This window comes from Rhodococcus sp. SMB37, from assembly GCF_004345605.1.
Classification (GTDB): domain Bacteria; phylum Actinomycetota; class Actinomycetes; order Mycobacteriales; family Mycobacteriaceae; genus Rhodococcus.
The window spans coordinates 57,480-172,822 of the sequence record NZ_SLVY01000010.1 but is presented as its reverse complement, the minus strand read 5'-3'; the positions used below and the strand labels follow the sequence as shown (position 1 = coordinate 172,822).

Annotated in this window: 109 protein-coding genes and 4 pseudogenes (1 of these 113 only partly in view); 55 read left to right on the top strand and 58 right to left on the bottom strand. The window is 65.5% G+C overall.

Annotated elements, in window-relative coordinates; genetic code table 11:
• Positions 1–72: 72 nt before the first annotated feature.
• Complete coding sequence (locus EV641_RS17460; protein ID WP_054713744.1) at positions 73–507, bottom strand: hypothetical protein; 435 nt, start codon at positions 505–507, stop codon at positions 73–75.
• Between the two features lie 1,234 nt (positions 508–1,741).
• Between EV641_RS17460 and EV641_RS17455 the strand changes: the two genes are divergently transcribed.
• Both EV641_RS17455 and EV641_RS29865 read left to right on the top strand, forming a co-directional pair.
• Complete coding sequence (locus EV641_RS17455; RefSeq protein ID WP_241997319.1) at positions 1,742–2,380, top strand: hypothetical protein; 639 nt, start codon at positions 1,742–1,744, stop codon at positions 2,378–2,380.
• A gap of 383 nt (positions 2,381–2,763) precedes the next feature.
• Positions 2,764–2,916: a hypothetical protein gene (locus tag EV641_RS29865; RefSeq protein ID WP_241997318.1), complete on the top strand. Its 153-nt coding sequence runs from the start codon at positions 2,764–2,766 to the stop codon at positions 2,914–2,916.
• Positions 2,917–2,956: 40 nt separating this feature from the next.
• Here the strand turns inward: EV641_RS29865 and EV641_RS17445 are convergent, their stop codons facing one another.
• Together EV641_RS17445 and EV641_RS17440 are read right to left on the bottom strand one after the other, a co-directional pair.
• The gene (locus tag EV641_RS17445) at positions 2,957–3,289 is read right to left on the bottom strand and encodes a hypothetical protein (protein ID WP_241997317.1); all 333 of its coding nucleotides are present in this window, start codon (positions 3,287–3,289) and stop codon (positions 2,957–2,959) included.
• A gap of 364 nt (positions 3,290–3,653) precedes the next feature.
• A complete protein-coding gene (locus EV641_RS17440; RefSeq protein WP_132473345.1) occupies positions 3,654–3,860 on the bottom strand; it encodes a hypothetical protein in 207 nt (68 codons plus the stop codon).
• 22 nt (positions 3,861–3,882) lie between these two features.
• Here EV641_RS17440 and EV641_RS17435 point away from each other — a divergent pair, with 22 nt between their 5' ends.
• Positions 3,883–5,583 (top strand): YiiX/YebB-like N1pC/P60 family cysteine hydrolase, encoded by a 1,701-nt coding sequence (locus EV641_RS17435; protein WP_132473343.1) that lies wholly within the window; start codon positions 3,883–3,885, stop codon positions 5,581–5,583.
• Between the two features lie 204 nt (positions 5,584–5,787).
• Positions 5,788–6,816: a hypothetical protein gene (locus EV641_RS17430; RefSeq protein ID WP_132473341.1), complete on the top strand. Its 1,029-nt coding sequence runs from the start codon at positions 5,788–5,790 to the stop codon at positions 6,814–6,816.
• 469 nt (positions 6,817–7,285) lie between these two features.
• Here the strand turns inward: EV641_RS17430 and EV641_RS17425 are convergent, their stop codons facing one another.
• Positions 7,286–7,825 (bottom strand): GNAT family N-acetyltransferase, encoded by a 540-nt coding sequence (locus EV641_RS17425; RefSeq protein ID WP_132473339.1) that lies wholly within the window; start codon positions 7,823–7,825, stop codon positions 7,286–7,288.
• Between the two features lie 221 nt (positions 7,826–8,046).
• Between EV641_RS17425 and EV641_RS17420 the strand changes: the two genes are divergently transcribed.
• Positions 8,047–8,670 carry a recombinase family protein gene (locus EV641_RS17420; RefSeq protein WP_054717882.1) on the top strand — a complete coding sequence of 208 codons (624 nt, stop codon included), beginning with the start codon at positions 8,047–8,049 and terminating at the stop codon, positions 8,668–8,670.
• 153 nt (positions 8,671–8,823) lie between these two features.
• Here the strand turns inward: EV641_RS17420 and EV641_RS17415 are convergent, their stop codons facing one another.
• From EV641_RS17415 to EV641_RS17395, 5 genes are all read right to left on the bottom strand, one after another.
• Complete coding sequence (locus tag EV641_RS17415; RefSeq protein WP_054717879.1) at positions 8,824–9,627, bottom strand: SDR family NAD(P)-dependent oxidoreductase; 804 nt, start codon at positions 9,625–9,627, stop codon at positions 8,824–8,826.
• Between the two features lie 47 nt (positions 9,628–9,674).
• Positions 9,675–9,944, bottom strand: a complete 270-nt coding sequence (locus EV641_RS17410; RefSeq protein WP_132473337.1) for a hypothetical protein — start codon at positions 9,942–9,944, stop codon at positions 9,675–9,677.
• Positions 9,925–11,106, bottom strand: coding sequence for a Rieske 2Fe-2S domain-containing protein (locus EV641_RS17405; protein ID WP_132473335.1), 1,182 nt, complete (start codon positions 11,104–11,106; stop codon positions 9,925–9,927). The genes EV641_RS17410 and EV641_RS17405 overlap by 20 nt, the downstream gene beginning before the upstream one ends.
• A gap of 182 nt (positions 11,107–11,288) precedes the next feature.
• Positions 11,289–12,962, bottom strand: coding sequence for an AMP-binding protein (locus EV641_RS17400; protein ID WP_054719694.1), 1,674 nt, complete (start codon positions 12,960–12,962; stop codon positions 11,289–11,291).
• Between the two features lie 39 nt (positions 12,963–13,001).
• The gene (locus EV641_RS17395; protein ID WP_132473333.1) at positions 13,002–13,814 is read right to left on the bottom strand and encodes a MaoC/PaaZ C-terminal domain-containing protein; all 813 of its coding nucleotides are present in this window, start codon (positions 13,812–13,814) and stop codon (positions 13,002–13,004) included.
• Between the two features lie 153 nt (positions 13,815–13,967).
• On the opposite strand from EV641_RS17395, the gene EV641_RS17390 reads away from it, so the two are divergent.
• From EV641_RS17390 to EV641_RS17370, 5 genes are all read left to right on the top strand, one after another.
• On the top strand, positions 13,968–15,650 hold the full coding sequence (locus tag EV641_RS17390) for a class I adenylate-forming enzyme family protein (RefSeq protein ID WP_132473331.1): 1,683 nt from the start codon (positions 13,968–13,970) through the stop codon (positions 15,648–15,650).
• 90 nt (positions 15,651–15,740) lie between these two features.
• A complete protein-coding gene (gene echA20 / locus EV641_RS17385; protein WP_054714948.1) occupies positions 15,741–16,502 on the top strand; it encodes a (7aS)-7a-methyl-1,5-dioxo-2,3,5,6,7,7a-hexahydro-1H-indene-carboxyl-CoA hydrolase in 762 nt (253 codons plus the stop codon).
• Between the two features lie 27 nt (positions 16,503–16,529).
• Positions 16,530–17,414, top strand: a complete 885-nt coding sequence (ipdA, locus tag EV641_RS17380; RefSeq protein WP_132473329.1) for a cholesterol ring-cleaving hydrolase subunit IpdA — start codon at positions 16,530–16,532, stop codon at positions 17,412–17,414.
• A complete protein-coding gene (locus EV641_RS17375; RefSeq protein ID WP_132473327.1) occupies positions 17,411–18,169 on the top strand; it encodes a CoA-transferase in 759 nt (252 codons plus the stop codon). Before ipdA ends, EV641_RS17375 begins: the two co-directional genes overlap by 4 nt.
• Positions 18,166–19,245, top strand: coding sequence for a nitronate monooxygenase (locus tag EV641_RS17370; RefSeq protein WP_054714945.1), 1,080 nt, complete (start codon positions 18,166–18,168; stop codon positions 19,243–19,245). The genes EV641_RS17375 and EV641_RS17370 overlap by 4 nt, the downstream gene beginning before the upstream one ends.
• Positions 19,246–19,352: 107 nt before the next feature.
• Here the strand turns inward: EV641_RS17370 and EV641_RS17365 are convergent, their stop codons facing one another.
• Positions 19,353–19,925: a TetR/AcrR family transcriptional regulator gene (locus EV641_RS17365; RefSeq protein ID WP_054714940.1), complete on the bottom strand. Its 573-nt coding sequence runs from the start codon at positions 19,923–19,925 to the stop codon at positions 19,353–19,355.
• Positions 19,926–20,038: 113 nt separating this feature from the next.
• Here EV641_RS17365 and EV641_RS17360 point away from each other — a divergent pair, with 113 nt between their 5' ends.
• Together EV641_RS17360 and EV641_RS17355 are read left to right on the top strand one after the other, a co-directional pair.
• Entirely contained in the window at positions 20,039–21,601 is a 1,563-nt protein-coding gene (locus tag EV641_RS17360; RefSeq protein WP_132473325.1) for an ABC transporter substrate-binding protein, read from the top strand.
• Between the two features lie 41 nt (positions 21,602–21,642).
• Positions 21,643–23,223, top strand: coding sequence for an ABC transporter substrate-binding protein (locus tag EV641_RS17355; RefSeq protein WP_132473323.1), 1,581 nt, complete (start codon positions 21,643–21,645; stop codon positions 23,221–23,223).
• 89 nt (positions 23,224–23,312) lie between these two features.
• Here EV641_RS17355 and EV641_RS17350 read toward each other — a convergent pair whose 3' ends face one another.
• On the bottom strand, positions 23,313–24,056 hold the full coding sequence (locus tag EV641_RS17350) for a class I SAM-dependent methyltransferase (protein WP_132473426.1): 744 nt from the start codon (positions 24,054–24,056) through the stop codon (positions 23,313–23,315).
• Between the two features lie 144 nt (positions 24,057–24,200).
• Here EV641_RS17350 and EV641_RS17345 point away from each other — a divergent pair, with 144 nt between their 5' ends.
• Entirely contained in the window at positions 24,201–26,192 is a 1,992-nt protein-coding gene (locus EV641_RS17345) for a CocE/NonD family hydrolase (RefSeq protein ID WP_132473321.1), read from the top strand.
• 47 nt (positions 26,193–26,239) lie between these two features.
• Here EV641_RS17345 and EV641_RS17340 read toward each other — a convergent pair whose 3' ends face one another.
• The 5 genes from EV641_RS17340 to EV641_RS17320 form a co-directional block, all read right to left on the bottom strand.
• Positions 26,240–26,509: a DUF2277 domain-containing protein gene (locus EV641_RS17340; RefSeq protein WP_054718315.1), complete on the bottom strand. Its 270-nt coding sequence runs from the start codon at positions 26,507–26,509 to the stop codon at positions 26,240–26,242.
• A gap of 124 nt (positions 26,510–26,633) precedes the next feature.
• On the bottom strand, positions 26,634–27,782 hold the full coding sequence (locus tag EV641_RS17335; RefSeq protein ID WP_054718312.1) for an acetyl-CoA C-acetyltransferase: 1,149 nt from the start codon (positions 27,780–27,782) through the stop codon (positions 26,634–26,636).
• 9 nt (positions 27,783–27,791) lie between these two features.
• Positions 27,792–28,400: a TetR/AcrR family transcriptional regulator gene (locus tag EV641_RS17330; protein ID WP_054718309.1), complete on the bottom strand. Its 609-nt coding sequence runs from the start codon at positions 28,398–28,400 to the stop codon at positions 27,792–27,794.
• Between the two features lie 39 nt (positions 28,401–28,439).
• Positions 28,440–29,240, bottom strand: a complete 801-nt coding sequence (locus EV641_RS17325; RefSeq protein ID WP_132473319.1) for an SDR family oxidoreductase — start codon at positions 29,238–29,240, stop codon at positions 28,440–28,442.
• Positions 29,237–30,445: an acyl-CoA dehydrogenase family protein gene (locus EV641_RS17320; RefSeq protein ID WP_132473317.1), complete on the bottom strand. Its 1,209-nt coding sequence runs from the start codon at positions 30,443–30,445 to the stop codon at positions 29,237–29,239. The genes EV641_RS17325 and EV641_RS17320 overlap by 4 nt, the downstream gene beginning before the upstream one ends.
• Positions 30,446–30,489: 44 nt before the next feature.
• Between EV641_RS17320 and EV641_RS17315 the strand changes: the two genes are divergently transcribed.
• From EV641_RS17315 to EV641_RS17280, 8 genes are read left to right on the top strand one after another with little or no spacing between them, the layout of a single operon-like run.
• The gene (locus EV641_RS17315) at positions 30,490–32,037 is read left to right on the top strand and encodes a FadD3 family acyl-CoA ligase (protein ID WP_132473315.1); all 1,548 of its coding nucleotides are present in this window, start codon (positions 30,490–30,492) and stop codon (positions 32,035–32,037) included.
• Positions 32,034–32,903 carry an enoyl-CoA hydratase gene (locus tag EV641_RS17310; protein WP_132473313.1) on the top strand — a complete coding sequence of 290 codons (870 nt, stop codon included), beginning with the start codon at positions 32,034–32,036 and terminating at the stop codon, positions 32,901–32,903. Before EV641_RS17315 ends, EV641_RS17310 begins: the two co-directional genes overlap by 4 nt.
• Entirely contained in the window at positions 32,903–34,063 is a 1,161-nt protein-coding gene (locus EV641_RS17305; RefSeq protein WP_132473311.1) for an acyl-CoA dehydrogenase family protein, read from the top strand. Before EV641_RS17310 ends, EV641_RS17305 begins: the two co-directional genes overlap by 1 nt.
• A complete protein-coding gene (locus EV641_RS17300; protein WP_132473309.1) occupies positions 34,060–35,034 on the top strand; it encodes an acyl-CoA dehydrogenase in 975 nt (324 codons plus the stop codon). Before EV641_RS17305 ends, EV641_RS17300 begins: the two co-directional genes overlap by 4 nt.
• Positions 35,031–36,080 (top strand): acyl-CoA dehydrogenase family protein, encoded by a 1,050-nt coding sequence (locus EV641_RS17295; protein WP_132473308.1) that lies wholly within the window; start codon positions 35,031–35,033, stop codon positions 36,078–36,080. The genes EV641_RS17300 and EV641_RS17295 overlap by 4 nt, the downstream gene beginning before the upstream one ends.
• 19 nt (positions 36,081–36,099) lie before the next feature.
• Entirely contained in the window at positions 36,100–36,660 is a 561-nt protein-coding gene (locus tag EV641_RS17290; RefSeq protein ID WP_132473306.1) for an AAA family ATPase, read from the top strand.
• Between the two features lie 10 nt (positions 36,661–36,670).
• Entirely contained in the window at positions 36,671–37,546 is an 876-nt protein-coding gene (locus EV641_RS17285) for an aldo/keto reductase (RefSeq protein ID WP_054719925.1), read from the top strand.
• 50 nt (positions 37,547–37,596) lie between these two features.
• On the top strand, positions 37,597–38,334 hold the full coding sequence (locus tag EV641_RS17280) for an acetoacetate decarboxylase family protein (protein WP_241997315.1): 738 nt from the start codon (positions 37,597–37,599) through the stop codon (positions 38,332–38,334).
• Positions 38,335–38,382: 48 nt separating this feature from the next.
• Here the strand turns inward: EV641_RS17280 and EV641_RS17275 are convergent, their stop codons facing one another.
• The 3 genes from EV641_RS17275 to EV641_RS17265 are packed head-to-tail and all read right to left on the bottom strand — an operon-like array spanning position 38,383 to position 40,532.
• Complete coding sequence (locus tag EV641_RS17275) at positions 38,383–39,051, bottom strand: GntR family transcriptional regulator (RefSeq protein ID WP_132473304.1); 669 nt, start codon at positions 39,049–39,051, stop codon at positions 38,383–38,385.
• Complete coding sequence (locus EV641_RS17270; RefSeq protein WP_199233289.1) at positions 39,038–39,778, bottom strand: maleate cis-trans isomerase; 741 nt, start codon at positions 39,776–39,778, stop codon at positions 39,038–39,040. The genes EV641_RS17275 and EV641_RS17270 overlap by 14 nt, the downstream gene beginning before the upstream one ends.
• 13 nt (positions 39,779–39,791) lie before the next feature.
• Positions 39,792–40,532, bottom strand: a complete 741-nt coding sequence (locus EV641_RS17265; RefSeq protein ID WP_054715366.1) for an Asp/Glu/hydantoin racemase — start codon at positions 40,530–40,532, stop codon at positions 39,792–39,794.
• Between the two features lie 80 nt (positions 40,533–40,612).
• On the opposite strand from EV641_RS17265, the gene EV641_RS17260 reads away from it, so the two are divergent.
• Both EV641_RS17260 and EV641_RS17255 read left to right on the top strand, forming a co-directional pair.
• Positions 40,613–41,587 carry a D-2-hydroxyacid dehydrogenase gene (locus tag EV641_RS17260; RefSeq protein WP_132473300.1) on the top strand — a complete coding sequence of 325 codons (975 nt, stop codon included), beginning with the start codon at positions 40,613–40,615 and terminating at the stop codon, positions 41,585–41,587.
• 43 nt (positions 41,588–41,630) lie between these two features.
• Complete coding sequence (locus tag EV641_RS17255; protein ID WP_132473298.1) at positions 41,631–43,004, top strand: amidase; 1,374 nt, start codon at positions 41,631–41,633, stop codon at positions 43,002–43,004.
• Positions 43,005–43,186: 182 nt separating this feature from the next.
• Here the strand turns inward: EV641_RS17255 and EV641_RS17250 are convergent.
• A pseudogene (locus EV641_RS17250) lies at positions 43,187–44,099 on the bottom strand (helix-turn-helix domain-containing protein).
• Between the two features lie 510 nt (positions 44,100–44,609).
• A pseudogene (locus EV641_RS30280) lies at positions 44,610–44,939 on the bottom strand (MerR family transcriptional regulator); the annotation flags it as partial.
• A 297-nt stretch (positions 44,940–45,236) separates the two neighbouring features.
• Here EV641_RS30280 and EV641_RS17240 point away from each other — a divergent pair.
• From EV641_RS17240 to EV641_RS17225, 4 genes are all read left to right on the top strand, one after another.
• On the top strand, positions 45,237–45,659 hold the full coding sequence (locus EV641_RS17240) for an HSP20 family small heat-shock protein (RefSeq protein WP_054715384.1): 423 nt from the start codon (positions 45,237–45,239) through the stop codon (positions 45,657–45,659).
• Between the two features lie 39 nt (positions 45,660–45,698).
• Entirely contained in the window at positions 45,699–46,052 is a 354-nt protein-coding gene (locus tag EV641_RS17235; protein WP_054715372.1) for a hypothetical protein, read from the top strand.
• Positions 46,053–46,338: 286 nt separating this feature from the next.
• Entirely contained in the window at positions 46,339–46,731 is a 393-nt protein-coding gene (locus EV641_RS17230; protein WP_132473296.1) for a J domain-containing protein, read from the top strand.
• A gap of 141 nt (positions 46,732–46,872) precedes the next feature.
• Positions 46,873–47,190, top strand: a complete 318-nt coding sequence (locus EV641_RS17225; RefSeq protein ID WP_054715375.1) for a MerR family transcriptional regulator — start codon at positions 46,873–46,875, stop codon at positions 47,188–47,190.
• Here the strand turns inward: EV641_RS17225 and EV641_RS17220 are convergent, their stop codons facing one another.
• Positions 47,191–47,421: a hypothetical protein gene (locus EV641_RS17220; protein WP_054715378.1), complete on the bottom strand. Its 231-nt coding sequence runs from the start codon at positions 47,419–47,421 to the stop codon at positions 47,191–47,193. It lies immediately after the preceding gene.
• A gap of 196 nt (positions 47,422–47,617) precedes the next feature.
• On the opposite strand from EV641_RS17220, the gene EV641_RS29505 reads away from it, so the two are divergent.
• On the top strand, positions 47,618–48,004 hold the full coding sequence (locus EV641_RS29505; RefSeq protein WP_199233286.1) for a hypothetical protein: 387 nt from the start codon (positions 47,618–47,620) through the stop codon (positions 48,002–48,004).
• A 146-nt stretch (positions 48,005–48,150) separates the two neighbouring features.
• The gene (locus tag EV641_RS17210) at positions 48,151–49,224 is read left to right on the top strand and encodes a tellurite resistance/C4-dicarboxylate transporter family protein (RefSeq protein ID WP_132473294.1); all 1,074 of its coding nucleotides are present in this window, start codon (positions 48,151–48,153) and stop codon (positions 49,222–49,224) included.
• A gap of 79 nt (positions 49,225–49,303) precedes the next feature.
• On the opposite strand, the gene EV641_RS17205 is transcribed toward EV641_RS17210, so the two are convergent.
• The 3 genes from EV641_RS17205 to EV641_RS17195 are packed head-to-tail and all read right to left on the bottom strand — an operon-like array spanning position 49,304 to position 51,577.
• The gene (locus EV641_RS17205) at positions 49,304–49,780 is read right to left on the bottom strand and encodes an SRPBCC family protein (protein WP_054719235.1); all 477 of its coding nucleotides are present in this window, start codon (positions 49,778–49,780) and stop codon (positions 49,304–49,306) included.
• Positions 49,781–49,819: 39 nt separating this feature from the next.
• A complete protein-coding gene (locus EV641_RS17200; protein ID WP_054719238.1) occupies positions 49,820–50,317 on the bottom strand; it encodes a DUF3830 family protein in 498 nt (165 codons plus the stop codon).
• A gap of 18 nt (positions 50,318–50,335) precedes the next feature.
• On the bottom strand, positions 50,336–51,577 hold the full coding sequence (locus EV641_RS17195; RefSeq protein ID WP_132473292.1) for an aminotransferase class III-fold pyridoxal phosphate-dependent enzyme: 1,242 nt from the start codon (positions 51,575–51,577) through the stop codon (positions 50,336–50,338).
• A gap of 111 nt (positions 51,578–51,688) precedes the next feature.
• On the opposite strand from EV641_RS17195, the gene EV641_RS17190 reads away from it, so the two are divergent.
• Positions 51,689–53,176 (top strand): NAD-dependent succinate-semialdehyde dehydrogenase, encoded by a 1,488-nt coding sequence (locus EV641_RS17190; RefSeq protein ID WP_132473290.1) that lies wholly within the window; start codon positions 51,689–51,691, stop codon positions 53,174–53,176.
• 172 nt (positions 53,177–53,348) lie between these two features.
• On the opposite strand, the pseudogene EV641_RS17185 reads toward EV641_RS17190, so the two are convergent.
• The 5 genes and pseudogenes from EV641_RS17185 to EV641_RS17165 form a co-directional block, all read right to left on the bottom strand.
• Positions 53,349–53,799 (bottom strand): annotated as a pseudogene (locus EV641_RS17185) (IS1380 family transposase); the annotation flags it as partial.
• A 225-nt stretch (positions 53,800–54,024) separates the two neighbouring features.
• On the bottom strand, positions 54,025–54,849 hold the full coding sequence (locus EV641_RS17180) for an SDR family NAD(P)-dependent oxidoreductase (protein ID WP_132473288.1): 825 nt from the start codon (positions 54,847–54,849) through the stop codon (positions 54,025–54,027).
• A gap of 49 nt (positions 54,850–54,898) precedes the next feature.
• A complete protein-coding gene (locus EV641_RS17175; RefSeq protein ID WP_054717247.1) occupies positions 54,899–55,720 on the bottom strand; it encodes a TIM barrel protein in 822 nt (273 codons plus the stop codon).
• Between the two features lie 19 nt (positions 55,721–55,739).
• Positions 55,740–56,243, bottom strand: coding sequence for a nuclear transport factor 2 family protein (locus tag EV641_RS17170; RefSeq protein ID WP_132473286.1), 504 nt, complete (start codon positions 56,241–56,243; stop codon positions 55,740–55,742).
• A gap of 31 nt (positions 56,244–56,274) precedes the next feature.
• Entirely contained in the window at positions 56,275–57,330 is a 1,056-nt protein-coding gene (locus EV641_RS17165; protein ID WP_132473284.1) for a zinc-binding dehydrogenase, read from the bottom strand.
• Positions 57,331–57,596: 266 nt separating this feature from the next.
• On the opposite strand from EV641_RS17165, the gene EV641_RS17160 reads away from it, so the two are divergent.
• Genes EV641_RS17160 through EV641_RS17150 form a run of 3 tightly spaced genes read left to right on the top strand, consistent with a single transcriptional unit; the run spans position 57,597 to position 62,219 of the window.
• Positions 57,597–58,397 carry a hypothetical protein gene (locus tag EV641_RS17160; protein WP_132473282.1) on the top strand — a complete coding sequence of 267 codons (801 nt, stop codon included), beginning with the start codon at positions 57,597–57,599 and terminating at the stop codon, positions 58,395–58,397.
• 4 nt (positions 58,398–58,401) lie between these two features.
• A complete protein-coding gene (locus EV641_RS17155) occupies positions 58,402–59,715 on the top strand; it encodes an alpha/beta hydrolase-fold protein (protein ID WP_132473280.1) in 1,314 nt (437 codons plus the stop codon).
• Complete coding sequence (locus EV641_RS17150) at positions 59,679–62,219, top strand: DUF2156 domain-containing protein (protein WP_241997309.1); 2,541 nt, start codon at positions 59,679–59,681, stop codon at positions 62,217–62,219. The genes EV641_RS17155 and EV641_RS17150 overlap by 37 nt, the downstream gene beginning before the upstream one ends.
• A 26-nt stretch (positions 62,220–62,245) precedes the next feature.
• Here EV641_RS17150 and EV641_RS17145 read toward each other — a convergent pair whose 3' ends face one another.
• The 8 genes and pseudogenes from EV641_RS17145 to hsaA form a co-directional block, all read right to left on the bottom strand.
• Complete coding sequence (locus EV641_RS17145; protein WP_132473278.1) at positions 62,246–62,527, bottom strand: DUF4193 domain-containing protein; 282 nt, start codon at positions 62,525–62,527, stop codon at positions 62,246–62,248.
• 194 nt (positions 62,528–62,721) lie between these two features.
• Complete coding sequence (locus tag EV641_RS17140; protein WP_132473276.1) at positions 62,722–64,236, bottom strand: MFS transporter; 1,515 nt, start codon at positions 64,234–64,236, stop codon at positions 62,722–62,724.
• A 153-nt stretch (positions 64,237–64,389) separates the two neighbouring features.
• Positions 64,390–65,145 carry an SDR family oxidoreductase gene (locus EV641_RS17135; protein ID WP_054714107.1) on the bottom strand — a complete coding sequence of 252 codons (756 nt, stop codon included), beginning with the start codon at positions 65,143–65,145 and terminating at the stop codon, positions 64,390–64,392.
• Positions 65,133–66,421: pseudogene (locus EV641_RS17130) on the bottom strand (NADH:flavin oxidoreductase). The gene EV641_RS17135 and the pseudogene EV641_RS17130 overlap by 13 nt, the downstream one beginning before the upstream one ends.
• A 137-nt stretch (positions 66,422–66,558) precedes the next feature.
• Positions 66,559–67,170, bottom strand: a complete 612-nt coding sequence (gene hsaB / locus EV641_RS17125) for a 3-hydroxy-9,10-secoandrosta-1,3,5(10)-triene-9,17-dione monooxygenase reductase subunit (protein ID WP_132473274.1) — start codon at positions 67,168–67,170, stop codon at positions 66,559–66,561.
• The gene (gene hsaC / locus EV641_RS17120; protein WP_132473272.1) at positions 67,167–68,069 is read right to left on the bottom strand and encodes an iron-dependent extradiol dioxygenase HsaC; all 903 of its coding nucleotides are present in this window, start codon (positions 68,067–68,069) and stop codon (positions 67,167–67,169) included. The genes hsaB and hsaC overlap by 4 nt, the downstream gene beginning before the upstream one ends.
• The gene (hsaD, locus tag EV641_RS17115) at positions 68,069–68,941 is read right to left on the bottom strand and encodes a 4,5:9,10-diseco-3-hydroxy-5,9,17-trioxoandrosta-1(10),2-diene-4-oate hydrolase (protein ID WP_132473270.1); all 873 of its coding nucleotides are present in this window, start codon (positions 68,939–68,941) and stop codon (positions 68,069–68,071) included. The genes hsaC and hsaD overlap by 1 nt, the downstream gene beginning before the upstream one ends.
• Positions 68,942–68,950: 9 nt before the next feature.
• Positions 68,951–70,126: a 3-hydroxy-9,10-secoandrosta-1,3,5(10)-triene-9,17-dione monooxygenase oxygenase subunit gene (gene hsaA / locus EV641_RS17110; RefSeq protein ID WP_132473268.1), complete on the bottom strand. Its 1,176-nt coding sequence runs from the start codon at positions 70,124–70,126 to the stop codon at positions 68,951–68,953.
• Between the two features lie 189 nt (positions 70,127–70,315).
• On the opposite strand from hsaA, the gene EV641_RS17105 reads away from it, so the two are divergent.
• The 6 genes from EV641_RS17105 to EV641_RS17080 all read left to right on the top strand — a co-directional run bounded on the left by EV641_RS17105 (position 70,316) and on the right by EV641_RS17080 (position 77,623).
• Positions 70,316–71,464, top strand: a complete 1,149-nt coding sequence (locus tag EV641_RS17105) for a Rieske 2Fe-2S domain-containing protein (protein WP_132473266.1) — start codon at positions 70,316–70,318, stop codon at positions 71,462–71,464.
• Between the two features lies 1 nt (position 71,465).
• Entirely contained in the window at positions 71,466–71,816 is a 351-nt protein-coding gene (locus EV641_RS17100; RefSeq protein ID WP_132473264.1) for a hypothetical protein, read from the top strand.
• 282 nt (positions 71,817–72,098) lie between these two features.
• The gene (gene kstD / locus EV641_RS17095) at positions 72,099–73,814 is read left to right on the top strand and encodes a 3-oxosteroid 1-dehydrogenase (RefSeq protein WP_199233285.1); all 1,716 of its coding nucleotides are present in this window, start codon (positions 72,099–72,101) and stop codon (positions 73,812–73,814) included.
• Positions 73,815–73,866: 52 nt separating this feature from the next.
• A complete protein-coding gene (locus EV641_RS17090; protein ID WP_132473260.1) occupies positions 73,867–74,727 on the top strand; it encodes a MaoC/PaaZ C-terminal domain-containing protein in 861 nt (286 codons plus the stop codon).
• 31 nt (positions 74,728–74,758) lie between these two features.
• Entirely contained in the window at positions 74,759–76,504 is a 1,746-nt protein-coding gene (locus EV641_RS17085; protein ID WP_132473258.1) for a cholesterol oxidase substrate-binding domain-containing protein, read from the top strand.
• Positions 76,505–76,558: 54 nt separating this feature from the next.
• Complete coding sequence (locus EV641_RS17080) at positions 76,559–77,623, top strand: alpha/beta fold hydrolase (protein ID WP_241997308.1); 1,065 nt, start codon at positions 76,559–76,561, stop codon at positions 77,621–77,623.
• Positions 77,624–77,675: 52 nt separating this feature from the next.
• Here the strand turns inward: EV641_RS17080 and EV641_RS17075 are convergent, their stop codons facing one another.
• Both EV641_RS17075 and EV641_RS17070 read right to left on the bottom strand, forming a co-directional pair.
• Positions 77,676–78,464 carry an ABC transporter permease gene (locus EV641_RS17075; RefSeq protein ID WP_199233288.1) on the bottom strand — a complete coding sequence of 263 codons (789 nt, stop codon included), beginning with the start codon at positions 78,462–78,464 and terminating at the stop codon, positions 77,676–77,678.
• 11 nt (positions 78,465–78,475) lie between these two features.
• Positions 78,476–79,435, bottom strand: a complete 960-nt coding sequence (locus tag EV641_RS17070) for an ATP-binding cassette domain-containing protein (RefSeq protein ID WP_132473256.1) — start codon at positions 79,433–79,435, stop codon at positions 78,476–78,478.
• Between the two features lie 155 nt (positions 79,436–79,590).
• On the opposite strand from EV641_RS17070, the gene EV641_RS17065 reads away from it, so the two are divergent.
• A complete protein-coding gene (locus EV641_RS17065; protein ID WP_054714831.1) occupies positions 79,591–81,231 on the top strand; it encodes an MFS transporter in 1,641 nt (546 codons plus the stop codon).
• On the opposite strand, the gene EV641_RS17060 is transcribed toward EV641_RS17065, so the two are convergent.
• The 7 genes from EV641_RS17060 to EV641_RS17030 all read right to left on the bottom strand — a co-directional run bounded on the left by EV641_RS17060 (position 81,228) and on the right by EV641_RS17030 (position 89,204).
• The gene (locus EV641_RS17060) at positions 81,228–82,064 is read right to left on the bottom strand and encodes a mycofactocin-coupled SDR family oxidoreductase (protein WP_132473254.1); all 837 of its coding nucleotides are present in this window, start codon (positions 82,062–82,064) and stop codon (positions 81,228–81,230) included. The genes EV641_RS17065 and EV641_RS17060 overlap by 4 nt on opposite strands.
• A gap of 42 nt (positions 82,065–82,106) precedes the next feature.
• Positions 82,107–83,279, bottom strand: a complete 1,173-nt coding sequence (locus EV641_RS17055; protein ID WP_132473252.1) for a lipid-transfer protein — start codon at positions 83,277–83,279, stop codon at positions 82,107–82,109.
• Complete coding sequence (locus EV641_RS17050; protein WP_054720659.1) at positions 83,276–83,701, bottom strand: MaoC family dehydratase; 426 nt, start codon at positions 83,699–83,701, stop codon at positions 83,276–83,278. The genes EV641_RS17055 and EV641_RS17050 overlap by 4 nt, the downstream gene beginning before the upstream one ends.
• Complete coding sequence (locus EV641_RS17045) at positions 83,698–84,741, bottom strand: bifunctional MaoC family dehydratase N-terminal/OB-fold nucleic acid binding domain-containing protein (protein ID WP_132473250.1); 1,044 nt, start codon at positions 84,739–84,741, stop codon at positions 83,698–83,700. The genes EV641_RS17050 and EV641_RS17045 overlap by 4 nt, the downstream gene beginning before the upstream one ends.
• Entirely contained in the window at positions 84,738–85,889 is a 1,152-nt protein-coding gene (locus tag EV641_RS17040; protein ID WP_132473248.1) for an acyl-CoA dehydrogenase family protein, read from the bottom strand. Before EV641_RS17040 ends, EV641_RS17045 begins: the two co-directional genes overlap by 4 nt.
• Positions 85,874–86,923 (bottom strand): acyl-CoA dehydrogenase family protein, encoded by a 1,050-nt coding sequence (locus EV641_RS17035; protein ID WP_132473246.1) that lies wholly within the window; start codon positions 86,921–86,923, stop codon positions 85,874–85,876. Before EV641_RS17035 ends, EV641_RS17040 begins: the two co-directional genes overlap by 16 nt.
• A gap of 145 nt (positions 86,924–87,068) precedes the next feature.
• Complete coding sequence (locus EV641_RS17030) at positions 87,069–89,204, bottom strand: acyl-CoA dehydrogenase (RefSeq protein ID WP_132473244.1); 2,136 nt, start codon at positions 89,202–89,204, stop codon at positions 87,069–87,071.
• 92 nt (positions 89,205–89,296) lie between these two features.
• On the opposite strand from EV641_RS17030, the gene kstR reads away from it, so the two are divergent.
• Entirely contained in the window at positions 89,297–89,974 is a 678-nt protein-coding gene (gene kstR / locus EV641_RS17025; protein WP_132473242.1) for a cholesterol catabolism transcriptional regulator KstR, read from the top strand.
• A gap of 106 nt (positions 89,975–90,080) precedes the next feature.
• Positions 90,081–92,639 carry a trehalose-phosphatase gene (gene otsB / locus EV641_RS17020; RefSeq protein WP_132473240.1) on the top strand — a complete coding sequence of 853 codons (2,559 nt, stop codon included), beginning with the start codon at positions 90,081–90,083 and terminating at the stop codon, positions 92,637–92,639.
• A gap of 6 nt (positions 92,640–92,645) precedes the next feature.
• Here the strand turns inward: otsB and EV641_RS17015 are convergent, their stop codons facing one another.
• Complete coding sequence (locus EV641_RS17015; protein WP_054716987.1) at positions 92,646–93,755, bottom strand: LacI family DNA-binding transcriptional regulator; 1,110 nt, start codon at positions 93,753–93,755, stop codon at positions 92,646–92,648.
• 151 nt (positions 93,756–93,906) lie between these two features.
• Between EV641_RS17015 and EV641_RS17010 the strand changes: the two genes are divergently transcribed.
• The 7 genes from EV641_RS17010 to EV641_RS16980 all read left to right on the top strand — a co-directional run bounded on the left by EV641_RS17010 (position 93,907) and on the right by EV641_RS16980 (position 100,378).
• The gene (locus tag EV641_RS17010; protein ID WP_054716990.1) at positions 93,907–94,932 is read left to right on the top strand and encodes a zinc ABC transporter substrate-binding protein; all 1,026 of its coding nucleotides are present in this window, start codon (positions 93,907–93,909) and stop codon (positions 94,930–94,932) included.
• Positions 94,933–94,973: 41 nt separating this feature from the next.
• On the top strand, positions 94,974–95,840 hold the full coding sequence (locus EV641_RS17005; protein WP_132473238.1) for a metal ABC transporter ATP-binding protein: 867 nt from the start codon (positions 94,974–94,976) through the stop codon (positions 95,838–95,840).
• Positions 95,837–96,724, top strand: a complete 888-nt coding sequence (locus tag EV641_RS17000) for a metal ABC transporter permease (RefSeq protein WP_132473236.1) — start codon at positions 95,837–95,839, stop codon at positions 96,722–96,724. Before EV641_RS17005 ends, EV641_RS17000 begins: the two co-directional genes overlap by 4 nt.
• A gap of 28 nt (positions 96,725–96,752) precedes the next feature.
• A complete protein-coding gene (locus EV641_RS16995; protein WP_054716871.1) occupies positions 96,753–97,301 on the top strand; it encodes a TetR/AcrR family transcriptional regulator in 549 nt (182 codons plus the stop codon).
• An 82-nt stretch (positions 97,302–97,383) separates the two neighbouring features.
• Complete coding sequence (locus EV641_RS16990) at positions 97,384–98,979, top strand: GMC oxidoreductase (protein ID WP_132473235.1); 1,596 nt, start codon at positions 97,384–97,386, stop codon at positions 98,977–98,979.
• Positions 98,980–99,000: 21 nt separating this feature from the next.
• Entirely contained in the window at positions 99,001–99,759 is a 759-nt protein-coding gene (locus EV641_RS16985) for a 5-oxoprolinase subunit PxpA (protein ID WP_132473233.1), read from the top strand.
• 10 nt (positions 99,760–99,769) lie between these two features.
• Complete coding sequence (locus tag EV641_RS16980; RefSeq protein ID WP_054716868.1) at positions 99,770–100,378, top strand: allophanate hydrolase subunit 1; 609 nt, start codon at positions 99,770–99,772, stop codon at positions 100,376–100,378.
• A 13-nt stretch (positions 100,379–100,391) separates the two neighbouring features.
• Here EV641_RS16980 and mgtE read toward each other — a convergent pair whose 3' ends face one another.
• Positions 100,392–101,708: a magnesium transporter gene (gene mgtE, locus EV641_RS16975; RefSeq protein ID WP_241997327.1), complete on the bottom strand. Its 1,317-nt coding sequence runs from the start codon at positions 101,706–101,708 to the stop codon at positions 100,392–100,394.
• Between the two features lie 186 nt (positions 101,709–101,894).
• Between mgtE and EV641_RS16970 the strand changes: the two genes are divergently transcribed.
• Entirely contained in the window at positions 101,895–102,758 is an 864-nt protein-coding gene (locus EV641_RS16970; RefSeq protein ID WP_054716865.1) for a biotin-dependent carboxyltransferase family protein, read from the top strand.
• Between the two features lie 437 nt (positions 102,759–103,195).
• Here EV641_RS16970 and rlmB read toward each other — a convergent pair whose 3' ends face one another.
• From rlmB to carD, 5 genes are read right to left on the bottom strand one after another with little or no spacing between them, the layout of a single operon-like run.
• Positions 103,196–104,155 (bottom strand): 23S rRNA (guanosine(2251)-2'-O)-methyltransferase RlmB, encoded by a 960-nt coding sequence (rlmB, locus tag EV641_RS16965; RefSeq protein ID WP_132473229.1) that lies wholly within the window; start codon positions 104,153–104,155, stop codon positions 103,196–103,198.
• Positions 104,155–105,549 carry a cysteine--tRNA ligase gene (cysS, locus tag EV641_RS16960; RefSeq protein WP_132473227.1) on the bottom strand — a complete coding sequence of 465 codons (1,395 nt, stop codon included), beginning with the start codon at positions 105,547–105,549 and terminating at the stop codon, positions 104,155–104,157. Before cysS ends, rlmB begins: the two co-directional genes overlap by 1 nt.
• A gap of 11 nt (positions 105,550–105,560) precedes the next feature.
• On the bottom strand, positions 105,561–106,037 hold the full coding sequence (ispF, locus tag EV641_RS16955; protein WP_132473225.1) for a 2-C-methyl-D-erythritol 2,4-cyclodiphosphate synthase: 477 nt from the start codon (positions 106,035–106,037) through the stop codon (positions 105,561–105,563).
• A gap of 6 nt (positions 106,038–106,043) precedes the next feature.
• Positions 106,044–106,760 carry a 2-C-methyl-D-erythritol 4-phosphate cytidylyltransferase gene (ispD, locus tag EV641_RS16950; protein ID WP_054718970.1) on the bottom strand — a complete coding sequence of 239 codons (717 nt, stop codon included), beginning with the start codon at positions 106,758–106,760 and terminating at the stop codon, positions 106,044–106,046.
• A 39-nt stretch (positions 106,761–106,799) separates the two neighbouring features.
• The gene (gene carD, locus EV641_RS16945) at positions 106,800–107,288 is read right to left on the bottom strand and encodes an RNA polymerase-binding transcription factor CarD (RefSeq protein ID WP_132473223.1); all 489 of its coding nucleotides are present in this window, start codon (positions 107,286–107,288) and stop codon (positions 106,800–106,802) included.
• 273 nt (positions 107,289–107,561) lie between these two features.
• Here carD and EV641_RS16940 point away from each other — a divergent pair, with 273 nt between their 5' ends.
• Positions 107,562–108,191, top strand: a complete 630-nt coding sequence (locus EV641_RS16940; RefSeq protein ID WP_054718964.1) for a hypothetical protein — start codon at positions 107,562–107,564, stop codon at positions 108,189–108,191.
• 100 nt (positions 108,192–108,291) lie between these two features.
• A complete protein-coding gene (radA, locus tag EV641_RS16935) occupies positions 108,292–109,680 on the top strand; it encodes a DNA repair protein RadA (RefSeq protein WP_132473221.1) in 1,389 nt (462 codons plus the stop codon).
• Here radA and EV641_RS16930 read toward each other — a convergent pair.
• Positions 109,677–110,456 carry a crotonase/enoyl-CoA hydratase family protein gene (locus tag EV641_RS16930; protein ID WP_132473219.1) on the bottom strand — a complete coding sequence of 260 codons (780 nt, stop codon included), beginning with the start codon at positions 110,454–110,456 and terminating at the stop codon, positions 109,677–109,679. The genes radA and EV641_RS16930 overlap by 4 nt on opposite strands.
• A gap of 72 nt (positions 110,457–110,528) precedes the next feature.
• Here EV641_RS16930 and dinB point away from each other — a divergent pair, with 72 nt between their 5' ends.
• Complete coding sequence (gene dinB, locus EV641_RS16925; RefSeq protein ID WP_132473217.1) at positions 110,529–111,776, top strand: DNA polymerase IV; 1,248 nt, start codon at positions 110,529–110,531, stop codon at positions 111,774–111,776.
• Positions 111,777–111,785: 9 nt separating this feature from the next.
• Here the strand turns inward: dinB and EV641_RS16920 are convergent, their stop codons facing one another.
• Positions 111,786–112,346, bottom strand: coding sequence for a PaaI family thioesterase (locus tag EV641_RS16920; protein WP_132473215.1), 561 nt, complete (start codon positions 112,344–112,346; stop codon positions 111,786–111,788).
• Between the two features lie 94 nt (positions 112,347–112,440).
• On the opposite strand from EV641_RS16920, the gene disA reads away from it, so the two are divergent.
• Positions 112,441–113,523, top strand: a complete 1,083-nt coding sequence (disA, locus tag EV641_RS16915) for a DNA integrity scanning diadenylate cyclase DisA (protein WP_054719171.1) — start codon at positions 112,441–112,443, stop codon at positions 113,521–113,523.
• 27 nt (positions 113,524–113,550) lie between these two features.
• Here disA and EV641_RS16910 read toward each other — a convergent pair whose 3' ends face one another.
• Together EV641_RS16910 and EV641_RS16905 are read right to left on the bottom strand one after the other, a co-directional pair.
• Positions 113,551–114,324, bottom strand: a complete 774-nt coding sequence (locus tag EV641_RS16910) for a hypothetical protein (protein ID WP_132473213.1) — start codon at positions 114,322–114,324, stop codon at positions 113,551–113,553.
• Positions 114,325–114,381: 57 nt separating this feature from the next.
• A complete protein-coding gene (locus EV641_RS16905) occupies positions 114,382–115,008 on the bottom strand; it encodes a carbonic anhydrase (RefSeq protein WP_132473211.1) in 627 nt (208 codons plus the stop codon).
• 95 nt (positions 115,009–115,103) lie between these two features.
• Between EV641_RS16905 and EV641_RS16900 the strand changes: the two genes are divergently transcribed.
• Positions 115,104–115,343, top strand: the beginning of a protein-coding gene (locus EV641_RS16900; protein ID WP_132473209.1) for an A/G-specific adenine glycosylase. It continues 642 nt past the right edge of the window; 240 of the gene's 882 nt are visible here — the first part of the coding sequence; the start codon lies at positions 115,104–115,106; the stop codon falls past the right edge of the window.

Here is a 115,343-nt window from a genome sequence, read left to right as displayed (position 1 = left end):
ATTCCGTATCGTTGCAGGCCGCAGGTCGGGTAGTTGCGATTGCGGTACCTACGTGTGACAGCGAGTCGGTTGTTACGCGCGATCGATGATCGAGCGGATGCTGCTCCACAGTCTTACGGCATCCGGTTCATACTTGTCCTGGCAGTCTTCCTCAAGTTGGGTGAACTGCTCATAAGTGTCGATGTCGGCGGCAATGCACTCTTCGTGCTTGTCGCTGATCTTGATCCAGTTCTCGACATGCATGCCGAGCTCGCTTCGAGGTGATCCTGGAGGTAGATCGGGGATGTCCACCTGCATCTTGCGAACGTGGTGGTCGATGTATTTGAAGCACTCCCCTGTGCAGTCCTCGTTCTTGAGCGCGTAGGCGTACCTAGTGCGAAGGGAATCCCAGCTCACGCCGCTTTCTGCACTGGAATTCGATGCCTGTTCGAGCGGATCGCCGTTGGAGCAGGCAGCGGTGAGGACACCGGCTGCTACGAGGACAGCCATCGCGGCGATGCGGAACATGGGGAGATTCTGTCACGCTCCTACGAGCAAAGTCCGCACCAACCGATCGATCCACCGCGACCGATCCCGGGGGCGAATCGCCCAAACGGGTTTACTGGCGGGTCGTCCGGATGCGCACCTGGCCGCCGCGGCTTCCCATCCGACTTGAGGCTGCGGTTCGCGAGTGCGTGTGGTGCGTGGCGAGCGATCGGCTTGTGCGTCGGCAACGGAGTTTCGTTGCCGGGGCGTTGCTGTAGGTAGCCGCGCTCTGGGTCGCTGCACCAGCGTCTTCGAGCACACCGCGTGGACTGTTGGTTCTGCCTGGGCTCACGTCGCCATTGTTGCCCACAACACCGCTGCGGCACCGAGCCTGGCGACGCTGGCCTGACGCTCCGGATTGATGCCTCGCTGACGCTGTGCACATCGCATATCTGTACGCCCCGAAGGTGTCGTCGACCCCGACGCCTGACCGGACATGAGAAACCCCCTGGTAGTCCCACTGCCAGGGGGTTTCTCTATCGGCACTATCTCATCCGCCGGCGAATCCGCTCGACGAACCTCGCGATGTCTTTCCTGTACTTCCACGCCGTCTGCAGTATCAATATTGGGATCGATACCGGTAGCGACGTCGCGACGGTGGCCCATCCTACCGAGACGCCGAACGCCCCGAGGATCACCATAGCTAGGTTGAACATGTCGTACGCATCGAACGTGCTTTTTATTATCTTCTTATACAAACTCCCTCTTTCGTAGTTAGCGAGTCTCCCCGCTCTCATATCTCATCTTACCGGACCTGATGGCCATTGTCAAGGCATAACCGCAGGTCAGAAGCTATTTCCAGAGGGTGTCGCCGACGTGCATCACCCAATTCGAGGCGCCTCGCAACCTGTCTCAAAGGCAAGGAAATGAGACGGTGGGCAGGATTCTGTGGGGCAGCGATCAATGCGTTTGTGTTCGTTCATCCCTGGGCGGCTTGTTCCGCATACTTCCTATCGGAAGTGGACCTTCGGGTACGAGTTCGGGTGATCTGAATGCCTGCGACCTTCGGGTCTCCGAAGTGAGCGCCCGCAGCTAAGTGCCTTGGTAGTCGACGGAAGTTGGCCTCGGCAACGAGAAACGCGTCTTCATCGTACCTGTCCTGCAACACGACACGGACTGCGAGGGATCGTTCGATAGTCATGCGCAACGAAACTGTCGGTGCCTCATGACAGGCTTCAGCACAGCTACTTGAACTCTGTGTGAGAGGAGGTGCCCGGTGGGTGATCTACACCCAACGCCTCACCTGCAGGCCGCGGCCTGGGTACCCGACGATGATCCCGGGCGTCCGTGGGACGAGGCCGCAGCTCTTGCTGCCGACTGGATCTGGGAGCGCAGTGAAGCCGAAGGAGTCCAGCCGCGCCTGGTGACCAACACCCTCCAGAACGCTCGAAATATCGAGCATCTGGAAGAGATTGCTCAGGCGGGCGGTCAGGCTACGCCGCAGAGCAAGAAACGACTCGATCGTGGTCCGGTGCTGGCCTACGTGCCGGACGAGCGGACCTTGAATCTCGCACTCGACCTCGCTCGCGGTTACTCGATCGCCGTGGTCGAGACCGAGAGCTTCCCGCTTGCTGAGTGGGCGGCGGGCACCGGAGCGGTCAACCTGCTGGACGGCAGCGTCAGCGCTGGCAACCTGTCGGACGACGTCATAGCGGACCTTGACCGCGCAGTGTTCTTCGGTGGAAACAACGGCTGGACCGGGCCGCATGAGAAAACGCACGCTCGCAATCATTTGGTACGTCATGTCCAGGCAGGTCTCCTCACCCCGGAGCAGGCAGCATCCTACGTTATGGCTGTGGGAGTCTCGGGCCGCGGCGCCACGCGTCTACGCCGGCTCCTTGAGAAGGTTGGGTGAGGTCGCGCCGTGGCAGGAACGAAGTTCTACCGGTATCACTGGAACCGACTTGAGAAGGGTTCCACCGTCGTAGTGCGCCTGAGTAGGGCAGCCAATGTCCGCCTCATGGACAGCACCAACTTCAACGCCTACAAGAACGGTCGGGATCATCGTTGCAGTGGGGGCCTGGTCACGAAGGTGCCGTTCCGCATTCGCGTTCCACGCACCGGAAGTTGGTACTTATCAATCGACCTCATGGGACTTAAGGCCACGGATGTCCGGCATTCGGTGGAGGTGGAGCCCCCGCCGCTGCCTACCGCGAAGTCCGTTCCACTGCAGTCCCTAGACGGAATCCGTCATGAGCGTCCCCGCTGGGGCCGGACGACAACGGCGAGACCTGGGATGTGTTCATCTCCCACGCGAGTGAGGACAAGGAGCTTGTCGCGGGGCCGCTCGCCGAGACCGCGCAGGCCGCGGTGCGGCTGGCCGCCAGCGACCCCGACACCGCCGCGGGCGAGCTGGCCCGGATCGATGATGTCCGGCAGATCTACTTCTGATCCGGGTGTCCGGTGCCTGCCCGCGCCGCAGCCGTCGGGGTTATTCGATGTAGGCGCCGGTGCCCGGTGTCCAGATGATCGCGCCGCCGGTGAACGTCTGACGTAGCCCATCGGTGCCGTATGGTTGCGCCGCCGACGACGGGAACCCGAGCGGGCTCGCCGCCCCGCCGAGGCTGTTGTACAGGTCCTTGATCTGATCGCACACCTGGAACGGTGACGGCCAATACGTCTGGCAGTCCGCCGCCGGTTGTACCGGCGCGGCCGCGGCCACACCCCCGCCGGTCAGGCACAGTACCGCCAGTCCTGCCGCGGCCATACCGGTGGTCATCCGTCGCCGCATCATCGAGCTCGTCACGCCGTTACGCACCCGCATTACGCACTCCTGCACATGAATTCGCGGGCCTCCCCGCAGGGTGCCCGATCGTCTCCGGGTGGAGACGATCTTGTCTGTCTAGCACCGAATGCCCAGTCCGGTACCCGTTTGCAGGAAAATACAGGTCAGACGGTATCTGTGACAAAAGTGTTATCTGTTGCGTTTGTGGTTTTTGGGAAACCGTTTAAGTTGCAATGAAGCGATGGCGCCACCGCTGTACCTATCGGACTACGAGAAGTAGGTAACAGATGGATTCGCACACCACAGGTGGCTCCGTCATGTCCCGACACAGATGGCTACGCCGATGCCTGGTCGCGGGCACCACGGTGTTGATGGTTGCCGCCGGGGGATCGGCAGCCTTCGCTCAGCCGGTCGAGACGACCCCGACCGCACCGGTGACCACGACAACCCCGGCCGCACCGGAGCTGGTGCCGCTCGAGGAACCGGCCGAGACCACCGTGGTGGATCCGTGCGCGGTGCCCACCACCACACCACCGACCACCACGACCACGACGTCGCCACCGACCACCACCACAACGACACCTCTCGCGGTCCCGGTGGAATGCGTCACCGACACAGCAGTACCCGAACCCGTGACACCGGAGCCGACACCGGCCTCCGACACAGTCCCCGCGCCCGCAGCACCCGAGACGGCACCCACGCTGGAGCAAGCCGCGCCGGTCGAGGAGAACCTCGCGCCGCTACCGGCGGAGCTGCTGCCGGCCGCACCGGCCGCCGATCAACCGGTCACCCCGGAAGATCCGGAACTGTCGTCGAAGACCGCCGAGCCGGACCTGGATTGGGCGCCGACCCAGAACCCGAAATCCGAGATCGTGCCCGGTCAGATGCGCTCCGACCGGGAGGAGATCCCGGCGCCGTTCACCAAGGAAGACGCCGACAAGGCCGAGATGATGGAGGCGCAGGAACGCTCCGCACTGTCACGCATGTCGATTGCGGCGGTGACCTGCCAAACCTATTGGCCGTCGCCGTTCCAGGTGTGCGGAGCGATCCGCGACAAGTACAATTCCCTCGGTGGTCCGGCGAGCTTTTTGACGTACCCGACCAGCGGAAACATTATCAATCCCGGGAATACCGGCGAACGGGTAACGTTTTTGAATGGGCCTATTTACTGGTCTGCGGCCACGGGTGCGCATCCGGTGGTCAACAGCTTCTTGAACCGGTGGGGCATCCTCGGTTACGAAGCGGCCACCGGGATGCTCGGGTATCCGACGACGGATGAGATCGTGCACGCCGATGGTGTGGGGCGTCGTCAGGAGTTCCAGCGTGGCGCGATCTACGTGGCGTTCCAGAATGCGATCGGTTCTGCGATCCGCAACGGTCTGATCCGGGACAAGTGGAACACCGTCGGGGCCGAAACGCCTGGTAGTTTGCTTGGCTATCCGATTCAGGACCCGCTGGATCTGCCGGATGGGCAGGGGCGGATGAGCCGGTTCGAGCGTGGTGTCATCTACTGGCACCCCACTACCGGAGCATGGCCGGTCACGGGCGCCATCTTGGATCAGTGGTCGACAGCAGGACATGAGCAGAGCGGCCATGGCTATCCGATCGGGGATCAAAGCGACGATGGAGTTCATCTTTCGCAGCCGTTTCAAACCGGAGTACTCACGGCGCCTGGTCAGACTGCTATCGAGTTGGCGCTGAGAAATCCTGGCACGACCGCCCAGCAGATGATCGACCTGGCAATCGCCGCAGCTGGTCAGGCTTCCATATCCGCTGCAGAACTGTTGTCAAACTCTTTGGCTCACGCCCAGGAATACGTTGAAGTGAGTGGTGACTGGCCCACTGAGGACGATTGGGAACTTCTTCCAGATGCCCGAGGGTACGGAGATTTCTTCTATTCGGATAGCAATCCGGAATTCATCGGTGCACGATGGGTTAATCATGGGCACAACGGTCTCTTTACATCTCCCCAGTCGTCCGTCGAATCGAACAATAGCGCTGGAGTCCACGAGATTTTTAATCCGACAGCCGATGACGGAGAACCGCGGAGGGTCCGAAATCCACAGCTTGGCTGGGTGAATACCGACTCGTCGACACGGCAGGCCGCAGTCAACTTTGCCTTGTCGAAGGTCGGTAAGAGTTACAATAACAACTTCGCGTGGTCTAAACAGATCAACGACGATCAGTACAACTGCTCTCAACTGATCTGGGCGGCGTACATGGATGCTTCCAACGACACCATCGATCTCAGCCACTGGTGGGCCGATCCTAGCTATGGTGTTTACCCGTTGGAGATATTCACCTCCGAACACGTCACCCCGTACTACCCCTGACCAAAATTGGTCGGCTCCGCAATTTTCCAAGATTGCGGAGCCGACCTGGCGATGAAAGCTGTTATGAAACCAAAGGTGAAGTCCCTCCGATCGCGTATCAATGCGTTGATCGCAATTTCGATTTTTTCTGCTGTTTCATGCGCTCCACAGGATCAAAGCGGAGAACCTAACTCCCGTACCATCCCTACGGAATCAGTAGGTATCGTGTCAATTTCGCCAAGAGGGGTGGAATCTATTGACGAAATTGACAACTCAATGGTATTTGCCTTTGATTCGAACGGTGAAATAGTGGGAAGATCAGAGGGACAATCCATCCATTCTCTACAGGCGTCCATCTCGGGCCGTAGTGCAGTTGTTCCATTCGGTGACAGAGTGTCCATTTTGACCGAAAATTCCTCGAATGAATTTCCGATCGAAAGGGAGTCAATTGTTCAATCCGTGGCGAACGCCCCCAGTTCTGGAGCGGTTACGATATGGTTCAATAGCGGAATTTCCAATGGACGATACGTAAACAGATTCGCTTCCGTCTCAGCAGATGGATCCCTGAAGACAGGGAGCGTTCCAGGGATGGTTTTCTCTTCCGTCTACTGCGGTGATCGAAATTTTGCGCTGGTGCGTGAATCGTACATCGGTTCGACCGGAAATCCGGAAGATAATTATCTATACGAACTGGATGGATCTGGATTCCCGACTGTTCGAGCAGAGTGGAAGTACCCGAGTTATTTCTCCAGTATTACGCCTACAGGTGCATGCACTTCTGATGGGAAAAAATTTGTGTCCCTATATATATGGGAAGATGCTATATCCAGTGATGGAAGCGGTGACCTTACGCTGGTTCAGATCGACACCGAGACTGGTGTCCGATCGGAAAGGCCTCTTGATATGTCCGGGCATACTTGGGTAACCGAAAGATCTTCTCTTTCTATTATCGGGGACAGGTTATATTGGATAACAGGAGATGGTGAGGTTATGTCATCGGCCCTCGAAGGATCATCTGGGGTGGAACGCAAATGGATTATTCCTGAATGGCATGACAGGGTTCGTGTTTCCGTTGAGGGGGATAAGGTTTCCTTTCTTGATTTCGGGAATAGTCCATTTTATGCGGAGTTTGACCTAATTAGTGGAAACCAGACTCTGGATGCAATTGAATTGCCGTGGCTTAACGAAATTGCAGGGTCGGACACTCTCAGTGGTAAGACGCAGTACACTGTCTCCGATGTCGACAATATTTAGCCGTGGGTCCGTGTGGTCACGGCTGTTTCTCGGGGGGCGTTGGTAGAGCGTGCAAAAAATATGAGAATTGTGGAACGGATAGTGCAATTTTTGGTTGGCGGCGTTCTGGGTGCGTTGGTATGGATGCTGCTAATGTCGGTATTGGCTCTATCTGGACTAGTTTACGAAAACGACGGGCAGTCCTGGCTTCTCGGTATTGGCGTTCCGGCCGCTGTTGCTGTAGCGGTCTTGTGGGGGGTTCCGCGAATCAATGCTCGGCTGCGAACGGGGGCGTGGTCGTTCGTAGCTGGCATGTTGATGGCGCTGCTTCTGGCCTTTTCTGCTGCCTTCATTCTTGGCTGACAAATGTGGCAGGTCGCCCGACTGGGGGCGTCGGTTCCCTGATTCTCGTCGGCGACAGACCCGAATTGTCGCTCGGCGAAGTGAGGGCTCCCGACACGGCACAGAAAATGTGCTGTTTGACGGATCCTCAAATGGTGCACGCCCCGGCTGCGGCCGAACACTCAAAGTAGTCGCAGGTGGCGCCCTTGTAGAAGCGCTTATCCACGAAGTGGAAACCTGCCTTCTCGAGTACCCGCACGCTCGCATGGTTCCCGGCCTCGACGTGCGCGCAGAGGCCGTTCGACGACTGGTCGACTGTCGGATGTTCGATGTGCCAGCGGACCAGGCCTGATGCGATCTCCGTGGCGAGGCCACGATTCCACTGGTCTGGGCGCAGGGCATACGCCAACTCACGACCCGCGCTACTTTCGCCGAAGCCGGCACGACCGATCATGTCGCCATCACGGTTCGCCACACGGCATTTGGTCCAACCTCGAACCCGTTGCTCGTCACGGTATTCGGCAATCCTCGCCCGTGCTTCGTCGACGGTTTCGGGACGCCCATGCCCGATGAACCGCATCGTGAGCGGGTCGGCGTGCAACACCGCCAGATCCTGCAGATCTGAAGCGAGCCACGTCGTGATCCTCACCCGATCAGTAGTCAGGATCGTCCAACGACTCTCCTTCATCCCGCCCCCTTCCGTTCGCATCGTCCACATTGTCGTCGCTCGGTCGCCTGCAGCTTTCGGCGCGGCGCCAAGGTGTCCTGTTTGACGATCCTCTACCAGCACACCCGAAAACGGCCCCGCCCCCGAATCCCGCCCCCGATCACAGCCTCGAAGGGTGCGCTGGTTAACCGTCCTGCATGTCGGTCCGGGATAGGTGACCTATGACGGACTATCGTCGCCTGGTGACCGAAATCCTCATCGGGTACGCCCGATGCTCCACTCAAGGCCAAGATCTGCGAGCGCAGCGCACAGCGCTCAAACGCCTCGGCGTCGAACCGGACCGGATCTACACCGACAAGGGCTGCACCGGACGCAACCGCCTACGACCCGGCCTGCGCGAAGCACTGGCCGCGTGCCGCACCGGTGACACGTTGGTCGTGGCGAAACTCGACCGGTTGGGTCGCTCTGCCGTCGATCTGCGTGCCATCGCCGACGAACTCGAGGCGAAAGGTACCCGGTTGAGCATCGGCGGGTCGATCCATGACCCCAAGGATCCGACCGGCAAGCTCTTCTTCGGCATGCTCGCATTGATGGCCGAGTTCGAGTCCGACTTGATCAGGGCTAGGACGAAGGAAGGAATGGCCGAAGCGAAGAAGGCCGGCCGACTCAAAGGTAAGCAGCCGAAACTCTCGGCTCTGCAACACAAACGACTGCTCGACGACTACGAATCCGGTCACTACAGCGCCGCGCAGCTCTGCGAGATCAGCGGGCTCTCCCGCTCTGCGATGTACGCGGCACTGCGTCGTGCACGCGAGGACACCGGAAACACTCGGCAGGTCGAAACGGCTGGAACCGCTGAACGGTGATCGCGGGCGGTGAAGTAAATCGTTGTTCTCCGCCCGCGATCCACTAGTTTCGATTGGGTGATCGGATCAGTGGATGTGTGGCGTTGAGGACGCTGCTCGCCACGCCGACGCCCACACAACGGGCGTGATGGTCAGCGCGACCGATTCTGGAGTCTAGCGGTTCAGCAGTGCCCGCATCGCCTTCGCGGCACCCTGCACCATCTTGTCGCGCGGGAAGCCGCTGCGCTTGATCGCTGCCTCGTAGTTACCGCCGGCAACCCACACCGGGCCGTCCGCCAGATGCTCGAGGCCCTCGCGGGCCACGTCCTCCGGCTCCGACACCAACATGCCCGGCACATCGAAGTTCAGGCCTGCACGCTCCATCGCGGGTGTGCGGGTGACTCCCAGGATCAGCTCGACCACGTGCACGTTGTACGGCTCGAGTTCGATCCACAGGCTTTCCGCGAAGACCCGGCTGAATGCCTTCGACGCGGCGTAGATGCTCTGGTGTTCCGAACCCATGTATCCGGCAAGCGACCCGAGCAGCATGATGCCGCCGCGACCCATCTCCTTCATCCGCGACCCGAACAGGTGCGACAGTTCGATCTGACGGTGCACGTTCAGTTCGATCACGCCGCGGAAGCCGTCGAGGTCGCCGGTGACGAATTCGTGGCCGTAACTGTTGGCTCCGGCATTGAAGATGAACAGGCCCACCTCGAGGTCGGCGGTCGCCGACCGGATCGTCTCGACGGCGTCGGCCGTGAGCAGATCCAGAGAGAGCGTGCGCACTTCACCGCCGTGCACACGCACCTTTGCCGCGGTCGCCTCGAGGGGTTCCGGCTTGCGGGCAATGAGCAGCAGGTCGAATCCCGCGCGGGCGAGTTCGTCGGCAAAGGCCGCGCCGACGCCCTCGGAACCACCGGCGATCACCGCCCACTGTCCGTACCGAGCGCGATCGATCGAAAGGGTGGCGTTCATCAATATCCTTCGAAAGTGTTGTGGCGCCGGTCATCCGGCCACAGAGACTATTGGACGATCGGGGCCGGAACCGGCGCGTCGTCGACGACGTCGATCAGCCCCTCGGCCGCGGCGCGAGTGATGGTGGCGACCATCGACGGGCACGTCGGCCGCGGCGCGCCCGGGCGCCGGGACGAATCCGTCCCGGCCCCGAACCCACCGCGAGACCGGTGACACTGCTGACGCGACTGCTGATCCCACTGGATCTCGGTGTGTTCCCAGCTGTTCTTCTTCACCAGCACCTGCGCCATGCAGTCGCTACACCTGAGGGGCTGCATTTTCCTGCTCCGCGCCTGCGGCTGCCTCAGCTGCCTTTGCAGCGAGGTTGGCCTCGACTTCCTTCATCCAGGCTGCGACCGGCCGGGTGGTGTCCATCTCGAACTCGAAGCGGTCGGTCATCTCCGGCTTGACGTCCTCGACGTCGACGTAGAACTGCTCGTACCAGCGACGCAGCTGGTAGACCGGTCCGTCTTCCTCGCACAGCAGCGGGTTCTCGATCCGGGTCTTGTTCTTCCAGATCTGGATGTCCTGCTCGAAGCCCCGCGCGATGAAGGTGCCGAACTGCTGCGCGGTCTGGAGCGCAGCGTCTCCCTCGAGCCGATCCGACTTCTTGACGATCATCCCGTACATGAGCACGAACTTGTCGGCGGAAACCGGGTAGTGGCAGTTGAGGAGAACCGATTCGACGTCGTAGCCCTCGTACTGGTACTTCAGATCGTCGATCATGAACGACGGGCCGAAGTACGACGCTTCGGAGTGGCTGCCGAGCATCTTCGGCTGGCCCTCGGTGTTCGGCCGCATGTCGGTGCGGGCCTGGCCCTTCATGATCTGCGTTGCGACGTGTCCCTCGAAGATATTCTTGAAGAACGTCGGGAACGAGTAGTGCACGTAGAAGAAGTGCGCCATGTCGACGATGTTGTCGATGATCTCGCGGCAGTTGGTGTCGACCTCGGTGGTGTACCAGACCCAGTCGGTCCACTCGTCACTGGTCGCGCCCTCGATCCGCGGGATCGCGGCGTCGTCCGTCGGTGCGTTGCCCTGGGGGTCGTGCCAGACGAAGAACAGGCCGTCCTGCTCGAGCGTGTGCCACGAGCGAGTCTTCGCGATCGGGGGCACGCGACGGGCGTACGGAATGTCCTTGCAACGGCCGTTGCCGCCCCATCGCCAGTCGTGGAAGGGGCACGCGATGTTGTCGCCCTTGACGGTGCCCTGGGTCAGATCGCCACCCATGTGGCGGCAGTACCCGTCGAGGACCTTCAACTCTCCGTTGCTGTCCGCCCAAGCGACGAGCTTCGTGCCGAACGCTTCGACGGAATGCGGCTTGCCGTCCTTGAAGGACTCCGCCAGCCCGAGGCAATGCCACCCGCGAGCAAAGCGGGTAGGAGCGGAACCGACGACGATTTCGCGGATTTCGGTGTCACCGGAAGTATCCAGGCTCACGGTCGTCCGTCCTTTCGGAAGTAGTGATCGAGTGAGCGGAACTGCGTGTTCCGTTCGCGGCGCGGACTCGTCGCGGGCTGCGAGACAAGTCCCGGTGGGGCTGTATGAACGTCACGGTAGGTGAGCGATGTCACGGCCGAGCTGCAGATCCCGCTCGGTGAGACCGACCCGCCCCGCCGCGACTACGCAGAGGTGAGCGGGGCCGGCAACAGCGAGGCCCGACCCTGCTCGGTGAAGTCTCGTTCGATCTGCGCGCGCGCCTCGTCGTCGAGCAGAACGTATTCGGGGGTACGGCCCACCCGGACGTATACCGGGTCGGCGGTGCTCCACGCGGCGGCGCGCAGCGGCGCCTTGTCGATCTTGTTGCTGCCTGTGAGCGGGATGTGATCGGTCACGCGCACGAAACGCGGCCACCACTTGTCTCCCATGTCCGGCTGCTCGGCGAGTGTCTGCCCGAATACCTGCGGATCGAACACCGTGCCGGCGTCGAGCTCGACAGCGCACATCACCTGGTCGCCCGTCGCCGGGTCCGGTACCGCGAACACCGGTGCCGACAAGATCCCGGGGATCCGCACCAGGATGCGCTCGACGGGTGCGGCCGAGAAGTTCTCGCTGTCCACGCGCAGCCAATCCGATGCGCGGCCTGCGAAATAGAAGAATCCGTCGGCATCGCGGTAGGCGAGGTCGCCGGACCAGAAGTCGCCGTCCTTGACGCGTTGGGCGGCCGCTCCCGGGTTCTTGTAGTAGCCCTCGAACGACGCGGCACCGCCGATCGCGACGATCTGTCCGACCGCCTCGGAGTTGAGCAGGCGCCCGGTGTCGTCGAACTGCGCGCGGGGGCATTCCTCACCGGTGTTCTCGTCGAGGACCCGCACGTCGGCGCCCCCCGGCGCCACACCCAGCGACCCGACGGGGGTGTCCGGGGTGCGGTTGATCCGGAAGACGCCCTCGCTCGAGCCGTAGCCCTCGATGACCGTGCACGCGAATCGCTCCGAGAACCGGGCAATATCGACCTCGGATGCTTCGGTGCCGAAAGCGACTTCGAGCGTGCCGGTGCGGTCACGCGGATCTTCGGGCTTGTTGAGCACGTACGACAGCGCACGCCCGACGTAGTTGACGAAGGTCGCGCCGTAACGGTGGATATCGTCGGCGAATCGGCTGGCCGAGAACTTCCGGATCAGGCCGACGGTCGCGCCGACGCGCATGGCGGTGCCGAGGTTGAGCATGACGGCATTGCCGTGGAAGAGCGGCATGCACAGGTACGCCACCGAGTCGCGCCGCATCTGCGTGCGCTCGACGAGGACGTCGAGGAGTTTCCCGAGCCTGCCCTGCGTGACGATGACCGCCTTCGGCCTGCCTGTCGACCCGGAACTGAACAGCAGCAGGGCGATGTCGTCGGGCGAAGGAACGGAGTCGGGCAGATCGGCGCCGCGATGCGGTTCGAGGAAGCGCAGGTACTCGGGCGAGTCGATGTCGAGGATCCGGTCGGCGGGCAGACCGTGGTCGGTGCCGTCCACCAGGTGCGCGAGGCGCGATTCGGTGATGACGAAGTCCACGTCGACCTGACGGATGTCATCGGCGATCTCCGGTCCGCTGCGGCTCGCGTTGATCCCCACCACCACGGCACCGGCGAGCGCACCGGCCCCGATCCAGAACACGAAGTCCGGGACGTTCTCGAGCAGCACGCCGATATGTCGACGACGATCGGCGGGCTCCCCGACGGCGGCGGTGAGCGCGGCCGCACGGTCGGCGCTCTCCTGGATCACCTGGTCCCAGGTCCATTGCCGGTCCTCGAACCGCAGACCGATCTTGTCGTCGCCCTTGCGGGAACGCACTACTTCGGCGAACGTGTCCAACTTTTTCCTCCAGAAAGTTCCGGCCCTGTGCGAGGGCGGTCAGGCGAACGTCGCACGCGCACCCGACACCACGGCGTTGTCGCCGGCGCGGACGTCGAATTGCAGGTCGGTGCTCTCGCCCCAGATGCGGAGCTCGTGGTCGTCGCCGGGGAACGCGGGGGCAGCGAAGCGTCCGGACAGCGACGTCAGGTCTGCCGGATGCGCACCGATGGCGCGGGCCAGCGGGATCGTCGCCGCGGCGAGCGTGCACAGTCCGTGCATGATCGGGCGGGGCTGCCCGATGTGTGCCGCCGCCTCGGGGTCGATGTGGATGTGGTGCCGGTCGCCGGTCAATCGGTACAACGCAGCCTGGTCTTCACGGGTGCCCAGGGTGGTCGTCCGGTCCGGGTCGCCTTCGGGCGCCGGCGCTGCCGACGGACCGCGTTCCCCACCGAAGCCACCTGCACCCGGCGCGAACAGCGACCATGTGGCGACGAAGAACTCCGATTCGACCAGGACTTCGAACACCGCGGCACGGCCCTTGTCCCACACCTCGCCGACCTCGGCCGACAGCGTGAGCTCACCCGCGCGCGGCAGCGGTGCGCGAACCTCGAGGCTCTGCGACCCGTGCACGGCGGTGCGGGTGTCGAACCCACCGCGAGAACCGAGCTCGTCGGGTGCCCACTGCGCGAGCGTGAGGGCGAACGTCGGGAGCACTCGGAGCCGGTCTTCGAACACGAGATCGAGATCAGTGGCGGGTGCGCCTACCGCGAGGGCGTACAGGATCGCGTCGCTCTCGTCGTAACGGACGGTGCGCGTACCCAGTTCGACGCCGCGCCAGCGGGCGGCCGACGATTCTTCGATGGTGGTCATGGTTGTCGGTCCTTTCTCCACTGTGAGCAGGCTAAGTGGGTCGGCGACCGCTCCCCTCGGCCATCTCACTCACCGGTACATTCGAAGGTCGTGGTCCGGAGCGTGAGAGCCTTTCGCGACACACAAGCGCCGTCGGAGGAGGGGAGAGCACTTGTGACCGTCCCGTCGGATCCGCGGCCGTTCCTGGAACAGCTGATTTCTCGTCTCACGGGCCGAGGCGGGCCCTTCGAGATCGTCATGGGCGAGGTGCTGGGCACCGAGATGCCGGTGATGAAGAACCGTGGGCAGGCCGTCACCGACCTGCTGTCGCAGTCGCTCGTGTGGGGAGACCGAGAATATCTCGTCACGTCGGAGCGCAGAATCACGTTCGCACAGCACGCGCGCGACGCCTACGCGCTCGCTGCGGCGCTACGCGAACGCTATGGGGTTTCGGTCGGTGACCGAGTCGCGATCCTGTCGGCGAATCGGCCCGAATGGGTCACCGCCTTCTGGGCGACGCAGGCGCTGGGTGCGATCAGTGTGGGGATCAACGCGTGGTGGGTTCGGCCGGAGATCGAGTTCGGCATCCGGTATTCGCGTCCGCGGGTGGTGTTCGTGGACGAACAACGTGCCGAAACCATTGCCGCCATGGGCGCGAGCGACGCGATCGTCCTCACCATCGAGGATGACATGCCGCGGTTGATCGGGGAGTTCGCCGGCGCCCAGCCTCCCCCGCCGAGGGTCGATGAGGATGATCCGGCTGTGCTTCTGTTCACCTCCGGCACGAGCGGTGAGCCCAAAGGTGCGTTGCATTCGCAGCGGAATCTGCTGGCGGTGGCCGACTATCACCGCTATTCCGACGCCATCACCGCTGCCTGGACCGGAGGGCAGTACGCACACGGTGTCCCGTCGGACACCCGCCACCTGCTCACCTCCTCCCTGTGCCACATCACAAGCCTGCACAACACCGTGGTGCCCCGCCTCGCGACCGGCAGCACCGTCGTCATGAACCAGGGCTGGCTCGGAATCCGTCCCGTGCTGGAACTGATCGAAAGCGAAGAGGTCACCCACTGGAACGCCGTGCCGTCGATGGCGGCGCGGATGCTCGAAATCGACGATCTCGACCAGTACGACCTCACTTCACTGATCGGGTTCACGTTGTCCTCGGAACCGTCGACCCCCGAGTTCAAACAGCGGATCCGCGAGAAATTGCCCTTCGGCAGCCATGCCGTGGTCGACAGTTACACGATCACGGAATGCAGTACCTCTATCACCGCCGCAACTGCCGCGTCACTCGACCGGTATCCGGGCACCGTCGGCGAGCCGGTGATCACGGTGAGCCTCGAGATCCGCGACCAACATGGAGGATGGCTCCCCGACGGCCGGCCCGGCGAGGTCTGCGTGCGAAGCCCGTTCGTGATGCTCGGGTACTGGGACGACGACGAGGCCACCGCGGAGACGATCACCGCCGACCGATGGTTGCGGACGGGCGACTACGGCGTCGTCGAGGGCGGTCGGCTACGACTCCTGGGGCGGCGGGCCGACCTCATCGAACAGAACGGGGAGTCGATCTACCCCTCAGAGGTCGAGCGAGTCCTCGGAGATCACCCTGCGGTACGTGAGTGCCTGGTCAGCGGCGTGTCGCACCCCGAATGGGGGCAGGAGGTGTGCGCGGTCGTCGTCCTGAATCCCGGTTCGTGTGCCACCAGGGAAGAACTGACGGCCTACGTTGCCGATCATCTCGCCTATTTCAAAGTACCCACCCGTTGGCGGCTCACGCGGGATCTGCTGCCTCGCAACACCACAGGAAAGATCGTCCGACGCCGCTTTCCCGGGGACGACCTGCCCGGGTCCTGACGCGCAATTCGATGTCGCTGTGCCTCTGAACAGGCATGTGCTAACTTACCAAGCAATCGCTTGGTTCGGTACCGACGTTAGGAAAATGCCATGGGCATCACCTCCACCTCCGACGGCGCAGGGATCACCACGGTCACCGTCGACTTCCCGCCCGTGAACGCACTCCCCTCCGCCGCGTGGTTCGAGCTGGCCGACGCCATCGTGGCCGCCGGCAAGGACATGAGCACGCACGTGGTCGTCCTGCGCGCCGAGGGCCGCGGCTTCAACGCCGGCGTCGACATCAAGGAAATGCAGGCCACCGAAGGATTCGATGCGCTCATCGCAGCCAATCACGGCTGTGCAGCTGCATTCGCCGCGGTGTACGACTGCGAGGTCCCCGTCGTCGTCGCCGTCAACGGCTTCTGCGTCGGAGGCGGCATCGGGCTCGTGGGCAACGCCGATGTGATCGTCGCATCCGACGACGCGGTATTCGGGCTTCCCGAGGTCGACCGCGGTGCGCTCGGCGCCGCAACCCACCTCTCGCGCCTAGTCCCGCAGCACCTGATGCGCACCCTGTACTACACGGCGCAGAATGTCACGGCCCAGCAGCTCGAGCATTTCGGATCCGTCTACAAGGTGGTTCCGCGCGACGAACTCGACGCCGCCGCACTCGAAGTCGCCGGGATGATCGCCGCTAAGGACACGCGCGTCATCCGCCGCGCCAAGGAAGCGATCAATCGGATCGATCCGGTCGACGTGAAAACCGCCTACCGCATCGAGCAGGGCTTCACCTTCGAACTGAACCTCGCCGGTGTCGCCGACGAGCACCGCGACGAGTTCGTCGCCACCGGCAAGCCCCGAAGCAACCACTGAGCAGTACGAGAAGGAGCTTGAACACTCATGCGTGACAAGAGGATGTCGCTCGACGAGGTTGTCGGCGAATTGCGCAGCGGAATGACCATCGGCCTCGGTGGCTGGGGGTCGCGCCGCAAGCCCATGGCGTTCGTCCGCGCGATACTGCGTTCGGACATCAAGGACCTGACCGTCGTCACCTACGGCGGGCCCGACCTGGGTCTGCTGTGCTCCGCCGGCAAGGTCAAGAAGGCGTACTACGGCTTCGTGTCGCTCGACTCGGCACCGTTCTACGACCCGTGGTTCGCCAAGGCCCGCACCTCCGGCGAACTCGTCGCCCGCGAGATGGACGAGGGCATGGTCAAGTGCGGCCTCGAGGCCGCGGCAGCGCGCCTGCCGTTCCTGCCCATCCGCGCCGGACTCGGCTCCGATGTGCAGACTTTCTGGGGCGACGAACTGCAGACCGTCACCTCGCCCTACGCCGACGAATCCGGCAAGCGCGAAACTCTGATCGCGATGCCCGCGCTGAACCTGGACGCCTCGTTCGTGCACCTGAACATCGGCGACAAGCACGGCAACGCCGGCTACCAGGGCGTCGACCCCTACTTCGACGATCTCTACTGCATGGCCGCCGAGAAGCGGTACGTCTCCGTGGAAAAGGTCGTCGAGACCGAGCAGCTGGTCAAGGAAGTTCCGCTGCAGCAGCTGCTGCTCAACCGTCTGATGGTCGACGGTGTCGTCGAGGCACCGAACGGCGCCCACTTCACCCTCGCCGGCGACTCGTACGGCCGCGACGAGAAGTTCCAGCGCCACTACGCCGAGGCGGCGAAGACCCCCGAATCGTGGCAGGCCTTCGTCGACCGCTTCCTCTCCGGATCCGAAGAGGACTACCAGGCCGCCGTCAAGAAGTTCGCAGAGGAGCAGCAGGCATGACCACCACCGAAACCGTGACCCGCGCCGAGTACTGTGCGATCGCCTGTGCCGAGATCTTCTCCGGTGCAGGGGAAATCGTCGCCAGCCCGATGGCTACGCTCCCGCAGATCGGCGCGCGACTGGCCAAGCTCACCACCGAACCCGACCTCGTGATCACCGACGGTGAAGCCCTGATCCTCGCCGAAGTGCCCGCACTCGGCGCGAAGGCCCCGGTCGAGGGCTGGATGCCGTTCCGGAAGGTGTTCGACGTCGTCGCATCCGGTCGCCGCCACGTGGTGATGGGCGCCAACCAGATCGATCGCTACGGCAACCAGAACCTCTCGGCGTTCGGTCCGCTGGAGAAGCCGACACGTCAGATGTTCGGTGTCCGCGGGGCACCCGGCAACACCATCAACCACGCCACCAGTTACTGGGTGGGCAAGCACTCGACCCGCGTCTTCACCGACACCGTCGATGTCGTGTGCGGTGTGGGATACGACAAGATCGACCCCGAGAACCCGGCGTTCCGCTTCCTGAGTATTCCCCGGGTGGTCACCAACCTCGGCGTGTTCGACTTCGAGGGACCGAACCACGCGTTCCGCGCCGTGTCGCTGCATCCGGGTGTCGACGCCGACACCGTCGCCGCGAACACATCGTTCGAGGTCGCCGGTCTCGCCGAGGCAGGTGTAACCCGTGAGCCCACCGCGGAGGAGCTGCGGCTGATCCGCGAGGTCATCGACCCGAAGAGCCTGCGTGACCGCGAGGTCTCGCTGTGAGTCAGGTCCTGCGTACTCCGCTGACCGAACTCGTCGGCATCGAGCACCCCATCGTCCAGACGGGTATGGGGTGGGTGTCGGGTCCGCGCCTGACCGCAGCGACGTCGAATGCCGGCGGTCTGGGCATCCTTGCATCCGCGACGATGACGTACCCGGAACTCGAAGCGGCCGTGGCGAAGACGAAGTCGCTGACCGACAAGCCGTTCGGCGTGAACATGCGTGCCGATGCGTCGGATGCAGGTGAGCGTATCGATTTGCTGATCCGCGAGAAGGTCAAGGTCGCGTCGTTCGCCCTGGCTCCCAAGAAGGAACTCATCGCGAAGCTCAAGGATCACGGCATCGTCGTGGTCCCGTCGATCGGCGCCGCCAAGCATGCGGTCAAGGTCGCATCGTGGGGTGCGGACGCAGTGATCGTGCAGGGAGGTGAGGGCGGTGGTCACACCGGCCCCGTCGCCACCACGTTGCTGCTGCCCAGCGTGCTCGACGCCGTCGACATCCCCGTCATCGCCGCAGGTGGATTCTTCGACGGTCGTGGCCTGGCCGCGGCACTGTCGTACGGTGCCGCCGGCGTCGCGATGGGCACCCGCTTCCTGCTCACCAGTGACAGCGCGGTCCCCGACTCGGTCAAGCAGCAGTACCTCGCTCGCGGACTGCAGGACACCACCGTCTCCCTCAAGGTCGACGGGATGCCCCACCGTGTGCTCAACACCGAGCTGGTGAACAGCCTCGAGAAGTCCAGCTACGCCAAGGGACTCGTCGCGGCCGCGCGGAACGCGACGAAGTTCAAGTCCATGACCGGCATGAAGTGGTCCACGCTCGTCAAGGACGGACTCGCCATGAAGAAGGCGAGCGACCGCACCTGGCAGCAGATCATCATGGCGGCCAACACACCCATGTTACTCAAAGCCGGTCTCGTCGAAGGCAATACCGAGGCCGGCGTGCTCGCCTCAGGTCAGGTCGTGGGCATGGTCGACGATCTGCCGAGCTGTGCTGAGTTGATCGACCGGATCATGACCGATGCCGTCGCTCGCATCGACGCACTCGGTGCGCTGCGGGACTCCAAGCACGTCGCCTGACGAAGCTCGCAGACCTGATGTAAAGCTCGCAGCCCTGGTGGTCATCCACCAGGGCTGCGAGCTTTACAATTCCCCTTCTTACTTCGTTCGATGCCCGCCCTCCGCTGTCACGGTCTCAGCATTCGCAGGATCATCTCCACCGTCCGCGAGACCGGGTCGGGCCGGGAGTCCGTGATCGGCACGACGATGCGCGTCCAGACCGCACTGAGGAGCATGTCGAACACATCGTGGGGATCGACCGTCGGATCGACGGTGCCGGGTGGGGCAGCTTCCAGGATCGCGAAGAACTGGGGGCGCACCGACACCCGCTGATAGGCCGCGTCGCGACCGGCATCGGACCGGCGATACGCCAGCAGAGGACCCGCCGCCGCACGTGTCGCCGGATCACTGAACGTGCTGGTGTACGCGCGGATGAAGCGATGCAGATCCTCTCGAAGATCCCCGGTCGGGTCCACCTGCAACGGACTCTCCATGGGGAAGGCGGCATCCTCGATCAACTCGATCCGCGACGACCACCTGCGATAGATCGCCGATGCGTGCACACCCGACCGCACCGCCACGGCCTGGATCGTCGTCGCCTCGAATCCTTGCTCGGCGAGCAGTTCGCGCGCGGCGGCAAGTGCCCGTTCATCGATGCTCGTGTCGCGCGGTCTGCCCGGACGACGGGACGTGTCCGCCATGTAGGAGATCGTACCCAGTTCGACTTTTCCAGGAGGTGGTCTTCTATATCTCGTCCGATCTTGCTAACTTCTCTCCTCAGGACTTGTGACACACCCCACAATGAGGGAGATCGATGATCCGGCGCACTCTGACCACCGTCGTTGCGGCATGTTCGGTGCTACTGCTCGTGGGGGCCTGCGGCGCCCCCGCCTCCGGCGGCTCCTCGGACGAACCGGTCGGCGATCCCGTCTCCGGGGGCTCGGCCACCATGATCCAGATTCGCGAACCGGTGTCGCTCGACCCGGCCACGTTGAGCAACAACTGGGTCGGCCAGAGCCTCCTCGGAAACGCGCTCTTCGGAACGCTGATGATCGACAATCCCGAAACCCTCGAGATCGAATACCAGATGGCGACAGACTTCTCGACCGCCGACGGAGGCAACACGTTCACCCTCGAGCTGCAGCCGGGCCTGACCTTCACCGACGGGACTCCCCTCGATGCCGAAGCAGTGCACCTCAACTGGTCGCGTATCGCCGACCCCGACATGGGCTCGAGCTCTCTTCCGCAGGCCTCCCAGATCTCCGCAACGGAGGTGGTCGACGACACCACGCTGAAGGTCGTCATGGCCAACCCGAACCCGATGTTCGCCTACTCGATCACGAACAGCACGCTGAACTGGATCGCCTCCCCCGCTGCCTTGGAGAAGGGCCGGGACGCCTTCAACAACGCCCCGGTCGGCGCAGGCCCGTTCACTCTCACCGAGTGGCGCCGACAGGACCGCATGGAGTTCACGCGCAACCCCGACTACTGGGATGCACCCCGGCCGTACCTCGACAGCATCACCCTCCTCAATGTCCCCGACGGAAGCCAGCGGGTGAACATGCTCGCATCGGGCGGCGCCGATCTCGCGTCGGAAACCAGCTGGACGGCCCTTGCCAGAGCTGAAGATGCCGGGCTCGGCACCGAACTCGCACCCGTCGGCGGTGGGCAATACTTCGCGATGAACACCCGACGTGCCCCATTCGACGACCCCCGTGCACGTCGCGCCGTCTCGATGGCACTGGACCTCGACGACATCAACGTCGCCGCGTTCGAAGGCACCGGCGACGTCCCGGAAACCCTGTTCCCCGAGTCATCGCCGTTCTACAAGGACATTCCGTTGGCTGAGAACAACCCCGAAGAGGCACAGCGTCTGTTCGACGAACTCGCCGCAGAAGGAAAACCCGTCAACTTCACATTCCTTGCAACGACATTGCCGGAGACCAAGGCGACCGCGGAAGTCACCCAGGCACAACTGGCCGCATACGACAACGTGAACATGAACGTCGAGGCCGTCGATTTCGCCGCGTTCATTCCGCGCAACATCGCCCGCGACTACGACATGATGATCTCGTCGGCAAATATCCAGGAACCGGATTCCACCTTGTGGAACGCCTTCCACTCACGATCGATGGGCAACGTCACCGGCATCTCCGATCCCGAACTCGACGCAGCTCTCGATGCCGGCCGAGTGGGCACGACACCCGAGGAACGCGATGCCGCCTACGAGATCGTGCAGAAACGGCTCAACGAGGTCGCCCCGGCCGTCTGGTACACACGGGCAGCTCCGGCGGTCATGACCACCGACAACATTCACGGTATCCGCATGTACTCGCTCGGCTCCCCGATCCCCGCGGAAATGTGGGTCACGGGTTAACGACACACCCAGGCTCCGCTATCTGAAAGATAGGTACATCCATGTTCGGATGGGTTGTCCGGCACAGAAATCCGACCACTGCGCTCGTCGCCGTCTGCGCGGCGGCACTGCTCCTGACGGCGTGCGGGTCGGGCACCGACCCCGCCACGTCCGTGGGATCCGACGGTGAGCCGGTGTCCGGCGGTGTCGCACGTGTCATCCAGGTGCGCGAACCGCTGTCGCTCGACCCCGCGATCCTCGCCAACAACTGGGTCGGCCAGGGCCTGCTGGGCAATGCTCTGTACGGGACGCTCATGATCGACGACCCCCACACGCTCGAACTCGAGTATCGGATGGCCGAGGATTTCGCCACGTCCGACGGCGGTGCCACATTCCTGCTCACCCTGCGACCCGATCTCATGTTCACGGACGGAACACCGCTCGACGCCGAAGCCGTGAAGGCCAACTGGGATCGCATTCTCGATCCGTCGCTCGGATCCGGTTCGCTGACACTGGCGTCGCAGATCGCGTCGACCGAGGTCGTGGACGACGCGACATTGAAGGTCATCCTGGTCGCGCCCAACCCGAAGTTCGGGAATTCGATCACCTCGAGCGCGCTCAACTGGATAGCGTCCCCCACCGCGCTGGGTAAGGGGACCGACGCCTTCAACGCAGATCCCGTCGGCGCAGGCCCGTTCACACTGACCGAGTGGACGCGCCAGGATCGTATGAAGCTCGAACGCAACCCCGACTACTGGGATGCGCCACGCCCCTATCTCGACTCCCTCGAACTCCGTGCCGTCAGCGACGCGAACCAGCGCGTCAACATGATGGTCAGCGGTGGCGCCGATCTGGCGTCCGAATCCAGCTGGGCAGCACTGGCAAAGGCCGATCAGGCGGGCCTGGTCACCGACGCCGTACCCGTCGGCGGCGGACAGTACCTGGTCATGAACACCCGACGTGCCCCGTTCGACGACCCGCGAGCCCGGGAGGCGGTGAGCGCGGCGGTGAATCTCGACGACATCAACACCGCCGTATTCGAGGGACACGGCGAGGTTCCCGACACACTGTTCCCGGAGTCCTCACCTTTCCATGCGGACATCCCCCTCCGGCAGGATGATCCCGAGCGGGCGCAGCAACTCTTCGACGAGCTGGCCGCGGAGGGAAAGCCCGTCGAATTCACCTTCACCGCAACCTCGCTCGTCGAGATCAGATCCGTCGCCGAGAGTCTTCAGGCGCAGCTCGCCGCCTACGACAACGTCGACGTCCAGGTGGAGGTGCTCGACATCGCGGGATACATGCCTCGTACCGCAGCCCGTGACTTCGACATGATCATCTGGGCCGCGGACAGTCCCGAACCCGACACCACGTTGTGGAACGCCTTCCATTCCACGTCGTCGGGAAATCACACCGGCATCTCCGACCCCGAATTGGACGCCGCCCTCGACGCCGGTCGCACGGGCACCTCGGGCGAGGAACGCGTGGCCGCCTATCGCACGGTGCAGGAACGGCTCGCCGAGCTCGAACCGGGGATCTGGTACATCCGATCCGCACCGTCGGTGATCAGTAGTCAGAATCTCCACGGCGTGCAGATTTACGCGCTCGGATCTGCACTGCCCGACGGGATGTGGCTCACTCCTTAGAAGTTTCTTGCCTCGGGGCAAGGTTTCCTCCACTTGTCGGGGTTCCCGTTGGTTCAGAACCAACGGGAACCCGCACGACAGGAGGAAAGTCAGACGATCCCGAGTCGCATGTTGATCGGCCACACAACCTCCCGCGTTGCTGCAGGATCACCCCACAGTTCCGTCAGGTCGGCTGCAAAGGAGTCCAGGACCTCGGACTTGCCCGCCTCCACGACCTTTCGGACCGCCGACCACGTCGAGATATAGCCCAGCATGCCGTTCAGATCCCACTGTTTGCGGATTTGCATCGGTGGAGCCGGGCGCTCCTCGAACGGAAAGTCGATGTCGGCGTACCCGCTGTCGACGAGGTTGCGTTCCTCCGGCCAGTACGGGCCGATCTCGGTCCGGTAGAAGTGCTGGAACCGATCGTCGAGATCGGCGGCGAGGTGCATCACCCCGTAGCTGACCAACGCCAGAACAGCATCATCGACCGCGATCCGCCGTACCTCGTTGTAGAACGCCGGACGGTCGAACCAGTGCGCGGCCTGCGCAGCAGTGATCAGGCCGGCCCTCCGCTTCGGCACGGGAAGATTCTCGGCGGGCGCCTGAACGTAGCGGACCCTGCCATGGAGCCTGGCGTTCGCGATCTGATCGGCACTGGGATCGACTCCGATCACGGCATCGAAATGGGATGCGAGCTGCACCGTCAGCTGGCCGTTTCCACATCCGACATCGACCGCGAGATCGGTCGTCGGAGCAAGGGACGCGAGGACCTCCGCGAGCTCCGCCGGATACTCGGGACGAAACTGCGCGTAAGCCTGACCACCACGATCGAACCAGTTCTTTCCCACCATCACGCTGCGAAAGATACCTCAGTGATAATCCACAAATCGGTACACCGACGCGTGCACATCGTTGACCTGGGAATTACCGACGGTTAACGTTGCCGAAAGCTGTTACTGGCGGTACGGGGGGAATACAAGGTGAGAAGACGCTTCATGAGTGCTGTCGTCCTGGCAGCGGCGAGCGCGACCGCGGTCGCGCTCGCACCGCCGGCCGCTGCCGATCCGTCGGGTGGAGCCGACGCAGCCGGGTGGCAGGAAGTAGTCGATGCGCCCGACGCCTATCCGAACACCGCAGTCGAGTGGGACGTTCCGATCACCCTCAGCGACGGAACGATCCTCCGCGCGAACGTGTTCCGCCCAGCCAAGGCAGACGGGACACCGGTCGGCGAGCAGACCCCAGTGGTTCTCAACCTCACGCCGTACACCAAACTCCTGTCGACGCTCGCGTCCGTCGCGATGGAGGACCCCACGCTCCAACCGCTCGTAGAAGACCTCGGGACCGTCCTGAATCTCGACGTCCCGTTCGACGGAATCACAGAACTTGCCGCACCCGCGGCACAGCTCGGACGCGTCTTCGGCCTCAACCGCGACCTCGTGCAGAACGGCTACACCCAGGTGATCGTCGACGTCCGCGGTACGGGCTTCTCCCAGGGTCAGTGGGACGTGCTCGGACCTCGCGAACAACAGGACACCGTCGAGGTCATCGACTGGGTCGCGGCGCAGCCGTGGTCCAACGGCCGCATCGGCACTACCGGCGTGTCGTATTCGGCGATCAATCAGATCCAGGCCGCAGGACACCGGCCCGCCGAACTCGACGCGGTATTCGCGGTCGAACCCGGCAACGACCTCCTCCGCGACATCGTCGGCACCGGCGGTGCGATCGGCGTCGGATTCATGCCGGCGTGGCTCGGCCTCGTCAACGGACTCAAATGGGTACCCGACGTCGAAGCGCTGTTGCAGGGCAGATTCGATGCGCAATGGCTCCGCGACCGCATGGCCGATCCGTTCACCAAGATCCCCGAACTCGTCGAAGCGCTCACCGCACCGACGATCGAGGGCGTCTCCCCCGATGCCCTCGAAGTCGCGCAGGACGGCTCGTTCTACCAGGAACGACAAGCCGATCTCGACGCCGTCGAAGTACCCACCTTCGTGTTCGGCAACTGGCACGACATCTTCGCCAACAGCGAGCCCGAGATCTACAACTCGATTCCGGTGTCCCCCGGCAACAAGCAGCTTGTGATGGGCGACGGGTACCACGCCGTGCTCGGCGAAGGCTTCGGCACACCCGGTCACCCGCCGACGATGGTGGCGTTACAGCGCGCCTGGTTCGACCACTGGCTCAAGGACATCGACAACGGCATCACCGGGTACGGGCCGGTGACGCTTCTGCAGCAAGGCGGCGGCTGGACCACCACCGACCAATTCCCGCGCACAGGTGTCGGGTACCAGCGGATGTATCTGTCGACGGCATCGAGCGGCAGCGCCGCGCACGCGGTCCACGACGGAAGCCTGCAGCCGACCCCGCCGGATACATCGGCACGCCTCACTGTCGCGCCCGGTCTGCGCGGGGTGTGTTCGAGGGAGGCCGCGCAGGGCACCGCGGGTATCGCAGTTCTCCTCGGATCGAATTGCACGAAGGACGCGCGCTTCAACGAGGCGGAAGGCCTGACCTTCACGTCCGAGCCAGTGTCAGAGCCGACTGCGCTGTCCGGACCGATCAATCTGCATCTGAACACCGTGCTCGACAACCCGGACGGCTTCTGGTCGGTGTCGATCAACGATGTTGCCCCCGATGGCCGCTCCACGGTGCTGTCGACCGGATCCCTGGTTGCTTCTTTGCGCGCAATCGACGATTCGAAGAGCACGTTCACCGAGTCGGGCGACTACGCGCAGGCCCACCCGTACCTCACGCTCGACACACACCAACCGGTCGTGCCCGGTCAGCCCACCCGCCTCGACATCAGCATGATTCCCACCGACGCGATTCTGCAGCCCGGTCACCGCATCCGGCTCGACGTGTACGCGTCGAGCATTCCGCGATCGCTGCCGCTCGGCCCGATGCTGCACGACAGCAAGCTTGCTCCCCAACACGTCGAACTCGATCCGTCCACGCCCAGCTACGTGACGCTCCCCGTCGTGCGATGAGGTCTGGGATGGCATCGAAGGTCGGCGCGCCCGCTTACAGAAGAACGTCAGCCGCGCGCCGCGATCCTCGCCTGGACTTCGGGACGACGTAGAGGTGGCACGGTCGGTGGGGGTTGTCGTCGCTCGGGTAGGAGGTCGAGCAGTCTGGTGGTCGTCGCGGTGACCTCCGCGACGGCCTGCTCGAACGGCTCGCGGGTGGCATCGGACAGTTTATGAATTCCGCTGACCTTGCGGACGTATTGCCGAGCGGCCGCCTCGATTTCCTCGGCGGTCGCTACCGGCTCGAGCCCGCGAAGCTCCGTGATGTTCCGGCACATACATTCGAGGGTAGACCTCGTCGTCGCACCGGCCCAGAGAAAACGCGCGCCCGTCCGCTCCCCGCGGCTGCGATTGCAGCCGCGGGAAACTGACGGGCGCGCGAGTAGTGTCGAGCAGCCGAACTCAGAGGCGCTCGATGATGGTCACGTTGGCGGTGCCGCCACCCTCGCAGATGGTGAGCAGGCCGTAACGGCCCCCGGTGCGCTCGAGCTCGTTGAGCAGGGTCGCCATGAGCTTGGTGCCGGTCGCGCCGAGCGGGTGGCCGAGCGCGATCGCGCCACCGTTGACATTGACCTTGGCCGGGTCGGCGCCGATCTCCTTGATCCACGCGAGCACGACGGGCGCGAACGCCTCGTTGATCTCGATCAGGTCGATGTCGTCGATGGTCAGGCCGGTCTTGGCGAGCGCGTGCTGGGTGGCCGGGATCGGTGCGCTCAACATGAAGATCGGGTCGTCGCCGCGGGCACTCATGTGGTGGATCCGCGCGCGAGGCTTCAGACCGTGCTTCTGCACTGCTTCGTCCGAGGCGAGCAGCAGTGCGCTGGCGCCATCGGAGATCTGGCTGGCGACGGCCGCGGTGAGGCGTCCGCCGTCGACGAGGACGTTGAGCCCGGCCATCTTCTCGAGGCTGGTCTCACGCGGCCCCTCGTCGGTGGTGAACTCACCGACCGGGACGATCTCGTTCTCGAAGCGCCCGTCGGCGATGGCAGCCTTGGCCCGCTCGTGGCTCTGCAATGCCCACTTCTCGAGGTCCTCGCGGCTGATATCCCACTTGTCGGCGATCATCTCGGCGCCGCGGAACTGCGACACCTCCTCGTTGCCGTAGCGCTCGGTCCAGCCCGTCGACTCGGCGGTCGGGGTGCTGAAGCCGTACTGCTGGCCGACGATCATCGCGGCGGAGATCGGGATCTGGCTCATATTCTGCACGCCGCCGGCAACGATGAGGTCGGCCGTGCCGGACAGGATCGCCTGCGCGCCGAACTGGATGGCCTGCTGGCTCGAGCCGCACTGGCGGTCGACGGTCACACCCGGCACATGCTGCGGCAGGCCCGCGGCCAGCCACGACATACGCGCAATGTTGCCGGCCTGGCCACCGATCGCATCGACACAGCCGAAGATGACGTCGTCGACGTCCGACGGATCGATGCCGGTGCGCTCGACGACGGCCTTGATGACGTGCGAGCCGAGGTCGATCGGGTGCACGGGAGCCAGGCTGCCGTTCTTCTTACCGATCGGAGTGCGGATCGCATCGACGATGTACGCCTCGGTCATTGTTGCTCCTTATGCGGGGTTCGGGTTCGACAGTCCATCGAGAACGATGGAAAGGTACTGCTGCGCAACTTGTTCGACACTGAGCGCTCCGCCCGGCCGATACCAGCGCACCGCGACCCACACCGTGTCGCGGAGAAAACGGAAGACGACGTCGACGTCCACGTCGGGCCGGAATGAGCCTTCGGAGATTCCACGCTCGAGCACCCCCGACCACAGTGCGCGGAACTCGGTGTTGAGCTCGGCGATGTAGGAGAACCTGTCGCCGTCGAGGTGCTTGGCCTCGTCCTGGTAGATCGCGACCGCGGCATGCGATCGGTCGATCGATTCGTAGGACGTGGTGACGAGCGCTTCGAGCGTCGCGCGGGGGTCGAGGCCGGCAGCCACGATCTTGCGGTACCGATCGAACAGGTCGTCGAGGAAACCTCGCAGGATCTCGTCGACCATCGACTCCTTCGAGTCGAAGTGGTGGTAGAGGCTGCCCGAGAGGATCCCCGCGGCGTCGGCGATGTCCCGGACCGTGGTGGCGCGGACACCGCGTGACGCGAAGAGGTCGGCCGCGATGTGGAGCAGTTCGGCGCGGCGGCCGGTCTTCGCTGAGTCGTCGCGAGGTGGGGTCATGGAAGGAAAGCCTTTCGAACTTCTGGCCCTGTCGAACTATTAGGCCCGCTGCGAGGAGATCGACACGATCTCACCGGTCAGATAGGTGGTGTAGTCGCTCGCCAGCATCGCAATCGTCGCCGCAATCTCCCACACCTCCGCCGCACGACCGTACGCTTCGTCGGAGGCCAGCTTGTCGAGCAGTTCCTCGCTGGTGACCTTCGCGAGGAAGGCGTGGCGCGCGATGGACGGGGCGACAGCGTTGATCCGCACTCCGTACTCCGCGGCCTCGATCGCCGAGCAGCGGGTGAGGGCCATGACACCGGCCTTCGCGGCGGCGTAGTGCGCCTGCGAATGCTGGGCACGCCACCCGAGGACGGAGGCGTTGTTGACGAGGACGCCGCCGTGGCCGGCTGACCTGAAGTAGCGCAGCGCAGCGCGCGTCGCACGGAAGGTGCTGGTGAGGGTGACGTCGAGGACGCGATCCCACTGCTCGTCGGTCATGTCGACGACGGGGGTCTCACCTCCGAGACCGGCATTGTTGATCAGCGTGTCGATGCGGCCGAGTTTCTCGGCAGCACCGGCGATGAGCGCGTCGACCTGCTCGGTGGACGACACATCGCACACGATGGAGTGCACCTGCTGCTCGGGGAACTCCGCGGCGAGCTTGTCTGCGGCTTCCCCGAGGCGACGCTCGTGGAAGTCGGAGACTAGCACGTCGGCGCCCTCGAGCAGGGCACGTCGGGCGGACGAGAAGCCGATGCCCGTCCCGGCGGCCGCGGTGACGACGACCTTCTTGCCGGTGAGCAATCCGTGGCCCGGGGTTTCTACCGGGGGAACCGACAGGGGTGAGGTGGTCATGCGCGTGCCTCTCGGGGTAGGCCGAGCACCCGCTCGGCGATGACGTTGCGTTGGACCTCGTTGGATCCGCCGTAGATGGTGTCGGCGCGGGTGAACAGGAACAGCCGCTGCCATTCGGCGAGCTCGAGGTGTTCCGGGTCGGTGATGTTCGACGGTGTGCCCGCATGATCGTGGTCGGGTCCGATCAGCGACGCGGCACCCTGCGCCTCCATCGCGAGGACTCCGAGGTCGCGGTGCCAGTTGGCCCACAGCAGCTTGGCCACCGAGGCCTGGCCGGGGTCGGCGTCACCGAGCGTGCGGAGCGCGTGGGCGCGCATCACCCGCAGCCCGACGCGGGCGCGGGCGATCTTCTCGCGAATGTTGGGGTCGTCGAGGGATCCGTTGGCCCGCGCGAGGTCGACGACACCGTCGAGTTCCCTGGCGAACCCGATCTGCTGGCCGAGCGTGGAGACGCCGCGTTCGAAGGTCAGCAGACCCATCGCGACCTTCCACCCGGCGCCCGGTTCACCGACGACGAGGCTCGCGTCGGTCACCGCATCATCGAAGAAGACCTCATTGAACTCGGAGGTGCCGGTGAGCTGCTGGATCGGCCGGACGGTGACGCCGGGCTGGTCGAGCGGAACGAGCAGGAAACTCAGGCCCTTGTGGCGAGTCGAGCCAGGTTCGGTGCGCGCGATCACGAACGCCCACTGCGCGACGTGCGCGAGGGATGTCCACACCTTCTGACCGTTGATGACCCACTTGCCGTCCTCGAGCCGCGCCGTGGTCGAGACGTTGGCGAGGTCGGATCCGGCGCCCGGCTCGGAGTAACCCTGGGCCCACAGTTCGGTGACGTTGCGGATGCCGGGAAGGAAGCGCTGCTTCTGCTCCTCGGTCCCGAACGCGATGAGGGTGGGGCCGAGCAGTTCTTCACCGAGGTGGTTCACACGGGCGGGCGCGTCGGCCTTCGCGTACTCGGTGTGGAAGGTGACTCTCTCCTCCATGGTGGCACCACGTCCGCCGTATTCGGTGGGCCAGCCGATGCAGGTCCACCCGGCCTCGGCGAGGTGGCGATCCCACGCGAGTCGTTGTTCGAAGAACTCGTGCTCGCTGCCGGGCCCGCCCTTGCCCCTGAGCGCAGCGAATTCGCCGGTCAGGTTCTCGTCGAGCCACGCCCGCACGGTGGCCGCGTACTCGGTATTTTCCAGGCTCTCGCTCTCTTGCACGTCTGTACGATAACCTACCAAGCAATTGCTAGGTAGGGAGCTCAGTGAACACACATCCGAGAACCACGCCGGCCGCCCTCGCCGACGCCGCCGACAACCGGCCGGACCGGCTCGCGATCGCCGACGGCGACACTCGACTGACCTTTGCACAACTGCACGCGTACGTACGGGACTTCGCTGCAGCGCTCGTCGCCCGTGGCCTCGAACCCGGTGCGCGCGTCGCGATCTGGTCGCCGAACACGTACCACTGGGAAATCGCAGCTCTCGGTGTGCACTGGGCGGGTGGCGTCGTCGTTCCCATCAACACCCGCTACACCGGCAGCGAAGCGGCCGACATCGTCGAACGCGTGAATGCCGCCGCGCTCGTCGTGGTGGGCGACTTCCTCGGCGCCGATCGCTACGCGCAGTTCTGCGAGGCCGCGCCGGATCTCACCGTCCCCACCGTCGTGCGGGTCCCGGTGAGCGGGAACGACACTCCTGCTCAGGGAGTCCTCGACTGGGACGACTTCCTCTCGGCTGCCACCGACGCCTACCGCACCGAGGCCGACGCCCGCGCCGCAGCCGTCGGACCGGACGACATCGCCGACATCCTGTTCACCTCCGGCACCACGGGTAAGAGCAAAGGCGTACTCAGCGCTCAGCGGCAGACCATCGGAGTCGCGCAGGCGTGGACCGAGTGCGCGGAACTGACCGCCGACGACAATTATCTGATCATCAACCCGTTCTTCCACACTTTCGGATACAAGGCCGGGATCGTGGCCGCCCTGCTTGCCGGCGCCACCGTGATCCCGATGGCGGTGTTCGACGTGGAGAAAGTCATGGCGATGGTCTCGGCCGAACGCATCAGCGTGCTTCCCGGCGCACCCACGATCTATCAGAACATCCTCGATCACCCCCGGCGCAGCGACTTCGACCTGAGCAACCTTCGCCTCGCCGTCACCGGGGCGGCACCCGTCCCTGTCTCGCTCGTCGAACGCATGCAGAACGAGCTCAACTTCGACGCGGTGATCACCGCCTACGGTCAGACCGAAGCCGTGGTCGCGACGATGTGCCGCACCGACGACGACCCCGTCACCGTGTCGAACTCGTCCGGGCGCGCGACCGCCGACTTCGAGGTACGCATCGGCGAGAAGGACGAGATCCTGCTGCGCGGCCCGAATGTGATGCTCGGCTACCTCGACGACCCCGAAGCGACGGCGAAGACGATCGACGCCGACGGCTGGCTCCACACCGGCGATGTCGGCACCCTCGACGAGCGCGGATATCTGGACATCACCGACCGGCTCAAGGACATGTACATCAGCAACGGCTTCAACGTCTATCCTGCCGAGGTCGAGGCGGCGCTGCTGTCGATGCCCGGCGTGCACGAAGTCGCGGTGATCGGCGTCCCCGACGAACGCATGGGTGAGGTCGGCCGGGCGTTCGTGGTCCCGCTGGACGGAAGCTCGCCGACCGAAGACGACGTGATCGCGTATTCCAAAGAAAAGCTGGCCAACTTCAAACGGCCGAGGTCGGTGCGATTCGTCGATCACCTACCCCGCAATCCATCCGGCAAGGTTCTGAAGAACGTTCTGCGTGAGGAGAAGTCATGACCGTCCCATTCGAGCCCGATGTCGTCACCTACGAGGTGCGTGACGGCGTTGCCATCGTGACACTGAACCGGCCGGACTACCGGAACGCGCAGAACTCGGTGATGACCTACGCCCTCGACGCCGCCTTCGAGAAGGCCACCTCGGACGACGAGGTGAAGGTGATCGTGCTCGCCGGCAACGGCAAGCACTTCTCCGCCGGCCACGACCTCGGCACCCCCGGTCGCGATCACCACGTGCACTACGACAACAAGGCCGTCATGTGGTGGGACCACGTCGACAAGCCGGGCGGCGACCAGCGGTATGCCCGCGAGATGGAGGTCTACCTCGGGATGTGCCGCCGCTGGCGGGAGATCCCCAAGCCGACCATCGCCATGGTCCAGGGCGCCTGCATCGCCGGCGGCCTCATGCTCGCGTGGGTGTGCGATCTCATCGTCGCGTCCGACGACGCGTTCTTCTCCGATCCTGTGGTGCGCATGGGCATTCCGGGTGTCGAGTACTTCGCACACCCGTGGATCCTGGGCACCCGGTTCGCGAAGGAGATCCTCTACACCGGCGACCGGTTCACCGCGCAGCGAGCCTACGAGGTGGGCATGGTCAGCCGCGTCGTGACGCGCGACGACCTCGAGACCGAGACGCTCGCGCTGGCCGGACGCATCGCCGAGATGCCGCGCTTCGGCCTGGCCCTGACCAAGCGCGCTGTGAACCAGTGCGAGGACCAGATGGGCATGCGCAACGGCATGGAGTCGGTCTTCGGTCTGCATCACTTCGCGCACTCGTACAACGCCGAGGTCGGCACCGACTCCCTCGGCGGCATGGATGCCAAGTCGATGGCGGCAAGCGCACGTCCGGCCGAGGGGGGCAAGTAGTGGATCTCGAACTGGACGCCGCCACCATCGCCTTCCGCGACGAGGTGCGGGCGTTCCTCGCGGAGAACGTCCCGAAGACCCCACTGAAGTCGATGGACACCGCAGAGGGCTTCGAAGAGCACCGGCAGTGGGAAGCACTTCTCGCCGACGCGCGCTTGTCGGTCGTCTCGTGGCCCGAATCGCTCGGGGGCCGCGACGCGACGCTCGAACAGTGGGTCGTGTTCGAAGAGGAGTACTACCGCTCGGGCGCACCCGGTCGGGTGAGCCAGAACGGCATCTTCCTGCTCGCCCCCACCCTGTTCGAGCACGCGAAGCCCGAGCAGCTCGAACGCATCATGCCGCGCATGGCCCGCGCCGACGACATCTGGGCACAGGCCTGGTCGGAACCCGAATCGGGCAGCGACCTCGCGTCGCTGCGCTCGACCGCCACCAAGGTCGACGGCGGCTGGCTGCTCAACGGGCAGAAGACGTGGAGCTCGCGGGCATCGTTCGCCGACATGGGCTTCGGTCTGTTCCGCTCCGACCCGGAGGCGCAGCGCCACAAGGGCATCACGTACTTCATGTTCGATCTGCGCGCCGACGGTGTCACCGTCCGCCCGATCGATCAGCTCGACGGCGAACCCGGCTTCGCGGAGATCTTCCTCGAGAACGTCTTCGTCCCCGACGACCCGTCGAATCCCGCCGAATCCGGTGTGATCGGTGAGGTCAACGCAGGATGGCGTGTCGCGATGAGCACCGCGTCGAACGAGCGTGGTCTGTCGCTGCGTGCGCCCGGACGGTTCCTCGCCACCACCGACCGTCTGCTGGCGCAGTACTCGCAGTCGCCGCTCCACGGCGACACGGCGCTCCGGAACAAGGTCGCCGACGCGTGGATCGGTGTTCGCGCCTACGAACTGTCGACGTGGAGCACGGTCACCCGCCTCACCAATGGCGGACAGCTCGGCGCCGAATCGTCGATCAACAAGGTCTTCTGGTCGGAGTGGGACATCGCGACCCACGAGACCGCCCTCGACCTGCAGGGCGCGCACGCCGAGGTCGTCGACGACTGGACCGACGGCTACCTGTTCTCGCTGTCGGGCCCGATCTACGCCGGCACCAACGAAATCCAGAAGAACGTCATCGCCGAGCGGTTGCTCGGCCTCCCGAAGGGCGACCGATGAGATTCGCACTCGATGAGTCCCACGAGGACTTCGCGTCGAGCATCGACGCGCTCCTCACCAAGTCCGACATGCCCGCCGTCATCCGCGCATGGAACACCGGCGACACCGAACCCGGCCTGACGGTGTGGCAGCGCCTCGCCGAGACCGGTGTCAACGGCCTGCTCGTCTCCGAGGAGCACGACGGTCTCGGTGCCGATGCCGTCGATCTCGTCGTCGCGCTCGAGCAGCTCGGGCGTCACGCGGTTCCGGGCCCGGTCGTCGAAACCGTCGCGGTTGCCCCCGCACTGCTGGCAGCGGTCGCTCCCGAACGTCTCGCGGCTCTGGCTTCCGGGTCGCTCGCGACGGTTGCTGCGGCTCCGCACACGCCGTTCGCGGTCGACGCCGATTCCGTCGACCTCGTCCTGAACGTCGACGGAGACACCGTTTCCGTGGCCACCGCGGGCGAGCAACACTCGTCGGTGGATCTCGCGCGCCGTCTGTTCGAGGTGTCGTCCGCCGAGACCCTGGGGTCCACCTCGTTCGACGCCGCCTTCGACCTGGGCGCCCTCGCAACCGCCGCACAGTTGCAGGGCCTCGGCCGGACGCTGCTCGACACCTCCGTCGAATACGTGCAGCAGCGTAAGCAGTTCGGCCGCGTCATCGGTTCGTTCCAGGCGATCAAGCACCACCTCGCCGAGGTCGCTGTGGCACTCGAGATGGCGCGTCCGCTGCTGCACGGCGCTGCGCTCGCGGTGCGTGACGGTCTGCCGACCGCGTCGCGCGACGTGTCGGCCGCCAAGGTTGCGTGCGGCGACGCCGCCTACCTCGCGGCACGGACGGCACTGCAGGTGCACGGCGCGATCGGATACACCCAGGAGTACGACCTGTCGCTGTGGATCACCAAGACACGCGCACTCGTCACAGCGTGGGGCACACCCGATTTCCACCGCTCACGTGTGGTCGCGGCTCTCGAGAGCGGAGTGGCGTCGTGACGTTCGAAACCGAGGACCGCGCGGCATTGCGGGAGTCGGTGCGCAGCCTACTGGCGAAGCACTCCGACTCCGCTGCGGTCCGCAAGGCGATCGCCTCCCCCGATGGCTACGACCCGGATCTGTGGTCGCGGCTCGTCGAGCAGGTGGGGGTCGCGGCGCTCGCGATTCCCGAGGAGTTCGACGGTGTGGGTGCGTCGTGGGCCGAAACCCACGTCGTGCTCGAAGAACTCGGCCGCACGCTGACTCCGTCTCCGTTCCTCGGGTCGGCCGTGCTCGCCGCGCAGACGGTGTTGCTGTCCGGCGACACCGACGCCGCATCCCGACTGTTGCCGAGTATCGCGGCCGGCGAGATCGTCGCGGTGTGCTGGGCGTCGGAAGCAGGCTGGAATCGGCCCGGTGTGGTCGCCGACGGCGACGTGCTCACCGGCGCAGCCCACTACGTCCTCGGCGGCGACGTCGCCACCACGCTGCTCGTGATCGCTGCCGACGGTGACGCGACAGCGCTGTTCGAGGTGGATCCGGCAGCCGACGGGGTAGTCCGTCGCAGGGTTCCGACGATGGACCCCACCCGCACGCTGGCGGAAGTGTCGTTCTCCGCTGTGTCCGCGCGCCGGTTGTCGTCGACCGACGACCTGGTGGAGCGACTCCGGACGGCCGCGGTGATCGCGGTCTCGGCCGAGCAGGTGGGCGCTGCGCAGGCCACACTGGACCTGACGGTCGAATACACAAAGAACCGCAAGCAGTTCGGGCGTGTCATCGGCTCCTTCCAGGCGCTCAAGCACCGCATGGCCGACATGTATGCGCTCGTGGAGACCGCGCGGTCGATGTCGTACGCGGCGGCGCTGTCGCAGGATCCGCAGGATGCGTACGCGGCGAAGATCTACTGTTCGGAAGCATTCCAGCAGGTTGCGGCCGAGGCGGTGCAGTTGCACGGTGGCATTGCGATCACGTGGGAGCACGACACGCAGTTGTTCTTCAAGCGTGCGCACGGCACCGCGCAGTTGTTCGGGCAGCCGCGCGAATATCTGCTCGCAGTCTCTGCCTGAGCTGCGCTAACCTCCGGCGGTGCCTCTCCTCGACTCGGCGACGCCGCCACCCGACCGTCCCTGCCGCATCGTTGTGGCGGGGACGTCGGGCTCCGGGAAGACCACGCTCTCCGCCCGGCTCGGCGACGCTCTCGGTATCGAGCACATCGAGATCGATGGGCTGTATCACGGACCGAACTGGACGCCGCTGCCGTCGTTCGTTGCCGACGTCGAGGACTTCACCGCGAAGGCGCATTGGGTGACCGAGTGGCAGTACACGGTGGCGCGTCCGCTGCTGACCGACCGCGCCGATCTGATGGTGTGGCTCGATCTCCCCCGCTCCGTCGTGATGCGACAGGTGATCCACCGGACACTGCGACGCCGGATCCGCCACGAGGTGTTGTGGAACGACAACGTCGAGCCGCCGCTGCACACTATCTTCACCGACCGCACGCACATCATCCGCTGGTCGTGGTCGACGTACGGACTTTTCCGGGAGCGTATTCGCGAAGCTCTCGAGCGGTGTCCCGAACTGCCGATCGTGCAGCTGACGAGCCGATCCGACGTCGAACGGTGGCTCGGCCGGCTCGAGTCTCGTTAACCTCGTACACATGACGACTCCCGATATCACGCTGAATTCCGGAACCACCATCCCGCAGCTGGGCCTCGGGGTCTGGCAGGCCACGAACGACGAGACCGAGCACGCCGTCCGATTCGCAATCGACGAAGCCGGCTACCGGCACATCGACACCGCCGCCGCGTACGGAAACGAGGAGGGCGTGGGCCGCGCGCTCGCGGGCACCTCGGTCCCGCGCGAGGACATCTTCGTCACCACCAAGCTCTGGAACTCCGACCAGGGATACGAATCTGCGCTGAGGGCCTTCGACACGAGCCTCGCGAAATTGGGCACCGATTACGTCGACCTGTACCTGATCCACTGGCCGCTCCAGGACAACGATCGTCTGCTGCGCACGTGGGATGCCCTGGAGAAGATCGCCGAATCCGGCCGGGCGAAGGCCGTGGGTGTGTGCAACTTCGAGCCGCACCACCTGCAGTTGCTCGTCGACCGCGGTGGGCTTCCGCCGGCCGTCGACCAGGTGGAGCTGCACCCGAACCTTCCTCAGCATGCGATCCGCTCGACTGCCGCTGAGCACGGCATCGCGGTCGAGTCGTGGAGTCCGCTCGGCGGCACCAGCAACGCCGGTTGGGGGACGAATTCGAAGCCCAACACCCTGCTCACCGACCCCGTCATCGACCGGATCGCCGATCGTCACAGCAAGAGCGCGGCGCAGGTGCTGATTCGGTGGCATCTGCAGAACGGTCTGATCGTGATCCCGAAGTCGGTGCACGACGTGCGCATCGCCCAGAACATCGACGTGTTCGATTTCGAACTGTCCGACCTCGATCTCAGTGAGATCGACACCCTCGACAACGGCAATCGTGTGGGCGCGCATCCGGACGAGATGAACATCGGCGCACCGAAGTGAGCACTACCGCCCTGTTCCCTTAATTTCTAGAACGTGTTCTCATTGCTGGTATGAGTGACGTTCACATGGTGCTGGGCACTCCCGTCGAGATGCCCGTGCAGGTGCGCACGGCGACGGCGTTCATGGCCGTCTTCTCCGTCCCCGTCTCCCCTGCTCAGGCCCTGATCGACCACACCGGACTCGAGCTCCTGAAGTACCGCCCCGGCCGCGGACTGTGCACGCTCGTGTTCGTCGACTACGTCGACGGCGACCTCGGCCCCTACAACGAGTTCGGAGTCTGCTTCCTCGTCCGCGACCACGCCCGGCGCGGTGGCGGCGTGGCGCGGGATCTGCGCGCCCTCGCGACCGGAGGCGCGGGCGCGCTGATCCACCAGTTGCCGGTCGACGGAGAGTTCACGCGTGCAGCGGGTCGGGGCATCTGGGGTTTCCCCAAGATCCTGGCCGATTTCGACACCGACCACCGCAGCGCCACCAAGCGCGGAACTGTGAGCTGCGACGACGCGCTGATCGCAGAGATGTCGGTGGCCCCCGGCCTGCCCATGCCCGGCAAAGGCATCGCCGCGGCGCTGGCCGCATACTCGCACCTCGACGGCGTCACGCGTCGGACCACGTGGAACATGAATCCCAGCGGCGTGCGCACCCGGATCGGGGGTGCGACATTGCGGCTGGGCACCCATCCGATCGCCGAGGAGCTACGCGGCCTGGGTCTACCCCGACACGCGCTGGTCACGTCGTCGATTCCTGATCTGAAGATGGCATTCGGCGAGGCAGTCTCTCTCGGCGACTGACAAGAATGTGGATTCGAGCCCGGTTTCCGGGCTCGAATCCACACTTTCTCATTCGCCGACGCGGAGCCGATCGACGGTGTCGTGCAGGTGTTCGACGAGCAGTTTGCGTACCACGTCGGGTTCGGCGGTGCGGATCGCCTCGCGCAGCGCGACATGCTCGTCGACCTGCACGTGCAGATCCGGATAGGTCGTGTGCAGCGCTCCGAGGCACATGCGGGTCTCGACGAGTAGTGTGCGCGCCGACCGGATCAGCCGCGGGCTCGATGCACCGGCGACGAGGATCTCGTGGAACATCTGGTCGCCGTCGGAGACGCCGCTGGCGTCGCCCCGGTCCGCTGCCGCGCGCATCGCATCGATCGCCGTCCCGAGATCCTGCCACGTCTGCTCACGGCGTCCGTCGAGCACGAGGTCGAGTGCACCGCCTTCGATGACACGGCGATTGTTGTAGATGTCGACGACGTCGTCGAAGGTCAGTTCGGTGACGAAGATCCCGCGGTTGCGGATGCTGTAGAGCAACCCCTCGGACACGAGACGCTGCATGGCCTCACGTAAGGGCCCCCGCGACACGGCGAAACGTGTCGCGAGTTCGGCTTCGCCGAGCTGTGCGCCCGGTTCGATGGCGCCGCGGACGATGGCCGACCGCAGTTGATCGGCGATCAGTTCCGCCGTCGATGGTTGAGCCACGGGTTGGAAATCCCCGAGATCACCGAGCGCCATGATCGACACCTTCCTCGAACAGTGTGCCCAGTTCCGGGCGTCCTAGGTTATATCCCGCGAGCCGGAGGCCTTCCCACACCGTCACCTGATTGGCGGTGAGAACCGGCTTGCCGACGTGCGTTTCGATGTCCCGTAGGAAGCGCAGCGTATGCATGGCGGTGTCGGGCACGAGGAGCACCTGCGCATCGGGGTGATCGTTGGCTGAGGCGAGGTCGAGCACCTCACGGGAGGTGAGGGTGCCGACCTGGGCTGCAGTCTCGATGCCGGCACCGGTGAACGAGACGACGTCGATCCCGGCGGTGCGCAGGAAGTCGACGAAGAGCTCGCTCACGTCGCGCGGGTAGCTTGCGGCGACCGCGACGCGGGTTGCGCCGAGCGCACGCAACGCTTCGACGAATGCGAAGCTCGTGCTCGACGCGGGGATGCCACCTGCCGACGCCGAAAGCTGCTCGACCTGGCTGCGCGCGCCGTCCGGCCCGTACACGAAACTCCCGGACGTGCACGCCCACACGACGACATCCGGCGACTCCGGCCCGAGCTTCGCTGCCCCGGCGGCGAGTTTCTCGGGGCTGCCCAGGTCGAGTAGTTCGGGCACCGCATGCAGATCGGTTCCGTAGATGTGGGCGACGGGAATCCGGACGCCGAGAAGATCCGCGGCGAACGGGTAGTCGTCCTCAGCGGCGTGGTCGGGATAGATGATGCCGACTGTCGGGCGGCCGACCATCAGAAGACACCTCTCATCAGAAGACACCTCTCAACCACTGGCCGGGTCCCGTCATCGGCAGCCTCATCCGGCCGAGACACGCCCAGATCGTGAGCTGATTGGCCGTGAGCACCGGTTTGCCCAGTTCACGTTCCAGCGGTGCGATCAGGTCGTAGGTCGGCAGATTGGTGCAGCTGACGAAAACGGCTTCGGATTCGGGGGTATCGGCGCCGATGATGCGTTCGGCGATGGTGCGGTAGTTGACCTTCCAGATACCTCCACCGAGCCCCAGATGTTCGGAACGCAGAACCTCGGTTCCCGCTTCGGCGAGAAAATCGCGCAGAAGCAGAGTCAGCTCCTCGTCGTACGGGGTGAGCACCGAGATCCTGGTCAGGCCCAGCTCCCGGAGTGCTTCGAGCAGCGCCCCCGAAGTCGTCACCGCCTCGGGTGCCCCGGCCTCACAGATCGCGTCACACAGGGTCTTCTCGTACGCCACGCCCTTGACGAAGGACCCGGAACTGCAGAGATAGGCGACCACCTCGGGCTCGACCTGCAGGATGTCGCGGGTTGCGGCCATGAGGTGACGACGATCGGAGACGAGTTCGGCCATCGCCCTGCTCACCGCGACGGGCTCGAAGGGTGTGCGCGCGAGGTGCAGGCTCACTTCGAGTGGAGCCCAGCGCCACAACTCGCGTTCGAGCGCGAGGTCGAACGGTGCGATGATGCCGATGCCTCGCTGTGCGAGGGGTCCCTCGAATTCGGGGATGTTCAATTCCATAGGGCCCTCTGCTTCTACCCGAAGACACCACCATACGAGGATTGTTGACAATAATACGATGCCCTCATACGGTGTCAAACGTGACAGCGAACCCGGTAGTAGCGGTACTGCATGCCGAGACCGTGCCCGACACGAGACTCCTGGCCCCGGTGGCCGAACACGCCGAGATCCGCTACACCGACAGCGACGGCCTCGCCACCGTCCTCGAGGGCGCCGACGTGCTGTTCGTCTACGACTTCCTCACCGATGCACTCCCCCACGCGTGGCACGCTGCCGAGTCGCTGCGGTGGGTCCACGCGGCAGCCGCAGGCGTGGACCCCATCATGTTCCCGGCACTTCGCGACAGCGACGTCATCGTCACGAACTCACGCGGGGTTTTCGATCAACCCATCGCCGAATACGTCCTGGCACAGATCCTCTCGTTTGCGAAAGATCTCCCCGAGTCGTTGCGACTCCAGCGCGAGCACACGTGGCGACACCGCGAATCCGAACGCATCGCCGGACGAACCGCACTCGTCGTCGGGACCGGCCCCATCGGCCGCGCGATCGCACGCCTGCTCACCGCGGTCGGCATGAAGGTCCGAGGGTCGGGACGACGCGCACGCGACGACGACCCCGATTTCGGCATCGTGACCGCCACCGAAGACCTGCCCGAAGAACTCTCCGGCGCCGACTTCGTGGTCGTCGCCGCTCCGCTCACCGAGCAGACGCGCGGCATGTTCGACACGGCATTGTTCGGCGCGATGAAACCGAGTGCGCGGTTCGTGAACGTCGGACGCGGCGACCTCGTCCGCACCGACGATCTGGTCGAAGCGCTACGTTCCGGGGAGATTGCCGGCGCCGCACTCGACGTCGTCGACATCGAACCGCTCCCGCCGGAACACCCACTGTGGGATATTCCGAATGTCATGATCACACCGCATAATTCCGGCGACTTCACCGGATGGAGGGATGCACTCGTCGACGTGTTCGTCGACAACTTCCAGCGGTGGCGCTCCGGCGGCGACCTCGAGAACGTCGTCGACAAGCGCCTCGGTTACGTGCCGAGTACCTGAGCCTGACGCCCGGGAGCGGGCCCGAACACCAGGGAGGCAACGCATGAAGCCCACCGACATGACCGCCGTCGAAATGGTGACTGCCTTCTCCGCGGGTGAGCTGTCCCCGGTCGAGGCCACTCGGGCAGTACTCGACGACATCGCCGAGCGCGACCGCACCATCAACGCGTTCTGCCTCGTCGACGAGGAACGGGCGCTGGAACAGGCTCGCCGATCCGAGGAACGTTGGCGCACCGGATACGCAAAGGGACTGCTCGACGGGGTACCCATCTCGATCAAGGACATCTTCCTGACGAAGGACTGGCCGACACTGCGAGGTTCGCAGGCCGTCGACCCCGATCAAGCATGGGACGTCGACAGTCCCGCCGTCGCGCGCCTGCGCGAGGACGGGATGGTGTTCGTCGGCAAGACCACCACTCCGGAGATCGCATGGAAGGCCGTGACCGACTCGGCACTGTACGGAATCACCCGCAACCCGCTCGACACCACGAAGACGGCGGGCGGATCGTCCGGCGGGAGCGCCGCTGCTGTCGCCGCCGGCTTCGGTCCCTGCTCGATAGGCACCGACGGGGGCGGGAGCATCCGCATTCCCGCGGCGTTCTGCGGTGTCGTCGGATTCAAGCCGACGCACGGACGGATTCCACTGTTTCCGGCGAGCCCGTTCGGTCCGCTCGCACACGCCGGGCCGATCACCCGAACCGTCGAGGATTCCGCCCTGCTCCTCGACATCCTGGCGCTGCCCGACCCGCGCGACCCCACTGCGCTCGCACCTCCCGTCATGACATTCCGCGGAGCCCTGGATCGTGAGGTCGTCGGTCTCGGTGTCGCGTATTCGAAGACACTCGGCTACGTCTCGGTGGACCCCGAGGTCGGCGACATCGTCGACCGCGCGGTGCGCCGGCTCGCCGATGCCGGACTGGTCGTCACCGAGGCGGATCCCGGATTCGACGACCCGCTCGAGGCATTCGACGTGCTGTGGGCGTCCGGCGCCGCCGCGATGCTGAAGAACTTCCCCGAGGGCACCCGCGACAAGGTCGATCCAGGCCTCGGTCGAGTGTGGGAACGCGGCGAAATACTCAGCGCCGTCGAATATCTCGATGCACGTGCCGTCGCCGCCGCCGTGGGCATAACCATGGGCACATTCCACATGACGCACAACGTGCTGCTGACCCCCGCGGTGCCGATCCCCGCGTTCGAAGCCGGCCACGACGTGCCGCCCGGGTCGTCTGCAACCACCTGGCCGCAGTGGACGCCGTTCAGCTACCCGTTCAACCTCTCGCAACAGCCGGCAATCAGTATTCCGGCGGGGACGACGGCGGCGGGGCTTCCCGTCGGACTCCAGATCGTCGGGCCGCGGCACTCGGACGACCTGGTCCTCGCCGTCGCACGGTTCGCGGAGTATGCGCTGGCCGACTGAAGGGTTATGGAGTGCTCGGCCACAAAGTCATTCGAATCTCCTGTACTGCACTGAAGGCTGTGCGCGATACCCACACCCATGCTGACCCGATCACCATTCGTGGTACAAGTTCCGTAAGGAGCTTCTTTGCGCTCGGTCCGTGACGAGTATTCCGAATAACACCGCGTGGGCAGCAAAGTGCATCACGTCGGTTGCCGCCCGACCGGAAAACACGCCGACCGGAAGGCAATGGCTTCCGGTGACGGGTTCGCACATTGGATGAAATTTGTAATCGTCAACTGGCGATGACGCCGAATTATGTACCGCCGAATCATCGACGACTGCTCCGATGACTACTGTGATCGGTACCGTCGAGCACGAAGTACCGCAACGCGGTGAACTGCGCATCGATCCGGTTGAGCCACGAACTGTTCGTCGGGTGTACGCGATCTCGACGTTGTTCGCCTCTGCCCACCGAGCAACGCGTTGGCACTTCTTCGTGGTCAGGTGCGGTGAGAAGTAGTCGCACACGATCGCGATACGAACCTCCGCCGGGTAGAGAGTGCGCAGGTACCGGCAGAATTCGAGGAACTCGGTGCGGTTCTTCGTCGTCGTGACGTGCCCGAACAGCTCGTCCTCACCCAGGTCGTACGCGGCGAACAAGTGCCGCACCCCGTGCGGACGGGTATACGTCGCCCGCCGACGACGTTGCGGCTCCTGGTCCGGGTCCTTGGACCGTTGGAAGGTTTCCACTTCTTGAAACGAGACACCCTCCTCGCGAAGCCAACACGCGTAGACCTTCGTGGCTGATGTCGTCGACCACCCCTCGGCGACCAGGAACTCGGCGAGTTCGGTCAGGCTCCAGGTCGAGAACGGGAGATCGTGCTCGACGGGGGTGGACTTGGCGATCTTCTTGATCTCCCGGCGTTCAGGCGGAGTGAAGGTCCTGGGTCGGCCGCCGGCGTATATCGGGTAGAGCGAGTCGAATCCGTCGTTGTTGAAGTTGTGGATCACGTCGCGGACCCGGTCGGCGCTGGTGAAGCTGACTTCGGCGATCTTGGGAACCGGCATGCCTTCGTCGTCGTCGAGTTCTCGCACTCGTACTCGTTCTGCCACGACCGGGCTGACCGATTCCGTGGCCGACACGCCGCAACTGGTCCGCGTGTCGGCTACAACGGGGCAAAGGTTCACGGGTGCGGCGCTAGTCATCGGGATCAGCGTCCACAACAAGCTTCGCGTACGCCAGAGTATGGATCTGTAAACCGGATTCAGCTGTCTGCCGGCATCGCTTGATCGTCGACCGCATCGACGAACGCCTACAGACGCAGCACGCACAGGACGGCCCTACTCGCCCTCCTCGTACGCATCCCGATCGTCGTCGAACTGGGCAGGGGTTGCCTGTTCGAGCAGATCACCTTCGGGAACCTCCAATACCGGTTCCGCAGTAACCCCCGGCTCGCCGGCCGGGCCAACCGGAATGTCCTGCTCGAGTGTGTCGGCCTCGGGGGCATCCCATGACCGGTCCCCGACGTCGTCCGCGGACAGGTCGCCAGGGTCGGCGGGCAAGTCCTGTTCGATGCGATCGGCCTCTGGTGCGATATCGAATGGGTCGTGCATGGCACGTCTCCTCTCCTCTCGCAATCGAGCATTGGCTGCTTCTAGACGGCGGTTGTCGCGTTCGAGTTCACCGGTGCGAGACTCCAGATCGAGGACCCGGCGAATACCGACCAGATTTACCCCCGCCTCGATGAGTTCGGCGATCCTTTCGAGCCTGAGGAGGTCGTCATCGCTGTATCGGCGGGTGCCGCCCTCGGTCCTGGCGGGGGTGACGAGCCCGTGCTGCTCGTACAAGCGCAGGGCTTGCATCCCGAACCCCGACAATTCCGAAGCCACCGAGATGCCATACACCCCGCGACGGGACCGCGACGACTCGTCACGATCCGTTCCTACAGACATGAAGCCCTCCGACCTTCCGACGCTCCCGACTCGTATTCTACGACTATGGCAAGAGTAAATCTGTGTGTATTTCCAAAGATAATTAATCCTCTCGTAGTCAGCACGACGCGAGGTCGACCCAGCCTTAGGCACACCTGCAACTGCGTACGTCTCGCAGATAGGCGCGAAGGCATCTTGATTGCATCTACTTCAGAAATTTCCACCTAGGATCTTGCCTAATCAACAACAGAGTGCTATACCAAATCTGTAGCAATTACAGAAGGTTACCTATCGGGGAAGGTTCTGGAGGTGGACATGATGCTGATGCGTACAGATCCGTTCCGCGACCTCGACCGTCTGACGGAACAGATCCTGGGTACTACGGCACGACCGGCGGTGATGCCGATGGATGCTTGGCGTGAAGAGGACCGGTTCGTTGTGGAGTTCGATCTGCCAGGCGTGGAGGCGGACTCACTGGATCTCGATGTCGACCGGAACACGCTGACGGTGCGTGCCGAACGGCCTGCACGCGACGAGAACCAGGAAATGGTCGCTGCCGAACGACCGCGTGGAGTGTTCAGCCGGCAGTTGTTCCTGGGTGAAGGTCTGGACACGGACCAGATCGAGGCGAACTACGACGCCGGCGTGCTCCGTCTGACGATTCCCCTCGCCGAGAAGGCCAAACCGCGCAAGATTGCGATCAGCAGCGCAAATGGCGACAGGAAGGCGGTCACCGCCTGACGGACGCCCTGAGAAGAGCCCGGAAGTAGGTGAGATGCGATGGCACAGGCAATCGTGGTCGCCGAGGCGTACGCCACCGAGCCGCCGGAGCATACCGAACGCGAGGCAGTCCGGCCTTGGCACGAGCTCGAATACGCACTGCTCATAGCCGATTCGGACCGACTCCTCGCTGATTCACTCACGCCGCAAACTGTGGGTCTGCTTCGTCGGATGGCCATCGATCGGTCGGGCCGGTCGCATCCACCCGCGTTCGCTCCGAGTACGTGGGCGGTACACGCTACCCCGGACCGGCCGATCGGCGCCAAGCAACGCGCCCCTCCTCGACACTGCCGAACAGAACGAATAAATCTGTCCGACAACCTTATCCGCGAAGGGAGCATGACAGTCGAGTGAGAAGAAAGGGTGATGCCCACGACAACCGAGTTCGTCTGCTGAACGGGATTCGTCTCGCTGCCGTCCCTCTACGTCCGTCGTGTGGATCTTCGCGCAGAGCGACGAATCCCAGGCACCCCGCCCGGACACCGCCGACACAGTGAGTAGCGACGGCGCCGACCGCCCCTCACCCGAGAGCTCGCATCGACGCACAGCCACGACCGGCAGAGAATTCTTGTCGGCCGTGCCGGGCAGACGTGCCGACACCGCTTGTCGCGCAGTATCGCACGGAGGCGAGGCGACGGTGATGACCACCGAATGCGATCCGTACCGCGTGCTGGGGTTGCTCCCCTCGGCGTCCCGGGCCGAAGTCACCAGTGCATACCGGCGACTGTTGCGCGCACATCACCCGGACACCCGCACCACCGGCCGCGACACCGCCGAGCAGTGCGACGACGAGATACTCCGGCAGATCTTGGCTGCCTATGAGCTGCTGCGAGACCCCCAGCGCCGAGCGTCCCACGAACGAACCGTCACTCGGCCCGACACAAGGGCACGTGAGCGATCACCGCGGGAGCACTCCTCGCCGGACGGAAACACACCCCCGATCAGGACGGACGTTGCCGACGCCGGTACCTCGCCGCCGAGGCGTATCGGCCCGTTCGAGTTGTGGGTGGGCCCTGTGCGCCGGCACCGCTGATGGGGCCGCGTTTCGCCCTGCGATCCGTGCCAGTAGGTGCGCTGCGTTGATGCAAATTCATTGTTCAAACCGACATAGATTTGCGTTAGGGTCGTACAGAAGTATCTGTAAACGGTGCAACGTCGGAACCGGAGGCATGGGGTGGCACACGAGTCGACCCCCCGATCCCGCATCGGGGTGTACGGCATCACGGTGGCGTCCGAGCTGTCCGGTATCGAACCTCAGACGCTGCGACTGTACGAGCGGCGGGGCCTGCTCACTCCGGCCAGAACGAGCGGCGGTACCCGCCGCTACAGCGACGACGACCTGGTGATCCTGCAGCGGATCGGTGAACTCGTCGCCGACGGGATCAACATCGCCGGCGTTGCCCGCATCCTCGAGCTGGAAGCAGACAACCTGTACCTCGAGACTCAGCTCGAAAACCTTGGCGCGAAACGCGACACCCGGCGCAGCGAGTGATCACCGAACCTCGGCGTCCGGCGCGTCCATACCTAGGAAATGCCGCTCCGCGTGCACGAAGCACTCAGTCGCCGACGTGAACCCCGGCACGGACAGTTCGTCGAAGTCCGCCCACCCGTCGACGCCGTAGAGCAGGGTGTCTGTGTTCCAGACGAGTCGGACGTTGTCGAATCCGTATCGCGACACGAGATACCTGTGGTTCTTCAGTGCTATGCGCGTCTCGTCGGTCATCGCGATCGACCTCGCTACCCATTCGTGCAGAGCTTGAGTCGATGTATCTACGACACGACAAATAATCTTTTTCTTTCAACACAGAAAATCATACATTTCTGTGGATAGTTCTCGGCGCCGGTGCTAATTTGATCGGTGCACACAGTGGACTGAATCCGCAGTCGGCGGATTCAGTGTCGACAGGAGGTGCAGAACTGTGCGCGAACCTCGAGCCGAAGCCGCCTTCGAGACTTTCGAGACTTCTGACACAGGCAATCCGCCTGCTGTCGATATCACACGCTACGAAGTCATCCGCTGGCCCGACCCGAGTCCCCTGCAACCGTGGTGGGACTCGATCATGCGAGGCGAGATAATAAGGAACACTGACGAAAGCGGAGTCGCGCAGCGCTGGCTGATCCGGTGTGACCGCTGCGATCACCGGTACGGCACGATCGCGGCCAACCGGCTCGACGCGAACTGCGCAGCGCGTACCAACGGCTGGATCGTCGGCGACGAGTCACTGTGCCCCGGCTGCGCCCACGTCGCACAGGCGCAGCCCGGAGCGGCTCCCGCGGCGGGCGCGGCCCGAGGGAGTGCACGGTGATCGACGCGAAATGCCTTTACGGAACCTCGTGAGAATAGACGAATCACATGTTTCGTAAGTGACATTCGCTCGTCTGTTTCGGAGATGCCCCCCTGCTGTATGTGTTCTGCTCCTGGCCAACCAGATCGTCTGTCAGCATCAGGTTCGTGAAGAAGATCCTCACGTACACCCGCACGATGTCCCCGTCCGTGTTCGCCTTCGTCATGGCGACAGGCGTCGTGTCCGTCGGCATGCACGCGGTCGACCGGAATCTTGTCTCCCTCGTTCTTTGGGTGTGCGCCGGCGCCGGCTGGTTGACGCTTCTGCTGTTGCTCTGCGTGAGAGCGGTCATCGCCCCGGACCGGTTGCGCGCTGACTTCGGTGATCCGCACCGTGCATTCGGCCTCTTCACAGTGGTGGCGGGCACCTGTGTGGTAGGCATCCGGTTCGCGGTCGCGGATCTACTGGGGTGGGCCGTGGCGCTGTGGCTCTTCGGTCTCGCGCTGTGGCTCGTCCTCGGGTACGCGGTGCCGTGGCTCGTCGTGCTACGTGACCACCATCTTGGAAGGTCTGCGGCCGCAGATGACACCCCCGCCGCGCGCTCGGACCTCATCCGTGACATCGACGGAACCTGGTTCGTCTGGGTCGTTGCGATGCAATCGGTTGCCGTCCTGGCTGCGATGTTGCAGCCGCACCTGAACGGCACGCGCGACCTGGTCGCCGTCGTTGCCGTCATCGGGTGGGGTGCGGGACTCGGTCTCTATGCGGTGGTGGGCGCAGCCCTCGTCGTGCGGGTTCTGCGGTACGGGATCCCTGTGAACGAGCTCGGGCCCTCTTTCTGGGTGGTGATGGGCGCGTTGGCGATCTCGACGCTGGCCTCCGGGCATCTGCATGCGATGGCACCGACGAGTCCTGCAGCAAGTGCCGTGCATGGGGCGGCAGGTGGCGCGGCGCTCGCACTGTGGGGCTTCGCGACGTGGCTCGTTCCCGGCTTACTGCTGATGGGTATCTGGCGTCACGTACGGCGCCACGTCACGATCCGCTATACGACCGAGCTCTGGGCCATGGTCTTCCCCATGGGGGTCTACTCGGTGGCGAGCATGACCGTTGGCGGCACGCTCCGGATACCACTCATCGACGATGTCGGGCGTGTGTTCATCTGGGTGGCACTCACCGCCTGGGTGTGCGTCGCGGCGGATTTCCTGCTGCAGCAAACCATGTCACGGACCAACGTCGAATAGGTCCGTCGTCGAGAACTCGCGGATGCGCGCATCCTCGTTCGAAGCAGGCGAGTGCCGGCCACGCGACCGACGCGGAGCGTCAGCCCTCGAGGATTCGTGTGATCGCGGCGAGCGTCGTGGGGATGCCCTCCCGAGCAGCCTGTTCCCGCGCCGCGATCTCCCGCGGAGCCTCGGCGCCGAACCGCTTGTCGAAGAATTCCCTCCCGGCCTCACCGAACTCCCATGTCTCCGTCAACTCCGTGCCGCCGTCCGTGGGCTTGACGAGATAGCCCCAGCGCACCACTCCCGGACCGACCGACCACGCGAACTCCCGGCCAGGATCAGCGACGACGACCTCCGAGCGTGTCTCCCAGGTGCGGTCCGGGGTCACGTTCCGCCCGGTGAAGAAGGCACCGACCTCGGGTCCCTGACCCTCGTCCCACCAGCACTGGGTGCACACCGGCGACCACTCACCGGTCCGGGTCACATCCGACACCAACGCGTACACCTCCTCCGGAGTGGCGCGCACGACGACAGAGGACTGGAGGGTCAGAGGCAAGGTCTGCATGGGCCCCATCCTGCCTGCTCCCCCCACGGGGCCGTCAGGGTGACCCGTCTACGGCTCTCGGGCGAAGGTCAATGTCTCCCCCGCTACCCCCTGGATCCACAGGTCGTTGCACGCCACGGCGAGTTCGGGCAGCCCGTCCTCGATGGTCGCGAACACATTTCCCGGCACCCACCCGACGTCACCATTGATCAGCAGGTTGTTGCGGCCGTAGAACAGCGCCAGATCGGTAGCGCCCTGCTCGTGGTGGGCCTCTGATCCCGGTTCGTACCCGTACGCCGGGTTGCCGATCTCCCACGGCTCGAAGTCGAACAGGCACACATCACCGGGAATCGGCGTCACCGTGGGATTTTCACGATGTGGCGCTGTCGCAATCCGCGGGACGAGCGTATAGAGCTCGTTGCGTGCGTATTTCGCGTGGAACGCGGCGCCGCTCTGTGGTAGCGCGTTCCACACCGACTCGCACGTCAGCGGCGCCTCCACTTCGAGGAGTCTTGCGCGGCAGGAGATGCCACGTTTGTCGAGCGTGATCGTGATGAAGCGAGCCACAGAACCTCCTGAACGCAATCAGACTTCGTCGAGCACCTCGGACCAGATGCCGAGGCCGTCCTCGATCTGGTCGGACGTGACGATGAGCGGCGGAATCATTCGTACGACATTCATGTACGCGCCGCACATCAGGAGCAACAGCCCCTTGCTTGCCGCGAGTTTCTGTGCAGCTGCTGCGCGTTCGCGATCGGGCTCGCCGTCTGCTGTGACGAACTCGCTGCCCACCAACAGCCCCAGGCCTCGCACATCACCCACGGCATCGGTCGCCCGGGAGCGCGCACCCGCGAGCAGTTCGACACCGCGCGCCGCGGCGTTCTCGACGAGGCCTTCCTTCTCGATGACATCGAGTGTTGCCACCGCTGCCGCACACGACACGGCATTGGCACCGTAGGTTCCGCCCTGGGACCCCGGCCATGCCTTGGCCATGAGCTCTTCGGATGCCGCGATGCCGGACAGGGGGAAACCGCTGGCGAGGCCCTTCGCGATCGTGATCACGTCGGGCCGGGTGTCGAAGTGCTGGTGTCCGAAGAACTTGCCTGTGCGTCCGAATCCGGTCTGGATCTCGTCGAAGACGAGGAGGATGCCATGCCGGTCGGCGCGCTCACGCAATCCTTGGAAGAATCGGGTGTTGCCCGGTACGTAACCACCCTCGCCGAGAACGGGTTCGACGATGAACGCCGCGGTTTCGGCCGGCGACGTGACCGTCGCGAAGAGGTAGTCGAGTTCTTTCAGTGCGAAATCGGTGGCCTGTTCCTCGGTCCATCCGTAGCGGTAGGCGTTGGGGAACGGCGCGATGTGCACGCCACCCATCAGGGGGCTGAACCCCGCGGAGAATCGGGTGCCCGAGGTGGTCATCGACGCGGCGGCGACGGTGCGGCCGTGGAATCCGCCGTGGAACACGATCACGTTGGGACGTCCGGTGGCCTGGCGGGCCAGGCGCAGCGCGGCCTCGACCGCCTCACTCCCCGAGTTCGCGAAGAACAGCGAGTCGAGTCCCTCGGGCAGGACGGCGCCGAGCCTTTCGGTGAGTTCGAGCAAGGGTTTGTGCATGACGGTCGTGTACTGGCCGTGGATCAGCGAGCCGATCTGACGTTGCGCCGCTTCTACGACGTGCGGGTGGCAGTGACCGGTGCTGGTGACACCGATTCCCGCCGTGAAGTCGAGATATCTGCGCCCGTCGGTGCCGTAGATGTAGCTGCCGGCGGCGTGGTCGACGGTGACGGGCGTGGCTTGCTGAAGCAATGGAGACAGTCGAGTCATGACAACCCTCCCGGGTTCGGCGACCGAGTTCGAATCCCAATCCTATTGTTGGATTGTTGACAATATGCATAACATGGGCGGAGGCCGAAGGCAACGGACGAAAGGCATGCCATGCCCGATCAGGCGGTCACTCAGAACGACAAGCTCAGCCCGAACGAAGACGCAGCCATCCGCACGGTCCCGACGGGCCTCTTCATCAACGGGCAATGGCAGGACGCCGACCGCACGATGCCCGTCGTCGATCCGTCCACCGAACGGGAGTTGTGCTCGGTCGCCGACGCGAGCCCCGCCGACGGGATGCGCGCTCTCGACGCCGCGGCAGCGGCCCAGGACTCGTGGGCGCAGACGTCACCGCGTGAACGCTCGACGATCCTCGCGGACGCGTATCGGCTCATGATCGAGAACGTCGACCGGCTCGCGCTGATCATGACGCTCGAGATGGGTAAGCCGCTTGCCGAGGCACGCGGCGAGGTCAGCTACGCGGCCGAGTTCTTCCGCTGGTTCGCCGAGGAGGCCGTCCGCATCGACGGCGGCTACATGCAGGCCCCCGCGGGCGGATCGAGGTTTCTCGTCACCCGGCAGCCGGTGGGCCCGACTCTGCTCATCACCCCGTGGAACTTCCCGATGGCGATGGGCACCCGCAAGATCGGCCCGGCCATCGCCGCCGGCTGCACGAGCGTGATCAAGCCGGCGTCTCAGACCCCGTTGTCGATACTCGCCCTCGCCGACCTGCTCAGTGAGGCGGGACTTCCACCCGGGGTCGTCAACGTCGTCACCACGTCGCAGTCCGACGACGTGATGGCCCCGCTGATCCTCGATCCGCGTTCGCGCAAGTTGTCGTTCACGGGATCGACCGGAGTCGGCAAACACCTGCTCGAACTGTGTGCGCGCACCGTCATGCGCACCTCGATGGAGCTCGGCGGCAACGCCCCGTTCCTCGTGTTCGACGATGCGGATCTCGACGCCGCCGTCGACGGCGCGATGGCCGCGAAGATGCGCAACATCGGGCAGGCCTGCACCGCCGCGAACCGTATCCTCGTCCAACGCGGTGTCGCCGAGGAATTCACGAAGCGCCTCACCGAACGCATGTCCGAGCTGCCGATGGGTCGCGGTGTCGAGGACGGGGTGGTCGTCGGGCCGCTCATCAACCGCGCCGCCGTCGACAAGGTCGGCGAGCTCATCGATGACGCCGTCGCCCGCGGCGCGACCGTCGCGCTCGGCGGCACCCCGGTCGACCGACCCGGATACTTCTATCCCGCGTCGGTACTCACCGACGTCGCCGACGACGCGCAGATGTGCCACACCGAGATCTTCGGTCCGGTCGCGGCGATCAGCACCTTCGAAACCGAGGAGGAAGCGGTCCGCCGCGCCAACGACACCCCCTTCGGGCTCGTGTCCTACGTCTACACCGAGAATCTGCGACGGGGGCTGCGCGTGTGCGAAGCGCTCGAAGCCGGGATGGTGGGGCTGAATCAGGGAGTGGTCTCCAACCCCGCCGCACCTTTCGGCGGGATCAAGGAGTCCGGGCTCGGGCGCGAAGGCGGTTTCACCGGAATCGACGAGTTCCTCGAAACCAAGTACATCGGCGTGGCCCTCTGACAGTTCCGCTCCTAACCTCGATTTTTCGCGCAGCCTGACCGAAGGTCGGGTTTACGTCGTTCGATGCTGATTTGGTGTCAGGGCGCGAGGATGTGCCCGATGCCGCTCGGGTGGGCGCCCGGTTCCACCGTCCGGGGTGCCTTTCGCGTGTCGTCGGAACAGGCCATCGCGGTCAGGTGAAGGCGCAGCGGATTCGTTGCCGGGCGTCCGCGATCGCGTGTGCCCACTGCCAACTCGCATCGATCCGCATCCGGACCTGCCGGGGCAACGCGGGTGATCCGAGCCGCGACATGGAGCACGCGGTAGCGGAACGCACCGATCTCACACCACGCCAGATCCGGATGCTCCCGGAAACCGAGAAGCTTCGTCCAGGCGACCAGATCGGTCGACGGGCGCAACTCCAGCCCGGCCGACCCGCCGGGGACCTGCCCTCGCGGGGTGTCGGTGATGAACCCGGTGATCCGGTGCCCGTCCGAATCGGTGAAGCGTAGCTGCGCCCCCGGATACGGACGTTCCTTACGCAGCACCAACCGGGTGCCGTCCGGCCAGGCATCGAGGCCGACCAGATCGGTGGCCTCCGCCACCCAGGCACCGTCACGGACCTCGCCGTCGGCATCGATCGCCGCCGTCCACGCCGCTCGGGCGTTGAGGATCTCGGCGGCGGTATTGCTCCCACCGCGCCCGTCGGTGGAGATTTTCACCCGTGAACCTGCTGCGTTATTCTTCACCTGCGAAGTGCCTTCTTGTCAGCATTGTGGAACCGTAGAGAAGTCCCATTATGCCCTGCAGGACAGGCACTTTCGCTTATCTACACGTGCCGAGCGGTGAACAACCACGAATTTTCCAGGCTAACCATTCCGCACCGAGGCGACATCCTGCTCGTCGCTCACACCCAGGCTTCGGCTCAACGCGAGCACGGCATCGCGGCGGCTCAGCGCCCCGAACGGTGAGCCACCGGTCGGGTTGCTGCTGCCGCAGATCCAGGTGGGGCCGTCGGAAAGGTGCTCCAGCGCCTCCTCAGCGACGTCGGACGGGTCGGCGAGGTCCCGGCGGGAGTCGCCCGCGGCACCGAGCGCTCGATGCATCGACGGGGTGTCGGTCGCACCGAGCACGAGTCCGAGAACATCGACCCCGCTGCCACGCCACTCGGCCCACAGACTCTCCGCCAGGATCAGATCGAACGCCTTGGTGGCGCCGTAGGTGGCGAGGGTAGGCCCTCCCACCCAGGCGGCCCCTGAGGTCACGAGGACTACGGCGCCACGGCCCCGCGCCACCATCGGCCCACCGAACCTGTACGCCGCGTCGACAACACTCGTGCAGTTGCGGTGCACCAGCGACAGGTGCGTCGCGAGGTCCTTGTCGAGGAACGCGGCGCTGCGATCGTCGCTACCCGCGTTGTAGACGAACAACCCGACCTCGAGGTCGGAGGTCGCGACATCGAGCTCGGCCGGAGCATCGGACGCACTGAGGTCGAGTTGGACCGTACGCACTTCGACGCCGTGCTTCGACCGGATTTCGGCCGCGCGGTCGTCCAGCACCTGTTGTCGCCGCGCCACCAGCACAATGTTCATGCCGCGGGCGGCCATACCGTGGGCGAAGGCCGCACCTACCCCATCGGAACCGCCGGCGATGATGCCCCACTGTCCATATTTACCGGCCAAGTCTGTCGTCACTGTTCGGTCCTTGTCGTCCTGATGGATTCGGGTTTCGGGGCCGTCTGCGTCATATCGACGGCCATGTCTGTGCCAGCAATTCACGTGCTGCCCGGACACATCGGCCAGCGCGCGATGTCGTCGATTCGCCTGCTTCGGCCCTCGAGCGCATGGGCACCTCGAGGCCGATCACGACGTCCGACGGCATCACAGCAAGCATCTCCAGCAGCGGAAGTTCCCCTTCGCCCGGCACCATCCTGTCGGTGGTGTCGTCGCGGTACACAGCTCCACGCTGCTCGATCGTGTGATCACTGAGCTGCACATATCCGATCAACGTGGGATCGACCGCCGCGAGCTCTCGCGCAGTGTGCCCTGCGCGTGCGAGGTGCATGGTGTCGATGAGGAGGCGGAAGTCCGGGTGCGCCACATGGCGGACCGCGGCGAGCGCGGTATCCAGGTCCGGCACCGACATGGATGGAGCGAACTCGACAGTCGTCTCCATTCCTCTCTCAGCAGCCATCTCTGCGAGTATTCGGAACTCGTCGAAGCTGCGGTTCAAATCTGAATCCATGCTCGTGGTGTTGATCCTTGCCACGCCGAGCTCCGCCATGACGTCCAGGCTGCGGGCCTCGTCGCGGATTTCTCTGCCAGGCCGGGCGAGGAACCCTTCGCCGAGTGAGATCGTGACCCCGGTGTCGCGCATCGCCGCGACCATCCGGCGCCGGAGCGACGTGTCATCCAACAGCGAGTACGGCTCGTATCCGTGTGGGTTGAACGCGCCGCCTGTCAGTCCGATCGCAATGTAGGGGCAGTCGAGTTCTGCCGCCAACTCGACGAACTCGACCGGTGGGAGTCCGAAAACAGTCTGGTGCTCGATCGCCAGAAGATCCATGTGGAGCCTTCCTCGCTGCTCAGCCGGACTCGACCGACGGCGCAAGCATCTCTCGATGCTCGGCGGTCCCGTCGAGATTGGCATTGATCCGTTCCTCGATCCGCCACCCGTTCTGGGTGCGCACCCAGCGCCAGGTGTTCGCGGAGACCCGCGCGACCCAGAACCGGTCGGCGGCGGCATCCCAGCGGATGTTGAGCGCGTAGCTGCGGCCGGTCGCCCGGTTACCGTCGACCACGATGTGCGGCACGGTCAGGACGTGGCCGCAGCCGTCTCGGATCAGACTCTGGTGGCCGTCACCGTGCACCATGCCGGCGATCTCGTCGCGCCCCCGCATCCGCCGCTGTGGGACGGCGTCGAAGGTGCCGTCGTCGGTCCAGAGTGCGGCCGCAGCCTCCCCGGAACCGCTGTCGACGGCGGGCCCGTACCGAGCGACGAGTTGCATGATCTCGACCTGGTCCTCGAGAGCCCGAACCTTGGCGGCCAGCGCCGCGATCGTGTCTCGCAGTTCACCTATCTCGTTCACTCTCAGCCCTTTCCATTCGTCGCACACCCGTTCACGGAACAACGATGATGCGTGCGGGCCCGTTGGCGTCGCGGGAGGCGTCGAGAGCCTCGGGCACCTCGTCGAGGCCGACGGACCGGCCCAGCATCGGCGTGACGTCGAGGCTGCCCGAACAGACCGCTTCGAACGCTGCATCCCAGTGATCCGGCCACGGTCCGCCACCGAATTGGATATTGAGACCCTTCCGCTTGGCAGTCATGGTGTGCAGATGATCGCCTTCCGGCGGGCCTCCGACCGAGAAGATCCGAGTGCCGCGTTCACATCCCTTGATGATCGAATCGAGCACCCCGGGAAGACCCACGCACTCGAACACCACACAACCCGGCAGGCCGGCTGCTGCCATCATGTCCCTCATCGACGCGGCCGAGCCGGACGCCACATCGCGCCATGCCTGGAACGGTGAGATCTCCGCGGGATCCACGACCACGTCGGCGCCCATCAACCGGGCCGTCTCTCGCCGAGACTCGACGAAGTCGACCGCCACGATCGGGCCGATACCGAGCCCCTTCAAGGTCGCGATCGTCGACAGCGCAATAGCGCCACAGCCGATGACCAGCGGCACCTCCCGCGTCGTCATCCGAGCGCGTGCTGCCGCCGACCATCCGACCGCAATTGCGTCCGCGACACACACGACCTCGCTCGGCAGATCTGACGCCACCACCCGAGCGCCGACCTCGTCGATGAGAAAGTATTCGCCGAAGCCGCCGGGGGTCTCAGGATTCTGGCCGATGATCTTGCGACCGCCGGGGGTGGCCAGTACCGGCAGCGAGCTCACCCGTGTGCCGCGGGCGATCCGGCGGTCCGTGTCCGGGCCGTAGTCGACGACCTCCGCGCAGAACTCGTGGCCCATGACGATGTCGACGTCCTGATCGTAGGTCGACATCCCGCTGTCGTCGTCGGCGCCCGCTTCCGGGTGATCCATGAAGTGCAGGTCCGAGGCGCAGATCCCGCACGCCAATGATCGGACGAGAAGTTGCCCCGCTCCGGGTATCGGATCGTCGATGATCCGAGGCTCGACGGTCCCTCTTCGCAGTACAGCAGCACGCATCGTCTTCTCCTCCTGGAGTATTCAGCCCTTCCCTTGAAGGACGCTAGCGACTCGAGGTCAATTACGGAAGACAGTCTCCTGATATTATCGAATTGCATCTGCCCAGAATCCAGAGGTGCTGATCTGCTGCAAAGCCCCCGATGACTTCGAACAGCGGTCGGTTCGGTGCGTTCGTCTTCCGACTCGACAGTCGAAACCGAATACCTCGGCGTAGCGCTGTAGCCGTACGGCCGACGGGAGGAGCGATTCCCTGACAGGATCGCCCCATGCTGGCCACGACGGTGGCGCGGTTCCGCGCCGAGTTGAACACCCACCCGGTGGGTCGTGCGCTCGAGCGCATTCTGGTGGGGCTCGGGCGGATCGAACTCGTCGACCGCTCGATGACGCTCGCGGCGCAGCTGTTCACCTCGGTGCTTCCCGTCATCATGGCCGCGTCGGTCCTCGTCGACACGTCCGGAGTTCGGGAGTCTCTGCTCGCACCGTTCGGCGTCGATCCCGATGTACTCGTCCAGGACGGGTTCGAGGTGACGTCGGAAGCAGCGGCATTCGGCGCGGTGGGGCTGCTGATGGTGCTCATCAGCGGCACGTCGTTCGCACGTGCCCTCGGCAGGGTGTACGGGAAGATCTGGGACACGCCCGTGCTGCGCCTGTCCCACGCGTGGCGGTGGTGCGCGGTTCTGCTTCTGGTAGCGGCATCCGCTCTGCTCACCGGGCTGATTCACCAGCTCGGTTCACCGATTCTCGCGGTGATCGCCCAGTGGTGCATGTGGGTCTGCGTGTGGACGGCGTGCCCCACGCTGCTCACGTCGGGACTCGTTCCCACTCGTGTACTGGTCGCGACAGGAGTTCTCACCGCCACTCTCCTGACCGCGGTCAGCGTCGGAGGACGGGTGGCGCTGCCCCACGTCACTGCCAGTTCCGAAGCGCATTTCGGGACGCTCGGGATCGTGTTCACGATGGTCGGGTACCTGTTCGTCGTCGCGATTGCGCTCGTGGCGTCGCCGGTGATCGTCCAAGCGCTCATTGGCGACAACGACTCCGGAGACGTCGAGACCCATCCATACTGAGTCGGTGTCCTGGTCCGGGATCGCCGCCCCAGTGCTGGATCTGCCGCTGACCACGAGCTCAGCGGCGATCATCTTCACCGTTGCTGCGGTCGTCGGGCTCGGCGTGCTCGCCATCCGGCGAAGCCGGCGGTGGCTCCTCCTCTTGCCGGTCCTGGGACTGTGTGCGCTGGCGATGGCCGTGATCGCCGCGGTTGTCGTCGAGAAGCTGTGGCGGCCGTTCCCGGACCGCCTCCCGACGACGGTCTACGTGTGGGCCGGGCTCGCGCTCCTCGCCCTCGCGCTGCTCGTCGGCCGGTGGTTCTGCCGCGATCGCGAGCACCGCCATGTCCTCGCGGGATGCGGGCTGATCGCCGCGTGGCTCGTGGTGACGGTGGCCGCCGCCGCGCAGATCAACGCCGTGTACGACGAATACCCGACCGTCCGCGCCGCACTGGGAGTGAGCGATTACCGGACCGTGTCCTTCGACGAACTCACCCGAGTGGACACGGTCCCGAGCGACACGTGGTCGCCTCCGCCCGATCTACCGTCCAGCGGTGCGGTGACCACCACGCCGATACCCGGCGCGACCTCGGAGTTCGAGGCCCGCGGCGCGAACATCTACCTTCCGCCCGCCTACTTCACCGATCCCCGTCCGGAACTGCCCGTCCTGGTGTTGTTGGCGGGACAGCCCGGCAGTACCGAGGACTGGCTCGTCGGAGGCGAACTCACGCAGACCATGGAGGCCTTCGCAGCCGCGCACAGCGGACTCACACCTATCGTGGTGCTCGCCGACGGAACCGGCAGCGAGTTCGCAAACCCGATGTGCGTCGACTCGCACCTCGGCAACGTCGCAACATACCTGTCGGTCGACGTCCCGGAGTGGGTGCGCAGCAACCTCCAGGTCGACACCGACCCGGGAGCGTGGGCGATCGGAGGCCTGTCGTACGGCGGCACCTGCGCACTCCAACTCGCGACACTTCGACCGGACGTCTATCCGACCTTCCTCGACATGTCCGGGCAGGCCGAGCCGACCCTCGGCGACCGCACCAGCACGATCGACGAGGTGTTCGGGGGCGACGGAGCGGCATTCGATCGAATCGACCCCGCGTACCTGCTTGCCCACAAACGTTTTCCCGATTCCGCCGGTGCGTTCGTCGTCGGCGCCGACGACAGCGAGTACCGGCCCGGAGTCGAACAGCTCGCCGCCTCCGCGAGAGCGGCCGGAATGGATGTCCACCTCACCGAACTACCCGGCGGTCACAGCTACGAAGTATGGTCCGCCGGGTTGGAGAAGGAGCTACCGTGGCTGAGCCAGCGACTCGGACTCGTCGACCCGTGACACAGCGCCGCCGGACGGTGCTCACGCGCGGCACATCGATGCTGCGACGCGCTCCCGTGACGCTCGGGTTGCTGGCGGGCCTCTGGATTCTGGCAGCGGCGACGGGAAGCGTCCTGCACGGGCCGTCACGAGGCGTCGCCCACAACGTCTCGCTCGGGATCGCGAACTTCTCGGACGGACACGTCTGGGTGTTGTGGACATCCGGGTTGTTCGCGTCGCGGCTCTCGGAGTATCTCCTCGCGACGATCGTGATCCTGGCAGTCGCGGTTCCGGTCGAGAACATCAGCGGGAGCGGACGCTTCGCGGTGAGCGCGGTCGCGACCCAGGGGGTGGGCGCAGCAGCGGCGCTGGCCCTGGCTCAGATCGCCTCGATGGTTCCGAACTCGTGGGGGCTCGAACTGCACGGCCACCTGATCGAAGATCCCCTTCCCTGGGTGATCGGCACGTTGCTGGCCGCCACCGCCGCGATGCCGACACTGTGGCGACGACGAATCCGCATGGTCACGGTGGTCTTCCTGATCACCACCGCGCTCTTTGCAGGGCACCTGCAGGACCTCACGCGTCTGTGCGCGGCCCTCGCCGGGCTGGCGCTGGGACCGATCCTCTTCCGCGGCCGCACGCACACGACAACACTCGGCGGCACCATCAGGGAACAACGCACTCTCGTCGCACTCGTCGTCGCAGCCAGTGTGCTCGGACCCATGCTGGCGGCGTTCTCCCCGCACGCCATCGGACCACTGTCGGCGCTGCGTGAACTGTTCGGCCAGGTTCCCTACACTGCCCGGGAACTCGTGGACGTGTGCGCCGATCCCGCTCTGCAGGGTGAGTGCCGCAAGGGACAGCAGGCCCTTCGACTGTCGGGATTCGGTCCGGTGGTCGCGAACCTGATGCCGGCAGTGGTGCTGCTGGTGGGTGCGGAGGGGCTACGGCGGGGGCGGCGGGCGGCGTGGCTGCTCGCGACGTGTGGGCATGCAGCCCTGATCGCGGCGGCCGCAGCAAGCATCATCGTGCGGATCACCGAACGCGACGAGACGCGGTCGCTGGTGTACGGAGTGCATCGACACGGTTCGCTGTACCAGGAACTGGCGCCGCTGTCGGCGCTCCTCGCTGTGCTCATCGTGCTTCTGGCAACACATCGGTTGTTCGACGTACGCGCGCCTCGCGGCACGTACCGGCACGTGCTTCTCGGTACCGCCGCGGCGGCTGCGGTGGCCCTCGTCGTCTATGTCGCAGTGGGCAGCCTCCTCACCGACGGCTTCGATCGCGACTCCGGACCGGTGACACTACTACGCGATTTCCCTCACCGGCTGGTGCCACCGGTGTATCTGCAATTGTTCGAGCCTCCGGTGCTCCCGTTGACCACGCCCGCGACCCTGCTGTTCGAATGGGCGGGTGTCTCGGTATGGATCGTGTTCGCCGTGTTGATGCTCCGAAGTTTCATGATTCCCGTACTGGGCCACTCCCCTGCCGACGAACAGCGAGTGCGTGCATTGCTGCGGTCGCCGGGCGGAGATTCGTTGTCGTGGATGATCACGTGGCCGGGCAACAGTTACTGGTTCAGCGACAACGGCGCGCATACGATCGCGTATCGCGTGCATTCTGGCGTCGCTCTGACCACCGGCGCTCCTGTTGGTGATCCGGCCACGCGGGCCGGCGCGGTCGACTCCTTCGCCGCCTATTGCCAGCGAAACGGGTGGACACCGTGTTTCTACTCGGTAGGCGAGGATCTCGCGGTGATCGCACGCGAGCACGGTTGGGGTTGTGTTCAGATCGCGGAGGAAACGGTGATCGACCTGCCCGATCTTGCATTCAAGGGCAAGAAATTCCAGGACGTGCGTACCTCGCTCAACCGCGCCACCAAGCAGGGAATCGAGGCACGCTGGACCACCTTCGCGGAGGCACCCCTGTCCGTCACCTCTCAGATCGTGGAGATCTCGGAGGAATGGGTCGCCGATAAGGGCCTTCCCGAAATGGGGTTCACTCTCGGGGGCCTCGACGAGCTGAAGGACCCCGAAGTACGTCTGCTGGTGGCGCTCGACGGCGACGAGCACGTCCACGGAGTCACTTCGTGGATGCCCGTATTCCGCGACGGCGAGCTCGTAGGTCTCACGCTCGATTTCATGCGGCGGCATTCCGACGGCTTTCCACCGGCGATGGAGTTCCTCATCGCATCGGCCGCGCTCTCCTCTCGGGAGGACGGACTCGAGTTCCTGAGCCTGTCCGGCGCCCCGCTCGCCAGTGCTGTGGACGCATCCGACGGCGACGATCGCGGGGCACTCGACGACCTGCTCGACCTGCTCGGGCACACCCTCGAGCCGGTGTACGGGTTCCGATCGCTGCTGACGTTCAAAGCCAAGTTCCAGCCCCGCTACCGCCCCATATACATGGTGTTCCCCGACTCCACTGCACTGCCCGGAATCGGGATCGCGGTCGGCCACGCGTACCTGCCGAACATGTCGCTCGAGCAGGGACGCCAGCTCATGTCCCGGATACTGCAGCGCTGACGACTACAGCACCGGAACCTGAACTCTCAGGCACAGTCCATGCAGATGTTCTCCGACGGATCGGCCATGCGATTGCGGTGCTGAACGAGAAAACAACGCGTGCAGGTGAATTCGTCTGCCTGACGGGGAACTACGCGGACCGTCAGCTCCTCACCCGACAGGTCTGCGCCGGGCAGCTCGAACGATTCGGCCGTGTCGGATTCCTCGACGTCCGCGACCGCGGCCTGCGCGGTATTGCGGCCGGGGGCCAAGATGTCGAGCGATTCCTCGTTCTGTTCGACCCGGGGGCGGTCGTAGTCGGTTGCCATGGGCTCCTCCCATTCGTGGACTTCTGGTAGCTACACCAGGGCTTGGTTGACCGATGGTAGAGCACAACGCACGTCGGGGAGTATTTATGCCCGATCACAGGATGATTTCACAATCGCCCGCCGGCGTTACCTCGCGCACCCGTGATCGGCGTAACGAAACCTCACCCGGTCATCCCAGGCTTCACGCGACAACGTCAGGATGCTTCGACCCGCTCGGCATGAATGCCACCGCCCCTGTTCCCCGCCTCGTCGGGCAAGGTGATCGGGTCGAAGTGTCGAGGGATCGCGAACACTGCCACCACGCCGAGGACGGCCGTGACCGCCGTGATGACGAATGCGGCGACGAACCCGCCGTCGCTGTACGCGACCGCTCCCCCCGTGACGTCCGCTGACAGGTCCGCGACGAACGAGTTGTTCATGACCGCGAAGACGATCACCGGCAGCGCCGCGGAGATCAAACTCTGCACGACACCAGCAATGCTGGCCGTCGAGGCCTGCAACTGCGCCGGCACCGTACCGATGAGCTGGTTGGGGATCGCTGCGTAGCCGAGCCCCATTCCCAGACCGACGAGCCCAGCGAATACGAACAGCGTGGACTTGCTGTCGTGTTGAATGGCCGTCAGCACGGCTCCGAGACCCATGCACACCATGCTGGCGAAGAGCAGGGAGCGAGGCGGGACACCCCGGCCGCAGAGCGTACCGACAACGATGCCCCCGGCCATCGTCATGACCCCGAGCGGCACCTGGAAAAGTGCGTAGCCTTCCGCATCGAGCCCGAATCCGTAGCCGAGCCCGAAAGTGCTGGGAGTCATGGTCATTATGGGCAGGATCATCGAGTACACGGCACCGATGCCGTAGACGCTGCCGGCCGCAATCACCGTGAACAGCACGGGACGCCGTCCGAGGATGTCGAGACTGATCAGCGGTTCGGGCATCCGCTTCGCGGTGGCGTACCACCCGCAGACGAGGGCGACACCACCGAGCAGGAAGATGATCGTGGACGGCGCCGACCAGCCCCACGCCGGCCCGAAGCTGACCCCGATCAGAACACCGGCGAGTCCCGCGCCGAGCAGGGCGGCACCGATGAAGTCCACTCTGGACCGCAGGCGGACAGTGGTCTCGGACGTGCTGAGGAGGATCAGGACGACGAGAACGGTGAGGATCGCGCCGAAGAACCAGAAGACACTGCGCCAACCGAACCCATCGATGAGCCACCCGGCGAGGAACGGCGCCGCCACGGTGATCAACCCCATTCCAGCAGTGGAGATGCTGACTGCAAGCGGAACAATCTTGGGCGGGAACACATCACGAATGAGCGAGTACGTCAGGAAGAGACAAGGGACGAGCATTCCGCCCAGGGCACGCCCGGCGATCATCACAGCGTAGTTCATCGCGACCGCCGACAGCAGTGTTCCGGCAACGGATATCACGATGCACCAGAGGAGCAGTGTGCGTTTGCCGTACATGTCGGCGAGCTTGCCGACCAGCGGGGCGGTGACCGCTCCTACCAGCAGGAAAGCGGTGATCAGCCACGCACCTTGGTCGGTGTGGAACTGAGTGGTGATGGCCGGAAGTGCCATCGACACCGTCATGTAACTGACGCTGAGCACCTCGAGAACCAGCACCATCGATGCAAGCGAGAAAATCAGCCGTGGTGTCCACCCGCGGTCATCGACCGTCGGCGCACCGTCGTCGAGTGCATTCGCCATGAGAACTCCTCGGAATCGTTGAGACAGCAATGTTGGGATATTCGTCGAATGTCGAGACGACCGGCCTGAACAGCCGGACGTCGTTTGCAGGTCGAGTCGCGAGTAGGACGCGAACTCACGACGCGGCCCGCCCGCCGGTAGCAGTGGTCCCGTCTACCGCATCAGGACCTGTCCACCGTCCACGGGGAGGGAATGTCCTGTGATGAAGCTGGACTCGTCGCTGCACAGGAACGCGACAGCCGCTCCGATGTCCAGTTCGGGGTCCCCGAATCGTCGCAACGGTACCGTTCGGAGGTACTCCTCGGCCTCGTCCGGACGATCCTCGGCCCATTCGGCGAGAGCCGGCGACGAAGCAAGGGGCAGAACGGCATTGACGCGAATCCCGTCCCCCGCCCACTCGCACGCGGCCGCTCGGGTCAACGATCGGATGCCTTCCTTGGCCGCAGCGTAGACGCCGTACCCCGAAGGGTCCCATCGGACGCCCGCGGCCGACCCGAGGTTGACGATGGTGCCGTCGCCCTTCAGATGTGGGTGGCACGCTCGCATGATTCTCCACGCGGCTCGGGGCCCTGAATCCATCACCGAGCTGTACTGCTCCTCGGACACATCCAACAGCGTTCCATTGAAGGTGGTCTGGGCATTGTTGACGAGAATCGACAGTGCACCGAAATGGTCGACGACGGCGTCGACGAGTGCGGTGATCTCGTCGGCGACAGTGACATCACACGAAAACGCCTGGGCGTCGCCGCCGCGACCCCGAATCTCTTCGGCAGCCGCCTCGACCTTCCCTCGGGTGCGACCTGCAAGCGCCACACGGACACCGCGCGACGCCAGCGCCAGAGCAATCCCCCGCCCGACGCCCTGGCCGCCTCCGGTGATCAGCGCCACTCGCCCTCTCAGTCCCGGCATGCGGATCCCCCTACCGACGCCGCGAGTTCGTCGACGCCTGCGATAACCTCACCACTGGCCACCCTGGCGGAATCGACAGCGCCGAACGCCGATGTGGGGTCGAGAACACAGTGCGTACGCCCGTAGACGGTGTACATGCATCGATTGCAATGCGTGCAATACGTCTGCTTGGATCGGTCGCTTCGAATCGCCTCCACCAGATTCGGCTCACGAAGCAGAGCACGGCCCATGGCGACGAAGTCGAATCCCTCAGCCATCCCGGTGGACATGTGATCGAAGTCGGTGATGCCGCCCAGCAGGATCAGCTTGGTGTTCTTCATCAACGGAACGAACTGCCGCGCGGATTCCAGCATGTAGAGGTCGTGATAGGGGAACTCCCCGAGGATCTTCTTTCCCAGGAGCAGGACACCGGTCTTCCGCGGTTGGGGCATCACGGCCGCGAAGTCGTCCACCGGGACGTCCCCACGGAACAGGAACATCTGACGCACCACCGACGACCCCTGGGTCAGCTCGAGTGCATCCAAGGTGCCGTCCGCATCGAGCAATTGCGCGGTCCGCAGCGATTCCGACACCCCGATCCCGCCGCGGATTCCGTCGTCCATGCTGATCTTGGCCGTGACAGCGATGACGTCACGGACACGTGTGCGCACTGCATCCGCGATTTCCCGGACCAAGCGGGATCGGTTGTCGATGTTGCCGCCGTATTCGTCGCGGCGTCGATTGAACAGGGGGCTCAGGAACGAGCTGGGCAGATAATTGTGGCCGAAGTGCAGTTCGACGGCGTCGAATCCGCCCCGGAGTCGACAGCGATTTCTGCTGCGTCCGCGAAACATTCGACGACGCCGGCTATTTCACGTCGTGAGATCGCGCGGCAGTATTCCAGCGCGGTCGGGTTGACCATCCTGCTCGGCGCCATCGCGGTGACTCCGGTGATCTTCTTGGATGCCACCGGACCCGCGTGTCCGAGCTGGGCCGAGATCGCAGCACCTTCGGCGTGGACGGCCTCGGTCAGGCGCTGTAGACCCGGGACTGCGTTCCTGGTCATGAGGATCTGGCCGGGCGCACTGGCGCCTTCCGGGCTCACACAGCAGTAGGCCACCGTGGTCAGACCCACTCCGCCTCGTGCGTAAGCCACATGGAAGTCGATCAGATCCTGCGTGACCAGGCCGTCGGGTGACCGCCCCTCGGACGTGGCTGCCTTGATGATTCTGTTGCGCAGCCGTACCGGCCCCAGCTGTGCCGGGTCGAAGGGATCCGGTGGGTTGTGCGGAGACATATCGTGAACCTTTCGTCGTGACAAGGCTCACAGTGCGTCCCGGGAATGACCGGCGACATCATTTTCCCGCCCAGTGGAAGCGCTGGATCAGGTCGGCTCCGGCAGACCCTCGACGTGCACGGCACGCGGTCGAGCGATCAGAGCCAGGTGTCCTCCGACACCGTCGTGAGAAACGCTTCGAGGTCATCGCGCCACGGGGCCGGGGTCGTCTTCTCCGGTTCGATCCCCGTGTACTGACCGCGGTAGAACAGGAGCGGCCGTTCCAGCTCGTCGTGCACCTCGCTCAACGAGGCGACACGACCGAATACCACCCAGTGGTCACCGCCGTCGTGCACGGTCTCGACGGTGCAGTCGATGTGCGCGAGCGATCCGGCGAGGATCGGAGATCCGAGCGGAGACGACGCCCACTCGACGCCGGCGAACTTGTCCGGCTCCCGCGACCCGAAGCGGGCACACACATCCTGCTGATCCTCGGCGAGCACGTTCACACAGAATCGCCCGCTTCGTTCGATCGCCGACCACGAACGGGACTGCTTCGTGGGACAGAACAGGACGAGAGGCGGGTCGAGTGACAGCGCCGCGAACGACTGGCACGCGAAGCCGACCGGCGCGCCGTCATCGACGGTGGTGATGATGGTGACGCCGGTGCAGAACTGCCCGAGGACGGTACGGAACGTCCTCGGGTCGAGGGACGCGACCCCCTTCGATTGTTCGAACGCACCGGCGTCGCCGGCTGTGGGGGCATTCATTGTTGGAACCCCACCGAGAAGTCATGCCCCCACAGGCTCACCGCGGTCGATTCCCGGGCGATCCAGCCCTCGTCCTCGACCTGCAGTCCTTCACAACCGAATTCGACGTCGAATCCGCCCGGTGTCTTCATGTAGAACGAGAGCATCTTGTCGTTGACGTGGCGGCCGAGTGTCGCCGACATCTTGACCTTCTTGCGCAGCGCCCGGTCGAGTCCGAGTCCGACGTCGTCGGAGTTCTCGACCTCGATCATCAGGTGCACGATGCCGCTGGAGGTGGGCATCGGCATGAACGCGAGGCTGTGGTGGCGCGGGTTGCATCCGAAGAACCGCAGCCATGCCGGCTTACCGTCGGCGGGCCTGCCCACCATCTGCGGGGGCAGCCGCATCGAGTCGCGCAGGCGGAAGCCGAGGACGTCGCGATAGAAGCGCAGCGACTCCTCGTCATCGCGGGTGGAGAGCACGACATGCCCGAGACCCTGCTCACCGGTGACGAACCGGTGCCCGTAGGGACTGACGACGCGGCGGTGTTCGAGCGCGGCACCGTGGAACGCCTCGAGCGTGTTGCCGGACGGGTCCTGGAACACGATCATTTCGTCGACGCGGCGGTCGGCGATCTGCTCGGCGGTGCCCTCCTTGAACGGGACACCGGCGGCCGACAGGTTGTCGCGCACCGACTGCAGGTCGCCGGCGTTCGCGGTCTCCCAGCCCGACACCAGCAGGTGATCGGTGTCGTGCGGCTCGATGACGAGACGAGCCGGGAAATCATCCATGCGCAGGTACAGGGCGTCGGGATTCGTACCCTTGCCCTCCACCATGCCCAGCACTTTGAGGCCGTAGTCGCGCCACGCGGCCACGTCGGTCGCGCCGATACGCAGATATGCGAGGGAGCGGATCGTCATCACTTTCCTCCGTCCGTGAGGAAGTCCGCGGTGATCCGGTTGAATTCCTCGAACTTCTCGAGCTGTGCCCAGTGTCCGCAGCCGCCGAACACGTGCAGCTGCGCGCGCGGGATCATCTTGAGTGCCACGAGCGCGCCGTCGAGCGGATTGACGCGGTCTTCACGCCCCCAGATGAGCAGGACGCGCTGCCGGAGTTTGTAGGCGTCGCGCCAGAGCATGCCGAGTTCGAAATCGGCGCTGGAGAACGACTTTCCCATTGCCTTTGCAGCAGCGAGAGATTCGGGAGCGCTGGCGGCTTCGAACCGCTCGTCGATCAGTTCCTCGGTGACGAGCGACTGGTCGAACACCATGATTCGCAGGAAGGCTTCGAGATTCTCGCGCGTCGGCCGATAACTGAACTTGCCGAGATTGCGCACCCCCTCGGTCGGGTCGGGGGCGAACAGGTTGACACTGAGCCCGCCCGGGCCCATGAGGACGAGCCGACCCGCGCGGTCGGGGAAGTCGAGGGCGAAACGCACTGCGGCGCCGCCGCCGAGGGAATTTCCGAGCAGGTGCGCCCGCTCGATACCGAGGTGGTCGAGCAGGTCCTTCAGCGCGGTCGAACTGTGCACGAAGTACTGCGGGTGCTCGGTGGGCTTGTCGGACTTGCCGTAGCCGGGCTGATCGACACAGATGACATGGAACTTCTCGGCGAGCACCGGGATGTTGCGCGAGAAGTTGGACCAGCCCGAGGCACCGGGGCCGCCGCCGTGCAGCAGCACGATCGTCGTGTCGTTCCCGACGCCGGCCTCGTGGTAGTGCAGACGCAGATCGTCGCGGACCTGCGCGAAGCGGGACGTCGATTCGTAGGTGATCTCTTGCGTTGCAGTCATGGGCGGTCCTCAAACCATCGTGTCGGTGAGCGGAAGTCCGAACTCGGCGCCGCCGAACATCACGTATGCGCGCTCGGCATCGTTCGCAGCGTGCACACGACCGGCGTGTGCGTCGCGCCAGAAGCGTTGGATGGGCGTGCCGTTGGCGAGGGCGGTGGCACCCGAATTCTCGAAGAGCCGGTCGATCGAGGCGATGGCGCGACCGGTTGCGCGAACCTGGTCGCGGCGTGCGCGCAGGCGGAGCTCGATGGGAACGTCCTTGCCTTCGAGGAGGTAGGCGTACTCGTCGGCGACATTGCCCGACAGTTGACGCCACGCGGCGTCGATGTCGCTGGATGCCTCGGCGATGCGGATCTTCGCGAACGGGTCGTCCTTGGCCTTCTCCCCCGCGTAGGCGGCGCGCACACGCTTGCCCTGGTGCTCGACGTGGGCGTCGTAGGCCCCGTACGCCATACCGACGATCGGTGTGGAGATGGTCGTGGGATGGATGGTTCCCCACGGCATCTTGTAGACCGGCGCAGTGTTGCGCTCGAGCCCGGGCGAGGCCAGGTCGTTCATCGTCTTGAAGCTCAGGAAACGGTGTCGCGGAACGAACACATCCTTGACGACGATGGTGTTCGAGCCCGTTCCACGCAGCCCCACCACGTTCCACACGTCGTCGATCTCGTATTCCGAGCGCGGTATCAGGAAGCTACCGAAGTCGACGGGACGCCCGTCCTTGATGACCGGTCCTCCGACGACGACCCAGGTCGCGTGCTCGCTGCCTGACGACCAGGCCCAAGCACCGTTGACCTTGTAGCCGCCGTCGACGACTTCGCCTGCACCCATCGGCGCATACGACGAGGAGATGCGCACATCGGCGTCCTCACTCCAGACGTCTTCCTGCGCCTGCTGGTCGAACAGTGCGAGGTGCCAATTGTGGACACCGATGATTCCGGACACCCAGCCGGTGGATCCGCAGGCACTCGCGATGGTGCGCACCGCGGTGTAGAAGGTGACGGGGTCGGCTTCGTATCCACCCCACTGCGCCGGTTGCAGAAGTTTGAAGAAGCCGGACTCCTGAAGCGCCTTGATCGAACTATCGGGGATGCGGCGAAGATCCTCGGCTTCCTGCGCGCGTTCCCGCAGGCTGGGCAGCAGAGCGTCGATCCGCTGCAGTACCTCGTGGCTGTCGTGGTCACCCACTGGACGCTCCCGTCTGTTCAGGAATTGATCGCTTGGTTCGAGACTAGAACATGTTCTTATTTGTGTCGAGACCGGACGAGTTCGGTGGCATCACAGGTTCCACGGGGACCAAAGTCCTCGTTCCCTTTCGGTCGCGGACGAAATTCTATAACGTGTTCTACTAAGAGATCCGGAAGGAAGTGAGCGGACATGGCACAGATTCGCGAGATCGACGTCGGAGAGGCGCGGACCCGGTTCGCGCGGGGTTGGCACTGCCTCGGACTGAGTCGCAGTTTCAAGGACGGCAAGCCACACTCCGTCGAGGCCTTCGGCACCAAACTCGTGGTCTGGGCCGACAGCAACGACGAGATCAAGGTGCTCGACGGCTACTGCCGGCACATGGGTGGCGACCTGTCGCAGGGCGAGATCAAGGGCGATTCGATCGCGTGCCCGTTCCACGACTGGCGTTGGGGCGGCAACGGCAAATGCACCGATATCCCCTACGCGCGTCGCGTCCCCCCACTCGCCCGCACTCGCGCGTGGATCACGATGGAGAAGCACGGTCAGCTGTTCGTGTGGAACGACCCGGAGGGCAACAAGCCGCCGGAGAACGTCACCATTCCCGAACTCGAGCAGTACGGGACCGACGAGTGGACCGACTGGACGTGGCATCAGATCCTCATCGAGGGGTCCAATTGCCGCGAGATCATCGACAACGTCGTCGACATGGCGCACTTCTTCTACATCCACTACGCCTTCCCGACGTTCTTCAAGAACGTCTTCGAAGGACACGTCGCGGAGCAGTACCTCAACACCCGCGGACGCCCGGACAAGGGCATGGCCACCCAGTACGGCATGGAGTCGAAACTCGAGTCGTACGCGGCGTATTACGGCCCGTCGTACATGATCAACCCGCTGAAGAACAACTACGGCGGCTACGAGACCGAATCGGTGCTCATCAACTGTCATTACCCGATCACGCATGACTCGTTCATGTTGCAGTACGGCATCATCGTCAAGAAGCCGACGGGCATGAACGCCGAGCAAACCGACATGCTTGCCGCCAAACTCACCGAGGGCGTCGGCGAAGGGTTCTTGCAGGACGTCGAGATCTGGAAGAACAAGACCAAGATCGAGAATCCGCTGCTGTGCGAAGAAGACGGTCCGGTCTACCAGCTGCGTCGCTGGTACGAGCAGTTCTACGTCGACATCGCCGACGTGACCGACAAGATGACCGGACGCTTCGAGTTCGAGGTCGACACCGTCAAGGCCAACGAGGCCTGGGAGAAGGAAGTCGCCGAGAACCTCGAGCGCAAGGCTGCCGAAGAGGAAAAACGTAAGCAGGAAGCGGAGGTCTGACATGAGCGCCTCGACCCGAGAAGCCAAATGGGCGAAGTCCCCGGATTTCGCCGATCGCCCCGACCGGGTCGAGGCCATCGCAGCCCAGACCGCAATAGACAAGATCAACTATCTCGACTCCGGCCTGAACGAAGTCGCGTGTCGCGAGTGCGGCACGTGCGTCCTCGTACGCAAGAACAGCTACCGGCACACGAGTGTGCAGTGGCAGGACGACCCGGACGCCGTATGCCCGGTCCTACGCGTTGACGCCGCAGACACGGGCACATCGATCACACCGCGCGAAGGATGCCCGAACCTGCGGGCCAGCATCGAGCAAGCCGTGATCGACGGAACGGTTCCTGTCCCGGAGTAGCACTCGTCCCGGAGTGGCACTGCCGCTCACTGAAGTCACACCCAGCTCGCCGGTCCCGTTCGCGGGTCGTTCCGCTTCTCGATATTTCGAATGGGCGCCACTACGCAATGAGCGGGATCCATGGTGCCTTCATCGAATCAGCCGGCAGCGACCACCTGTCTGGTTGCCATGCCGCCCACACGGCCCATTGGAACGAGTTCCGATTCAGAACACCCGGCGGATAAGCGCGATTTACCCGGAAGGGATGGACTCCGGGCACCGTAGTTCTATAACGTGTTCTACATGAGTGAGCAGGAGTACGACATCGTCGTCGTCGGCAGCGGCGCCGGCGGCATGACCGCCGCGATCACCGCCGCCCACAAGGGCGCAAGCGTCGTCCTGATCGAAAAGGCACCCCACTACGGCGGCTCGAGCGCGCGCTCCGGTGGCGGCGTGTGGATCCCCAACAACGACGCCTTGAAGGCCGCGGGCGTAGAGGACACTCCGGAAGCCGCACGCACCTACCTCCACAGCATCATCGGCGACGTCGTTCCGGCCGAGCGCATCGACACCTACATCGACCGCGGACCAGAGATGCTGTCGTTCATCCAGAAGAACAGCGCTCTCGAACTCGATTGGGTTCCAGGATATTCCGACTACTATCCCGAGGCTCCCGGCGGACGGGCCGGTGGCCGCTCGGTGGAACCGAAGCCGTTCGACGGCAATCGTCTCGGCAGCGACCTGACGCTCCTCGAACCCGACTACGTCAAGGCGCCGCCGAACTTCGTCATCACCCAAGCCGATTACAAATGGCTCAACCTCCTGATGCGCAACCCGCGCGGCCCACTGCGCGCAGCGAAGGTCGGCGCACGATTCGTCTGGGCCAAGATCACCAAGAAGAATCTGCTGGTCCGCGGCCAGGCACTGATGGCCGGACTGCGCATCGGTCTACGTGACGCCGGTGTACCCCTGCTGCTCGAGACCGCTTTGACCGATCTCGTCGTCGAGGACGGCGTGGTGCGCGGAGTGCGTGTCGAGGCCGGCGGTGAGGAACGCACCCTCCGCGCCCGCAAGGGCGTCATTCTCGCCACGGGCGGGTTCGAACACAACGCGGAGATGCGCGAGCGGTACCAGCGACAGCCGATCGGCACCGAGTGGTCGGTGGGCGCGAAAGCCAACACCGGCGACGGTATCCGCGCGGGCCAAGCCGTCGGTGGCGCAGTCGATTTCATGGACGACGCCTGGTGGGGCCCGTCGTTCCCTCTCACGGGCGGCCCGTGGTTCGCGCTGTCCGAGCGCAGTCTTCCCGGCTGCATGATGGTCAACAGCGCAGGCGAGCGGTTCGTCAACGAATCCGCTCCGTATGTCGAGGCCACCCATGCCATGTACGGCGGGAAGCACGGCCGCGGCGACGGGCCGGGCGACAACATCCCGGCCTGGCTGGTCCTCGATCAGCGCTACCGCAATCGGTACACCTTTGCCGGCATCACGCCCGGGCAGCCGTTCCCGAAGCGGTGGTTCAAGGCAGGGGTGATCGTCAAGGCCGACACCGTCAGCGAGCTCGCCGAGAAGATCGGCGTTCCGGCGTCTGCACTCACCGACACCGTCGAGCGTTTCAACGGTTTCGCCCGGTCCGGCAAGGATGAGGACTTCGGTCGCGGCGAGTCGAAATACGATCACTACTACGGCGATCCCCGCAACAAGCCCAACCCGAGCCTCGCGGTGATCGGCAAACCGCCGTATTACGCGATCAAGGTGGTTCCCGGCGACCTCGGCACCAAGGGCGGTCTCGTCACCGACGTCGATGCCCGCGTCCTGAAAGAGGACGGCACTGTCATCGACGGCCTGTACGCGACCGGCAACGTGAGCTCCCCCGTGATGGGCCACACCTACGCCGGTCCGGGCGCCACTATCGGACCCGCGATGACCTTCGGCTACCTCGCTGTGCTCGATATCCTCCGCAGGAACGGGGCCCATTCAGCGGAAGACACCGTCGCCGATACCGCCGATCACGCTTAGGCTGCGCCCACCCGGCGCCGAAGTGCGGCCCGGTCGTGAAGAAAGGACCCCCGTGCCCATCGACCCCTCAGTCGCCCTCGGCGCATCGCTCCCGATCCAGGAATTTTCGTGGAGCAGCAGCGACGTCCAGCTCTACAATCTCGGACTCGGTGCAGGCGCCCGCCCCACCGATACCGGCGAGCTGCGCTACCTGCGCGACGGTGATCCCCAGGTACTCCCCACATTCGCGACAGTGGCGGCGACATTCCACGACACGGAACCGCCGAAGGTGTCCTTCCCCGGTGTCGAGATCGATCTGGCGAAGGTCGTGCACGGCAGCCAGGAGGTGAAGGTCCACGCGCCCATCCCGGCATCCGGCAAAGGCCGCACCACCACTCGTATCGCCGAGGTATGGGACAAGGGCAAGGCCGCGGTCATCGTGCAGGAATCCGTCACCGAGGATCTCGACGGGAACCCGCTGTGGACCGCCCGGTCGTCGATCTTTGCACGCGGGGAAGGCGGCTTCGGCGGCGAACGCGGACCGTCGGAGGCCGTCGCACTGCCCGACCGCGACCCGGATACCGAGTTCGACGTCCCGACGCTGCCTCAGCAAGCGCTCCTGTACCGCCTCTGCGGTGATCGCAACCCTCTCCACTCGGATCCGGAATTCGCGAAGGCCGCGGGGTTCCCGGCGCCGATTCTCCACGGTCTGTGCACCTACGGCACGATGTGCAAGTCGATCACCGACCACCTCCTCGATTCCGACGCGACACGTGTCGCCGGGTTCCGTGCCAAGTTCGCCGGCGTCGTGTTCCCAGGTGAGACGCTGCGCGTACGCGTGTGGAAGAGCGGGAATCAGCTCGTCGCCACTGTCGCGGTCGCAGACCGAGACCTTGCACCAGCCCTGGCCGATGTGGTGCTCACCATCGCGTGAGTTCCACCCTCCCGGAAAGATGCTCTAATACATGACTATTCGAGATTCCGCTCCGCGTCTGTCCCGACGGGGCTTCCTCGCCGTCGGCGCCGGCGCTCTGGCCGCGACCGCTGTCGGCGGCTGGACACCCGCGCACGCGATTCCGTTCGGATCTTCCGACGCGACGCTTCCGGCGCCGCCGTCATTCCCCGAGGGCATCGATCTGTACCAGCAGGCGTATCAGAACTGGTCCAAAGAGATCATGCTGGACTCGATCTGGACATGCGCACCGAACAACGCCGATGACGTAGTGCGGCTGACGAATTGGGCCCACGAGAACGGATACACCATCCGGCCACGAGGTGCGATGCACGGATGGACGCCACTTACGATCGTCAACGGTGCTCCGGTCGACCGGGTGATCCTCGCCGACACCATGCTTCATCTGAACTCCGTGAGCGTGAATCCGGGTGGCGACCCGGCGACCGTGACGGCCGGGCCGGGCGCCACACTCGATGCGATCACCTCGGCATTGCAGGCTCACGGACTCGGGTTCGCGAACCTGCCCGCACCGGGTGTCCTGACGATCGCAGGATCGCTTGCGGTCAATGCCCACGGGGCAGCGCTTCCAGCCGACGGCGAAGGCAATGTTCCGGGACATACTTTCGGTTCGCTGAGCAACCTCGTCACCGAACTGACCGCAGTCGTGTGGGACGGCAGCAGGTATGCATTGCGTACCTTCACCCGCGCAGACCCCGATATCACTGCGCTTCTGACGCACCTCGGTAGAACGTTCCTGACGTCGGTCACGCTCCAGGCCGGACCCAACTACCGGATGCGATGCCAGAGCTACACCGACATCGACTGGCGCGAACTGTTCGCTCCTGCAGGAACTTCGGGCCGGACATTCGAATCGTTCGTGAGCAGTACGGGCCGGGCCGAGGCCATCTGGTATCCGTTCACGGAGAAGCCGTGGATGAAGGTGTGGTCGCTCGCGCCGGAGAAACCGGCCGAGTCCCGCGAGGTCACCGGACCCTACAACTACCCGTTCTCCGACAACGTTCCCGAGCCGATCACCGATCTGCTCGGGCAACTGACGGGTGGAAACCCCCAGATTGCCCCGCTTTTCGGCCAGACCTACTACGGCGTGACCGTTGCGGGCCTCGCCGCGACGGCGTCGTCGGACATCTGGGGCTGGTCGAAGGACCTGCAGTTCTACATCAAGGCGACCACGCTGCGACTGACCGAGGGCGGTGGCGCAGTACTGACCAACCGCGCCAACATCGCCAACGTCATCCATGACTTCACCCAGTGGTTCAACGAACGGATCGAGCACTATCGCGGACTCGGCCAGTATCCGCTCAACGGTCCCGTCGAGATTCGTTGTTGTGGTCTCGATCAGTCGTCCGATGTGCGCGTGCCGTCTGCGGGCCCGCCGACGATCGCAGCGACGCGTCCGCGCCCGGACAAACCCGAGTGGGACACCGCGATCTGGCTGAATGTGCTGGGTGTTCCGGGCACCCCGGGAATGTTCGCGTTCTATCGCGAGATGGAGCAGTGGATGCGCCAGCGCTACAACGGCGGTGATTCGACTTTCCGTCCCGAGTGGTCGAAGGGCTGGGCGTTCGGACCCGAACTGCCGTATACGGACGACCACATCATCACCCAGGGCCTGCCCGATACCTATCGCGAAGGTGTTCCGGCCGATGAGAACTGGGACACTGCACGATCGGTGTACAACCGGCTCGACCCACACCGGGTCTACAGCAACACCTTCATCGACCGGCTGCTTCCCTGACCGGACTCGGCCCTACCCGGTGAAGGTGCGCGAGGTTTGTTAGGGTTCGCAATCATGCGAGGCCTTCGAAGTGTGATCGGTGCAGCGACGATTCCCCTGCTCGTAGTCGCGGGCGGTGCGACATTCACGGGTACCGCGTCGGCACTGCCCGACACCGGATCCGTCATCGCACCGTCCGGCTCCGACACCGAAGTCACGTTCGACGCTTCCGGAACCACCTTCCACGGCAGCCTGCGCAGTCCCGACGGCGAGGTCAAGGGCGCCGCGCTGCTGTTGCCGGGCAGCGGAGTCACCGACCGAAACGGCAACCAGGCACCGATGATGGTGGCCGACACCCTGCTTCGCGTCTCCGAGTCGCTCGCTGCCCAGGGCATCGCCAGCCTGCGCTTCGACAAGATCGGCGCGGGCGCCACCGGACTCGGCTCGTACGCACCCGAGACCGGCAACGTCTACGGATTCACCGATCAGGTCGACCATGCTCAGGCCGCTGCCGAGCTCCTTTCGGAGCGCACCGGGTTCGGAGTCGACGACATCCTCGTCCTGGGCCACAGCGAAGGCGGCCTGACCACACTGGCGCTCGCAGAGCGCGGCGTCGGCGACGGCTACGGGCTGCTCGCACCGCTGTCGATGCGCTACCTCGACCTGCTGAGTGGCCAGCTCGAGTCGCTCGCGAACTCGGGACAGCTCTCCGAAGCCGACACCGACGCACTGCGCAACGACATTCCCCGCGCCGTCGATTCACTTCGCAGCACCGGCACCGTCCCGGAGGGCATGAGCCCGATCATGCAGCAGTTCGGTTTCAACGAGTTCACAGCGACGTTCCTGGCCGAGGCCGACGCGCTCGATCCTCCGGTCCTCGCCGCATCGCTGCCGGCCGGCACTCCGGTCCTGCTGACGTGCTCCGACAAGGACCTCAACATCACCTGCGATCAGATCGAGCCGCTGCGGGTCTCGCTCGAACACACCGATCTGCAGTTCGGGCACTTCACCACGGCCAACCACACCCTCGAAGAACTCGGCCCGCTGCCCGCCGGCATCGCCGACGGCCCGGCACTGCTGCCCGCGTCGACCGAGTTCGCGACCGCGATCAACGGATGGGCCGCACAGCGCGGGCAATGAGCTGTTACACGGCGCTCCCCACTGCGTGGGAGCGCCAGCGGCTCGGTTCCTTCTATCGGCTCACTGCCTTCTTGTAGCGACGGATCGCGAACGGCACGAACACAACCAGCATCAGAGCAGTCCACATCAGTGACGCAATGATGGGGTTCTGCAGCGGCCACACCTCGGGTACCGGCATCATCGGATTGGTGTTGCCGAACAACTCGCGGACGGCCTGCGTCACTGCCGACACCGGGTTCCATTCGGCGAACGTGCGCAGCACAGGCGGCATCTGCGACGTGTCGACGAATGTGTTGGCGATGAACGACAGCGGGAAGATCACCATGAAGCTGGCATTGTTGAACACTTCGGGCGTGCGGATCCACATGCCCACCACCGCCATGAGCCACGATAACGCATAGGCGAACAGCAACAGCAGGACGTAGCCGGCGAGCGCCTCGAGGGGCGACGAATTGATACGCCAGCCGACCACCAGGCCGGTCAGCGACATGACTACCAAGCTCACGATGTTGATGAGCACATCGGTGGAGGTACGGCCGATCAGCACCGCGGACGGTGCCATCGGCAGCGTCCGGAATCGGTCGATGATGCCCTTCTGCAGATCTTCGACCATGCCGAGGCCCGTCCACGTGGCACCGAAGATCACGGTCTGAGTGAACACGCCGGCGATGAGGAACTCCCGGTACGAAGTGCCGGGAATCTGGATCGCGCTCCCGAACACGTACGCGAAGAGCAGCACGAACATGATCGGCGACAGCGTCGTGAAGACGATCAGGTCCGGAACGCGCTTGATCTTGATGATGTTGCGTTTTGCGATGGTCAGACCGTCGGAGGCGGTCATCTGCAAGGTATTCACGACGCCGACTCCTCGATCTTCTCCTCCGCCTCGTGGCCCGTCAGGGTGAGGAACACATCGTCGAGGGTGGGCCTGCGTAGCGTGACGTCGGTGACCCGGACGCCGACCTCTGCGACCCGTCCCAGTGCCGCAACGAGCAGTTCGGTTCCGCCGGTGGCGGGCACGATCACCCGACCGGATTCGATCCGGATGTCGCCGGCCGCGAGTTCGGCGAGCGCGGAGCGTGCCGTCTCGACCTGCCCGGGGTCGGGAACGAGGAGCTCGATGCGTTCACCGCCGACGAGTGACTTGAGTTCGTCGGCGGTGCCGCGGGCGATGATGGTGCCCCGATCGATCACGACGATCCGGTCGGCGAGCCGTTCCGCCTCATCCATGTACTGCGTGGTGAGCAACAGGGTGGTGCCGCGTTCGACAAGCTTCTCGATGATGTCCCACAGGCCGAGCCTGGCGCGGGGATCGAGGCCGGTGGTGGGCTCGTCGAGGAACAGCACAGGCGGCTCGGCGACCAGTGCACCGGCGAGGTCGAGCCGGCGCCGCATACCACCGGAGTAGGTCTTCACGGGGCGGTCGCCTGCGTCGACGAGGTCGAACTGGTCGAGCAGCTCGCGTGCCCGCTCGCGGCTCCGTTTGGCGCCCAGGTGGTAAAGGCGCCCTACCATTTCGAGGTTCTCGTACCCGGTGAGATATTCATCGACCGCGGCGTACTGGCCCGAGGCACCGATCTGTGTGCGCAGCGCTGCGGAGTCGGCGACGACATCGAAACCGGCGACCTCGGCGCGGCCGCCGTCGGGGACGAGCAGCGTCGTCAGCACACGAACCGCCGTGGTCTTCCCGGCGCCGTTGGGGCCGAGCAGCGCCGTGACCGTGCCCTCGGGGACGCGGAGATCGATACCGTCGAGCGCGGTGAGACCCCCGAACCGTTTGATCAATCCTTCGACAACGATGGCATCAGCCATGAGTTCTCTCCTGGATGTGGGTTGCTCGCCCAGTGTGCACCGGGACACCGACACACTGCGACCGATTTTGCGGGTCTCGCCATCGAGCTCCGGTTCTGCTGTAGTTTTGTCTTCTACTGCGCGGGTCACTTCTGGAGTCGGAAGCCGGTTCGACAATGGGCAAGAGTCGTAGATCAGGTCCGGAAGTGCGTTCGGGCTCCGCACTCGTCCTGGCGGTACTGGCCTCGGGACAATTCCTGATGACACTCGACAGTTCGGTGATGAACGTGTCGATGGCGACCGTCGCGCAGGATCTCGGCACGACGATCACCGGAATTCAGACTGCCATCACCCTGTACACGCTGGTGATGGCCTCTCTGATGATCACGGGCGGCAAGGTCGGTACCGCGCTCGGGCGCCGCAGGGCGTTCGCCGTCGGCCTCGTGATCTACGCGGTCGGATCGCTCGTCACCGGCCTCGCCCCGAACCTGGTGATCCTGCTGGTGGGGTGGTCGCTGCTCGAAGGGATCGGCGCTGCGCTGATCATGCCGGCGATCGTGTCACTCGTCGCAGCCAACTTCCCACCCGAACGGCGCGCAGCAGCGTACGGCCTCGTTGCGGCAGCCGGTGCGATGGCCGTCGCTGTCGGTCCCCTACTCGGTGGGGCGGTGACGACGTTCGCGTCGTGGCGGTATGTGTTCTTCGGTGAGGTCGTCGTGGTTGCGCTGATCCTGCTCGTATTGCGGCAGGTGAAGGATGTTCCGGCGTCGCCGGTGTCGATCGACGTCCCCAGCGTGGTCACGTCGGTGGTGGGGCTGGCCATGGTCGTGTACGGAGTACTGCGGTCGAGCGAATGGGGCTGGGTGATCGCCACGCCCACCGGCCCGGAGGTCATCGGTGTGTCCCCCGTGATCTGGCTGATCCTCGGCGGTCTGCTGATCCTCTACGTGTTCATGCGACGGCAGCACGCGCTGGTCGCGAAGCGGCGCGATCCACTCATCGATCCGGCATTGTTCGAGAACCGTCAGCTCACCGGCGGACTGACGATGTTCTTCGCCCAGTTCGCAGTTCAGGCCGGGGTGTTCTTCTCGGTGCCGCTGTTCCTGTCCGTGGTGCTGGAGTTGAGCGCCCTCGAGACGGGTGTGCGGATCCTCCCGCTCTCGCTCGCACTCGTTCTCGCCGCGGCAGGTATCCCCAAGCTCTGGCCGCACGCGAATCCCCGGCGAGTGGTGCGATTCGGACTCGCGTCGATGATCATCGGGATCGTCGTACTCACCGCGGGAATGGATCCCGGCGCGACGGCGGCCGTCGTCGCGATCCCGATGCTGTTCATGGGTCTCGGGCTCGGGGCGTTGTCCTCACAGCTCGGAGCGATCACGGTGTCGGCGGTGCCGGAGTCGCAGAGCGCCGAGGTCGGTGGCGTGCAGAACACCGCTACCAACCTCGGCGCGTCGCTCGGCACGGCATTGATCGGATCGATCCTCATCGCCACCCTCTCCACCTCGGTGGCCACGGGGATCGAAGACAACCCCGAGATCCCGGCGGTCGTCCAGCAGCAGGCCGACACTCGGATCGCACAGGGCGTGCCGTTCCTGTCGAATACCGAACTCGACGGCGCCCTGGTCGCGGCAGGTCTGGACGAGCAGACGCGCGACGCCGTCGTCGCCGTCAACAGCGATGCGCGGCTCGAGGCCCTGCAGGTGGCATTCGGTGTGACCGCCCTGCTCGCGGTCGCCGCGCTGTTCGGAACGGGTCGGTTACCGACACATGCCGTCGGCACCGACCCCGCAGAGCGGAGCCGGTCCCGAACTCGCTAGCCGGTGACGCGCGCGGCGTTCCCCGCATCGATCGGCAGGACGGTTCCGCTGATGTGCGCGGCGGCCTCGTCGCAGAAGAACAGCACCGCGCGGGTGATCTCGGCGGGCTCGAGCCACGGCACGGGCTGCGCATGCAGCGACGCGAAGACCGGAGCGACGTCGTCGGCGGTGGGGTTCTCCAGATCGGGGCGGAGCATGCCGTAGAGCGCGTCGTTGTGGATCATCGGGGTGGAGATGTTGCCGGGTGCGATGGCGTTGACGGTGATCCCGTTCTGCGCGAGGTCCAGTGCGGCACTCTTCGTCAGTCCGATGACACCCCACTTCGATGCGCCGTAGGCGACCATGTTGGTGTTGCCGGCGCGCCCGAGCATCGACGAGATCGTGACGATCCGTCCGTAGCCGCGGTCGATCATTCCGGGCGACACGGCGGCGATCGTGTTGAACACACCCGTCAGGTTCGACGAGATCGTTTCGTCCCACATGGCCTGCGGCATCGACTGGACCGGCGCCGCCGTCGACACACCGGCGTTGGCGACCGCGATGTCGATGCGGCCCAACTCGTCGTGAGCACGTGCGACGAGCCGGTCCATCGCTGCGCGATCTGCGGTGTCGAGCTTCTCGGAGACGACCTTGGCACCGGCTGCCTCGGCCAGACGTACCGTTTCCGCGAGATCGTCCTCGGTGGCGAGGGGATACCGCACCACGGGCGAATCCTCACAGCGGTCGCACAGGACGAGGTTCGCTCCCGCCTCCGCGAATGCGAGCGCGTGCGAGCGTCCCTGGCCGCGGGCGGCTCCGGTGACGAACGCGACCTTGCCTTCGAAGTTGCTCATGAAACAGTCCCTCTCGGTTGAGTGATCGCAGGGTGCGACCGGTCAGGGCCGCGCCAGCATCAGCCCGGACGTCGGAACACCGGTCCCCGCGGTGACGAGCACATTCTCGACGGCATCCACCTGATTGACAGAGGTACCACGAATCTGACGAACACCCTCGGCGATTCCGTTCATTCCGTGGATGTAGGCCTCGCCGAGCTGGCCGCCGTGCGTGTTGAGCGGCAGGTGCCCGCCGAGCTCGATTCCTCCGTCGGCGATGAAGTCCTTCGCTTCGCCGGGCTTACAGAAGCCCAGCTCTTCGAGCTGCATCAGCACGTACGGGGTGAAGTGGTCGTAGAGCACCGCGGTCTGCACATCCTGCGGGGTCAGACCCGACTGGTCCCACAACTGGTTGCCGACGATGCCCATCTCGGGCAGGCCCGTCAGCCCGTCCCGGTAGTAGCTCGTCATGATGTACTGATCCGGGCCGCTACCCTGTGCCGCCGCCGTGATGATCGCCGGCGTCTGCTTCAGGTCCTTGGCGCGCTCGGGTGTCGTGATCACCAGCGCCACCCCACCATCGGATTCCTGGCAGCAGTCGAGGAGATGCAGCGGCTCCGCAATCCAGCGTGAGTTCTGGTGATCCTCGAGGGTGATCGGCTTACCGTGGAAGAACGCCTTCGGGTTCGTCGCCGCGTGCTTGCGGTCGGCCACCGCGACAGCACCGAAGTCGGCGCTGGTGGCGCCCGTGACGTGCATGTAGCGCTGCGCGGTCATCGCGACGAACGAAGCGGGGGTACTCAGGCCGTGCGGGTAGGAGAACGCGTTGTCGGTACCCGACGAATTCACCTGGGTCGCAAGGGCACTGTTGACCTGTCCGTAGCGGGCGCCGGAACGCTCGTTGAATGCGCGGTAGGCGACGACGACGTCGGCGACACCGGTCGCGACGGCCATCGCGGCCTGCTGCACCGTCGCGGCCGCAGCCCCGCCGCCGTAGTGGATGCGGGAGAAGAACTTCAGGCTCGGGATGCCCACCGCACGCGCGACTGCGACCTCGGTGTTGGTGTCCATGGTGAAGGAGACCAGGCCGTCGACATCGGACGGCGACAGTCCGGCATCGTCGAGGGCATCGGTCACTGCTTCAGCGGCGAGGCGCAGTTCGCTGCGACCGGAGTCCTTGGAGAAATCGGTCGCGCCGATTCCGGCGATCGCAGCCTTACGCGACAGCCCGCTCATGCGGCCCCTCCTTCGGATGCGCCCTCACCTGCGAGGAACGTGGCTTTCGCGACGATGTGGTTGCCGAGCGAGTTGCTACCCACGATGTCGAGGGTGATGACACCGTCGTCGTCGATGTCGGCGACGGTGCCGTTCAACGTGAGCGTGTCGTACGCGTACCACGGGACACCGAGGCGCAGAGAGATGGATTTGACGACGGCACGCGGTCCGGCCCAGTCGGTCAGGTACCGCTGGACGAGTCCGGTGTCGGTGAGGATGTTGACGAAGATGTCTTTCGAGCCGCGCTGCTGTGCGAGGTCGCGGTCGTGATGGACGTCCTGGAAGTCTCTGGTGGCCAACGCCGTCGAGATCACGAAGGTCGGGTCGCCGTGGATGGACAGGGGTGGGAGCTTCTCCCCCACCGTCGTCGCGGGTGTGCTCACGCGTCCTCCTCACGGGGCTGCCAGGCGTAGAGAGTCCACGGGCTTCCGCCGGTCTCGTCGTCGCCGGGGAAATCGAGATATGTTGCCTGTACGGACATTCCGATCTTCACGTCGGCCGGATCGACACCGCGCAGCTCGCCGAGCATGCGTACACCCTCATCGAGTTCCACCAGCGCAACCACGAACGGCAGTTGCCGTCCGGGCGCCTTCGGCGCGTGGTGCACCACGAAGCTGAAGACGGTGCCGCGACCGGTCGCGACGACGTAGTCGGTCGTCTCGTTCTTGTCGAGCCACAGCGCGGGGACCGGCGGATGCTGCAGTGAGCCGTCGGGGCGCCTCTGGACCCTCAGTTCGTGCTCGGCGACACCTTCCCAGAAGAACTTCGTGTCGTGCGACGCGGACGGGCGGAGCATGCGAGTCGGATCGAGATCCTCCGGTACCGGCTGCGCTGTGGCCGAAGGTGACCCCGAGTCAGTCGAACTGACCGAAGGTGACGTTCGGCCATCTGCGGCGGGGGGTGCGAACTTCAGGATGCGGAAGCTCATCTCGGCGACCGCTTCGTCGCCGACCTTCCAGATGTTGTGGGTGGTGAAGAACCAGCCCTCACCGAGTCCGGTCTTCTTGGGCCCGACGACGTCCTCGAGTGTGGACTCGATCGTCACCTCTTCGCCGGGGCGAAGGTAGCGGTGGTAGGTCTGGTCGCAATTGGTCGCGACCACCGATGTGTAGCCGGCCTCGTCGAGGATGTCGGTCATCCGGCCGAGCGGATCGTCCTTCTCGCGTTCGGCACCGAGGCCGCGCATCGTCCACACCTGTGCCATCGCGGGAGGCGCAACGAGACCGCCGTGGCCGGCGGCGAGGGCCGAGGCTTCGTCGGTGTAGATGGGGTTGTCGTCGCCGAGTGCCTCGACCCAGTTGCGGATCATCGGAAGGTTCACCGGGTCACGGCCCGCGCGCGGAGCGGACGGGCCGTCGGCGCGGACGCCGTCTGCGGCGGCGAGGATCTCGTCGGGGGTACTCATGGTGTTCGCCTCCGTCATCGCGGCACCCGGGGCATCCCGAGACCGGCCGTTGCGATCAATTCCCGCATCACCTCGTTGACGCCGCCGCCGAAGGTGATGACGACGTTCCGCTTGGCCTGCATGTCGAGCCAGCCGAGCAGCGCGCCGGTGTCGGGGTCGGCGGGGTCTCCGTGGCGTCCGACGATCTCTTCGGCGAGCATGCCGACCCGCTGGATGCGTTCGGTGGCGAAGACCTTGGTGGCCGAGGCGTCGGCGATGTCGACGGCGTCGCTGTCGCTCGAGGCGACCTGCCAGTTGAGCAGTTCGTTGAGCCGGTACGTCGCGTGGATCTCGCCGAGTGCGCGGCGTACGTCGGGTTCGTCGGTGAGCTTGTGTTCGCGCACCCAGTCGAGGAGGTGTTCGTAGATGCCCGCGACCTTGCCGGCCGGTCCGAGCATGACGCGCTCGTGGTTGAGTTGGGTGGTGATCAGGCGCCAGCCCTTGTTCTCTTCACCGACGAGCATGCTTGCGGGCACACGCACGTCGCTGTAGTACGTGGCATTGATGTGGTGGGCGCCGTCGGCGGTGATGATCGGGGTCCAGCTGAATCCGGGGTCGCTGGTGTCGACGATGAACACGGAGATGCCCCGGTGGCGGGAATCCGCGGACCCGGTGCGGGCGGCGAGCCAGATGTAGTCGGCGTCGTGGCCGCCGGTGGTGAAGATCTTCTGGCCGTTGATCACGTACTCGTCGCCGTCGCGAACCGCAGTGGTGCGCAGCGCCGCGAGGTCGGTGCCGGCTTCGGGCTCGGAGTAGCCGATGGCGAAGTGGACCTCACCGGCGAGGATCGCGGGCAGGAACTTCTGCTTCTGCTCGTCGGTGCCGTACACCTGCAGGGTCGGGCCGACGGTCTGAAGCGTCACGCTGGGCAGCGGCACGTCGGCGCGGACGGCCTCGTTGGCGAAGATCTGCTGTTCGACGTCGCCGAAGCCGTGACCGCCGAATTCGGTGGGCCAGCCGACACCGAGCCAGCGGTCCTTGCCCATGCGGCGGATCACGTCACGATAGGTGGGTCCGTGCCGCTCGGTCCGCATGATCTCGGCCTCTTCGGGTGAGATCAGGTTGGAGAAGTAGCTGCGCAGTTCGTTCTGCAGTGCGCGCTGGTCTTCTGTCAGTTCGATGAACACCGGGCCCCCACGAGGTCGAGTCGGTACGAAGCGCCGCCGAGCAGCCTCGCAATATCCTTGGCTGTCGACGAATATCTGTGCATCGGATAGGTTTCGTCGACGCCGATGCCGCCGTGCAGGTGGTGCAGCACGCGCATCGCCGGGAGCAGCTCCGCGGCGATCCAGTAGGCGGCGACGTCGAGATCGTCTGCGGCGTCGAGCCCCTCGGAGACCCGCCAGATGGACGACAGGGCCGCCACGTGCAGGGCGCGGGCGGTGACGTACACGTCGGCGATCTGCTGCGCGACGGCCTGGAAGGTGGCGAGCGGCTTGCCGAACTGGTGGCGTTCGCTCACGTGCTTGGCGGTGAGTTCGGTTGCGCCGGTGAGTAGTCCATCGGCGTACGCGGCGATCGCGGCGGTCGCGAGGCTGTACAGGGTCTCGAGGTCGGACGCCGCGTCGGTGCCGGACCCGAGCCGGGTGCCGACCGCGGACTCGAGCCGGACGGAGAATTCGGGGGTGTGCGCCGAGGTGGGGCTCTCCCGCAGGGTGACTCCGTCAGCGTCCGAAGCCACGGCGACGACACCGGCGGAAGTGGGAACGAGGATGCTCCGCGCCCGATCCGCGTAGGGCACTGCGACGAACGATCCGGTGACCGCGACACCGCCGTCCGCCTCGACGGCCGTGGCGGAGGGTGCCTGCGGAAAGGGCCGGCCGGGCTCGGCGAGCGCGGCGGTGAGCACGCCGCCGGCGGCAACGTCACTCAGCAGTGCGTCCCGCTGCGTGTCGGTCGCGAGCGCGAGCACGGGGAGCACGCCGAATCCGATGGTGGGCAGCGCCGGCACCAATGCCGCAGCGCGGCCGACCTCGGTGAGGACGGTGAGAGCCTCGGCGACTCCGAGTCCGGAACCTCCGAGCCGTTCGGGCAATGCGAGGGAAAGCAGATCCGCACCGGCGAGCGCGGACCACAGTTCGTCGGAGCCCAGACCCCGACCGAGCAGGTCGGCAGCGACTCCGGCCACTTCCTCCTGCGTCTCGTCACGTGCGAAATCCACCGTAACCACCTTCTATTTAGAACGTGTTCTAGTTGTAGCACCATTCCGGTGTCGGCGAAACCGCCGTCGGCTCGTATCGTGCATGCCTCGAAGAACCGACGACGGACCCGTCCCGGCCTTCGGGACTCGCCGCACCCGCGACCCGTCAGCTCCTGGGCAGTCCCAGGAGGCGCTCGGCCGCCACGGTGAGCAGGATCTGCTCGGTACCGCCCGCGATCGTCAGGCAGCGCAGATTGAGGAACTCACGCGTGAGCGGGCCTTCCACCCATCCCGCCTCCCCCGCGAGATCCATCGCGAGCTCCGCGGTGTCCTGACGCTGACGCACCCCGATCAGCTTCCGCACGCTCGACGCCGGGCCCGGATCCTGGCCCTCGAGCTGCGCGAGAGTGGTGCGCAGATCCAGCAGGGACCCCACCAGCGCCTCGCCGATCTGGGTGCCGATCCGGTCGTCGGCCACCGCGTCGCCGGGTGCGGCCCAGGTGAGGAGCTCTTCGATTGCGGGGCCGAGCGACGATTTCCCGCCCATCGCGACCCGCTCGTTCGCGAGCGTGGTCCGTGCGAGTTTCCAGCCGCCGCCGAGCGAACCGACGACACACTCGTCGGGCACGAACACCGAGTCGAGGAAGACTTCGTTGAACAGCGCATCGCCGGTGATCTCGCGAAGCGGTGCCACGGTGATGCCCGCGGACTTCATGTCGACGAGAAAGTACGTGATGCCCTTGTGTTTCGGAGCGTCCCGGTCGGTGCGGGCCAGGCAGATCGCCCAGTCGGCCTCGTGCGCGAGCGAGGTCCACACCTTCTGTCCCTGCAGTGTCCAGCCGCCGTCGACCTTCTCCGCGGTGGTACGCAGGGCCGCGAGGTCGGATCCGGCGCCCGGCTCGGAGAAGAGCTGGCACCACACGATATCGCCGCGCAGGGTGGGCATCGCGAAACGTTCGATCTGCTCGGCGGTTCCGTGCTCGAGTACGGTCGGCACCGCCCACCATCCGATCACCAGGTCGGGCCGCGTGATTCCTGCGGCCGCAAGTTCTTCCTGGATCAGGAGCTGTTCGGCAGGGCCGGCCCCGCGCCCGTACGGGGCGGGCCAGTGCGGTGCGAGACAACCCGATTCGGCAAGCGCCACTCGATGCTCCGACTCGGGTCGCGCCGCGATCGCCGCGATCTCGCCGCGGATACGTTCGCGGTCGGCGGCGTGCTCGGACAGGTCGATTCCGAGATGGCGGCGTGCGCCCGCGCGGGTCAGACCGGTCAGTCGTGCGCGCCACTTGGTGGAACCGCCGAGCAGCTGCCGCGTGGCCACCGCGCGCCGCAGGTAGAAGTGCGCGTCGTGTTCCCAGGTGAAGCCGATTCCGCCGAGGACCTGGATCGCGTCCTCGGCGGTCTTCACGGCCGCGTCCAGCGATACCGCCGCAGCGACGGCGGCCGCGACGGGCAGCTCGGCCGGATCGGCGTCCACGGCAACGGCTGCGTCCCAGGCCAGGGCTCGGATCTTCTCCGTGCGGCACAGCATTTCCGCGCACAGGTGCTTGATGGCCTGGAACGAACCGATGGGCTTGCCGAACTGCTCGCGGATCTTGGCGTACTCGACTGCGGTGGTCAGTGCCCAGCCTGCGACGCCGGCAAGCTCGGCCGCCGAGAGTGCCACGGTGAGATCGTGGACGAACCCTGCGGGAGCCTGCACCACCCGGTCTGCAGGAACAACCGTTCCGTCGAATCGCACCCGTGCGAGCGGGCGTGACTTGTCGATCGTGTCGAGCACGTCCAGATGCATGCCCGGGGCATCGGCGTCCACCAACCCCCAGCGTTCGGGGCCGTCGATGTCGAGCCGGACGAGGACTGCCACACCGGACTCTGCCGCGATCACCGCGCCGGCCTCACCGGTCAGCACGACACCGTCGGCTGTGGACTCGGCGGTGACCGGGTCGAGTGCGACGGCGGTGGGCAGGGCGCCTTCCGCGAGCAGGGTGGCCGTCTTCACCGCCGAATCTCCGCCGCGACCGAACACGAGCGCAGCGACGGCAGTCGTCACGACCGGCCCGGGAGCGAGTTCGTGTGCGGCCTGTTCGAGCATGACGGCCAGGTCGACCACGGTGGCGCCGAGCCCTCCGGCCTCTTCCGGAACGGCAACACCGAACAGTCCGAGTTCGGCGAGCGACGTCCAGCCCTCGCGCCACACGTCGTCGGGATGCCGACGTATCCTGGACACCGGCTCCACGGCTCGTGACCAGGCCTGAACAGAAGCCTGAACGGCCCGCTGTTCCTCTGTCATGGCAATACTCACAGCGGGTCTCCGACCTTTCGAAATGACATTCTTACCTAGAACGTGTTCTAATATGACACCGGTTCAGAGTCAAGGTGTGAGGAAAACGATCTATGGCCACCCCGTCTCGCTCGCGTTCCAATGGCAACGGAACCCTGACCGCCCTCACCGAGGACGATCTCAGTTCCAACGCTCAGAAGGAACGGCGCAAGCGGATTCTCGACGCCACCCTGACGCTCGCGTCCAAGGGCGGCTACGAGGCCGTGCAGATGCGCTCGGTGGCAGAACGCGCCGACGTCGCGGTGGGCACGCTGTACCGGTACTTCCCGTCGAAGGTGCACCTGCTGGTCTCGGCCCTCGGGCGCGAATTCGCCCGCATCGAGGGCAGGGGGAAGATCCCACCCGGCCACAGTCCGCTCGAACGCATGCATCTGATCCTGAGCTTGATCACCAAGGCCATGCAGCGCGACCCGCTGCTCACCGAGGCGATGACCCGGGCGTTCATGTTCGCCGATGCGTCGGCCGCCGCCGAGGTCGACCAGGTAGGCAAGCTCATGGACCGGCTCTTCGCCAAGGCGATGAACGAGGGCGAGCCCACCGAGGAAGAACTCGCGATCGCGCGCGTCATCAGCGATGTGTGGCTGTCCAACCTCGTAGCGTGGTTGACCCGCCGCTCCTCGGCCACCGACGTCGCACGCCGGCTGGAACTGACCGTCGACCTGCTGCTCGGCGATTCCCCGCGCGAAGTGTACTCCACGCCGGGTGGCGCCGAGTCGCACGGCGATTCCTGAGCCGAACGACTCTTACGTCCCACACTCCGACGGTGTAACACGAAACACCCCCACGATTGCCTCCACACGGGTGGATGCACGGGTTTTTTCGCCTACCTTGGGACAGGTGAGCGCACTAGATCTCCCCATCGAGCTGCGCCGGGCGCTGGCCGCCGTCGCACGCGCACCCCGGCTGCTGGTCGCGAGCGACTACGACGGCACGTTGTCCCCCATCGTGTCCGATCCGGACAAGGCTCATCCGCACGCCGAAGCGGTCCGCGCCCTGCGGGGCCTCGCGGTTCTGCCCGGGACCTCCGCCGCGGTCATCTCGGGACGCGCGCTCAAGGATCTGGCGGTGCTTTCGCGTCTGCCCGTGGAGGTCAAGCTGGTCGGAAGCCACGGCTCCGAGTTCGATGTCGGATTCGTGCATGCGATCGACGACGAGTCCCGGAGCCGACTCCACGACATCGTCGCGGGGTTCGAGGCCATCGCGAGGCGATTCCCCGGGGTCGGGGTGGAGGCGAAGCCCGCCAGCGCCGCCTTGCACGTACGCAATGCCGCGCCCGAGGACGCCGAATCCGCCCTGGCGGCGGTGCGCGGCGATCTCGCGCTGCTCCCCGGCATCCAGGTCACCGAAGGCAAGGCCGTTATCGAACTGTCCGTCGTCCCGACCGACAAGGGCAGTGCACTCGACATCATCCGGCACCAGGAAGCCTCGAGCGCCGCGGTATTCTTCGGGGACGACGTCACCGACGAGAAGGCATTCGCTTCCCTGCACGGACCCGATGTGGGTATCAAGGTCGGCGAAGGCGAGACGGTCGCCGAGTACCGGGTGGATCGCTCCGAGGACGTGGTCGCCTCCCTGGCATTCCTCCTCGAGGAACGCCGCACGTGGCTTTCGGGAGCGCACGCCGCGCCGATCGAACGACTCACGATGCTCGCAAGTCCGCGTTCCAAGGCGCTGGTGACCCCAGACGGCACCATCACCTGGTTGTGCCATCCTGAGCCGGATGCGGCCGCGATCTTCGCCCATCTCCTCGGCGGCGACGCCGCCGGTCATTTCACGATCGGCCCGACGCGCGAAGCACTTCCGTTGAGCCAGCGGTACGTCGACTCGACGATGACGGTCGTGACCCGCTGGGCGAGCCTCGCGGTGATCGACTATCTGCCGCACGACGTCGACGCCGGCCGCACCGACCTGACGCGCGTGATCTCCGGCCGCGCATCGGCAGTCGTGACGTTCGCACCGCGTCCCGAGTTCGGCCAGGGCCAGGTGACCCTCGAGGCCGTCGACGACGGTCTGCGCGTGCACGGCTTCAACGAACCGTACGTCCTGCGGTCACCGGGAGTCCGCTGGGACATCACCAGCGAGGGCGTCCACCACACCGCGCACGCCGTCGTCGACCCGACCGACGGCGATATCACCCTGGAATTACGCTGCGGAACAGACGATCTCGGACCCCATCCGGCGTCCGAGGTGGAGCGGCGCGCACACGCGGAAGCCTACTGGTGGCAGTGGGCCGCCGAACTCGACCTTCCCACCCTCAAGCCCGATCTCGCCAAGCGGTCGGCGCTCACCCTGCGCGGCCTCGTCCACGAACCGACCGGCTCGATCCTTGCGGCAGCGACCACGTCGTTGCCCGAAGAGATCGGCGGCGTGCGCAACTGGGACTACCGGTACTGCTGGCTGCGCGATGCGGCGCTGACGTCGCATGCGCTCGTGGACGTGGGTTCCCTCACCGAAGCCGAAAACTACCTCGACTGGGTACACGACGTTCTCGAGACACTCCCCGGACCGGAGCGCCTGCATCCGCTCTACACCCTCACCGGTGGCCCGCTGCCTCCGGAGGCCGTGCTCGATTCCCTTCCCGGATATGCGGGTTCACGACCTGTGCGCGTCGGCAACGCAGCCAATCAGCAGGTCCAGCTCGACGTGTTCGGACCCATCGTCAATCTGATCTCCGCAATCGCGCATCGGCGCGATTCACGCGGTGCCGACCACGTGTCCGCGCTCACCGATCGCGACTGGGAGCTGGTCTGTTCGATGGTCACGGCCGTCGAACGCCGCTGGTTCGAACCGGATCACGGTATCTGGGAGATCCGCGACAACCCACGACACCACGTCTATTCGAAGGTGATGGGCTGGCTCACCGTCGATCGCGCCCTCGCACTCGCCGACAGGTTCTCACGTCCCGCCGGTGAAGGTTGGGAATCACTCCGCGACGAGATCGCGGAGGAGGTTCTCGAGAAGGGCTGGAACGACGACGTCCGTTCCTACACCGCCGCATACGACGGCACCGACCTCGACGCGGCAACCCTGTTCATCGGACTGACCGGACTGATCGACCCCACCGACGAGCGGTTCCGCGAGACGGTCCGGGCCACCGAATTGGAATTGCGGAGTGGTTCGACGGTGTATCGGTACCGCCACGAGGACGGCCTGCCGGGCGTCGAAGGTGGCTTCCACCTGTGCGCGGCATGGCTCGTCGAGGCGTATCTGCTCGTCGGGCAACGCAACGATGCGGAGGCGCTGTTCGCTCAGCTCGTCGCCGCCGCGGGGCCGACCGGTCTGCTCAGTGAGGAGTACGACCCGGTGGCCGAGCGGTCGCTGGGCAATCATCCGCAGGCGTACAGCCACATCGGGCTCCTGCGCTGCGCGCAGCTGCTCGCCGCGAATCCCGCCTGACCGGCCTTACTCGGCGTACCAGCCGGTGCTCTCCACCGGACCCGAGGTCTTGCCGAACACCAACTGGGTGTCGAGGGTCTCGATCTCGGGGATGCCCGAGTGCGCGGGCGAGGCCAGCAGCAGCTCACCCGCGCGGCGGCCCTTGTCCTTCTGGGGCTGACTCACCGTCGTCAGTCCTTCGCGAAGCGCCTCGTCAACACCGTCGAACCCGGTGATCGACAGGTGACCGGGGACATCGAGCCCGGCTCGGTCGGCCCAGGCGAGCGCGCCGAGCGCCAGCACGTCGGTGGTACACATCAGCGCGGTGATGCGCGGGTTGACGCTCATGATCTGTGCCGCGGCGGACTGCCCGTCGCCGGAGGTGTGGGTGAACCGTTCGACCACGGTGAGTGCGGAGTCGTCCAGCCCGGCGTCGCGCATGGCGTCGCGCACCCCGAGGATACGTTCATGCTGGACATGGAAGCCCGTGTCCTCGAGAACGGACAGGTCGACGACGCCGTCGTGCCGTTCGCGGCCGAGCCGCATGCAGACGATCCCGAACTCGCAGTGCCCGAGCTCGATCAGGTGGGCGGCGAGATCACGCATCGGGCGGCGGTCGTCGATTCCGACGACGGGCGCCGCACCGATGCCGCGCGGCTGATCGCACGCGACGATCGGCAGGTGCCGCTCGAGCACCGCGGCCAAATAGGGATCCTCCGGCGGTACGGAATAGACGACGAACCCGTCGACGGACGAGCGATGCACGACCTGCGCGGCCTCCGCGTCGGTGAGGCCCGGTCCTGCAGGAATGAGGAGCAAACCCTGTCCGGCGGCTTCACATGCTTCGGACAGGCCGGAGAGAAAACTCATCGCGGCAGGGTCGCGGAACGAGTAGCTGAGTGCCTCGGTGAGGAGCACCCCGACCGCGCCGGCCTTGCGGGTACGCAGCGATCGCGCCATCGGGTCGGGACCGGCATAGCCGCGGCGCTTGGCGACTTCGAAGACCCGTTCGCGCAGCTCGGTGGATAGTTGATCTGGTCGGTTGTACGCGTTCGAGACCGTGGTGCGAGAGATTTTCAGCTCGGCGGCGATCGACGCCAGAGTCGCCTGTCGGCGCGGCTGACGGGACCTGGACATGATCGGACCGTAGTCCTGTGGCGATGCTCACGACCAGGCGGGTTGGGAAGAATACGCAAAATCGTCCGCTAAAGTGGAACGGTAACGGTTTCCAATAGCGTTAGGGTGGCCTCACCACCTTCCTGCGCCCCCGACCCAGGAGAGAACACCAGTGCGTATGTCCTCCCGCGCCGCGCTCGCCGCGGCCACACTGTCGTGCGCGACCGTCCTCGCTGCGTGTGGCTCCGGCACGACCGGCGACTCGGGCTCGGACGGCGACCTGAGCGTGGTCGCGTCGACGAACGTGTGGGGCTCGATCGCCCAGGCCGTCGCGGGAGACCGTATCGAGGTCGAATCGCTGATCTCCGAGCCGAACGCCGACCCGCACTCCTACGAAGCCAGCCCGCTCGATGCCGCTGCGATCAGCGACGCATCGCTGGTGGTCTTCAACGGCGGCGGATACGACCACTTCGTCGACGACATCCTCGAGTCCATCGGTGACGATGTCCCCACCGTCGAAGCGTTCGCGTTGTTCGAGTCGGGTGAACACAGCGATCTGCACTCAGGCCACGACCACGGCACGAGCAACGACACCTCCGCGACCGAAGCCCCGGCGCAGGACGCACACGATGACAGCGCTCACGATCACGACGGTCACGATCACGGCGGCATCAACGAACACCTCTGGTACGACCTCGCAACCGCCGACGCCGTCGCACACGCGGTCGCCGAGCAGCTCGCCGCGCTCGACCCGGACGGCGCTCAGGTGTATCGCGACAACGCCGCCGCCTTCCACGAGAGCCTGCACGGCATCTCCGACGTGACGACCCGGATCGCGGACACCCACACCGACGCACCCATCGCGCAGACCGAGACCATCGGCCACTACCTCGTACTGTCGGCCGGTCTCGACGACGTGACCCCCACCGACTTCACCAACGCGATCGAGAACGGCACCGACCCGTCGCCCGCGAGCATCGCCGAAACCCGGCAACTGCTGCTGGACAAGAGGGTCGGGGTGCTTCTCTACAATCCGCAGACCGAGGACAAGGTGAGCCGGGAGATGCGCTCCGCCGCGGAGTCTTCGGGCATTCCCGTCGTCGAGGTTTTCGAGACCCTCCCCGAGGGAGTCGATTACATTCAGTGGCAGACCCGGACCGCCGAGTCGCTCGCCGCCGGACTCGATTCTGCGTCGTAATCCCCACAGCCCCTGACCACAGCTCGAGAACGCGGACCCCGGTGACATCTTCCCTACCCGACCATCCCCACGCGGTCGAACTGAGCGGCGCCCGATTGGCGTTCGGCGACCGTACCCTCTGGGACCACCTCGATCTCGCGGTGCATCCCGGAGAGTTCGTCGCGGTCCTCGGGCCGAACGGCGCCGGAAAGACCTCTCTGCTCAAGGTCCTGCTCGGTCAGCTACCGCTCAGCGCCGGCACCGCCACCATCGCGGACACACCGGTCCACACCGGCAGCCCCCACGTCGGATACGTGCCGCAACAGAAGACCCTCGAGGTGGGTGTCCCGCTGCGCGGCCGCGACCTCGTCGGACTCGGAGTGGACGGGCACCTGTGGGGCACCGGCATTCGACATTTCAAGCGCCGCAAGGCCGCTGTGGACGCCGCAATCGCCCAGGTCGGCGCGCAGTCGTACGCGAACGCGCTGGTGGGCGACCTGTCCGGCGGAGAACAGCAACGACTCCGGGTGGCGCAGGCGCTCGTGGGTGATCCGCAGGTCCTGCTGTGCGACGAACCGCTGCTCAGCCTCGACCTCGCCAACCAGCATCTCGTGTCGACGCTCATCGACCAGCGACGCAAGGACCACGACACCGCCGTCCTGTTCGTCACCCACGAGATCAATCCGATCCTTCCCCTCGTCGATCGAGTGCTGTATCTCGTCGACGGCCAGTTCCGCATCGGCACACCGTCGGAGGTCATGACCTCCGAGGTGCTCTCCGAGCTGTACCGCACCGAAGTCGAAGTGCTCGAGATGCGGGGGCGGCTCGTCGTCGTCGGCACGGGCGACGCCATCGATGCGCTCGGCAGCGCGGGCGGGCTCCGTCCCGGCGAAGGCGTCCACCACCACCACCCGGAAGACAGCGAATGAGCAGCAAGTTCACGGACGCAATGGGACGTCTGTTCGATTTCCGGGCCACAGCCGATCTGCTGCAGTACGACTTCGTGCAGCAGGCGCTGATCTCCGGCGCAATCCTCGGTCTCCTCGCCGGCGTCATCGGGCCCCTGATCATCAGCCGTCAGATGGCGTTCTCGGTGCACGGCACGTCCGAACTGTCGCTCACCGGCGCCGCCGCAGCCCTATTGGTCGGAGTGTCCGTGGGGCTCGGTGCGGTCGTCGGCGCAGTGGTCGCCGCGATCCTGTTCGGGTTGCTCGGTACCCGTGCCCGCGAACGGGACTCGGTGATCGGCGTCGTCATGGCCTTCGGACTCGGCCTCGCAGTGCTGCTGCTGTGGGCGTACGACGGGCGCACCGGCGCGGCGTTCTCGCTGTTGACCGGCCAGATCGTGGCGCCCGGCGGAACCGGCATCTCGCTGCTCGCGGGCTGCGCAGTGGTGGTGATCGGCGCCCTGCTCCTGATGTACCGCCCTCTGCTTTTCGCGAGCACCGACCCGGAGGTCGCCGCCGCACGCGGAGTGCCGGTGCGGGCACTCTCGATGGTCTTCGCGGTGCTCGTCGGCATCACCGCTGCGCTCGGTGTGCAGATCGTCGGTGCGCTACTCGTCATGGCGCTGCTCATCACACCGGCCGCCGCAGCGGCGCGGGTGACTCGTGGGCCACTCGCGGCGACGGTCCTGTCGGTGGTCTTCGCCGAGGTCGCGGCTGTCGGCGGTATCCTGCTCGCGCTCGCACCCGGTGTCCCGGTGTCGAGTTTCATCACCACGATCGCCTTCGTCATCTACCTCGTGTGCCGGACGATCGGATCGGCGCAACGTCGCCGGGGCGCTGGGCGGGTTCTCGCACCGGCGTCATGACGTCCGCTCGGTGCGGGACAATCAGCGGATGCGCTCCCGTACGAAGGTTCTCGACGCGACGCTCGCGCTCATCACGCGCGACGGGTTCGATGCCGTCAGCATCGCAGGGGTGGCGAAGGCGGCCGGCGTCTCCCGGCAGACCGTGTACTCGATATTCGGGAGTCGCGAAGATCTGGTGTCGCAAGCGGTCGCGAGCGCTGCACTGGGAGGGCTCGACGATGTCCTCACGCGGTTGGACGGAACCGGCTCGCCGTGCGAGTACCTGGTCGAACTGCTCGTCGCGGGACGAGCTGCGGTGCGTGGCAACCCGGTGCTCTCCGCGTTGCACCGTTCGGGCCGCGAGCATCCCTTCTTCGACACGGGCATGGTGAGCCGGGCAAAACCGGTCGTGCGACAGCTACTCGCGCCCATGAGCGAGAAGTATCCGGAGACAGTTCCCGAGATCGACGACATCGCCGATATCGCGCTCGTCCTCGGATTGTCGGTGGTTCTGTTCGACGACCCTGAGATGCACTCGGACGATGAGTTGCGACGGTTTCTCACCCGGTGGCTGGGCCCCTCGATGCCAAAACCTTGACACTTTGGGTCACTCTGTCTAGTTTTGCACGCGGCCGGGGGACATCCGCCCGGCCCGAGCACATTCTGAGGGGGACGGAAGCTTGTCGAGCATCACGAGGCGCGCATTTCTCGCAGGCGCAGCCACCATCGGCGCGACGCTGGCGGGATCATCGGCTGCATATGCTTCGACCGGCATCGCTGCCCGGGCGAACAAGGTTCCGCTGACACGCGAAGAACACCGCGTCGTCGTCATCGGCTCCGGGTTCGGCGGCGGTGTGAGCGCACTGCGCCTGGCCGAAGCCGGCGTGCCTGTCACGATTCTCGAACGGGGAAAGCGCTGGCCCACCGGCCCCGACGCGACGACCTTCCCGCGAGTCGACGCACCCGACGGGCGCATGTTGTGGTTCCGCTCCGCACCCGAACTCTTCGGTAGGCCCGTCATGGTCGAGCCGCACACCGGCCTGGTCGAGGCGGTTGTCGGACAGAACATGACCGCCCTGTGCGCCGCAGGCGTCGGCGGTGGCTCGCTGGTCTACCAGGGAATGTCGTTGCAGCCCAGCGAGGAAGTGTTCAACACCCACTTCCCGAACGAGCTCGACTGGGCCACCATGAATCGCGTCCACTACCCGCGGGTGTCGCGGATGCTGGGGCTCGCGACCGCCCCCGACGAACTGGTCTCCCACCCCAACTACGCCGCCGCGCGGATCTTCGCCGAGCGCGTGAAACAGGCCGGGCTTCCGCTCGACAAGATTCCCATGCCGATCGACTGGGACTACGCCCTCGCCGAACTGCGCGGCGAGATGGCTCCGTCGTACACGGACGGCTCCGGCGCACTCGGTGTCAACAACGGCGGCAAGTATTCCGTCGACGTCACCTACATCGCCGCTGCCGAGGCGACAGGTCTGGTGACCGTCCAGGCCCAGCATGAGGTCAAGGACATCGAACGAGCGTCCGACGGCAGGTGGACCGTGTACGTCGACCGGATCGACACCTCCGGGAAACTCCTCGAGAACAAGATCCTCACCACCGACACGCTCATCCTGGCCGCCGGTAGCCTCAACACGACCCGACTTCTGGTCCGGGCGTCGCAGAAGGGTCAGATCCCGGATCTCCCTGACGATCTCGGACGCAACTGGGGCAGCAACGCCGACCGCATCTACCTCTGGTCCGACATGCGTGAGGACTTCGGCGCACTGCAGGGTGGCCCGGTCGTCTACGGCAGCAAGAACTGGGACGACCCCAACACGGCGTTCACGGTGATCCAGGCATCGATTCCGGCGATGGGCCTCAACACCCGCAGCACCGTGCTCGTGGGCTACGGCATCAGCGACAGCCGCGGTTCGTTCGTCTACGACTCCGCGAGCGACGACGCGATCCTGCACTGGCCGAGGGATGGCGACGCAGCAATCCAGAGCGGCCACATCGATCCCATGGTGCGCAGGATCGTCGGCAATACAGGCATCGCCACCGACACCAACGCCATCGTGCCGTCCACGTGGCACCCGCTCGGCGGGGCGAGCATGGGCAGCGTCTGCGACCTCGACGGACGAGTACACGGCCAGCGCGGCCTGTACGTGCTCGACGGCGCATTGCTTCCGGGTCAGTCCGGTGCGTGCAACCCGTCGATGACCATCGCCGCCGTCGCCGAACGCGCGCTCGACAACATCGTCGCGAAGGACGCCGGGGTGACTATCTGACACGCGCCTAGAATCGGACACGTGACCCGTATCGACCTGAACAGTGACCTGGGCGAAAGCTACGGGCAGTGGCGCCTCGGCGACGACGAGACCATGCTCTCGCTCGTCACGAGTGCCAACATCGCCTGCGGATTCCACGCAGGTGACCCGTCGACCCTGCTCGAAACCTGCAGGGGTGCAGCGGTTCACACCGTGCGCATCGGAGCTCAGGTGGGGTACCACGATCTCACGGGATTCGGTCGGCGATTCATCGACGTCGAACCGGCCGAGCTCACTGCCGAGGTCATCTACCAGATCGGCGCCCTCGACGGGCTCGCCCGAGCAGCGGGTTCGGCAGTCAGCTACGTCAAACCGCACGGCGCTCTGTACAACGCGATCGTGCACCACCGCGAGCAGGCCCGCGCGGTGGTGGAGGCGATCCGCTCGTACAACACCACACTGCCTGTTCTCGGGCTTCCCGGATCGGCGTTCCTCGAGGAAGCCGAACGCGCAGGGTTGATCGTGGTGACCGAGGTTTTCGCCGACCGCGCGTACACACCCGAGGGCACCCTGGTGTCGCGGCGCGAACCGGGCGCCGTGCTGCACGACCCGGATGTGGTGGCCCAGCGTGTGTTGCGGATGGTCACCGAGGGTGTGGTCACGGCGATCGACGGCAGCGATGTGCACGTGGACGCGCAGTCCGTGTGCATCCACGGTGACTCGCCCGACGCCACCGCCATGGCCGTGGCTGTCCGTGCCCTGCTGGATGCCGAGGACGTCGACATCCGGGCATTCGTCTAGGCGGCGGAGCGTGAGAATCCTGCGCAACGGCGACTCGGCGATGCTCGCGGAGTTGGATTCGCTCGACGACGTTCTCGCGCATTTCCGCGCACTCGATGCGGAGCGAATGCACGGTGTCCTCGACCTGGTTCCCGCCGCCCGCACACTGCTGGTCCGTTTCGATACCGAGGCGACCCACGCCGACGCGGTACGCCGCTGGCTCGTCGAGACATCGCCGATGCGTGCGGACACCGAACCGGGTACGGAGGTGGTGATCGAAGTCCGGTACGACGGGCCCGATCTCGAGGAGGTCGGTGAACGAACCGGGCTGAGTGCGAGCGGGGTGATCGCCGCGCACACCGGCCGCATCTGGACTGTGGCGTTCGGCGGTTTCGCTCCCGGCTTCGCATATCTCACGGGCGGCGACAGCCGCTTGCACGTACCGCGGCGCGATTCCCCGCGAACCTCGGTGCCCGCGGGCGCGGTCGGGCTGGCCGGTGAGTTCTCCGGCGTCTACCCCCGAAGTTCCCCCGGCGGCTGGCAATTGATCGGAACCACCCAACAGGTGCTGTGGCAACCGGACCGCACCCCGCCCGCGCTGCTTCGTCCCGGTACCGCGGTGCGGTTCGAGCCGATCTGAGCGCCGAGCGGCGTCAGATTCCCAGCACCGCCTTCGCGATGAGGAAGTACACCACCAATCCGGTGGCGTCAACGAACGTGGTGATGAACGGATTGGAGAAGACCGCTGGATCTGCCCGGATCGCTTTGGCTGCCAACGGCATGACCCCACCGACGGTGGCCGCGAGCGTGCACACGGTGAGCAGCGTCAATCCGATCACTGCTCCCACCGATGCGTCGTAGACGAGACTCGCGACCACGAACGCCACTGTTCCGAGCAGCACCCCGAGTGAGAGCCCCACCCGGCTCTCACGGACGACGACACGACCGATGTCGCGGGGACTCACGTCGTCGAGGGCCAACGCGCGCGTGACGGTGGTCGCCGCCTGATTCCCGGTGTTGCCGCCGGTGCCGATCAGCAACGGCACGAACAACGCCAACGTCACTGCCTGCTCCAAGGTCGATTCGAACACCTCGAGCACCTGCACGGTCAACGTCGCCCCGACCGCCAGCACCAACAGCCACACGACCCGTGAGCGCACCAGTTGCCCCACGGGAGTAGCAAGATACGGCTGCCTCAGGGGCTCGGTGCCACCGATCCGGGCCTGGTCCTCGCTCTCGGCCGATTCCAGGATGCCCAGCGCGTCGTCGACGGTGAGGATACCCACCAGCCGTGTCTCGCTGTCCACGACGATCAGCGCCAGCAGTTTGAGCTCGGCACAGCGTCGGGCCGCTTCCTCAGCGTCATCGGTAGCCCGCGCGAAATACGGTTCGTTCATGATGTCGCCGACGACGCTGTCGGCCGGCGCGCCCATCAGCTCTCGCAGCCCCACCACGCCCACGAGGATCCGGTTCCGGTCGACGACCGGCAACGTGTAGACCGTCTCCGCATCGTGGAGGCGGCTCCGGACGATCGCGAGCGCTCGGTCGATGGGCATGTCGAGGCGCAACGAGACGAACTCCGGGCTCATGCGCCGACCCAGCGCGCCCTGCCGGTAGCCGAGGATGGCTGCCGTCAACTCACGTTCGTCGTAGGGAAGTCCGCGCATGAGCTTCGCGGCAACGGTGGCCGGCAACTCGTCGAGCAGTTCGACTCGATCGTCCGGCTCGAGATCGGCGAAGATCGATGCTACCTGATCATCCTGCAGACCCCCGACGAGGGCGCTCTGCAGGCTCGGATCCAGCTGCTCGAACACCTCCATCGCCTCGTCCTTGGGAAGCAACCGGTAGAGCACCGCGCGGTCGGTCTTGTTCAACCTCTCGAGCACGTCGACGAGCAGTTCCACGCTCAGGTCGGCAACCGCAGCATGCGCCGCGGTCAGATCACCGTCTGCCAAAGCACGCTCGACCATCCGGGTCGCCTCGACCCGGGTTGCCTCGGTGCTGGTGGCCTCGATACGGGTGGCCTCGATACGGTTGCTCGGATCGTCCCGACTCATCACGTCTCCCTCGAACTGCGGCACCCAAACCTAACGTGCTCCGGGTGAGCCCACCGAACTGTTCTCGCGGCCGGCCCCGGATTGCGGGACCATGGACCCATGGCATGGCTCGAGGTCGTCACCGGTGGGATATTCACGACCGTGCAGGATCGCGGACGCACCGGACACGGGGCCGACGGCGTGACCGAATCCGGTGCGGCCGATCGCACGGCACACGACGCCGCGAATCGGCTCGTGGGCAACCACCCGGACGCCGCCGCCCTCGAGGTGACGGGTGGCGGTCTCTCCGTCCGGAGTATCGGCGACACGATCGTCGCGATCACTGGAGCACGTGTCGACGTGACGGTCAACGGCCGGCTGGTGGGCGATTACGCGAGAGTGCTGCTCCGCGACCAGGACATCATCTCGGTCGGTGCGCCGTCCGAGGGCCTGCGGTCGTACCTGGCGGTCCGCGGCGGCATCGATGTCCCGGAGGTACTGGGAAGCCGATCGACCGACACATTGTCGGGCACCGGCCCCGAGCCGGTGCGCACCGGTGATCGACTGCTGGTGGGCGCGCTCGCCGACGAACTCCCCGGCGAGGAACAGATCCCTCCACCTGCCCCGGCCACCGATCCCGTCGAACTCCGTGTGCGAATCGGCCCCCGCGACGACTGGTTCACCGCCGCCTCGGTCCGCGCCCTCCTGCACGAATCGTGGACGGTGACGCCGAAACTCGACCGGGTGGGGATCCGGTTCCAGGGCCCCGGCCCGCTGCACCGCTCACGCCACGACGAACTTCCCAGCGAGGGCATGGTTGCGGGTTCCATTCAGGTACCGCCGGAGGGACACCCCGTGTTGTTCCTCGCGGATCATCCCGTCACCGGCGGATATCCGGTGATCGCCGTGGTGACGACAGCGGACCTTCCCACCGCCGCGCAGTTACGGCCGGGTCGGCGCGTACGGTTCGTCCGACTGATCTGAGTCACGACCTTGTTGTCCCGCACAGTAATCCAACCGAAATCACCGGCACTCGTGCGCACCTCCACCGTTCCGGACACTCCATGCCCCCGGGGCGCCAGGAACGCGGCGATCAAGTACTCCAGCCAGTCGGCGTAGCGGTAGAAGACCGGGTCGCCGTCCCACTCGAGGGCACGCCCGTCACTGCTCGGGACCCACTGACACCACGACAGCGGCCGCCCATCTGTCGGCAGCCCGTCGCGGCCCGCATTGTGCGGACCACTCGCCGGACCTGCGAACCCGCTGAGGAAGTCGATCTCGTGCCGGTCCAACGGCGGTGTGATCTCGAAACGCCCGTCGAACGCCGTCGTGTACGCCACCCGTTGCCCCCGCTTCCGTCCGGTCCTACCGATACAGACGCACCGGGGGCCGGATCGGTTCCCGTATATGCGCAGGAGAAGTCAGGAACGACGACGACGCGCGATGTCGGCGAGCACGACGCCTGCCGCCACCGACGCGTTGAGCGACTCCACCTCGCCGGCCATCGGGATGGACAGGATCGAATCGCACGTCTCGCGGACGAGCCGCGAGAGTCCCTTGCCTTCGGACCCCACCACCACGACAACGGGTTCGGTGCCGTCGAAATCGTCGAGATCGGTGTCGCCACCGGCATCGAGACCGACGACGCGGACACCCTGGGACTGCCAGTCCTTGAGCGTGCGCGTCAGGTTGGTTGCCCGCGCGACAGGAAGCCGCGCCGCGGCACCCGCGCTGGTACGCCATGCGACAGCGGTCACCGACGCGCTCCGACGCTGCGGAATCACCACGCCGTGGCCACCGAACGCCGCGACGGACCGGATGATCGCACCGAGGTTGCGCGGGTCGGAAATGTTGTCGAGCGCCACCAGCAGAGGCCGCTCGTGCCGTTGTTTCGCGCGCACGATCAGATCATCGGGATGCACGTAGCGGTACGGCGGCACCTGCAAGCCGATGCCCTGGTGCATTCCGTTGGCGGTGAGCCGGTCGAGTTCGCCGCGCTGCACTTCGAGGATCGAAATGCCGGCATCGGCCGCGCGCTGCACTGCTTCCTTGAGCCGGTCGTCGGCTTCCGCGCCGATCGCAACGTAGAGCGCGGTCGCGGGCACCTCGGCACGCAGGCACTCGACGACGGGGTTGCGGCCGAGGACCATCTCCGGCCCATCCTCCGGCTTACGTCCACCGGGACGACGGCCGCGGTTGTCGGCGGCCTTCGCCGCTGCGCGAGCGCGCCGTGCCGCAGGATGGTACGAACGGTCCTCGGCCTTCGGGGTCGCTCCGCGGGCTTCGAGACCGCGCCGACGCTGACCGCCCGAGCCGACGACCTGCCCTTTCTTCGTTCCGCCCTTGCGGATCGCTCCGCGACGCTGGGAATTGCCTGCCATCACTGCCCTGCTTTCAGGGACCACTCGGGTCCGTTCGGCGTATCCGTTACTTCGATCCCCGCCGCTGTCAGCCGGTCACGTACTTCGTCGGCGACCGCCCAGTTCTTCTCGGCGCGGGCGCTCTGTCGACGATCGAGTTCTGCTCCCACCAGCACATCGAGGGCGGCGAGCGCACCCGACTCGTCGCCGGAGCTCTCCTGCCAGTGTGCATCGAGTGGGTCGACACCGAGGACCGAAAGCATCGCACGGACCTGAGAGGCGATACGCACCGCTTCGGTCAGGTCTCCGTTGTCGAGCGCTTTGTTGCCCTCGCTGCGCCGGCCGTGGATCTCGGCGAGTGCCTTGGGTACACCGAGATCATCGTCGAGCGCCTCAGCGAAGGCACCGGTCCACGTTCCGACGGGAACGTCACCGGCCCGATCACGCGCCTTGAGCACGAACGACTCGAGCCCGCGATAGGCCGCGGCCGCCTCGGCCAGCGCCGTGTCGGAGTACTCGAGCATCGACCGGTAGTGGGCGCTGCCGAGGTAGTAGCGCAGCTCCTGAGCTCGCACTCGGGTGAGGACGTTGGGGATGGACAGCACGTTGCCGAGTGACTTGGACATCTTCTCGCCGCCCATGGTCACCCAGCCGTTGTGCAGCCAGTAGCGGGCGAAGCCGTCGCCCGCGGCGCGGGCCTGCGCGATCTCGTTCTCGTGGTGCGGGAACACCAGATCCATGCCGCCGCAATGGATGTCGAAAGTGCCACCGAGGTAGAACTCGGCCATGGCCGAGCATTCGAGGTGCCAGCCCGGGCGGCCACGACCCCACGGGGTCGGCCACGACGGTTCGCCGGGCTTCTCCGCCTTCCACAACGTGAAGTCGCGGGAGTCGCGCTTGCCCTGCCCGGCGCTCTCACCTTGGTGGACGTCGTCGAGTTTGTGTCCCGACAGCGCGCCGTATTCGGGGAAGCTCATGACGTCGAAGTAGACGTTGCCGTCGGATGCGTATGCGTGACCCGCGTCGATGAGTCGCTGCATGAGCTCGACCATCTGGGTGATGTGCCCGGTCGCGCGCGGCTCCACGGAGGGCGGCAGCACGCCGAGTGCGTCGTAAGCGCGGGTGAAGGCGCGCTCGTACGTCGTCTTCCATTCCCACCAGGGACGGCCTGCTTCGCCGGCCTTGCGGAGGATCTTGTCGTCGATATCAGTGACGTTTCTCACAAACGCGACGTCGAGGCCTTTCGCTGCGAGCCAGCGTCGCAGCACGTCGAATGCGACGCCGCTGCGCACGTGGCCGATATGCGGCTCACCCTGAACAGTGGCGCCACACAGATACACCGAGGCGTGTCCGGGCACCAGCGGTTCGAAATCCCGCACGGCTCGTGTTTCGGTGTCGAAAAGGCGCAAAGTCACGACAGGCCATCCTACCGTTGATCGACGTCAGGTAATACGAGTGCGGTGGCGATAGCCGCCACACCTTCTCCACGGCCGGTCAGCCCGAGGCCATCGGTTGTCGTTGCGGACACCGACACGGGCGCGCCGAGCAGATCGGACAGCACGCGTACCGCCTCGTCGCGACGCGGGCCGATCTTCGGACGATTCCCGATCACCTGCACCGCAGCATTACCGATGACCCAGCCCGCTTCGGTCAGCAGCCGCCGCACCTCGGTGAGCATCGAGGCTCCCGACGCTCCCGCCATCTCGGGTCGATCGGTCCCGAACACAGACCCCAGGTCACCGAGGCCGGACGCCGACAACAGCGCATCACACAACGCGTGCGCGGCGACGTCGCCGTCGGAGTGTCCCGAGCAACCGTCCGCATCGTCGAACAGCAGACCGGCAATCCAGCACGGGCGCCCCGGCTCCACCGGGTGTACGTCTGTTCCGATTCCGACACGCACGTGTGTTCAGTTCCCCTCTTCGGTCTTGTGTGCTGCTGCGAGCAGAGCTCGGGCCAGCACCAGATCCAACGGTGTAGTGATCTTGAAGGCGAGCGGGTCGCCCGCCACGGTGTGTACGGCTTCGCCGAGCCGTTCCACCAGCCCGGCGTCGTCGGTCGCGTCACCCGTATCGCGATTGGCGCGGTCGAGCAGGTCTGCGTCGAATCCCTGCGGTGTCTGCACTGCGCGCAAGGTCGCCCTGTCCGGGGTCCCGGTGACGACACCGTCGGAGTCGACGCTCTTGATGGTGTCGGCGACCGGCAGGACGGGAATCACCGCGCGTCGCCCGGCCCGCAGTTCGTCGACCACCCGGGTGAACAACTCCGACGGAGTCAGGGCCCTCGCCGCGTCGTGCACGAGGACGAACTGCGCGCCCGGTGCCGCCCGCAGACCCGCTCGCACGGAATCCGCACGCTCCGCACCACCCGCAGTGACCACGACCCGATCGGCGTACTTCTCGGATACGAGCTCCGCCGGGGGTGTCGCGGCAAGTTCGGGCGGCGCCACCACCACGACACGGTCGACCGCGCCCGAGCCGAGCATCGATTCGACGGCCCGGTCGAGCATGGTGCGCCCGCCCAGCTCGACGAACGCCTTGGGGAGTGATTCCCCCAGACGGACGCCGCGGCCGGCCGCCGGAATGATTCCGACGACCGGCCCGCTGCGATCGTGTACTTGCTGTATTCGATTCACTTGATGTTGATTCGAGCGTCGCGTCGCCTGTCAGGATGCGGCGGCGAGTACCTCGTCGAGCATGCTCTCGGCCTTGACGTTGTCAGTTCCCTCGGCGAGCGCGAGCTCACCCACGAGAATCTGCCGGGCCTTCGCCAGCATTCTCTTCTCACCTGCAGAAAGGCCGCGGTCCTGTTCCCGGCGCCACAGGTCGCGAACTACTTCTGCAACCTTGTTGACATCGCCGGAGGCCAACTTCTCGATGTTGGCCTTGTACCGCCGTGACCAGTTGGTCGGTTCTTCTGTATGCGGTGCGCGCAGCACCTGGAAAACCTTGTCGAGGCCTTCTTGCCCCACTACGTCGCGAACTCCGACGTATTCGGCATTCTCAGCAGGTACCCGCACCGTGAGGTCGCCCTGCGCGACTTTCAGAACCAGATATTCCTTCTGCTCCCCCTTGATGGTGCGTGTTTCGATTGCTTCGATCAGCGCCGCACCGTGATGGGGGTATACGACGGTGTCTCCGACCTTGAAAATCATGTGTCCCGTGCCCCTTTCGATTCTTCGAGTTTAACACGTGACCACATCGGACTCTCATCAACAGCGCAGGTCAGGGGCATCGGCACGTGAGCGTAGGGCTTGACAGGCAACCGGTTACGTGCATCCGGTGACGTGCGACACACCCGCCAGGACGAGGCGTTATGCCCCGTTGTGGTGCACAAAATGGCAATATCGATGACCCGACGCGCACTCCCTGTGGGTCGACTACTACTCTGCCTAGTGGATTGCGAGCCTTACCCGAGTGGAGGAAAAGTGACTGCTCTCAACACGTCGACTCGTCGAGTCGCGACCGCTGTCGCCCTGGCCGCGGGTGCGACGCTGACGCTGTCCGCGTGCGGCGCCGGTCAGATCACCCAGACCTCCGACCAGGTGGCTGCGATCAACGGCACCAACACGGACGTCGGCACCATTGCGCTGCGCAACGTGCACATCATCTACCCGGATTCCGAGGAGTACAGCATCGAGCCGGGCGGCACCGCTCTGCTGGGCTTCACCATCGCGAATCTCGACGGCTACCGCGGCGACGTCCTCACCGGCATCGAGACCGAGTTCGCGGGTTCGGTGACGGGCGCCGACGACATCGAGATCCCGGCTCTGGGCTCGGTCGTCGCAGGTGTCTCCGAAGAGACCACGGATCTCCTCGAGTCCGTCGACGAATCGCCGCAGCCCACTTCGCCGGAGGACACCCCCATCGTGCCCGCGGCTGTCGAGACCGTCGAACTCGTCGATCTGAAGGAAGGTGTCCGGCCCGGCCTGACCATCCCCTTCACCTTCTCCTTCCAGGAGGCCGGCGACGTGACTCTGGCGGTCCCGGTCGATGCCGGCCCGGTGCTCGAACGCCACGAGTCGGACCTGTCGCCGATCGTCGGCGAAGCGCACTGACCCAGCGCGAGCACGCAGAACACTTCAGGAAGGCCTGGACGAGAACACTCTCGTCCAGGCCTTCCCGCGTTCTGTCACCACGTTCGCATATCCTCCGGCCGTGGCCAGAACCAAGACGATCTATCGCTGTTCCGATTGCTCGCACACCGTAGCCAAGTGGGTCGGACGCTGCCCGGAGTGCGGAACGTGGGGATCGCTGGACGAGGCGCCACTGCAGCCCGCAGCCGTCGCATCGCGGCCGGGCACCTCGCTCGCGCGTGCGGGCGCCGCAGCCGTCCTCCCCACCACCCCTGCCACTCCCCTCACCCGGATCGACGGGAAGGAAACTGCCGCCAAGTCCACCGGCATCTCCGAGCTCGATCGCGTCCTCGGCGGCGGGATCGTGCCCGGGTCCGTCGTCCTGCTCGCGGGCGAGCCGGGCGTCGGCAAGTCGACGCTGCTCCTCGAGGTCGTACACCGCTGGGCCCAGCGCGGCGCCGACGACAGATCGCTGTACGTCACAGGCGAGGAATCCGCCGGCCAGGTCCGGCTCCGCGCCGACCGCACCGGGTCCGTCCACGAGCGGGTCTATCTGGCGGCCGAATCCGATCTGGCGACGATCTTCGGCCACGTCGAGCAGGTCAAGCCGACGTTACTCGTCGTCGACTCGGTGCAGACGATGCTCGCCGCCGATGTCGACGGTGTGTCCGGCGGTGTCACCCAGGTCAAGGCCGTCACGAGCGCCCTGACCTCGCTCGCGAAGGCGAGCGGGATCCCGGTGCTGCTGATCGGTCACGTCACCAAGGACGGCGCGGTCGCGGGTCCGCGCTCGCTCGAGCATCTCGTCGACGTCGTATTGCACTTCGAAGGCGACAAGCATTCGACGCTGCGCATGGTGCGCGGGGTCAAGAACCGGTTCGGTGCGGCCGAGGAGGTGGGCTGCTTCGAGCTCACCGAGGGCGGCATCGTCGAGGTGAGCGACCCGTCGGGATTGTTCCTCCAGCACCGGAACGAGGAGGTCTCGGGCACGGCGGTGACCGTCACGATGGACGGCAAACGCCCACTGCTCGGCGAAGTGCAGGCACTCGTCGTGCACACCCAGAATCCGTCACCGCGGCGCGCGGTGAGCGGCCTGGATTCGGCGCGCGTCGCGATGGTCCTCGCCGTCCTCGAACGGCGCTGCAACATCCGCGATCTCGGGAAATGCGACGTGTACGCATCGACGGTCGGAGGCATGCGGATCACCGACCCGTCCGCCGACCTCGCGTTGGCGCTCGCGATCGTGTCCGCAGTGAGAGATCAGCCGGTCCCGCCCGGCACCGTGCTGCTCGGCGAGGTCGGGTTGGCAGGTGAGGTCCGGCGTGTGGCCGGCGCCGGTCGACGGCTCACCGAAGCACACCGGCTGGGGTTCACCCGCGGAGTGGTCCCCCGCAACACCGAGGGCGCACCCTCCGGCATGAAGGTCCGCGAGGTGACGAACCTCGGGCAGGCGCTCATGAACATCGGCTAGCGGAAGGCACCGTGCCGGCCCTCGCCCGACGCGAACCGCGCGGCACCGGCGATGCCTTCCCGCTCGACGATCGGCACACCGTGGGCGCCCTCGGCACGCAATGCGGTGTCGAGCGGCAGGTCGAACGACCGGTAGGCCGACGCGCGGTCCACGGACATGCATTCCTGCGGGAATGCTGCCAGTTGCTGCGCGATCTCCTGCGCCGCAGCAAGTGATGCGCCCGCGTCGACGACCCGATTGACGAGGCCGAACGACAAGGCCTCGGTTGCGTCCACCGCACGGCCGGTGAGGATCATGTCGAGCGCTCTGCCCTGCCCGATGATCCGCGGCAGCCGCACCGTGCCGCCGTCGATGAGCGGTACGCCCCAGCGGCGGCAGAACACCCCGAAGACCGCGTCGGATTCGCACACCCGCAGGTCCGCAAGCAGTGCGAGTTCGAGTCCACCGGCGACCGCGTACCCGCTCACCGCCGCGATGAGCGGTTTGGACAGCGCTATCCGGGACGGCCCCATCGGGCCCGTTCCGCCGCCCTCCGAGTCGAGTTCGTGGCGCCGCTGCGGATCGCCCACGGCGGTGAGGTCGGCGCCGGCACAGAAATGACCGCCGGCACCCCAGAGCACCGCGACACGTTGCTCGTCGTCGGCGCCGAACTGTTCGAAGGCCTCGCGGAGCTGCGCAGCCATCGGTCCGTCCACGGCATTTCTGCGATCGGGACGGTTGAGCACGATGGTGGTGACGGCACCGTCACGTTCGACAACGACGTCGGTGGCAGGCATGAACTGTTTCTAGCACCGCCGAGTCGGTAGTTCTGTCGTATCGGGCTTTCTGTCGGACCCTCATGCGAACATATGTTCGTGTCCGCCCGCGCAACAATCCTCCACGCCGACCTCGACGCGTTCTACGCGTCGGTCGAGCAACGCGACGATCCGTGGCTTCTAGGCAAGCCCGTGGTGGTCGGCGGTGGCGTCGTCCTGGCCGCAAGCTACGAGGCGAAGGCCTACGGAATCAAGACACCCATGCCGGGCCGTGCGGCCCGTGCTCTGTGCCCCCACGTGATCTCGATGCCGCCGCGCATGAACGCCTATTCGCGGGCCTCGAAGGAGGTGTTCGCGATCTTCGATCGGGTCTCGCCCATCGTCGAAGGTGTCTCCATCGACGAGGCGTTCCTCGACGTGTCGGGGCTGCGTCGCATCTCGGGCGAGCCGGACGATATCGCAGCGCGCCTGCGTGCCACGGTCATGGCCGAGGTCGGCCTGCCGATCACCGTCGGTGTGGCCCGAACGAAGTTCCTCGCGAAGGTGGCGAGCGGCGTCGCGAAACCGGACGGACTGCTCGTCGTCCCACCCGACCGCGAACTCGAGTTCCTCCACCCATTGCCCGTCGAACGCCTGTGGGGCGTCGGCAAGGTCACCGCCGCGACGCTGCACGCACACGGCCTGCGTTCGGTCGCCGATATCGCGAACGAATCCGAATCCGATCTCGTCTCGCTGCTCGGCCGGGCAACGGGCCGACACCTGCACGCGCTCGCGACCGGACACGACCCGCGGCCGGTTCACCGGCAACGCCGACGTTCGATGGGTGCCCAGCACGCACTCGGCCGGGGAGCCCACAGCATCGAGTCCGTCGACGCGACGCTGCAACTGCTCGTCGACAAGGTCGCCGGCCGGATGCGCCGTGCCCACCGGATAGGCCGCACGGTGGTGCTGAGGCTGCGTTTCGCCGACTACACGCGTGTCACGCGGTCGCACACGCTCGGTGTCCCCACCGCACGCACAGACATCCTCAGCGGCACCGCACGTGCACTGCTCGACACGACGAGGCCGCTGGTCGCCGACCGCGGACTCACCCTGATCGGCGTCGCGGTGACGAACCTGGACGGCGAGGGCATCGAGCAGCTCGAGCTTCCCTTCGACCAGCCGGTGCCGGCACACGATCCGGCAGCAAGCGAGATCCCCGCGACCCATCGCCCGATCGACCGGCACGCCCTCGACACGGTCCTCGACGACGTCCACCACCGGTTCGGAGCCGGAGCACTCACCTCCGCGACGCTACTGGGCCGCAACCACAGGCAGGGCGTTCCTTTGCTCCCCGATTGAGAAGCAACCTCAGATCGACGAAATGTCTTCGGATCCGGGCAGCCCGTCGGCGAAATCCTTGCCCTTCTCGAAATGCTCGTGCCCGACCAGCACGAACAATCCGTGCGAGCTCCCCACGATCACATCGGGGTCGGCGAACGGTCCGTCGACGATGCGCACATCGGCGCTCGTGTACACCTTGCGACGCACCGTACCGTCGACCCGGGCGGTGAATTCGAGAACCGCGCCCAGCGGGATGGGGCGCTTGAAATCGGTGCCCATGTGCCCGGTGACCACGGGCTTACGGAACACGGCGTTGCAGGCGAAACCCTGGATCTCGTCGAACGCCGTCATGAGAATGCCGCCGTGGATGAACCCCGGCCCACCCTGGAAGCGCGTGGCGACCTCGAAGCGGCCCTTGACCGAGAGTCCCTCACCGACCGTGCACTCCATCGCGAGGCCGGTCGGTTGATCGTCGCCGCAACCGAGACACCTGGACCAGTGCTGGGGTATCGGCGCACCCGGACCGGGATGATCCTCGCGAAGATCAGGAACGACGAGGTCGTCGGGCAAGGTCCAGACACTACTCATGAGCAAGTAATGTAGTTGCGCGCTCGCTTGCGACTTTTCCGTGGCCTGCGCGAATGTGACGAGAAACGCACGCGCCGCCAGGAGGACTTCGCACATGACCGAGTCGGCAGACGCTGCGACGTTGAACGAGACGATCGCGCGTCTGGCACCCGGCACAGCCCTGCGCGACGGCCTCGAACGCATCCTGAGGGGCCGCACAGGCGGACTGATCGTGCTCGGCTTCGACGAGCACGTCGCCTCGATCTGCGACGGTGGCTTCGAACTCGATGTCGAGTTCGCCCCGACCCGGTTGCGCGAGCTGTCGAAGATGGACGGCGCAGTGGTGGTGTCCTCCGACGGCACCCGGATCGTGCGCGCGAACGTGCAACTCGTACCCGATCACCGCATTCCCACCGTCGAATCCGGCACCCGACACCGCGCGGCCGAACGCACCGCCATCGAGACCGGGTATCCCGTGGTCTCGGTGAGCCAGTCGATGAGCATCGTCAGCGTGTACGTCGAAGGGCGTCGGCACGTCATCGACGATTCGGCAATGATCCTCTCCAGAGCCAACCAGGCCGTCGCGACACTCGAGCGCTACAAGGCCCGGCTCGACGAGGTCACCCGGCAGCTCTCGGTGGTGGAGATCGAAGACATCGTGACGTTGCGTGATGCACTCACGGTTGCGCAGCGTCTCGAGATGATGCACCGCCTGTCGGTGGAGATCGAGCAGGATGTGCTCGAGCTCGGCACCGACGGGCGACAGCTCGCACTGCAACTCGAAGAGCTCGTCGGCGACAATCAACTCGCCCGGCAGCTGCTGGTGCTGGACTACCTTTCCGGTACAGATTCACCGTCGGTCCTCGACGTGGAACAGGCCCTCGATGCGCTGGGGGGCCTGACCGACGTCGACCTGCTCGACCTCACGACACTCGCGCGGGCGTTCGGATATCCGAGCACCATCGAAGCGCTCGACACCGCGATGAGCCCGCGCGGATACCGCGTCCTCAATCGTGTTCCGCGGCTTCGGGCACGCCAGATCGACCGGCTCGTGACCGCTTTCGGGACACTGCAGGGTCTGCTCGCCGCGACGGCCGCGGATCTTCAGGCCGTCGAAGGCATCGGAGCGCTGTGGGCACGGTACATCCGCGAAGGCCTTTCACGCCTGGCCGAGGCGTCGATCAACCACTACGACTAGCACTACCTGCTCAGGGCGCGATGCTGCTCACGCAGTCACGTTGAACGGCTCCGGCGTGCTGCGCAGGCCACCGAGTTGCCCGACGACCGTGTACGCCCCCGGCTGGACCGGCTCCCGCGGCGTCTCGCACCCGGGCTCGGAGGTCGTACCTGACCACTGCACCGAGAATGCCGCTTGATCGCCGGGTTGGAGTGAGCGCACGTCGGCGGTCGAGTCGGGGAAACAGTCGGTGTTCGCCCACACTCGCTGGTTGCCGTCGAGGGTGTACACGAGGACCTGCTGGAGTCCCGCACCGAGATCGCGCTCGCACTGGGATGTCCCGATGTTGGTGATGACGATCGTGAATTCCGGTTCGGTTCCGACCTGATAATTCGGCTCGCCGGCCGTCACACGCACTGCGAGCGACTGATCGGAACACTGCCCGGGCGGCGTCGATGCCGACGCAGGCGTGGTGCCGTCCTCCGAGCCCTGCTCCGCAGAACCTGACGTGGTGGACGACGCGGAGGACTCCGAATCGGACGCGTTCGAGGAATCCGAGCCGCCGGAGCCGCCGGTGGCCGAGCCGCCACCGTCCGAACCGGTCTCGGCACCGGCTTCCACACCGGAGCCGTCCGGTGTGGTCGTGGTGGTCTCGGACATCGTGGTCTCGGAGGCTGCGGGTTCCGTTTCCGGATCATCGCCGCTGGTGAAGGCGAGAACCGCCCAGATGACCAACGCCAACACGACCACCGCGACAACGATCGCGAGAACACGGCGTCGCCAGTAGATCTCAGGAGGAAGTGGGCCGTTGGGTTCAAACACCCTTCACACGGTATGTGTCAGCTCGGGCGATAGCCACATGATCGGCGGCGTGTCGCGTCAGTCCGAGGTCACACCGATGTCGCCGATGTGGCCCTGCAGCTGCACATGGCCGTCGTCGAGCTTGTATGTCACACCCGCAACAGCGCACCGACCATCGGCGATGCGCTCCGCGATGATCTGCGATCGTTCGGTGAGCACCTTGCCCGTTTCCACCACGTGTCGCGCCTCGAGTTCGTCGATGGTACTGAGCCCTTCCCGACGTCCGAGGAGGATCGACGGAGCGACCCGCTCGATGATGCTGCGGATGAAGCCCGACGGAACCTCGCCACCGTCGAGTGCATCGAGCGTCGCGCCGACAGCACCGCAGCTGTCGTGTCCCAGCACGACGATCAGGGGCACGTTGAGGATCTCGACTGCATACTCGATCGAGCCCAGCACTGAGCTGTCGATGACATGACCTGCGGTTCGGACGACGAACATGTCGCCGAGGCCCTGGTCGAAGATGATCTCGGCGGCCACGCGGGAGTCGCCGCATCCGAAGAGCACGGCGGTGGGGTGCTGGCCGTTGACGAGCTCCGCGCGGCGGTCGATGCCCTGGCTGGGATGCAGCGGGGTGTCGCTGACGAAGCGCTGATTACCCTCGGTCAGAGCTTTCCACGCTGAGATGGGATTCGAGTTCGGCATACGCACATTATTCACCTGCGCTTGTGAACGGACTCACGCGGATATGTTCCGACCCGGTGAACAACACCGCGTATTGCTACAGAAGGAGATGAGAGATGCCGGTCGATTCGGCCGTGATGCTGCGCTGGTACGCCTCCGAGGCACGAGATCTTCCGTGGCGCCACGAAGGTGTGACGGGCTGGCAGATCCTCATGTCGGAGGTCATGTTGCAGCAGACTCCTGTGGTGCGGGTCGCACCCATCTGGGAGCAGTGGGTCCGGCGCTGGCCGGTCCCGTCGGCGATGGCCGCGTCGAGTCAGGCCGAGGTGCTGCGGGCCTGGGGCAAGCTCGGGTAT

Bases quoted from the DNA above. Each gene is read 5' to 3' on its own strand.
- EV641_RS17075 (WP_199233288.1), bottom strand. From the start codon at position 78,464: ATGACCGCCTCCGACGGTCTGACCATCGCAAAACGCAACATCATCAAG.
- EV641_RS17175 (WP_054717247.1), bottom strand. From the start codon at position 55,720: ATGGATCTTCTGGCGATCGAGCACCAGACTGTTTTCGGACTCCCACCG.
- EV641_RS17205 (WP_054719235.1), bottom strand. From the start codon at position 49,780: ATGGGGCCCATGCAGACCTTGCCTCTGACCCTCCAGTCCTCTGTCGTC.
- EV641_RS16920 (WP_132473215.1), bottom strand. From the start codon at position 112,346: ATGAGTAGTGTCTGGACCTTGCCCGACGACCTCGTCGTTCCTGATCTT.
- EV641_RS17280 (WP_241997315.1), top strand. From the start codon at position 37,597: ATGAGTGACGTTCACATGGTGCTGGGCACTCCCGTCGAGATGCCCGTG.
- EV641_RS17045 (WP_132473250.1), bottom strand. From the start codon at position 84,741: ATGACGGAGGCGAACACCATGAGTACCCCCGACGAGATCCTCGCCGCC.
- EV641_RS17015 (WP_054716987.1), bottom strand. From the start codon at position 93,755: ATGTCCAGGTCCCGTCAGCCGCGCCGACAGGCGACTCTGGCGTCGATC.
- EV641_RS17345 (WP_132473321.1), top strand. From the start codon at position 24,201: ATGAGTGCTGTCGTCCTGGCAGCGGCGAGCGCGACCGCGGTCGCGCTC.
- EV641_RS17415 (WP_054717879.1), bottom strand. From the start codon at position 9,627: ATGAACGCCACCCTTTCGATCGATCGCGCTCGGTACGGACAGTGGGCG.
- EV641_RS17255 (WP_132473298.1), top strand. From the start codon at position 41,631: ATGAAGCCCACCGACATGACCGCCGTCGAAATGGTGACTGCCTTCTCC.
- EV641_RS17445 (WP_241997317.1), bottom strand. From the start codon at position 3,289: ATGCGGGTGCGTAACGGCGTGACGAGCTCGATGATGCGGCGACGGATG.
- EV641_RS17375 (WP_132473327.1), top strand. From the start codon at position 17,411: ATGACCACCACCGAAACCGTGACCCGCGCCGAGTACTGTGCGATCGCC.
- EV641_RS17000 (WP_132473236.1), top strand. From the start codon at position 95,837: ATGAGCAGCAAGTTCACGGACGCAATGGGACGTCTGTTCGATTTCCGG.
- EV641_RS17065 (WP_054714831.1), top strand. From the start codon at position 79,591: ATGGGCAAGAGTCGTAGATCAGGTCCGGAAGTGCGTTCGGGCTCCGCA.
- EV641_RS17195 (WP_132473292.1), bottom strand. From the start codon at position 51,577: ATGACTCGACTGTCTCCATTGCTTCAGCAAGCCACGCCCGTCACCGTC.
- EV641_RS17300 (WP_132473309.1), top strand. From the start codon at position 34,060: ATGAGATTCGCACTCGATGAGTCCCACGAGGACTTCGCGTCGAGCATC.
- rlmB (WP_132473229.1), bottom strand. From the start codon at position 104,155: ATGGCAGGCAATTCCCAGCGTCGCGGAGCGATCCGCAAGGGCGGAACG.
- EV641_RS17275 (WP_132473304.1), bottom strand. From the start codon at position 39,051: ATGGCGCTCGGTGATCTCGGGGATTTCCAACCCGTGGCTCAACCATCG.
- hsaB (WP_132473274.1), bottom strand. From the start codon at position 67,170: ATGAATGCCCCCACAGCCGGCGACGCCGGTGCGTTCGAACAATCGAAG.
- EV641_RS17140 (WP_132473276.1), bottom strand. From the start codon at position 64,236: ATGGCGAATGCACTCGACGACGGTGCGCCGACGGTCGATGACCGCGGG.
- EV641_RS17240 (WP_054715384.1), top strand. From the start codon at position 45,237: ATGCTGATGCGTACAGATCCGTTCCGCGACCTCGACCGTCTGACGGAA.
- hsaD (WP_132473270.1), bottom strand. From the start codon at position 68,941: ATGACTGCAACGCAAGAGATCACCTACGAATCGACGTCCCGCTTCGCG.
- EV641_RS17080 (WP_241997308.1), top strand. From the start codon at position 76,559: ATGCGAGGCCTTCGAAGTGTGATCGGTGCAGCGACGATTCCCCTGCTC.
- EV641_RS17145 (WP_132473278.1), bottom strand. From the start codon at position 62,527: ATGGCAACCGACTACGACCGCCCCCGGGTCGAACAGAACGAGGAATCG.
- EV641_RS17235 (WP_054715372.1), top strand. From the start codon at position 45,699: ATGGCACAGGCAATCGTGGTCGCCGAGGCGTACGCCACCGAGCCGCCG.
- EV641_RS17265 (WP_054715366.1), bottom strand. From the start codon at position 40,532: ATGGAATTGAACATCCCCGAATTCGAGGGACCCCTCGCACAGCGAGGC.
- echA20 (WP_054714948.1), top strand. From the start codon at position 15,741: ATGGGCATCACCTCCACCTCCGACGGCGCAGGGATCACCACGGTCACC.
- EV641_RS17355 (WP_132473323.1), top strand. From the start codon at position 21,643: ATGTTCGGATGGGTTGTCCGGCACAGAAATCCGACCACTGCGCTCGTC.
- EV641_RS17190 (WP_132473290.1), top strand. From the start codon at position 51,689: ATGCCCGATCAGGCGGTCACTCAGAACGACAAGCTCAGCCCGAACGAA.
- EV641_RS17410 (WP_132473337.1), bottom strand. From the start codon at position 9,944: ATGCAGCCCCTCAGGTGTAGCGACTGCATGGCGCAGGTGCTGGTGAAG.
- EV641_RS17070 (WP_132473256.1), bottom strand. From the start codon at position 79,435: ATGGCTGATGCCATCGTTGTCGAAGGATTGATCAAACGGTTCGGGGGT.
- EV641_RS17165 (WP_132473284.1), bottom strand. From the start codon at position 57,330: ATGCGTGCTGCTGTACTGCGAAGAGGGACCGTCGAGCCTCGGATCATC.
- kstD (WP_199233285.1), top strand. From the start codon at position 72,099: ATGAGTGAGCAGGAGTACGACATCGTCGTCGTCGGCAGCGGCGCCGGC.
- EV641_RS17285 (WP_054719925.1), top strand. From the start codon at position 36,671: ATGACGACTCCCGATATCACGCTGAATTCCGGAACCACCATCCCGCAG.
- carD (WP_132473223.1), bottom strand. From the start codon at position 107,288: ATGATTTTCAAGGTCGGAGACACCGTCGTATACCCCCATCACGGTGCG.
- EV641_RS17425 (WP_132473339.1), bottom strand. From the start codon at position 7,825: ATGAAGGAGAGTCGTTGGACGATCCTGACTACTGATCGGGTGAGGATC.
- EV641_RS17105 (WP_132473266.1), top strand. From the start codon at position 70,316: ATGGCACAGATTCGCGAGATCGACGTCGGAGAGGCGCGGACCCGGTTC.
- EV641_RS17100 (WP_132473264.1), top strand. From the start codon at position 71,466: ATGAGCGCCTCGACCCGAGAAGCCAAATGGGCGAAGTCCCCGGATTTC.
- EV641_RS17350 (WP_132473426.1), bottom strand. From the start codon at position 24,056: ATGGTGGGAAAGAACTGGTTCGATCGTGGTGGTCAGGCTTACGCGCAG.
- EV641_RS17310 (WP_132473313.1), top strand. From the start codon at position 32,034: ATGACCGTCCCATTCGAGCCCGATGTCGTCACCTACGAGGTGCGTGAC.
- EV641_RS17325 (WP_132473319.1), bottom strand. From the start codon at position 29,240: ATGACCACCTCACCCCTGTCGGTTCCCCCGGTAGAAACCCCGGGCCAC.
- ipdA (WP_132473329.1), top strand. From the start codon at position 16,530: ATGCGTGACAAGAGGATGTCGCTCGACGAGGTTGTCGGCGAATTGCGC.
- EV641_RS17135 (WP_054714107.1), bottom strand. From the start codon at position 65,145: ATGCCGGGACTGAGAGGGCGAGTGGCGCTGATCACCGGAGGCGGCCAG.
- dinB (WP_132473217.1), top strand. From the start codon at position 110,529: ATGTTCGTGTCCGCCCGCGCAACAATCCTCCACGCCGACCTCGACGCG.
- EV641_RS17230 (WP_132473296.1), top strand. From the start codon at position 46,339: ATGACCACCGAATGCGATCCGTACCGCGTGCTGGGGTTGCTCCCCTCG.
- EV641_RS17395 (WP_132473333.1), bottom strand. From the start codon at position 13,814: ATGACCACCATCGAAGAATCGTCGGCCGCCCGCTGGCGCGGCGTCGAA.
- EV641_RS17055 (WP_132473252.1), bottom strand. From the start codon at position 83,279: ATGAGCGGGCTGTCGCGTAAGGCTGCGATCGCCGGAATCGGCGCGACC.
- EV641_RS17360 (WP_132473325.1), top strand. From the start codon at position 20,039: ATGATCCGGCGCACTCTGACCACCGTCGTTGCGGCATGTTCGGTGCTA.
- EV641_RS17340 (WP_054718315.1), bottom strand. From the start codon at position 26,509: ATGTGCCGGAACATCACGGAGCTTCGCGGGCTCGAGCCGGTAGCGACC.
- EV641_RS17460 (WP_054713744.1), bottom strand. From the start codon at position 507: ATGTTCCGCATCGCCGCGATGGCTGTCCTCGTAGCAGCCGGTGTCCTC.
- kstR (WP_132473242.1), top strand. From the start codon at position 89,297: ATGGCCACCCCGTCTCGCTCGCGTTCCAATGGCAACGGAACCCTGACC.
- EV641_RS17365 (WP_054714940.1), bottom strand. From the start codon at position 19,925: ATGGCGGACACGTCCCGTCGTCCGGGCAGACCGCGCGACACGAGCATC.
- EV641_RS16995 (WP_054716871.1), top strand. From the start codon at position 96,753: ATGCGCTCCCGTACGAAGGTTCTCGACGCGACGCTCGCGCTCATCACG.
- mgtE (WP_241997327.1), bottom strand. From the start codon at position 101,708: ATGGTCGAGCGTGCTTTGGCAGACGGTGATCTGACCGCGGCGCATGCT.
- EV641_RS17335 (WP_054718312.1), bottom strand. From the start codon at position 27,782: ATGACCGAGGCGTACATCGTCGATGCGATCCGCACTCCGATCGGTAAG.
- disA (WP_054719171.1), top strand. From the start codon at position 112,441: ATGACCGAGTCGGCAGACGCTGCGACGTTGAACGAGACGATCGCGCGT.
- EV641_RS17085 (WP_132473258.1), top strand. From the start codon at position 74,759: ATGACTATTCGAGATTCCGCTCCGCGTCTGTCCCGACGGGGCTTCCTC.
- EV641_RS17160 (WP_132473282.1), top strand. From the start codon at position 57,597: ATGCTGGCCACGACGGTGGCGCGGTTCCGCGCCGAGTTGAACACCCAC.
- EV641_RS16905 (WP_132473211.1), bottom strand. From the start codon at position 115,008: ATGCCGAACTCGAATCCCATCTCAGCGTGGAAAGCTCTGACCGAGGGT.
- EV641_RS17060 (WP_132473254.1), bottom strand. From the start codon at position 82,064: ATGAGCAACTTCGAAGGCAAGGTCGCGTTCGTCACCGGAGCCGCCCGC.
- EV641_RS17220 (WP_054715378.1), bottom strand. From the start codon at position 47,421: ATGACCGACGAGACGCGCATAGCACTGAAGAACCACAGGTATCTCGTG.
- hsaC (WP_132473272.1), bottom strand. From the start codon at position 68,069: ATGACGATCCGCTCCCTCGCATATCTGCGTATCGGCGCGACCGACGTG.
- EV641_RS16970 (WP_054716865.1), top strand. From the start codon at position 101,895: ATGGCATGGCTCGAGGTCGTCACCGGTGGGATATTCACGACCGTGCAG.
- EV641_RS16930 (WP_132473219.1), bottom strand. From the start codon at position 110,456: ATGCCTGCCACCGACGTCGTTGTCGAACGTGACGGTGCCGTCACCACC.
- EV641_RS17330 (WP_054718309.1), bottom strand. From the start codon at position 28,400: ATGACCCCACCTCGCGACGACTCAGCGAAGACCGGCCGCCGCGCCGAA.